General features: G+C 64.6%; 95 protein-coding genes, 1 tRNA gene and 2 pseudogenes (1 of these 98 only partly in view). 46 read left to right on the forward strand and 52 right to left on the reverse strand.

Translation table 11 applies throughout. From position 1 onward, the window contains the following. Positions 1-171: 171 nt before the first annotated feature. Positions 172-879, forward strand: a complete 708-nt coding sequence (gene queC / locus NHH73_04705; protein ID USX27608.1) for a 7-cyano-7-deazaguanine synthase QueC — start codon at positions 172-174, stop codon at positions 877-879. A gap of 181 nt (positions 880-1,060) precedes the next feature. Continuing rightward, positions 1,061-4,108, forward strand: coding sequence for a CHASE domain-containing protein (locus NHH73_04710; protein USX27609.1), 3,048 nt, complete (start codon positions 1,061-1,063; stop codon positions 4,106-4,108). Between the two features lie 148 nt (positions 4,109-4,256). Here the strand turns inward: NHH73_04710 and NHH73_04715 are convergent, their stop codons facing one another. Next, a complete protein-coding gene (locus NHH73_04715; GenBank protein USX27610.1) occupies positions 4,257-4,667 on the reverse strand; it encodes a hypothetical protein in 411 nt (136 codons plus the stop codon). Positions 4,668-5,307: 640 nt separating this feature from the next. Here NHH73_04715 and NHH73_04720 point away from each other — a divergent pair. From NHH73_04720 to NHH73_04730, 3 genes are all read left to right on the forward strand, one after another. Beyond that, positions 5,308-5,811 (forward strand): hypothetical protein, encoded by a 504-nt coding sequence (locus tag NHH73_04720; protein ID USX27611.1) that lies wholly within the window; start codon positions 5,308-5,310, stop codon positions 5,809-5,811. A 108-nt stretch (positions 5,812-5,919) separates the two neighbouring features. Continuing rightward, positions 5,920-7,863 carry a GAF domain-containing sensor histidine kinase gene (locus tag NHH73_04725; protein ID USX27612.1) on the forward strand — a complete coding sequence of 648 codons (1,944 nt, stop codon included), beginning with the start codon at positions 5,920-5,922 and terminating at the stop codon, positions 7,861-7,863. Positions 7,864-7,873: 10 nt separating this feature from the next. Further along, positions 7,874-8,368 (forward strand): nuclear transport factor 2 family protein, encoded by a 495-nt coding sequence (locus NHH73_04730; GenBank protein USX27613.1) that lies wholly within the window; start codon positions 7,874-7,876, stop codon positions 8,366-8,368. A gap of 45 nt (positions 8,369-8,413) precedes the next feature. Here the strand turns inward: NHH73_04730 and NHH73_04735 are convergent, their stop codons facing one another. Together NHH73_04735 and NHH73_04740 are read right to left on the reverse strand one after the other, a co-directional pair. After that, positions 8,414-9,715 carry an amidohydrolase gene (locus tag NHH73_04735; protein USX27614.1) on the reverse strand — a complete coding sequence of 434 codons (1,302 nt, stop codon included), beginning with the start codon at positions 9,713-9,715 and terminating at the stop codon, positions 8,414-8,416. Positions 9,716-9,763: 48 nt separating this feature from the next. Further along, the gene (locus NHH73_04740) at positions 9,764-11,233 is read right to left on the reverse strand and encodes a S41 family peptidase (protein ID USX27615.1); all 1,470 of its coding nucleotides are present in this window, start codon (positions 11,231-11,233) and stop codon (positions 9,764-9,766) included. A gap of 172 nt (positions 11,234-11,405) precedes the next feature. Here NHH73_04740 and NHH73_04745 point away from each other — a divergent pair, with 172 nt between their 5' ends. Continuing rightward, positions 11,406-11,816 carry a RusA family crossover junction endodeoxyribonuclease gene (locus tag NHH73_04745; protein ID USX27616.1) on the forward strand — a complete coding sequence of 137 codons (411 nt, stop codon included), beginning with the start codon at positions 11,406-11,408 and terminating at the stop codon, positions 11,814-11,816. Next, a complete protein-coding gene (locus tag NHH73_04750) occupies positions 11,813-12,502 on the forward strand; it encodes a hypothetical protein (GenBank protein ID USX27617.1) in 690 nt (229 codons plus the stop codon). Before NHH73_04745 ends, NHH73_04750 begins: the two co-directional genes overlap by 4 nt. 20 nt (positions 12,503-12,522) lie before the next feature. Here NHH73_04750 and NHH73_04755 read toward each other — a convergent pair whose 3' ends face one another. The 4 genes from NHH73_04755 to NHH73_04770 form a co-directional block, all read right to left on the reverse strand. Next, positions 12,523-12,978: a nuclear transport factor 2 family protein gene (locus tag NHH73_04755; protein USX27618.1), complete on the reverse strand. Its 456-nt coding sequence runs from the start codon at positions 12,976-12,978 to the stop codon at positions 12,523-12,525. Beyond that, positions 12,975-13,895, reverse strand: a complete 921-nt coding sequence (locus NHH73_04760) for an S-adenosyl-l-methionine hydroxide adenosyltransferase family protein (protein ID USX27619.1) — start codon at positions 13,893-13,895, stop codon at positions 12,975-12,977. The genes NHH73_04755 and NHH73_04760 overlap by 4 nt, the downstream gene beginning before the upstream one ends. Positions 13,896-13,919: 24 nt before the next feature. Further along, entirely contained in the window at positions 13,920-16,394 is a 2,475-nt protein-coding gene (locus NHH73_04765; protein ID USX27620.1) for a TonB-dependent receptor, read from the reverse strand. An 88-nt stretch (positions 16,395-16,482) separates the two neighbouring features. Continuing rightward, complete coding sequence (locus NHH73_04770) at positions 16,483-17,988, reverse strand: DUF3369 domain-containing protein (GenBank protein USX27621.1); 1,506 nt, start codon at positions 17,986-17,988, stop codon at positions 16,483-16,485. Between the two features lie 326 nt (positions 17,989-18,314). Here NHH73_04770 and NHH73_04775 point away from each other — a divergent pair, with 326 nt between their 5' ends. Beyond that, a complete protein-coding gene (locus NHH73_04775) occupies positions 18,315-18,809 on the forward strand; it encodes a DUF3016 domain-containing protein (protein USX27622.1) in 495 nt (164 codons plus the stop codon). 33 nt (positions 18,810-18,842) lie between these two features. Here NHH73_04775 and NHH73_04780 read toward each other — a convergent pair whose 3' ends face one another. The 4 genes from NHH73_04780 to NHH73_04795 all read right to left on the reverse strand — a co-directional run bounded on the left by NHH73_04780 (position 18,843) and on the right by NHH73_04795 (position 25,152). Next, complete coding sequence (locus tag NHH73_04780; GenBank protein USX27623.1) at positions 18,843-19,286, reverse strand: thioesterase family protein; 444 nt, start codon at positions 19,284-19,286, stop codon at positions 18,843-18,845. Between the two features lie 9 nt (positions 19,287-19,295). Then, positions 19,296-19,997, reverse strand: a complete 702-nt coding sequence (locus NHH73_04785; GenBank protein ID USX27624.1) for a dienelactone hydrolase family protein — start codon at positions 19,995-19,997, stop codon at positions 19,296-19,298. A gap of 81 nt (positions 19,998-20,078) precedes the next feature. Next, positions 20,079-23,429, reverse strand: a complete 3,351-nt coding sequence (locus NHH73_04790) for a polymer-forming cytoskeletal protein (GenBank protein ID USX27625.1) — start codon at positions 23,427-23,429, stop codon at positions 20,079-20,081. Positions 23,430-23,535: 106 nt separating this feature from the next. Further along, positions 23,536-25,152, reverse strand: a complete 1,617-nt coding sequence (locus NHH73_04795; protein USX27626.1) for a M28 family peptidase — start codon at positions 25,150-25,152, stop codon at positions 23,536-23,538. 188 nt (positions 25,153-25,340) lie between these two features. Here NHH73_04795 and NHH73_04800 point away from each other — a divergent pair, with 188 nt between their 5' ends. Continuing rightward, entirely contained in the window at positions 25,341-25,619 is a 279-nt protein-coding gene (locus tag NHH73_04800; protein ID USX27627.1) for a hypothetical protein, read from the forward strand. Between the two features lie 64 nt (positions 25,620-25,683). Then, on the forward strand, positions 25,684-25,962 hold the full coding sequence (locus NHH73_04805; GenBank protein ID USX27628.1) for a hypothetical protein: 279 nt from the start codon (positions 25,684-25,686) through the stop codon (positions 25,960-25,962). 108 nt (positions 25,963-26,070) lie between these two features. Here NHH73_04805 and NHH73_04810 read toward each other — a convergent pair whose 3' ends face one another. Beyond that, positions 26,071-26,685 (reverse strand): hypothetical protein, encoded by a 615-nt coding sequence (locus NHH73_04810; GenBank protein USX27629.1) that lies wholly within the window; start codon positions 26,683-26,685, stop codon positions 26,071-26,073. Between the two features lie 159 nt (positions 26,686-26,844). Beyond that, on the reverse strand, positions 26,845-27,840 hold the full coding sequence (locus tag NHH73_04815; protein ID USX27630.1) for an alpha/beta hydrolase: 996 nt from the start codon (positions 27,838-27,840) through the stop codon (positions 26,845-26,847). A 199-nt stretch (positions 27,841-28,039) separates the two neighbouring features. Between NHH73_04815 and NHH73_04820 the strand changes: the two genes are divergently transcribed. From NHH73_04820 to NHH73_04850, 7 genes are all read left to right on the forward strand, one after another. Then, entirely contained in the window at positions 28,040-30,334 is a 2,295-nt protein-coding gene (locus NHH73_04820) for a DEAD/DEAH box helicase (protein USX27631.1), read from the forward strand. Positions 30,335-30,755: 421 nt separating this feature from the next. Beyond that, positions 30,756-32,675 carry a Mu transposase C-terminal domain-containing protein gene (locus NHH73_04825; GenBank protein ID USX27632.1) on the forward strand — a complete coding sequence of 640 codons (1,920 nt, stop codon included), beginning with the start codon at positions 30,756-30,758 and terminating at the stop codon, positions 32,673-32,675. A 399-nt stretch (positions 32,676-33,074) separates the two neighbouring features. Further along, positions 33,075-34,682, forward strand: a complete 1,608-nt coding sequence (locus NHH73_04830; protein USX27633.1) for a flavin monoamine oxidase family protein — start codon at positions 33,075-33,077, stop codon at positions 34,680-34,682. After that, positions 34,679-35,110 (forward strand): cytochrome c, encoded by a 432-nt coding sequence (locus NHH73_04835; protein ID USX27634.1) that lies wholly within the window; start codon positions 34,679-34,681, stop codon positions 35,108-35,110. Before NHH73_04830 ends, NHH73_04835 begins: the two co-directional genes overlap by 4 nt. 34 nt (positions 35,111-35,144) lie before the next feature. Beyond that, positions 35,145-35,687, forward strand: coding sequence for a RidA family protein (locus NHH73_04840; protein USX27635.1), 543 nt, complete (start codon positions 35,145-35,147; stop codon positions 35,685-35,687). Positions 35,688-35,762: 75 nt separating this feature from the next. Next, positions 35,763-38,255, forward strand: coding sequence for a TonB-dependent receptor (locus NHH73_04845; protein ID USX27636.1), 2,493 nt, complete (start codon positions 35,763-35,765; stop codon positions 38,253-38,255). Between the two features lie 89 nt (positions 38,256-38,344). After that, positions 38,345-39,268, forward strand: coding sequence for an alpha/beta hydrolase (locus NHH73_04850; protein ID USX27637.1), 924 nt, complete (start codon positions 38,345-38,347; stop codon positions 39,266-39,268). A 5-nt stretch (positions 39,269-39,273) separates the two neighbouring features. On the opposite strand, the gene NHH73_04855 is transcribed toward NHH73_04850, so the two are convergent. Further along, complete coding sequence (locus NHH73_04855) at positions 39,274-39,648, reverse strand: nucleotide pyrophosphohydrolase (protein ID USX27638.1); 375 nt, start codon at positions 39,646-39,648, stop codon at positions 39,274-39,276. A 129-nt stretch (positions 39,649-39,777) separates the two neighbouring features. Between NHH73_04855 and NHH73_04860 the strand changes: the two genes are divergently transcribed. Then, a complete protein-coding gene (locus NHH73_04860) occupies positions 39,778-40,668 on the forward strand; it encodes a DUF2807 domain-containing protein (protein ID USX27639.1) in 891 nt (296 codons plus the stop codon). Here the strand turns inward: NHH73_04860 and NHH73_04865 are convergent. After that, the gene (locus NHH73_04865) at positions 40,637-42,532 is read right to left on the reverse strand and encodes an EAL domain-containing protein (protein USX27640.1); all 1,896 of its coding nucleotides are present in this window, start codon (positions 42,530-42,532) and stop codon (positions 40,637-40,639) included. The genes NHH73_04860 and NHH73_04865 overlap by 32 nt on opposite strands. Before the next feature lie 102 nt (positions 42,533-42,634). Next, positions 42,635-43,291, reverse strand: coding sequence for a DUF2807 domain-containing protein (locus NHH73_04870; GenBank protein USX27641.1), 657 nt, complete (start codon positions 43,289-43,291; stop codon positions 42,635-42,637). A gap of 231 nt (positions 43,292-43,522) precedes the next feature. Between NHH73_04870 and NHH73_04875 the strand changes: the two genes are divergently transcribed. Beyond that, positions 43,523-44,836 carry an MFS transporter gene (locus tag NHH73_04875; protein USX27642.1) on the forward strand — a complete coding sequence of 438 codons (1,314 nt, stop codon included), beginning with the start codon at positions 43,523-43,525 and terminating at the stop codon, positions 44,834-44,836. 32 nt (positions 44,837-44,868) lie between these two features. Here NHH73_04875 and NHH73_04880 read toward each other — a convergent pair whose 3' ends face one another. From NHH73_04880 to NHH73_04910, 7 genes are all read right to left on the reverse strand, one after another. Next, entirely contained in the window at positions 44,869-47,463 is a 2,595-nt protein-coding gene (locus NHH73_04880) for a chemotaxis protein CheW (protein ID USX27643.1), read from the reverse strand. Positions 47,464-47,575: 112 nt separating this feature from the next. After that, positions 47,576-47,866, reverse strand: a complete 291-nt coding sequence (locus tag NHH73_04885) for a PsiF family protein (GenBank protein USX27644.1) — start codon at positions 47,864-47,866, stop codon at positions 47,576-47,578. A 220-nt stretch (positions 47,867-48,086) separates the two neighbouring features. Continuing rightward, positions 48,087-49,622 (reverse strand): tryptophan 7-halogenase, encoded by a 1,536-nt coding sequence (locus NHH73_04890; protein ID USX27645.1) that lies wholly within the window; start codon positions 49,620-49,622, stop codon positions 48,087-48,089. 12 nt (positions 49,623-49,634) lie between these two features. Beyond that, positions 49,635-50,651, reverse strand: a complete 1,017-nt coding sequence (locus NHH73_04895; protein ID USX27646.1) for a cupin-like domain-containing protein — start codon at positions 50,649-50,651, stop codon at positions 49,635-49,637. Continuing rightward, positions 50,644-51,354 (reverse strand): SapC family protein, encoded by a 711-nt coding sequence (locus NHH73_04900; protein ID USX27647.1) that lies wholly within the window; start codon positions 51,352-51,354, stop codon positions 50,644-50,646. The genes NHH73_04895 and NHH73_04900 overlap by 8 nt, the downstream gene beginning before the upstream one ends. Positions 51,355-51,373: 19 nt before the next feature. After that, entirely contained in the window at positions 51,374-52,888 is a 1,515-nt protein-coding gene (locus NHH73_04905) for a tryptophan 7-halogenase (GenBank protein ID USX27648.1), read from the reverse strand. Positions 52,889-53,010: 122 nt separating this feature from the next. After that, complete coding sequence (locus NHH73_04910; protein USX27649.1) at positions 53,011-56,019, reverse strand: TonB-dependent receptor; 3,009 nt, start codon at positions 56,017-56,019, stop codon at positions 53,011-53,013. Between the two features lie 273 nt (positions 56,020-56,292). Here NHH73_04910 and NHH73_04915 point away from each other — a divergent pair, with 273 nt between their 5' ends. Beyond that, a complete protein-coding gene (locus NHH73_04915) occupies positions 56,293-57,303 on the forward strand; it encodes a LacI family DNA-binding transcriptional regulator (GenBank protein USX27650.1) in 1,011 nt (336 codons plus the stop codon). Between the two features lie 169 nt (positions 57,304-57,472). On the opposite strand, the gene NHH73_04920 is transcribed toward NHH73_04915, so the two are convergent. From NHH73_04920 to NHH73_04930, 3 genes are read right to left on the reverse strand one after another with little or no spacing between them, the layout of a single operon-like run. Further along, the gene (locus NHH73_04920; GenBank protein USX27651.1) at positions 57,473-57,901 is read right to left on the reverse strand and encodes a DUF2177 family protein; all 429 of its coding nucleotides are present in this window, start codon (positions 57,899-57,901) and stop codon (positions 57,473-57,475) included. A 27-nt stretch (positions 57,902-57,928) separates the two neighbouring features. Continuing rightward, positions 57,929-58,606, reverse strand: a complete 678-nt coding sequence (locus tag NHH73_04925; GenBank protein ID USX27652.1) for a type 1 glutamine amidotransferase domain-containing protein — start codon at positions 58,604-58,606, stop codon at positions 57,929-57,931. Between the two features lie 18 nt (positions 58,607-58,624). Then, positions 58,625-59,416, reverse strand: a complete 792-nt coding sequence (locus NHH73_04930) for a metal-dependent hydrolase (GenBank protein USX29558.1) — start codon at positions 59,414-59,416, stop codon at positions 58,625-58,627. A gap of 160 nt (positions 59,417-59,576) precedes the next feature. On the opposite strand from NHH73_04930, the gene NHH73_04935 reads away from it, so the two are divergent. Then, positions 59,577-60,152: a histidine phosphatase family protein gene (locus NHH73_04935; GenBank protein USX27653.1), complete on the forward strand. Its 576-nt coding sequence runs from the start codon at positions 59,577-59,579 to the stop codon at positions 60,150-60,152. Between the two features lie 54 nt (positions 60,153-60,206). Here NHH73_04935 and NHH73_04940 read toward each other — a convergent pair whose 3' ends face one another. The 3 genes from NHH73_04940 to NHH73_04950 are packed head-to-tail and all read right to left on the reverse strand — an operon-like array spanning position 60,207 to position 62,008. Next, entirely contained in the window at positions 60,207-60,629 is a 423-nt protein-coding gene (locus NHH73_04940) for a TerB family tellurite resistance protein (protein USX27654.1), read from the reverse strand. Between the two features lie 30 nt (positions 60,630-60,659). Next, the gene (locus tag NHH73_04945) at positions 60,660-61,616 is read right to left on the reverse strand and encodes a TerC family protein (protein ID USX27655.1); all 957 of its coding nucleotides are present in this window, start codon (positions 61,614-61,616) and stop codon (positions 60,660-60,662) included. A gap of 26 nt (positions 61,617-61,642) precedes the next feature. After that, positions 61,643-62,008 carry an HPF/RaiA family ribosome-associated protein gene (locus tag NHH73_04950; protein USX27656.1) on the reverse strand — a complete coding sequence of 122 codons (366 nt, stop codon included), beginning with the start codon at positions 62,006-62,008 and terminating at the stop codon, positions 61,643-61,645. Positions 62,009-62,124: 116 nt separating this feature from the next. Between NHH73_04950 and nhaR the strand changes: the two genes are divergently transcribed. After that, a complete protein-coding gene (gene nhaR / locus NHH73_04955) occupies positions 62,125-63,024 on the forward strand; it encodes a transcriptional activator NhaR (GenBank protein USX27657.1) in 900 nt (299 codons plus the stop codon). Positions 63,025-63,095: 71 nt separating this feature from the next. Here nhaR and NHH73_04960 read toward each other — a convergent pair whose 3' ends face one another. From NHH73_04960 to NHH73_04970, 3 genes are all read right to left on the reverse strand, one after another. Then, on the reverse strand, positions 63,096-63,551 hold the full coding sequence (locus tag NHH73_04960) for a fasciclin domain-containing protein (protein ID USX27658.1): 456 nt from the start codon (positions 63,549-63,551) through the stop codon (positions 63,096-63,098). A 138-nt stretch (positions 63,552-63,689) separates the two neighbouring features. Next, the gene (locus NHH73_04965; GenBank protein USX27659.1) at positions 63,690-64,160 is read right to left on the reverse strand and encodes a nuclear transport factor 2 family protein; all 471 of its coding nucleotides are present in this window, start codon (positions 64,158-64,160) and stop codon (positions 63,690-63,692) included. A 363-nt stretch (positions 64,161-64,523) separates the two neighbouring features. Continuing rightward, the gene (locus tag NHH73_04970) at positions 64,524-64,991 is read right to left on the reverse strand and encodes a hypothetical protein (protein ID USX27660.1); all 468 of its coding nucleotides are present in this window, start codon (positions 64,989-64,991) and stop codon (positions 64,524-64,526) included. A 376-nt stretch (positions 64,992-65,367) separates the two neighbouring features. Between NHH73_04970 and NHH73_04975 the strand changes: the two genes are divergently transcribed. From NHH73_04975 to NHH73_05010, 8 genes are all read left to right on the forward strand, one after another. After that, positions 65,368-66,033, forward strand: coding sequence for a response regulator transcription factor (locus NHH73_04975; protein ID USX27661.1), 666 nt, complete (start codon positions 65,368-65,370; stop codon positions 66,031-66,033). Then, positions 66,023-67,390, forward strand: a complete 1,368-nt coding sequence (locus NHH73_04980; GenBank protein ID USX27662.1) for an ATP-binding protein — start codon at positions 66,023-66,025, stop codon at positions 67,388-67,390. The genes NHH73_04975 and NHH73_04980 overlap by 11 nt, the downstream gene beginning before the upstream one ends. 113 nt (positions 67,391-67,503) lie before the next feature. Beyond that, positions 67,504-67,908: a NirD/YgiW/YdeI family stress tolerance protein gene (locus NHH73_04985; GenBank protein USX27663.1), complete on the forward strand. Its 405-nt coding sequence runs from the start codon at positions 67,504-67,506 to the stop codon at positions 67,906-67,908. 108 nt (positions 67,909-68,016) lie between these two features. Then, the gene (locus NHH73_04990; protein USX27664.1) at positions 68,017-68,709 is read left to right on the forward strand and encodes a DNA-binding protein; all 693 of its coding nucleotides are present in this window, start codon (positions 68,017-68,019) and stop codon (positions 68,707-68,709) included. 351 nt (positions 68,710-69,060) lie between these two features. After that, on the forward strand, positions 69,061-71,940 hold the full coding sequence (locus NHH73_04995; protein ID USX27665.1) for a TonB-dependent receptor: 2,880 nt from the start codon (positions 69,061-69,063) through the stop codon (positions 71,938-71,940). A gap of 177 nt (positions 71,941-72,117) precedes the next feature. Beyond that, positions 72,118-73,662 carry a carboxylesterase family protein gene (locus tag NHH73_05000; protein USX27666.1) on the forward strand — a complete coding sequence of 515 codons (1,545 nt, stop codon included), beginning with the start codon at positions 72,118-72,120 and terminating at the stop codon, positions 73,660-73,662. Between the two features lie 118 nt (positions 73,663-73,780). Then, positions 73,781-74,731, forward strand: coding sequence for an AraC family transcriptional regulator (locus tag NHH73_05005; GenBank protein ID USX27667.1), 951 nt, complete (start codon positions 73,781-73,783; stop codon positions 74,729-74,731). A gap of 155 nt (positions 74,732-74,886) precedes the next feature. Continuing rightward, complete coding sequence (locus tag NHH73_05010; protein ID USX27668.1) at positions 74,887-76,614, forward strand: methyl-accepting chemotaxis protein; 1,728 nt, start codon at positions 74,887-74,889, stop codon at positions 76,612-76,614. A gap of 13 nt (positions 76,615-76,627) precedes the next feature. Here NHH73_05010 and NHH73_05015 read toward each other — a convergent pair whose 3' ends face one another. From NHH73_05015 to NHH73_05035, 5 genes are all read right to left on the reverse strand, one after another. Beyond that, the gene (locus tag NHH73_05015; protein ID USX29559.1) at positions 76,628-77,035 is read right to left on the reverse strand and encodes a type VI secretion system amidase immunity protein Tai4; all 408 of its coding nucleotides are present in this window, start codon (positions 77,033-77,035) and stop codon (positions 76,628-76,630) included. Positions 77,036-77,073: 38 nt separating this feature from the next. After that, positions 77,074-77,574: a type VI secretion system amidase effector protein Tae4 gene (locus NHH73_05020; protein USX27669.1), complete on the reverse strand. Its 501-nt coding sequence runs from the start codon at positions 77,572-77,574 to the stop codon at positions 77,074-77,076. A gap of 111 nt (positions 77,575-77,685) precedes the next feature. Continuing rightward, positions 77,686-79,266, reverse strand: a complete 1,581-nt coding sequence (locus tag NHH73_05025) for an isocitrate lyase (protein ID USX27670.1) — start codon at positions 79,264-79,266, stop codon at positions 77,686-77,688. Positions 79,267-79,749: 483 nt separating this feature from the next. Continuing rightward, complete coding sequence (locus tag NHH73_05030; protein ID USX27671.1) at positions 79,750-80,256, reverse strand: host attachment protein; 507 nt, start codon at positions 80,254-80,256, stop codon at positions 79,750-79,752. A gap of 105 nt (positions 80,257-80,361) precedes the next feature. Next, positions 80,362-81,036 (reverse strand): pyridoxamine 5'-phosphate oxidase family protein, encoded by a 675-nt coding sequence (locus NHH73_05035; GenBank protein USX27672.1) that lies wholly within the window; start codon positions 81,034-81,036, stop codon positions 80,362-80,364. 92 nt (positions 81,037-81,128) lie between these two features. Between NHH73_05035 and NHH73_05040 the strand changes: the two genes are divergently transcribed. Genes NHH73_05040 through NHH73_05050 form a run of 3 tightly spaced genes read left to right on the forward strand, consistent with a single transcriptional unit; the run spans position 81,129 to position 82,627 of the window. Next, positions 81,129-81,935 (forward strand): helix-turn-helix transcriptional regulator, encoded by an 807-nt coding sequence (locus NHH73_05040; GenBank protein USX27673.1) that lies wholly within the window; start codon positions 81,129-81,131, stop codon positions 81,933-81,935. Between the two features lie 48 nt (positions 81,936-81,983). Beyond that, positions 81,984-82,235: an AbrB/MazE/SpoVT family DNA-binding domain-containing protein gene (locus NHH73_05045; protein ID USX27674.1), complete on the forward strand. Its 252-nt coding sequence runs from the start codon at positions 81,984-81,986 to the stop codon at positions 82,233-82,235. Further along, entirely contained in the window at positions 82,232-82,627 is a 396-nt protein-coding gene (locus NHH73_05050; GenBank protein ID USX27675.1) for a type II toxin-antitoxin system VapC family toxin, read from the forward strand. Before NHH73_05045 ends, NHH73_05050 begins: the two co-directional genes overlap by 4 nt. Positions 82,628-82,680: 53 nt before the next feature. Here the strand turns inward: NHH73_05050 and NHH73_05055 are convergent, their stop codons facing one another. Then, positions 82,681-83,454: a ParA family protein gene (locus NHH73_05055; protein ID USX27676.1), complete on the reverse strand. Its 774-nt coding sequence runs from the start codon at positions 83,452-83,454 to the stop codon at positions 82,681-82,683. A 136-nt stretch (positions 83,455-83,590) separates the two neighbouring features. Between NHH73_05055 and NHH73_05060 the strand changes: the two genes are divergently transcribed. Then, entirely contained in the window at positions 83,591-84,724 is a 1,134-nt protein-coding gene (locus NHH73_05060) for a branched-chain amino acid ABC transporter substrate-binding protein (protein USX27677.1), read from the forward strand. Between the two features lie 125 nt (positions 84,725-84,849). Here the strand turns inward: NHH73_05060 and NHH73_05065 are convergent, their stop codons facing one another. The 4 genes from NHH73_05065 to NHH73_05080 all read right to left on the reverse strand — a co-directional run bounded on the left by NHH73_05065 (position 84,850) and on the right by NHH73_05080 (position 89,579). Further along, on the reverse strand, positions 84,850-85,863 hold the full coding sequence (locus tag NHH73_05065; protein USX27678.1) for a DUF4034 domain-containing protein: 1,014 nt from the start codon (positions 85,861-85,863) through the stop codon (positions 84,850-84,852). After that, complete coding sequence (locus tag NHH73_05070; GenBank protein USX27679.1) at positions 85,850-87,052, reverse strand: hypothetical protein; 1,203 nt, start codon at positions 87,050-87,052, stop codon at positions 85,850-85,852. Before NHH73_05070 ends, NHH73_05065 begins: the two co-directional genes overlap by 14 nt. 224 nt (positions 87,053-87,276) lie before the next feature. Continuing rightward, positions 87,277-87,352 (reverse strand) — tRNA-Phe (locus NHH73_05075). Further along, the gene (locus NHH73_05080) at positions 87,318-89,579 is read right to left on the reverse strand and encodes a sugar nucleotide-binding protein (GenBank protein ID USX27680.1); all 2,262 of its coding nucleotides are present in this window, start codon (positions 89,577-89,579) and stop codon (positions 87,318-87,320) included. Before NHH73_05080 ends, NHH73_05075 begins: the two co-directional genes overlap by 35 nt. 157 nt (positions 89,580-89,736) lie before the next feature. Between NHH73_05080 and NHH73_05085 the strand changes: the two genes are divergently transcribed. Further along, a complete protein-coding gene (locus tag NHH73_05085; protein USX27681.1) occupies positions 89,737-91,149 on the forward strand; it encodes a M20/M25/M40 family metallo-hydrolase in 1,413 nt (470 codons plus the stop codon). Between the two features lie 3 nt (positions 91,150-91,152). On the opposite strand, the gene NHH73_05090 is transcribed toward NHH73_05085, so the two are convergent. After that, positions 91,153-92,151 (reverse strand): DUF3616 domain-containing protein, encoded by a 999-nt coding sequence (locus tag NHH73_05090; GenBank protein USX27682.1) that lies wholly within the window; start codon positions 92,149-92,151, stop codon positions 91,153-91,155. Between the two features lie 132 nt (positions 92,152-92,283). On the opposite strand from NHH73_05090, the gene NHH73_05095 reads away from it, so the two are divergent. Next, positions 92,284-92,820, forward strand: a complete 537-nt coding sequence (locus NHH73_05095) for a DUF2058 domain-containing protein (GenBank protein USX27683.1) — start codon at positions 92,284-92,286, stop codon at positions 92,818-92,820. Positions 92,821-93,000: 180 nt separating this feature from the next. Here the strand turns inward: NHH73_05095 and NHH73_05100 are convergent, their stop codons facing one another. The 5 genes from NHH73_05100 to NHH73_05120 form a co-directional block, all read right to left on the reverse strand. Next, positions 93,001-95,400, reverse strand: coding sequence for a S9 family peptidase (locus tag NHH73_05100; GenBank protein ID USX27684.1), 2,400 nt, complete (start codon positions 95,398-95,400; stop codon positions 93,001-93,003). An 87-nt stretch (positions 95,401-95,487) separates the two neighbouring features. Next, on the reverse strand, positions 95,488-96,843 hold the full coding sequence (locus NHH73_05105; protein ID USX27685.1) for an MFS transporter: 1,356 nt from the start codon (positions 96,841-96,843) through the stop codon (positions 95,488-95,490). A 201-nt stretch (positions 96,844-97,044) separates the two neighbouring features. Then, positions 97,045-97,635, reverse strand: a complete 591-nt coding sequence (locus NHH73_05110) for a hypothetical protein (GenBank protein ID USX27686.1) — start codon at positions 97,633-97,635, stop codon at positions 97,045-97,047. 371 nt (positions 97,636-98,006) lie between these two features. After that, complete coding sequence (locus tag NHH73_05115) at positions 98,007-98,717, reverse strand: SDR family oxidoreductase (protein USX27687.1); 711 nt, start codon at positions 98,715-98,717, stop codon at positions 98,007-98,009. Between the two features lie 83 nt (positions 98,718-98,800). After that, positions 98,801-99,379 (reverse strand): TetR/AcrR family transcriptional regulator, encoded by a 579-nt coding sequence (locus tag NHH73_05120; GenBank protein USX27688.1) that lies wholly within the window; start codon positions 99,377-99,379, stop codon positions 98,801-98,803. Between the two features lie 181 nt (positions 99,380-99,560). Between NHH73_05120 and NHH73_05125 the strand changes: the two genes are divergently transcribed. The 7 genes and pseudogenes from NHH73_05125 to NHH73_05155 all read left to right on the forward strand — a co-directional run bounded on the left by NHH73_05125 (position 99,561) and on the right by NHH73_05155 (position 109,610). Beyond that, positions 99,561-100,304 carry a hypothetical protein gene (locus NHH73_05125; GenBank protein USX27689.1) on the forward strand — a complete coding sequence of 248 codons (744 nt, stop codon included), beginning with the start codon at positions 99,561-99,563 and terminating at the stop codon, positions 100,302-100,304. Positions 100,305-100,438: 134 nt separating this feature from the next. Further along, positions 100,439-102,496 (forward strand): S9 family peptidase, encoded by a 2,058-nt coding sequence (locus NHH73_05130; GenBank protein USX27690.1) that lies wholly within the window; start codon positions 100,439-100,441, stop codon positions 102,494-102,496. Between the two features lie 68 nt (positions 102,497-102,564). Beyond that, positions 102,565-105,219: an aminopeptidase N gene (pepN, locus tag NHH73_05135; GenBank protein ID USX27691.1), complete on the forward strand. Its 2,655-nt coding sequence runs from the start codon at positions 102,565-102,567 to the stop codon at positions 105,217-105,219. A gap of 424 nt (positions 105,220-105,643) precedes the next feature. Beyond that, positions 105,644-106,435, forward strand: coding sequence for an NF038120 family PEP-CTERM protein (locus NHH73_05140; protein USX27692.1), 792 nt, complete (start codon positions 105,644-105,646; stop codon positions 106,433-106,435). Between the two features lie 16 nt (positions 106,436-106,451). Beyond that, a pseudogene (locus NHH73_05145) lies at positions 106,452-106,787 on the forward strand (protease inhibitor I9 family protein). Positions 106,788-106,838: 51 nt separating this feature from the next. Further along, positions 106,839-108,386: pseudogene (locus NHH73_05150) on the forward strand (S8 family serine peptidase). A 282-nt stretch (positions 108,387-108,668) separates the two neighbouring features. Further along, on the forward strand, positions 108,669-109,610 hold the full coding sequence (locus tag NHH73_05155) for a hypothetical protein (protein USX29560.1): 942 nt from the start codon (positions 108,669-108,671) through the stop codon (positions 109,608-109,610). Between the two features lie 107 nt (positions 109,611-109,717). Here NHH73_05155 and NHH73_05160 read toward each other — a convergent pair whose 3' ends face one another. From NHH73_05160 to NHH73_05175, 4 genes are all read right to left on the reverse strand, one after another. Next, positions 109,718-110,179: a hypothetical protein gene (locus NHH73_05160; GenBank protein ID USX27693.1), complete on the reverse strand. Its 462-nt coding sequence runs from the start codon at positions 110,177-110,179 to the stop codon at positions 109,718-109,720. 29 nt (positions 110,180-110,208) lie between these two features. Then, entirely contained in the window at positions 110,209-111,228 is a 1,020-nt protein-coding gene (locus NHH73_05165; protein ID USX27694.1) for a hypothetical protein, read from the reverse strand. Positions 111,229-111,335: 107 nt separating this feature from the next. Next, positions 111,336-112,421 (reverse strand): hypothetical protein, encoded by a 1,086-nt coding sequence (locus NHH73_05170; protein ID USX27695.1) that lies wholly within the window; start codon positions 112,419-112,421, stop codon positions 111,336-111,338. A gap of 31 nt (positions 112,422-112,452) precedes the next feature. Next, positions 112,453-113,625 (reverse strand): TIGR04552 family protein, encoded by a 1,173-nt coding sequence (locus NHH73_05175; protein USX27696.1) that lies wholly within the window; start codon positions 113,623-113,625, stop codon positions 112,453-112,455. Positions 113,626-113,802: 177 nt separating this feature from the next. Between NHH73_05175 and NHH73_05180 the strand changes: the two genes are divergently transcribed. The 3 genes from NHH73_05180 to NHH73_05190 form a co-directional block, all read left to right on the forward strand. Continuing rightward, complete coding sequence (locus tag NHH73_05180) at positions 113,803-114,759, forward strand: glycosyltransferase (GenBank protein USX27697.1); 957 nt, start codon at positions 113,803-113,805, stop codon at positions 114,757-114,759. A 199-nt stretch (positions 114,760-114,958) separates the two neighbouring features. Beyond that, the gene (locus NHH73_05185) at positions 114,959-115,114 is read left to right on the forward strand and encodes a hypothetical protein (protein ID USX27698.1); all 156 of its coding nucleotides are present in this window, start codon (positions 114,959-114,961) and stop codon (positions 115,112-115,114) included. Between the two features lie 18 nt (positions 115,115-115,132). Next, positions 115,133-115,343, forward strand: partial view of a hypothetical protein gene (locus tag NHH73_05190; protein USX27699.1) — the beginning only. It continues 380 nt past the right edge of the window; 211 of the gene's 591 nt are visible here — the first part of the coding sequence; it begins with the start codon at positions 115,133-115,135; the stop codon falls past the right edge of the window.

Here is a 115,343-nt window from a genome sequence, read left to right on the forward strand (position 1 = left end):
CAAGATACTTTTGGCGCGAGTTGTGCCAAAATTCGTGATCTTGCCGATTTTTTTGCTGGCGATGCCGGTAACATGAGACTCCATCAGGGTGTGCGCTAGGCGCCATGTTACCGGATTGCCCTTAGAGATGGCGTACATATAACATCGTGTCACCCCCTGAAAGAAAATGTCATGTTGCCTACCGATTCCGCGCTGGTCCTTTTTAGCGGTGGACAAGATTCCACCACCTGCCTGGCCTGGGCTTTGAGCCACTATGCGCGCGTCGAAACCATCGGTTTCGACTACGGCCAGCGGCACGCCGTGGAGCTCACCGTCCGTCCGGACGTCATCGCGCGCCTGCGCGCCCAGAACCCCGGGTGGGACGCCAAGCTGGGCGAGGACCACATGATCGACCTGTCGCTGATCTCCAAGATCTCGCAAACGGCGATGACCCACGATATCGCCATCGAAACCCAGGCCAACGGCCTGCCGAACACCTTCGTCCCGGGCCGCAACCTGCTGTTCATGACGGTGGCCGCCACCGTGGCCTACCGGCGCGGCCTGACGGTGCTGGTCGGCGGCATGTGCGAGACCGATTTCTCCGGCTATCCGGACTGCCGCGACGACACCATGAAGGCGCTGCAGGTGGCGCTCAACCTCGGCATGGACACGCGCATGAAGCTGGAGACGCCGCTGATGTGGCGCGACAAGCGCCAGACCTGGGAACTTGCGCAGGAGCTGGGCGGCCAGCCGCTGGTCGACCTGATCCGCGACGGCACCCACACCTGCTACCTGGGCGAGCGCGGCGCGCTGCACGACTGGGGCTACGGCTGCGGCACCTGCCCGGCGTGCGAGCTGCGCGCGCGCGGCTACCGGCAGTTCGTTGGCACCGGCGCCTAGGGAGCTTGTCACGCAACCATTATTGAGTGAAAACCATGTGCCGAATTGACACAGCGCTTTGTTGTCAATCTGGCCTGGACCCTGTTAGGATAAGGCGAAGTTCGTTAGCGAATGCAACTTAGCCGGGGATAAATCCTTGATGTCGCACTTATACCAGTCGCAGGTCACGGGTTAACCTGACATGGCCGATATCCAGGCACAGCTGCGCCGGATGGTGCAGGTCCTGCTGTCGCAACGCGTGCTGCCGGCCATGGTGCTGGCAGGCAGCCTCGGGGTCACCGCCGTGCTGTGGCAGGGCGCCAGCGCCGACGCCGAGCAGGAGGCCCAGGCCGACTTCGACGGCCGCGTGCGCGAACTGGTCAACCAGCTCGACCAGCGCATGCAAACCTATGTGCAGGTGCTGTACGGCGTGCAGGGACTGTTTTACAGCTCGTTCGAAGTCGACCGCGACGAATTCCGCAGCTATCTGGCCGGGCAGGAGCTGGGCCGCCACTTCCCAGGCGTGCAGGCGATCGGCTACATCCGCCTGATCGATGGCGCGCAGCGCGAGGCGCACGAAGCCCTGGTGCGGCGCACCGACTACCGGCACTACCACCTGGTGCCGCCGGGCGTGCGCCCGTGGTACGCGCCCACGGTGTACATGGAACCTTTCAATGAAAGCAACCGCAGCGCGATCGGCTTCGACTCCGCGTCCGATCCGGTGCGCCGCGCCGCGCTGGAGCAGGCGCGCGATTCCGGCCAGCCGGCGATGACCGGCCGCATCGGGCTGGTGCAGGACGAGGGCAAGCCGCCGCATGCCGGCTTCCTGATCATGCTGCCCTTGTACACCCCCGGCCAGCCGGTGAGTAGCTGGAGCGAGCGCCGTGCCGCCATCCGGGGCTGGGTGTTCGCGCCGTTCCGGGTCGGCGATTTGATGGCGGGGCTGGGCAACGCCCGCACCGCCGCGCTGGACGTGGAGATCTACGACGGCGACCGCGTGACGCCGGAGGCGCGCATGTACGACAGCGCGCCGGCCGCCAGCGCCACCTTGCGCGAGAGCGTGCAGCAGATCTCCATCGCCGGCCATCGCTGGACCTTGCGCATCGCGCCGCTGCCGGGGGCGCCGGCGCGCGCCGACCGCGCGCTGATGATCGCCGGCTTCGGCGTGCCGCTCAGCGCACTGGCCGCCTGGGTGGCATGGATGCTGACGCGGGCGCGGGTGCGCGCGCACCGGGCGCTGGCCCGCAGCCGCATCCTGGCAGGGGAGCTCAAGGACGGCCAGGCGGCGCTGATGGTGCTGGCCGACAGCGCCCAGAGCAGCCAGGCGATGTTGCGCAGCATTCTCGATTCGACCATCGACGGCATCCTGGTCGACAACCTGAAAGGCTCGGTGCTCAATTCCAACCGGCGCTTCCGCGAGCTGTGGAACGTGCCCGAGTGCCTCGACTGGCAAAGCGACGGCGCCGTGCTGATGCGCCACATGTGCGAGCAGCTGTACCATCCGGACAGCGGCCTGCGGCTCGACGACGCGCAGCAGATGCTGCTGCCCGGGGTACAGCGCGGCATGCCGGTCGAGGCCCAGCACGAGTTGCTGCGCCTGAAGGACGGCCGCGTGATCGAGCAGCACACGCGCGGCCTGCGGCTGGGCAGCGAGCCGGCGCGCATCTGGTCGTTCCGCGACATCACCGAGCGCACCCACACCGAGCGGCGCGAACAGACCCGGCGCCACGTGCTCGAACTGCTGGCCACCGGGGCGCCGCTGCACACCATCCTCGAGAGCGTGGTCCAGGGCGTCGAGACCGACAACGAGGACTTGATGTGCTGTGTGATGCTGCTCGACGAGCCGGGCGAGCACCTGCTGGTGACGGCCGCGCCCAGCCTGCCGGCCTTCTTCATCGCCGCCGTGCACGGCATGCCGGTGCACGCGCGCCACAGCGCCTGCGGCGAGGCGGTGCGCACGCGCGCGCGCGTGATCGTCGAGGATATCCGCAACGCGCCGGCGTGGATGGAGCACCGCGACCTGGCGGTGCAGGCGAGGTTGGGGTCCTGCTGGTCCGATCCGATCTTCGGCGCCGGCGGCAACGTGCTGGGCACTTTCGCCGTGTTCCATGCGGAGGCGCGCCTGCCCAGCATCGCCAACATCGCGCTGATCGAGCAGGCCGCGCGGCTGGCCGGCATCGCCGTCGAGCAGGCGCAGGCGGCCGAGGCGGTGCGCGCCGGCGAGGCGCGCTTTCGCAGCCTGTACGACCACGCGCCGGTGGCGTTGTGGGAGCAGGACTGGTCGGCCGTGCGCGCCGCGCTGTCCGAGCTGGCGCAGTCCGGCGTCGACGACATGGAGCGCTACCTGGGCGCCAATCCGAGCCAGGTGCGGCGCCTGGCGTCGCTGGTGCGCATCCTCGACGTCAACGCCTCGGCGCTGCGGCAGATCGGCGTCGAACCGCGCCACAAGGACATGTCGGCGATCACCCTGGCGCAGAACTTCGACGCCGACGCCATGCCCGGCTTCGCGCGCGCGGTGACGGCGCTGGTGCGCGGCGAGCGCTTCTTCTCGTGCGAGGGCAGCTTCGAACGGCTCGACGGCGTCACCCGGCTCAACGAGCTGACCTTGCTGGTGATGCCGGGCCACACGGACACGCTGGACTTCGTCATCGTTTCGACCCTGGACACCACCGAGAAGCGCCGCATGCACGACGAGTTGCGGGTGCTGGCGACCACCGATTTCCTCACCGGACTGCCGAACCGGCGCGAGTTCATGAACCGGCTGGCCGAGGAGCAGGAGCGGCTGCAGCGCGACATCGGCGCCTGCACGGCGGTGCTGCTGCTCGATCTGGACCACTTCAAGCGCATCAACGATGAATACGGCCACGCGGCCGGCGACGCGGTGCTGCGCCAGCTGAGCGAGTTGATGCGGCAGGATCAGCGCAAGATCGACATGCGCGGGCGCATCGGCGGCGAGGAGTTCGCGATCTTGCTGCCGGGGGCCACCTTGGGCAAGGCGGCGGTGTTCGCGGATCGCCTGCGCCAGCGCATCGCCGATACGCCGATGGTGTTGGACGATGGTTCGCGGTTGACGGTGACGGTCAGCATCGGGATCGCGGTCATGGGCGGCAAGCAGCCGGGCGGCGACGCGGCGCTGGTGCGGGCCGACCAGGCGTTGTACACGGCCAAGCGCGGCGGGCGCAACCGGGTGGTGCTGATCGATGTCGAGGCGGATCGGCCGGGAGTTCAGGTCCCGGCCGCTTCCGGTTGAAAGGGGGTAAAACGGAGCTGCGAAGTCGCTTGACAGCGGTGATACGTAGGGCGGATTAGCGCAGCGTAATCCGCCATATATGAGCCGCCGACGGAGCCTGGCGGATTACGGCGTGCCGCCTAATCCGCCCTACGTGTCTCCGAGTGACTCAGACCGCGTGTTCCATCGTGGCGCGCAGGCGCTCCTTGCGCGAGCGGCGGCTGAAGTACCAGTACAGGCCGATCGGGATCAGCAGCGGCAGCAACAGGGGCGAGATCGCCGCCGCCAGCAGCACGCCGGCCAGCACCAGCGCGCTGACCAGGACGATGCCGACACCGGCGAACACCAGGCCGACGAACACCGCCGCGCAGGTCATCGCCAGCGCCGCGATCAGCAGGCCGCCGGCGCCCAGCACGATGCCGAGCAAGGCGCCGAACGGACCGCCCATTTCGTCGCCGTCGAGGTTGACGGTCATGCCGTCGCCGAACACCGCCTGGCACACCGACACCGCCAGCAGGAGGACGAAGAGGCCGAGTACGACTTTTTTGGTGTTGCTGGTTTTGCTCAGTTTGCTGTCCATGATCGATCCCTTGGTGGTTGGTTGTTCGTTTGCCGTTTTGCTTTGGCATGGTTGAACTGTAGCGGCGCGCATCGCCGCCGGCCATCGGATTGCGACAGACCGGCGGATTTGCGGGATGGAATGACGCCGGGCGGCGACGAGCGGGGTGTGCGGGGGAGGTGAAAACCGCTGATCGATCCGGAAACAAAAGGCCGATTGTTCCTTGATTTAAAGATATCCCTGCCTATACTGATAACCTGACTTGCGCAGGGAGGGCTTTACCATGGCATGGCTAGCATTAAGCGAGGGTCAATCGCTACCCTCGGTACTCAATCGGACCACGCGCCAACGCAGCGCACGGCAACGCTCCGGCGGAGGCCCGAAGGGTCCGCCATCGGCGCCGCCGACCATACCGCCCATCATCATCACACCGTTCAGCTACAAGACGCCGCAACCGGCCATCGATCCGCGCGTAACGCCGCCGCGCCCGCCGATCGCGCCGCCACCCCGGCCGTGCATGTCGTGCATGACCGTGTGCTGAACCGTTTCTGACGTTAATCCGGCGCGGGAGATTGCTCATCCATATCGAGTTGCTATTGTTGTTCGGGTGCTGGCCGCTTATGATTCCACCCCCGACCCCAATTCAACACGAGCCCCAAGCATGAGCAACGACTACCCAGACGATTTCGACGAACAGCCCGGCGACGACGCCCCGATCCAGGAGGCGCGCGTGTGGCAAGGCAATGGCTGGACCGCGCGCGTGATCAAGAACGACGACGATGAAGGCTGGGCCGTGGCGATGATCAAGGACGGCGAGCCGGAGCCGGCGCTGGTCGGCCCCTGGACCATGGGCCGCGACAAGAAAAATCCCAAGCCGCTCGATGTCAACGCCTTCAACACCCTGGTCAAGACCGCCAACGAGGTGATCCGCCGCCACGAGCAGCAATTGCACGCCCAGCTGCACAAGAACGTGTTCGTCAGCACCGACGACGGCCAGGTCAAGGTCGCGCTCGACATCGTGCCCGACGAGGACGACGCCTACGCCACCCTGACCGCGTTCGATCCCTACGGCGAGCAGATCGCCCAGGTGCGCGTGCCGCCGACTTTCAAGCTGAGCGTGACAAGCGCCGAGGCGTGGATCGAAAAAGGCTACAAAAAGCCCTGAACGGACCGAAACGACGGCCTAAACGTTGCTTTCTGCGACAAGCGCTGGCCGCGGGCCGCATTGACCTGATAGTATTTCCTATGTGCATCAACCCCACTTAGGAACACGATGGAAAGTCGTCTCACCCGCCTTGAAGCCGTTCAGGCAATATTGCTCGAAATCGGACAGAAATCGAGCACCTGCACCGATATCAGCGAGTTTTTGCAGTCCGTGCATGCGGCGCTGGGCCGCATCATGTACGCGGCCAACTTCTTCGTCGCGCTGAGCGACCACGAGGGCCCGGCCAACCAGGTGCGCTTCGTCTATTTCGTCGACGAGGTCGACGAGCCGCCCGATCCGGGCGAATTGTGCGAGCTGGTGGCCGGCGAGTCGCCTACTGCGGCGGTGATCACCAGCGGCAAGCCGATGGTCATGACGGCGGCCGAACACGTCTCCAAACGCGAGGATAACGCCGGCTTCGGCATCGGCACCATCGCCGAACACTGGATGGGCTGCCCGCTGCTGGACCAGAACAACCAGGTGCTGGGCGCGATCGTCATCCAAAGCTACGACAAGCAGCACACCTTCAGCCAGGAGGACCAAGCCCTGTTCGCGCTGATCGCCAACCACGTCTCGAGCGCGCTGCGCGGGCTGCAAAGCATGGACCGACTCGAACGCGCGGTGCAGGAGCGCACCGCGCTGCTGGCGCACGAGGTGGCCGAGCGGCGCCGAGCCGAGACCATCCAGCGCGCGCTGTACGAACTGGCCAACCTGTCGGCGACGACCACCGGCGGCAATGTGCTCAATACGCGGCTGCACGAAATCATCAGCGAGCTGGTGCCGGCGCAGAACTTCCTGATCGCGATCTACCATCCGGACACCGAGGAAATCAGCATCCCGTATTTCGTCGATGAAAAGGACGACCAGGCGCCGGTCAAGCGCTTCGATTTCGGTATCGGCATGTCGTCGTATATTTTGCGGCGCAAGCAGGCGGCCATGCTCGACAAGGCGGGCTTGAACGCGCTGGTGGCCGCCGGCGAGATCGCCCAGCCGCTGGGCAATGTCGAGATCGCCAGCTGGATGGGCGCGCCGATGCTGCTGGGCGACCAGGCCTATGGCGTGATCATCGTGCAAAGCTACGACCCGGCCGTCATCTACGGCCAGGGCGATCTGGACATCCTGGCCTTCATGGCCAGCCACGTCGCGGTGGCGATCGCGCGCATGCAGGCCGAGCGCGAGATCCGCCGCGCCAAGGATGCGCTGGAAGAGCAGAACGCGGCGCTGGAAGGGGCGCTGACGTCGCTCAAGGACGCGCAGGGCGAGCTGGTACGGCAGGAGAAGCTGGCCTCGCTGGGCCGCCTGGTGGCCGGCGTGGCGCACGAGATCAACACGCCGCTGGGCATTTGCGTGACGGCCACCAGCCATCTGGTGGAGGAACTCAAGCTCACGCGCGAGGACATGGCGGCGGGCGTGCTCGACGAGGACGGCCTGAACCAGTTCTTCGACATCATCGACCAGTCGCTGCGCATCATGACCACCAACACGCAGCGGGCGGCGGCGCTGGTGCGCAGCTTCAAGCAGGTGGCGGTGGACCAGTCGTCCGACGATATCCGCAGCTTCAACCTGCGCAAGTATCTCGACGAGGTGCTGCTGTCGCTGCAGCCCAAGCTCAAGGGCAAGCCGATCGTCATCGAGATCGACTGCGAGGAGCGCATCGAAATGGCCAGCTTCCCCGGCGCGGTGTCGCAGATCGTCACCAACATGGTGATGAACTCGCTGGTGCACGGCTACGAGGAAGGGCAGTCGGGCAAGATCAAGATCACCGGCAAGCTCGATGGCGATTTCGTCGTCTTCGAGTACAGCGACGACGGCGTCGGCATGGACACGGGCACCCTGGCGCAATTGTTCGATCCGTTCTTCACCACCAAGCGCGGCTCGGGCGGCAGCGGCCTGGGCGCGCACATCCTGTTCAACCTCGTGACGGGCGCGCTGGGCGGCACCGTCAAGGTGGCCAGCGCGCCGGGCATGGGATTGCACTACAAGCTGCGCTTCCCCAAGATCAAACGCAAATAAGGAGCAGGGAATGATGGGCTTACGTCTGATTCTACTGGCAGTGATGTTTTTTGTGGTGCAGGGCCAGGTGGTGGCGGCCGAGCCGAAACCGGCCGACCTGGAGGCTGCCGTCCGCCAAGCCGACAATGCTTACTGGGCCGCCTACAATCGTGCCGACCCGGTTGCCATGAACGCGTTCCTGGCCGACGATGTCGAGTTCTACCATGATCGTGGCGGTACGCTGATCGGCAAGAAGGCGCTGGCCGCCGTCAACAGCGAGATGGGCACGGGCGACCATACGCTGCGCCGCGACGCCATCCCTGGCACGGTGAAGTTTTTCCCGATGCGCAAGGACGATGTTATCTACGGCTATCTGTCGACCGGCGAACACCAGTTTACCGTCCTGCCGAAGGACAAACCGGAGTTCCTGGCCGGGCGCGCGCTGTTCACGCAGTTGTGGGTCTTGCAGGGCAAGGAGTGGAAAGTGTCGCGCATCTTCAGCTACGAGCACGCGGACGCGAAATAACGTAGCATCAGAAAACGCCCATGCATCTGCGAACGCCGTTGCCCGCTAGTCTCGCTCAGCCTGGTCAGGCGTTTCCAGCCGCGCGATAATCAAGGACGAGAAGCTGCTGACGCCGACTCGGATGCTTTCTTCATCTACTTGAAAATCCGGCGCATGGTTCATTGCAATGAGACCTTTCCCGGCATTTGAACCGCCGAGGAAAAAGTACACACCCGGAATTTTCTGTTGAAAGTAGGCGAAGTCATCATTGAAGAACGGTACCTGTCCAAAAAATGGCTGGACCGCGTCCACTCCGCGGCTACCCTGCAGTGTTCGGATGGCAAAGCGAGTCAGTGAGGCGTTGTTGAGCACGGTCGGATTCTCTTGTACGTACGACACGGAGACCAATTGGCTCTTGTGGCCGCTGGCCTCAACCACGCGCTCGACGCGAGAAATGATGCCCCCCAGCTTAGATGCAGTTGTTTCATATAGATAGAACTCAAGAACAAGCGCTTCCTTTTCTGTGCGGGTATCAAAGGTTGCATCCATGATCAGGTAGTCCTGGAACCACGTACCCGGGGACGTCAATCCGATGACAGGATCGTCAATATTCTGGATTTCCCAAGGCTTTGCGCCAGTCCGGCTCCGAGACAGCTCACGGTTCACATTCCTCGTCAACTGCATTATCTCTGCCTTCGACAATTCGTTTTTTAGCCGGATGCGGACACGCCGTTGATATGCGAACATCTCATTCGCCCGGACTAAAATCTGCCCAACGGGCAATGCCGTCACGTGCACGCCATAGATCTCATCCGGAGCGATGGACGAGAAAGCGCCCCGGTCAATGAGGGCCTTTGCTCCCTTGAAGGTCTCCTCTTCCGGCTGAAACACGAAGACGACCGTTCCGTGCAAGAACTCCCGCTGCCTGGCAAGGATCTCGGCGATTCCCAATGCGATGGCGATGTGGATATCGTGTCCACAGGCATGGTGAACACCGGGATTCTGCGACCTGAAGGGCGCGGGATCCCTGAACTCGCCCGGAAGCGCATCAAGGTCGGCTCGCCATGCAACCGTCTTCCCCGGGTGCCCGCCCCGCAGTATTCCGATAACACTGTGGCCGTACTGGCCAGTCTGAACTTCCAGCCCCATTTCACGCAAGTGCGCGGCTATAGTCGCTGCAGTTCGAGATTCGTTGCCCGCCACTTCAGGGTGCTGGTGGATATCTCGCCTGACCGCGACAAGTTTCTCGAAAAGGCCATCAGTCTGCAGACGAATCGCATCCGGCGCAGTGCGCTGGCCTGGGTTAGCTTGGCATCCGCCGAGTAGCAGTCCGAAGACAATTGGGACAAGTATTAAAAATTGCTTCATGATTCTGGGCTTCATGGTGGTGGGGTGAAATTCAATGGAATGCGCCGGTCAGTTCGTTTTGCTCGACTTCATGCGTGTCAGCGTGGCGTCCACCCATTTCATCAGCTTGTCGTCGTCGGCCATGTTGCCGTCGTAGCGTACCGCCGGCACGAACGGTTCGCGCGTGGCCTGGAAGGCGGTGTAGATCGCCGACGGCACGAAGAGCGCGCCTTGGCCGCTGGGGAGCTCGTATCGGCCGATTTCGCCGTACGGCGAGTAGCCGATCGTCGGTTCGCCCAGCAGCACCGTGTCGGACATGGACGAGATCTGCTGCACGAAGTTCATGCACGAGCTGAAGCAGCCGCGATCGATGATGGCGGCCACGCGCGGGCCGCCCGGCCGCCGGCGCACCTTGGCGGCGAGGGCTGTGGCGTCGTCCTTGCTGGTGTCGTCGACCCGCGCCAGCGGTTCGCCTCTGGCCAGCGACGCCTCCAGTTTCACGATAGCCTCGTCAAAGGCCGCTTTCGATGCGGCGAATTCCTTCTTGCTGGCAAATTGCCGATATTGGTCGATCGTGGCCTGGTCGGCGATCAGTGATTTGACATAGGAGGCGGTGTTGCCCAGTTGCTCGCCATAGGCCTCGCCGTACAGCGCCTGCAAGGCGCGGTTGCCCCAGCTGGAGTCGCCGCCGCCGTTGCCGCGCAGGTCGAAGATGATCCAGCCGGTGTGCTTGAGCGCGGCCAGTTGTGGATACAGCGCCGTGTAGGCTTCACCCGCAACGGCGCCGTTGAAGGTCGGCATGCCGACCCATTGCTTGTCGGCCGCCAGCCGGTACAGGCCGACGGGCCGCGCCTTGGCCTTGTAGTGCTTGCGCACCGCGTCGATGCGGGCGTCGCCGATGCCGTCGGCCAGCGCGCGCAGCGGCAACGCGTACTGGCGGGTGGAGCCGTCGGCTTGTTCGACCGCGCATTGCTTCGGCGTCCAGCCGAGGCCGGTGTCGAACATGGCGACGCGCGCCAGTTCGCTGAGCGTGGTCGGATATTCCAGGCTGTGGTTGCTGAACGGGGCGACATTGCTTTTGAGGTAGGTGCCGATCCAGACGTTGTCGCAGCTCTGCACCACGGCGCCGCGCGGCGGCAGCGGTTGCGGCCAGTCCGGTTCCGACCAGACGACGCGGAATTTGCCGTCGACGTGATCGAGCACGACGCCAGTCCAGGCCTTGGTCGTCAGATCGAGCCGGATGCCGGTGTGCGGATCGCCGAAGCCGGCGATGAAGCGCACCAGCGCGCGCTTGTAGTCCTGCTCGGTTTTGGCGTCGGCCGCTTCCAGCATGCCGGTGCGCGCGCCGGCCTCGAGCGGCGCGGCGACATCGATCTGGCCGCTGACGCTGCCCGCATGGCTGCTGCGTACCTTGTCGATGGCGAATTTCATGTCGGCGCGGGCGATGGCATTCCAGTCGGTGGCGCCGAAGCACGGCGCCGCGAACGCGGCGAACGCCAGGGGGAGGAGGCTGAGCTGGTGCTTCTTATGGACGGTCATGAATAGGTGCATCGAAAAGTTGAGTTGACAAGATAGTAACCGATGTCCAGCCGGTCGACGCCAAGCAGCCTGGTCTGCATAGGTGTGATGCGCTTTGATGTACGTCAGCCGCGCTGTGTGTGGCGATGACAGACTATCAGTCTTATTCAAGCGATCAAACGAGGAAAGTAGCATGCCGCTCATCGTAGACTTCGTGCTGCCGTGCCGCGCGTATTCTTATCAGACAAAGGATGCGTCGCATAGAAGGGCATGGACCGATTACGTTTATGGTCGTGCAAGGCTTGCATGGCCGGCGCGCCCCTTGGTGAACTATCCGCTAAAATTCACCATGGTTTACCTGTCCCATAGTCCACGGCCTGGCGACATTAATAATTTCGTAAAACCCGTGCAAGATGCGTTGTGTGCGTTAATTTATGCCGATGATTCCATGATTCGGGACGTGTCTGCGCATGTGCGCGGCGTGGATGTGAATCACAACAAGGATGGCTTGCCAGCCAAGCTGGCCCAAGCTATTGCAACAGGCGATACGTGCGTCTATGTGGCGATTTCGGATTCGTGCGAACTGGCCGAGGAGATGAGATGAAAACCGTTCAGGAACTTCGCGCTTTGCGGCGAATTGCCGAAGCTTACCAGCGTCGCGGCTACACTGTCGTATTCGAACCGCCTGCCGAGTCCCTTCCCTCTTTCTTAGGGAACTATCAACCGGAGATTTTGGCCACCAAGGGTAGCGAAAACATGCTCATCGACGTTAAAACGGAGGGTGTCAGGGACGTTGCCGCCTTCATGCGGCTGTGGGAGGAGGTTGAACGGCATCCCGGTTGGCAGATGTCCTGTGCCACGGTTCCGAATGTAGACCCCGAAGTGAACACTTCGGGTGAGTTCGGTGATCTTGACGTTGACGGATTGCTGCAGCATTTACGCGAGATCGATCTGTTAGCTCGCGAGTCTCAAGCCACGCCGGGTATGCTGACCAGATTGTGGATCGTCTACATCGCGGCGTTGAGGCTGTTCGCCATTCAGGAAGGCTTTGACAGGGATGGCGATACGGATCTTTACCGCCTCGACCGTGCGGCCTCAAACGGGTTGATATCCAATGCGGAATTTGAAGAGGCGCGGGCTTTGTTGGCGCTTCGCAATAGGATTGTTGACGGCAGCGACGCCGCAGTGGCGCCCGAAGATTATTCGCAGTTACGTCGAATGATTCAGCGGGCGATCGATCAGATCGCGCCGGTCGGGGCGTCAGAGGCCGTGCAACACGCCGAGGCTTGACTCCGCACGTTACCCGGCGATCAGCCGCCAGCCGGGCTCGACCACACCTTCATCGTTTGCACCGACAGCAGCCTGCACTGGCCGCCGACGTTGACGTAGGTGCGCATGAACTGATAGCGGTTGCTGCGCCAGGTCTTGCCGCCGGCATTCCATTGCTCGACCGTGCTCAGACCGCGCAGCACCACCGTGTCGCCGCCGACATGGGCGTGGACGTCGCTGGTCGTGCGCGATTTGTGGACGACGGCGGGCTTCTTCGAACGCTCCAGCACCGCCGCCTTGCCTTCCGTCTGCGACGCCAGGTTGTGCACCCAGACGTAGTCGTCCGCCAGCCAGCGGTCGAGGAAGGCGACGTCGCCGACGCGCAACGCTTCTTCGTACTGCCGGTCGCGCTCGATCAGCTCGGCCGTCGGCAGGCAGGGCGCCGCCGCCGCGCTCAGCGACAACGCCCAAGCCAGTGCCAGCAGGCCGCTCTTCATTTCGACGGCACTTTGGTGATTTCCACTTCCCAGTCCACGCCCGATTCGATCTTGTGCCTGGCGGCGTAGTTGCCCTGGCTGATGGCGACGGCCACGTCCAGCAGGCTGTTGAGGTAGACCAGCGGCTTGCCCTTGGCCACGCCGCCGAAGGTGTGTTCGAACGGCGCGATCAGCTTGTCGATCTGTTTGCCGTTGTGCAGGATGCGCACCTGCACCTGTTCATGCACGCCGACCTTCAGCTCGTCGAACAGCGATTTCGGGATGTTGGTCCAGACGTTGCCGTATTTGACGTCGAGCACCGGGATGATGCCGCGAATGGTATTGCCGTTGCGGACCGCCTTTTGGTACGCGATCTTGACCACCGATTCGCTCGGCAGCACCGGGCCGACCTGCTCGTAGGTGATGGCGCCCGAGGCCAGGCGCGCGCCGACGAAGGCGTAGACGTCGCGGCCGTGGAAGGTGTACGACTCGGCCGAGCCGGCCAGGCGGTTGACCTTTTCGTCGATCTCGCGCAGTTCGGCCACGCCGTCGCGCTCGGCGATCAGCGTGAACAGGCCGTTGTCGGGGCCGACGAAGTAGCGGCCTTCCTTGGTTTTCAATACCACCGACTTGCGGGCCGTGCCGACGCCGGGGTCGATCACCGAGACGAACACGCTGCCCTTGGGCCAGTAATTGGCGGTCTGGTACAGGCGGTAGGCGCCGAGCCAGATGTCGTAGTCGGGAATGTTGTGGGTCAGGTCGGAGACCTGCAGCGTTGGGTCGACGCCGTAGGCGACGCCGTGCATCGCCGAGACGGCGCCGTCGGAGGTGCCGAAGTCGGTCATCAGGACCAGGGCGTTCTTGGCATCCGCCGCATAAACTTGCGCAGTTATCAAAGCGCCGAGGCAGGCGGTGGCGAGCAGTTTGGAGAGCTTCATGTTTTTCCCGATTAAATTTTGAGCTTAGAAAGTGTAGCGCAGGCGGCCGTAGAAATAGGCGCCGTTGAGACCGATCGGATTAATAAAATTGTACGGCAGCGCGCCGCCATAGGTGGCGTTGTTAGTCTGGCGCACGCGCTGCGGGTAGCGGTCGAGGATGTTGTCGCCGCCGACGGCCACCGTCAGCTGTTTGGTCAGCTTGTATTGCGCCTCCAGATCCAGGGTCCAGACGGCGCCGAAGCGCTGGGCGTTGACGCCGTCGATGACCTCGGCGTCCTGGTCGTAGGAGAAGTCCTTGAGCGGGCCGAAACGGGTGGCCTTGGCTTGCAGGCTCCACTGCGCCGCCTGCCAGTCGGCGCTCAGTACGAGCTTGTTCCTGGGCGAGGCGTTGCGGATGCGGAACAGGCTCATGTCGGTCAACAAGGTCAGGTCCGGGTCGATCTGCGACAGCGCGGCGGAACTTTGGCGCGCCTTGTCGATGCGGGTCTTGTTCAGGTTGAGCGCCGCGTTCAGGTCGAGCTTGCCGCCCGCGAACGGCAGGTCGTGGTTGACGACCGCGTCGAAGCCGGTGGTGGTGGTGTCGAGCAGGTTGGCCAGGTAGGCCACCGATTGGATGTCGGTGCGGCCGATGCCGGCCAGGTAGGCGGTGGCGGCGTCGCTTTGCAGGTCGCTGGTACGGGTGATGCGGTCGCGGATCTTGATGCGGTAGGCATCCAGGGTGACGCTGGTGTTGCGCTGCGGACGCCAGGCGGCGCCGATCGACAGGTTGGTGGATTTCTCCGGTTTGAGCGACTCGGCGCCAAAGGCGCGCGCCAGCGGATCGCTGGCCGGCAGCAGCGAGGCCGTTTGCAGCGCGCTGCCGTCCTCGTTGAAGTTCAAGGTCGAGAAGCGGAAGCCGGTCTGCACCAGCGCCGGCGCGCGGAAGCTGTTCGACAGCGAGCCGCGCAGCAGGAAGCCGTCGCTCAGTTTGTAGCGCGCCGACAGCTTGCCGGTGCTGGCGGTGCCGAAGTCGCTGTAGTCCGAGTAGCGGGCGGCCGCGCCCAGCAGCAGGCGGCTGGTGACGTCGCTTTCGATGTCGGCGTAGACCGAGCGGATCGAGCGGCTGCCGTCGAAGGCGTCCTGCGGGCGCAGTCCGGGACCGGCCTGGGCGCCCGGCGGCGCGCCTGGCACGGTGCCGGCGGCGTACGAGGCCGGGTCGCCCGGCGAGCTTTGATAGCTCTCGCGCATGTACTCGGCGCCCAGCGCCAGGTTGAGCGGCGCGCCGATGCCCAGATCGAGTTCGCGCGTGACGTCGGCGTTGACGGCGTTTTGCTTGAAGTCGAAGGTGGCGAGGTGGAAGCTGGTCGGGCTGGCGGCGCCCAGCGAGGCGTTGACCGAGTTGGACAGGTCGTAGTCGAACTTGTTGCCGCCGTGGCGGGCGCTCAGGTCCCAGTTCCAGGCGCCGCTGGCCAAGCGCAGGCCGGCAACGATACTGGTGTCGGTCATGTCGCCGTTGGTGTTCGGGCGGTAGCCGTTGGGGTAGATGGCTGACACGTTGGACGGGTCGCCGGGGTAGCGGAAGTAGGCGCTGCCGTCGGACTTTCGCTTGTTGACTGTGGCGAAGGAATAGGCGTCCACGCCGGCCCCCAGCGGCACCAGCGCGTTGTAGAACAGGTAGTGGTTTTTTTGCTGCGAGTCGCCGGATTTGAACACCACCTGGCCGTCGAGCGCCAGGTCTTGCGGGGTGGAGTTCCACGAGGTCCAGCCGGCGTCGCTGCGGCCGGCGCGGTTGGTCGGGTTGCGGTCGCGCGTTTCGGCGCCGAAGCGCACGAAGCCGGCGTCGCCGACCGGCACGCCGTAGTCGGCGCTGACGATTTTGGTCTGGCCGTCGGTCTTGGTGTCGTTGGTCGGCTTGAAGTCGGTGTGGTTGGCGCCGTAGCTGACCGAGGCCGAGCCGCCGCTGCGCGCTTTCTTGAGCACGATGTTGATGACGCCGGCGACGGCGTCGCTGCCGTATTGGGCGCCGGCGCCGTCGCGCAGGATTTCGATGTGGTCGATGGCGCCCGGCGGAATGGCGTTGACGTCGACCGGTACGGTGCCGGCGAAGCTGCTTTCGGTGTCGAGCACCGCGCTGGCGTGGCGGCGTTTGCCGTTGATCAGTACCAGCACCTGGTCGGGCGCGAGGCCGCGCAGCTGGATGCCGCGCACGGAGTCGGCGGCGCCGCTCGATTCGATGCGCGGAAAGTTGATCGACGGCGACAGGTTTTGCAGGGCGGCGCCGAGGTCGCCGCTGGCGAGGGCGTTTTCCACCTCGCGCTGGCCAAAGCGGTCGATCGGCACGGCGCTGTCGAACACGGTGCGGTTGCGGGCGCGCGAGCCGACCACGGTGACCTGGTCGATGGCGGCGGTGTCGGTGGTGGACGCTTGCTGCGCCCGGGCGGCTGGCAGCGACGACAACAGCAGCGCGCAGGCGATGACGCTGCGGCGCAGGGGCAATCGGGGGAGGGTGTGGCGCGGCATGACGGATTCCTTGCTTGGTCTGGACCAGTATCTTACGAGCAAGGAATTCCGTTTAACAACAACCGATTGCAAATATGCTTATGCGCGTCTAGTCCGGGAAGCGCTCGTTGATGGCGACGGCTTTGTCGATGTTTTGCACCAAGAGGTCGACGTAGACCGGGTCCAAGTGCTGGCCGGCCACTTCGCGCAGGTGTTCGACCACTTTTTCGATCGGCCAGGCGTCCTTGTAGCAGCGCTTGTGCATCAGCGCGTCGAAGACGTCGGCGACGGCGACGATGCGCGCGTACAGGTGGATGTCATGGCCCTTCAATCCCTGCGGATAGCCGCTGCCGTCGAATTTTTCGTGGTGCTGGTGGGCGATGACCGCCGCCGCCTTGAGGATCGGCCGCTGCGAGCCGTCCAGGATCGACAGGCCCACCGTCGGGTGCTGCTTCATGATTTCCCATTCGGCGGCATCGAGCTTGCCCGGCTTGAGCAGCACCGCGTCCGGCGTGGCGATCTTGCCGATGTCGTGCATCGGCGCGGCGTGGCGCAGCACGGCCGTCTCGTCCTCCGGCATGCCGGCGGCGGTGGCCAGCAGGTGGCATACCTCGGCCATGCGGCGCACGTGGTTGCCGGCCTCGTTGGAGCGCGATTCGACGACGTCGCCCAGGCGCAGGATCAGTTCGGCCTGGGTGTCGGTGATTTCCTGGGTCAGCAGGATGTTGTCGAAGGCGATGGCGACGCCCGAGCAGAACACTTCCAGCAGCTTGGTGTCGATTTCGGAGATTTCCTCGACGCCCTTGAGGATCAGCAGCGAGGCCTTGCCGCTGTTGTTGGGGAAGTAGCCGATGTAGGTGTCGCCCTCCACGCGCGAGATCTTGTTGCTCTTGGCCGCGTCGAGCTGGGCCAGCACCGCGTCGTTGAGCAGGGTGCCCTCGTCGTCGCCGATCTGGGCCAGCACTTCGTATTCCTGCTCGCCGCCGAAGGCGGTGGCGCCGCGCAGGCGCAGCAGCATGCTGTGCTCGAGGCGCAACAGCGCGACCACTTGCTGCAGCAGGCCGTTGGCGAAGTCCTTGAGGTTGCGTTGCTGGAAAATGTGGGCCGAGGCGGCGATCACGCGCTCGAGGCCTTCGCGGTAGTTGGCCTGCGAACGGCGGGCTTCCTCGACCTTCATGATGTCGCGGTAGGCGCGCAGCGCGGCGAAGGTGGTGGTGAACAGCTTCGTGCGGTCGAGTTCGGTCTTCTCTTTGTAGTCGTTGATGTCGTAGTTGACGATCACCCGTTCCTCGGGCGCCTGGCCGGGCTGGCCGGTGCGCAGAACGATGCGGGTGAACTGGTTGTCGAGGTCCTGGCGCATCCAGCGCGCCACTTCGAGGCCGCTGTCTTCCTTTTCCATCACCACGTCGAGGAACACAAGCGCGATGTCGCTTTCGCGCGCCAGCACTTCCTTGGCCTCGGCGCCGCTGTAGGCGTGCACGAAGGTCAGCGCGCGGCCGTCGAGGCGGAAGCGGCTCAAGGTGAGCTTGGTGATGTCGTGGATGTCCGGTTCGTCATCGACCAACAGAACTTTCCACGGTGCTAACTTGGGCGAAGCAGATGACAAAAAGGACATAGGGGAACGTTCCGCTAAATGACGTATGGATTAAATTTGATTGTAATCGTGTCCCACGCCATTAACAACAAGCAATAAAATTTCCTGCTGCTTTGCACAACACTCCGGGGCGGGACGGCGTTGTGTTAGTTTTACGTAACACTACGTATGAGCTGAACAATACTTTGATTCGGGCAATATTGCTATCCCGAAGTGAAATATTTTGACGGAACGGCGGCGCTTTGCGGTTGCGCGGGCATTGGTAACAAATCGATTCAGGCCGCGCGGGGACGGCGGAAAAGGGCTATATTATTTACTATGAATGTACCCCGTGAAGGAGTAGCACAATGCGCCTGATGACCAAACCCTTGCTGGCCGCCGCCCTGGCGCTGCTGGCCAGCGGCGCCGCGTGGGCCGACGTGAGCGTGACGTTCGTCAAGCCGGACGAATTTATCGACATGCCGCGCAGCCCGATCGAGCGCGAGCGCCTGCAGAAGGATTTCGCCGAGTATTTTGCTTCGCTCAACAAGCGATTGCCGGCCGGCCAGAACCTCAAGATCGAGGTGCTCGATATCGACCTGGCCGGGCAACTGTGGCCGCGCCGCAGCGGCGGCGAGGACATCCGCATCATGCGCGGCGGCGCCGATTGGCCGCGGATGCACCTGCGCTACACGCTCGAGGAGAACGGCCAGGTGCTGCGCAGCGGCGACGAGCAACTGTCGAACATGAATTACCAGCAGCGCATGGGCCGCCATTCGGACAGCGACCCGCTGCGCTATGAAAAGCAGATGATCGACGAGTGGTTCGGCAAAACCATCGTGCCGAAGGTGGCCAGCCGCTGATTCGCCGAACCGCTGCCGGACCACGGCAGCCCGTCAGCCCGGCTGGGCGGCCTTGGGGAAGTGCGCCAGGAAGGCCTTCGGCATCGGCGCCACCTGGCCGCTCTGGAAGTTGAAGAACACGAAGCCGTACTTGGCCATGGCGATCAGCTTGCCGTCGGCCGGGCGCGTGACGCGGAAGATCAGGTCGCCGCCGTAGCGGTTGACGTCCATCACCCCCACCTCGAACAGCAGCAGGTCGCGCGCGTGCGCCTCGGCCTTGAACATCGTCGCCAGGTCGGTGACGATGGTGCCCAGGCCGTCGGCGTCGATCTCCGGCGCGCCGAAGTGCGCCAGGAACAGCGCGCGCGCCTCCGACAGCATGGAGACCATCGAATCGTTGCCCAGGTGGTTGGCGGCGTTGATGTCGGTGCTGCGCACCGCCATCCGGGTCTCGAAATAATACTGGTCTTCGGGGAAGTCCAGGGTCAGGCGTGCCATGGCGCCCCTTTACAGTTGTTCGCCGAGGAACACCAGCGTGTGGCCGTGCGCCTGGGCGGCGGCGCGCTGCTGGTAGCTGTCGCGGTGGTTGCAGTTGAAGCCGTGCTCGGCGCCCTCGTAGACGTGGATCTCGACCTGGTCGTTGCTGTCGAAGCGTTCGGCGATGCTTTTGACGGCGTCGGCCGGGATGTGGCTGTCGGCGCCGCCGAAGTGCATCAGCATCGGTCCCTTGATCTGGTCGGCGCGGTCCAGCCCATTCTGGATGCCGCCGCCGTAGTAGCACACGCCGGCGTCGACCAGGCCGTTGGCCAGGGTGTGGTAGGACAGCTTGCCGCCGAAGCAGTAGCCGACCGAGGCGACCTTGTGGGCGGCGACGGCGTCGAGCCCGCGCAGCACCTTGACGGTGGCGGCGATGTCGGCCTGGGCGCGGTCGACGTCGGTGGCGTTCATCAGTTCGACGGCGCGCTTCCAGCCGTCGCCGTCGTAGGCCAGTTCGATGTGGGCGCCCTCGCGCCAGAACAGGTCCGGCGCCAGCACCACGTAGCCGTCGGCGGCGTACTGGTCGGCGACGTTGCGGATGTGCTGGTTGACGCCGAAGATTTCCTGAAGCAACACGATGCCCGGGCCCTTGCCGGAGCGCGGCAGCGACAGGTAGGCTTCAAACTTGCCGTCGGCGGTGTCGACGTCGATCCACTTCGAATTGGTTTCCATGGCGTTCCTTGTAGGGGCAGAAAGCGGCCATCCTACCTTGTTTCGCGCGCCCTTGCAGCGCGCGCGGCCGGAGCGGGCGCGTTAGTACACCTCGCGCCGGTAGACCACCGGGCCGGAACGGTAGATGCCGAAGGTGGCGCGGCCGACGCTGCTGGGCAGGTAGTAGATCAGCGATCCGAGCGAGACCTCGGCCCAGCCGATCTCGGTCGTCACCGGCGTGGGCGGCGCCACGCGGAAGGTGCCCTTGCCGTTCTTGAGCACCAGCGTGGACGGCGCGGGGGCCGCCTTCATCGCCGGGCAGCGGCCGGCCAGGCCCTTGACGCAATTGTCGAACTTGATGAAGTTGGCGATCGCCCCGCTGGTCGCCTGCACCTGCGGGTTGAACACGTAGCCGACCGGCATGTAGTACTGCGCGCTGGCGTCGACCGGCACGCTGCCGTTGGGCGAGCCGTAGGTATTGGCGACCAGCAAACGGCCGCTGACCACCGTCAGCGGCGCCTCGACCGAGACGATCTGGGGCGCCGGGGCGGGCGGCGTGGGGCGTTTGGAGGTGACGCCGTCGCTGTCCACGGCGCGGATATAGGTCGTCACCGGCAGCACGTCCTTGGCGCTGAAGAGGAAGCGGGGCATGTTGTCGACCGGCGCCGCCAACTTGCCGACGCCCTTGTCGAAAGCGAAATTGACGCCGGTGGTTAAGGCCCCGTCGGCCGGGCGTATCCAGTCGAGCTGGCCGCCGGCCGTGGCGACGCTGCCGCCGGCGGCCGTCAGCGCCGACAGCGTCACCGCCTTGGCGTAGGCGCCCGAGTGGTTCAGCGTGAGCGCCGGCGGCGTCGCGCCGTTGTAGGCCAGCACCTTGACGAAGAACGGCTGGCCGGAATGGACGAAGCTGGTCGTGGCCGGGCCGCACGGCCGGGTGGCGTCGCTCAGGCCGGCACAGCTCATGCTGCGGCCCTCGGCCGGGATGGCTGGCGGGGCGACGGAGCCGTCGACCTCCTGGTTGCTCATCAGCACCGTGTCGAAGTGGTCCGGAACGAAGCGGGCCACGGTCAGCGTGCCGGCCGTTTTGAAGGCCTTGTCGGCAAAGCCCATGTAATAGCCGGTGGGGTTGAACAAGGTCACGTCCAGTTTGATCGCGCCGGTGTCGCTGAAGCTCCACAGCCCGGTGGCGTCGTCCAAGCTGGTGTAGACGCCGCCGCTGACGACCTTGAACTTGCCGGCGGTGATCAAGCCGTTCTTGCGGGCGGCGTCCGGGTTGCCGTTGGCATCGATGTTGGCGATGCCGGAGGTGATCGTGATGCCTTCGGCCGAAGTTTCCTTGCCGAAGTTGGTGGTGACCTTCTTGTCGCCGTTGACGGCGCTGATCTTGACGATGAAGCCCTCGCTGGCCCTGGCGAACACGCCGTCGGCCGCCATGGTCGCGGTGTTGGCTTTGGTCAGCACGCTGGTCGCCTCGATCAGGAACTCCTTGGGCGCGGCGATGAAGCTGCTGCTGCCGATGGCGTTGAAGCCGGCGCCGGCGAAGCTGCCGTTGAGATTGATCCTGCCGACCTCGGCGTATTGCAGCGGCACAGTGGCGTAGCCGTCCTTGTCGAAGGCGAACGGCACGGCGACGGCGGCTTTGCGGCAGTCCAGGCTGGCGCTGCCGACCTTGACGTTGACGTCGGCGGCCTTGTCGGCCGCCGGGCTGTCGAACGCGCACGACAGGTCGATGTTGACCGTCTGGTTGGCCACCAGCGGCACGCAGCTCTGGTTTTGCGCGGAGGCCTTCTTCGCCTGGATGGTGACGGTGGCGCCGCCGGCCATCGACACGTGGTTGCTGGCCGAGATGTCCAGTCCGGTGGTGCCAAATTTCATCTGGCACTGCAGCGACGGGTCGCTGGTGCTGGTGTTGACGCAGGTGGCGGCGTTGAGCGCGCCCGTGGCCGACAAGGTGGCGGTGCCGGCCGTGGTCTGCTCGACCGTGGCGCTGGTGGTCTCGCCGCCGCTGAAGCTGAACGATTTGCCGCCCGGCTGCAGCGTGACGGTGGCCGTGCCGGTGTAGTTGGGGAGCGCGCAGGCGCTGTTGGCGCAGGCGGTGACGGTGACCGGCTGCGGCTGGCAGGTGAGCGCGCTGCCCGGTTGGGTGATGCGGAAATGGTGCACGCCCGACGGCGGCGGCGCGCCGCAGGTGGGCTTGTAGTTGCTGTCGGCCCGGGTGACGCAGCTGCAGCCCGAGGCGCCGGCGCCGGTGCAGGTGATGGTCTTGCTGACGCTGGCGCCGTAGTCGAGGAAGATGGCGTTGACCGAGGCGTTGCCGTTGATGTTGTCGCCCGAGGCGTGGGTGGTGACGTTGCGCGCCGACAGGTCGCCGTTGATGGTGGCGCCCGAGCCGATGTCGATGTCGCCCTTCATCGTGACGTTGCCGTTGACGACGACGTTGGACGCGGCGATCGTCAAGGCGGTGCCGGTGAGGTTGCCGTTGACGGTGTTGCCGCTGCCGATCGTGAGCGAGGTGCCGGCGTTGATGTCGCCCTTGATGGTGACGCCGGAGGCGTTCAGATCGACCTTGGGCGAGTCGATCTTGCCGGTGACGCTGGCGCCGCTGCCGACCACCAGCGAGGTGGTGGCGGTGATGTTGCCGACGACAATGGCGTTGGCCGCGCTCAGTTCGACCGTGGGGGCGTCGATGTCGCCCGCCAGGCTGCTGCCCGAGGCCAAGGTGAAGGCCGAGGCGGAGATGTTACCGCTGATGGTGGAGCTCGAGCCGGTGGTGACGGCGCCGCTGCGCCCGCCGTTGATGCCGGGGATGCCGGTGATGCCGCCCTTGACGGTGGAGGCCGAGCTCAGGCTGACGGTGCCGCTGGCGTCGATGCCGCCGTCGATGCGCAGGCTCGAGCCTGCCGTCACCGTTGCCGCCGTCAAGGTGCCGGTGATGGTGGTGCTCGAGCCGAGGTTGGCCAGGCCGCCGACGGTGACATTGCCGTTGATGCGGGTCGACGGACCGCCGGTGGCGATGGCGGCGGCGGTGACGTTGGCCGTGACGGTCTGGTCGTTCGCGCCGAGTCGGAAGGTGTCGTCGGCGGCCAACGTGCCGCCCGCCACCTGGGTGTTGTTGGTTTGCAGGCCGCGCAGATCGAGGTCGCCGCTGGCGCGCAAGACGGCGCTGCCGCTCATCTTCAGTACCTGGGCATAAGTGAAGGACACGTCGGTGCCGACCACCACCGTGTAGCCGCTGGCGATGGTGATGTCGTTGACTTGCGACAGGGTGGGGCAGTTGTAGGTGCTGCCGGCGCGCGTGCAGCCGGTGACGTTGCCGCCGTTGAAGTTGTCCTGGGCGGCGTGGGCCGCGAAGGGCGCCAGCCAGAACGCGAGCGCCAGCGCCATGGCGGCGCCGGCGCGCCGCAGCGCGGGCGTCGTGAGTAAAACGACAAGCCTGAAGAAATTGAAAGTCATACGCCACCCGAACATGCCTGTCAGCATTATAGGGCGTTTCGGGTGTTGCTCTGTGGCATATATCAGACGCCGGCCGGATTGGCCGGCGTTGTTTGGCCCTTGTCGGTTAGCGCTTGACCTTGCCGAAGGCGTCGCCGGCCTTCCAGGTCTGCATGGCCGGGGCGTTGGCCACCGCGTAGCCCAGGTTGAGGGTGAACTGCGCCTGCTGCACCATGCCCGACAAATCCCACTCCGGACGGTACTCGTCGGTGACCTGGTGGTAGTCCTTCTTGAAAGCGACCAGCTTGGCGCGCGACGGTTCGAGGTCTTTGACGAAGGTGAAGTGGCCGTCGCCGGAGAACACGGCCGAGCCGACGTTAAAGGCCGGCACGCCGGCCTTGGCAAAATTGAAATGGTCGGCGCGGAAGAAGGCGCCCGACAGGTCCGGGATGGCCGGCGCCAGGGTCAGGCCCATTTTTTTGGCGACCGCGCCGGCGGCCTCGTACAGGCTGCTGCGCTCGGCGCCGGCGACGCCGATATCGCTGGTCTTGCCGACGAAGTTCATGCTGTCGAGGTTGAGGTCGGCCGTGGTCTTGTCGAGCGGCCAGGCCGGGTTTTGCACGTAGGCGGCGCTGCCCAGCAGGCCCTGTTCCTCGGCCGCCGGCCACAGGAAGATCTGGGTGCGCCTGGCCGGGTGCTTGACCGCCTCGGCGGCCATGACCAGCAGCGCGGCGGTGCCGGATGCGTTGTCGATGGCGCCGTTATAGGTATGGTCGGTCTTGTCGTCGCGGCGCACGCCCTCGTCGATGCCCAGGTGGTCCCAGTGGGCCGAATAGATCACCGCCTGTTCCTTCAGCTTGGCGTCGGTGCCCGGGACGATGCCGGCGACGTTGAACTGCTCGATCTGGCGCACGGCGCTGCGCACCTCGGCGTGGACCTTGATGTTGAGGTCGACCGGCGTGAAGTCGCGCCGCTCGGCCTTGGCGCGCAGCGCGTCCAGGTCGAAGCCGGCGGCGGCGAACAGCGCCCGCGCGGTGTCCTCCTGCAGCCAGCCCTCGACCGGGTTGCCCTTGCCGGCCAGGTGGAAGCGCTCGTGGCCAAAGCCGTTGGCCGGCACGCTCCACGGGTAGGAGGCCGATGGCGTGGTGTGGATCAGCAGCGCGCCGGCGGCGCCGCGCCGCACCGCCTCCTCGAACTTGTACAGCCAGCGGCCGTAGTAGGTGTAGGCCTTGCCGGCGAAGCGGTTGGGCTCCTCGGCGGTCGGCTGCGGGTCGTTGACCATCATGACCAGGATCTTGCCCTTCATGTCGACGCCCTTGTAGTCGTCCCAATTTTCCTCCGGCGCGCTGGCGCCGTAGCCGACGAACACCAGCGGCGCGTCGACGGTGACGTCCTGTTTGCCGCTCATGGTGCCGAAGACGATCTCGGTGCCGGTCTTGGGGGCGATGGTCTTGCCGCCGGCGTCGAAGCGCACCAGGCTCCCGGGCAGCAGCTTGGTGCCCTCGATCTTGACGGACTGGCGGTAGCCGCCGCCGGCCAGCGGTTTGAGGCCAATGATGGCGGCCTGCGTCTCCAGGTAGCGCACCGTCAGGTCGCCGCCGCGCTGGCCGGTGCCGCGCCCTTCGAACAGGTCGTCGGCCAGGAAGGACAGGTGGGCGCGCAGCGGCGCCTCGGCGACGACGGGTTGTTGGGCGTGTGCCTGAAAGGCGATGCCGGCGGCGAGGGCTAACACTGTGAGACGCATGTTCATTCCTAGGTTGTGGTTATCTTGCTGACGCGGGACATCTTACTGGATTTTCGACCGTTTGTAAGCGAGTGTAAGAGTCGGTAAGAGGTTGTAAGGGCGGTCAACTCATCGGTGGCGCCGGCCGTTTTCTGCTCATGCGACACGGGATGGTCCCGCTGCCCAAAACCAGAAAAAGGAAACACATCATGACCAAAATTATCGCTTCCCTGATCGCCGGCCTGTTCGCCACCGCAGCATTCGCCCAGACGCCAGCCGCCGCGCCAGCCGCGCCTGAAGCCAAACCGGCCGTCGCCGCCGAAGCGAAGACCACGACCAAGACCGAAGTGAAGAGCGAAGTTAAAACCGACAAGCACGGCGCCCGCAAGGTCAAAACGGTCAAGGAAACCAAAGAATCCAAAGTCGCAGCCCCCGCCACCGAGACGGTGACCAAGGTTGAAACGAAAGAAGTAGCAGTGAAGAAGTAAAAAAAAGGGTCAGTTTTACTAAAATAATTTAAATAATTTATATCGTTTTAAAAGGATCTATATCATGAAGAAGATTATCGCTACCCTGGCCGTCACCTTGTTCGCCGGCGCTGCTTTCGCCCAGGCTCCTGCAACGCCAGCCACGCCGGCGACGCCTGCTAGCCCGGCAACGGCAACCGCCGCGACGCCGGCCGCACCAGCGGCGCCGCATGAGCACACCGCCGCGAAGAAAACGCATCACAAGAAGGCCAAGGCTGAAAAAGAAGCCAAGCCTGCAGCTGCGGAGCCGGCGACCCCGGCGACCCCGGCAACCCCGGCAACCCCGGCAACGCCAGCCAAGTAATCCAGTCGTAAGCTTCACCAGCTGGCGCACGACGTGCCGCCCCGGACCTTCGGCCTGGGCGGCGCAAGAAAAAAGAGAGACGGGATACGACCCGCCTCTCTTTTTTTGTTAGTACGCAGTGTCCTCAACACGGTAGCGAAATTTGCGCCGCTCCGGCAAATCCCATCCGGGATCGAAGTCCTCTTTTTTTACCGGAACTGTTCGAGTTGGATTCGCAGCGGGGGCATCTGGCGGCAGAGCGGTAGGAGCGTACTCGGGAATGTTTGGTTTCGCAGTTGACGCCAGGTCTCGATTCATATTCTCTTGCGCCAGTTCTTCGCGTAGTAGTCCCGCCATCTTGTACTGCTTGTCGCCGGGACGGCGTACCGATAAATCGAACCATGCGTTGCGCGCAGTGCGGGCGAAATGCCGCGCGAACTGGTTGGGTGAGACGGACTGGCCGTCGTGAATGATTTTGTCGCCTTCGACGCGGGCGTAGTTATGCTCGCCATAGCTCCACGAACGCAGAATCGTCCCTTCGGGCAGGAAAAGCGTTTTCCATTGATAGCCTCGAATGCCGATCCGATCAGCATTGGGAGGCAGTTCGTTTTTGGAATCGAGCCAGAACTCTAGCGCGATATTGAGCGCCTCCGAGACATCATGCGAGTCACTGCGCATGCGCAAATACTCGATCAGTCGGAGCAGGGTGGGGGTAGAGAGCTGCGCGGCCACTGTGGTAAACATTCGTTTTTCTCCTCTCTTTTCTTCTCTTCTCCTCTATTTAGATCGCTAATCTTAAAAAGAGTTCAAAGAAGAGAAATAGAGAAGAAAAGAGAAGTCTAAAGAGAGGGTTTACCACAGGGCGCCGTACAGGGTAGCCCACCCCGCCGCGCCACGGCATTTTTAGCGGTTAAGCTCTTCGAGCAAGGCGCGGTGGAACGCGGCCGGATCTTCCATCTGCGGCGCGTGGCCCATGCCTTTGAATTCCACCAGATGGCCGTTCGGGATTTGCTTGACCGCCTGCTTGCCCAACACCTCGTACTTGCCGATTTGGGCCTTGACGGCCGGCGGCGCGATGTCGCTGCCGATGGCGGTGGTGTCGGCGTCGCCGATCATCAGCGACGTCGGCACCTTCAGCAGCGGGAATTCATAGACCACCGGCTGCGTATAGATCATGTCGTAGATCAGCGCCGAGTTCCAGGCCACGATCTTCTTGCCCGGTCCCGCGTTCATCCCGGCCAGCATATCGACCCAGCGCTCGTACTCCGGCTTCCAGCGGCCGACGTAGTAGGTCGACTTCTCGTAGGCGCGCACGCTGTCGGCCGTCATCTTCAATTCGCGCTCGTACCACTGATCGACGCTGCGCGCCGGCACGCCCAGCGCCTTCCAGTCTTCCAACCCGATCGGATTGACCATCACCAGCCGCGACACCGCCTCCGGATACATCAGCGCGTAGCGCGTGGCCAGCATGCCGCCGGTCGAGTGGCCGATGATGGCGGCCTGTTTGACGCCGATGCTCTTTAATAGCGCCCCGGTGTTGGCGGCCAGCTGCTGGAAGGTGTATTGATAGTGTTCCGGCTTGGTCGAGGCGCAGAATCCGATCTGGTCGGGCGCCACCACGCGGTAGCCGGCCGCGCTCAGGGCGGTGATGGTCTGCTCCCAGGTCGCGCCGCAGAAGTTCTTGCCGTGCATGAGGACCGCCGTCTTGCCGTTGGCCTTGGCCGTTGGCGCCACGTCCATGTACGCCATTTGCAGCTCTTTGCCTTGCGATGTGAAAGCGTAGTACCGCAGCTTGTGCGGATAGGCGAAGCCTTCGAGCTGCGGCCCATAGGTGGCGGCGAGGGCGGGGGCGCTCGCAACGACGGTGGCGGCCAGGATGGCGGAGCGGATCGGGTGCATGGCATTCTCCAGGGGCGGGGGAGCGGCCAATATAGGGCGCGCACGATAGGACGGCAATCGGGAACGCCGTGACCACCCTTAATTTGCCCTTAAAACGGGCGATTTCACGCAAAAAAAGGCTGAAACCGGCGAGACAGAGTAAACTACGCCCAAATTTCTTTCGCAATTAGGCGATTCGAACATACTTGTGAGTGACGCCATGTCTGACACCCCAACCTCCCCCATCACCCTTTTCTCCGATCTGAATCTGAGCGCGCCGCTGATCAAGGCCCTCAAGGACGTCGGCTACGAGTCGCCATCGCCGATCCAGGCCGCCACCATCCCGTCGCTGCTCGATAACCTCGACGTGCTGGGCCAGGCGCAGACCGGCACCGGCAAAACCGCCGCCTTCGCGCTGCCGATCCTGTCGCGCATCGACATCAAGCAGACCTCCCCGCAGGCGCTGGTGCTGGCGCCGACCCGCGAACTGGCGATCCAGGTGGCCGAGGCCTTCCAGACCTACGCCGCGCACATCCCCGGCTTCCACGTGCTGCCGATCTACGGCGGCCAAAGCTACGGCCCGCAGCTGTCGGCGCTGCGCCGCGGCGTGCACGTCGTCGTCGGCACCCCGGGCCGCGTCATCGACCACCTGGACAAGGGTTCGCTCGACCTGTCCAAGCTCAAAACGCTGGTGCTCGACGAGGCCGACGAGATGCTGCGCATGGGCTTTATCGACGACGTCGAGCGCATCCTGCAGGAGACCCCGGACAGCCGCCAGACCGCGCTGTTCTCGGCGACGATGCCGTCGGCGATCCGCCGCATCGCCAACACCTACCTGCGCAGCCCCAAGGAAATCACCGTCGCCGCCAAGACCGGCACCGCCGAAAACATCCGCCAGCGCTACTGGCTGGTGTCGGGCATGCACAAGCTCGACGCGCTGACCCGCATCCTGGAGGCGGAAAACTTCGACGGCATGATCATCTTCTCGCGCACCAAGCTCGGGACCGAGGAACTGGCCAGCAAGCTGCAGGCGCGCGGCTTCTCGGCCGCCGCCATCAACGGCGACGTCCAGCAGCAGCAGCGCGAGCGCACCATCCAGCAGCTCAAGGACGGCAAGATCGACATCCTGGTCGCCACCGACGTCGCCGCGCGCGGCCTGGACGTCGAGCGCATCAGCCACGTGGTCAACTACGACGTGCCGCACGATCCGGAAAGCTACACCCACCGCATCGGCCGCACCGGCCGCGCCGGCCGCAGCGGCGAGGCGATCCTGTTCATTACCCCGCGCGAGAAAAACCTGCTCAAATCGATCGAGCGCGCCACCCGCCAGCCGATCGGCATGCTCGAACTGCCGACCATCCAGGCGGTCAACGACGTGCGCATCGCCAAATTCAAGTCGCAAATCAGCGAAACCCTGGCCCAGGGCGAGCTGGAACAGTTCCAGTCGCTGATCGAGGACTTCGAGCGCGAACAGAACATCCCGGCGATCGAGATCGCCGCCGCGCTGGCCAAGATGGCGCGCGGCGACGTGCCGCTGCTGCTCGATAAGAAGCAGCAGACCGCCGCCGCCACCTGGGACGAACGGCCGGGCCGTCAGGTCGGCTTCGAGCGCCATGACCGTGGCGACCGTGGTGACCGTGGTGATCGATTCGAGCGCGGCGACCGCGCCGAGCGTCCGGACCGCAGCGATAAATTCCCGAAAAAGGAGCGCGTGGTGCGCGCCGCCGATCCGGGCATGCAGACCTTCCGCATCGAGGTGGGCTACCAGCACGGCGTCAAGCCGGGTAACATCGTCGGCGCCATCGCCAACGAGGGCGGCATCGACTCCAAGCATATCGGCCGCATCGAGATCTACGACGACTACAGCGTGCTCGATATGCCCGACAACCTGACCGGCGACGTGCTCGATCACCTGGCCGGCATCAAGGTCGCCGGCCAGCAGCTGCGCATCAGCCGCGATAACGGCGACGGCGCCCCTGCGCCATCGGCCCCTGCGCCATCGGCCCCGGCGCCATCGGCACCGGCCCGTCCGGCGCCGGCCAGGGCCACCGTCCCGGCCAGGGCGCCCGCCGCCGACCAGCCGGCCGATAAAGCCGCCGATAAAGCCGCCGACAAGCCGGCCGGCTCGCCGCTGGCGCGCGCCGCCCGCGTCGACGCCGCCGAACTGGACGACGCCGCGCCGAAGAAGAAAAAGGAAAAGCCGGGCAAGGTCACCTTGCCGATGAGCGCCTTCCGCATCGAAGTGGGCAGCAACAACGCCGCCACCCCGTCCAACATCGTCGGCGCCATCGCCAACGAGGCGGGACTGGAGGCCAAGCATATCGGCCGCATCGAGATCTTCGATACCTACAGCATGGTCGAGTTGCCTGATGGCATGCCGGACGAGCTGTTCAAGCATCTGGGCAAGGTCTGGGTCGGCGGCGCGCAGCTGAAAATCAGTCATGCCGACCGCATGCCGCCGGAATCGGGCAAGTCGACGCCGCCGAAGAAGAAGCCTGCCGGCAAGAAATACTAAGCATCTTCCGCATCAAGAACGGGGCCGAAAGGCCCCGTTTTCCGTTGTTCATCCCATTGCGTGTTGTTGCACAGACAAGGTGCGCGCATCTGTTGCGTTGCACCAAAACAAAGCTTGACGTGCCGCAAACACCACTCCCTGAAAACCCCGCATGAATCACTCTCATAGGAGAAGCTGCCTTTCGGCAAGGCTGGCCCGCTTATTGCATATGTGATAGCACATCCCTATAAAAGGCGCGCCCGCCGAGGCGCCTCAACCTGGAGACAAGTCGTTTAGATCGGAGCATTGAGATGACATCATTCAGGAAGCTGTGGAACATCTTTGTCGATTCGCTCAAGCCGCAGATGCTGCGCGAGCATAATCAGGCCGGCCCGTACGCCATCATCGTCGACAGCCGGCCATTCACCGTCAAGGGGCGCTAATGCTACTGCGGAACGATCTGCTGCACTATACGCATCCGTCTCCGCGCACCGTCCGCATCTTGTGGATCGCTCCCGAGCAGAGCCACGCCTATGTCTTCGACGTGGCGGCCCGCTCGGCCGATGTAGAACTCGTCCAACTGTCGGTGCTGCATGCCGACATCCGGGCCGGCCGCGCTTCGGTGCTGCCGGCCGACCCCTATCTGATGGTCGTCAGCCAGGACCTGCTGCCGGCCAAACACCTGCAACTGCGGGCGCGCGCCTGGGAAATCATCGAGCCGCTGGTGGCGCTGGAGCCGGGCATCTACGAGGCCCGCCAGCGCGGCCAGCTGATCGCCCGCGCCACCGGCGCCCACGGCGTCTCGCATCCCACCATCTACCGCTACCTGCGCCGCTACTGGCAGCGTGGCCAGACCCCGAACGCGCTGTTGCCCGATTACTGCAACTCGGGCGGCAAGGGCAAGGTGCGCCAGGCCTCGGCCGGCGTCAAGCGCGGACGCCCGCGCAAGAACGGCGCCGACGCCGGGCCGGGCCTGAACGCCGACGAGGAAATCCGCCGCACCTTCCGCGTCGCCATCGCCCGCTACGCCGCCGGCCACGCCAAGTTCTCGCGCCTGGGCGCCTATGAACAAATGCTCGACGAGTTCTTCGTCGAGCGCCGCATCGACGAAGCATCGGGCCGCGTGCTGACCACGCCGGCCGGGCGCAGCGCCGTGCTGCCGACCTTCGGCCAGTTCAACTACTGGCTCGACCACGACGACGACCGTCCGCCCGAGGTGGCGCGCCGGGGCGACGGCGCGGCCGCGCCGTGGGGCCCCGCCACGCCCACCCCGTTCGCCACGCCGGCCTCGCTGGCCTCCCTGGCCGGCCAGCCGGCGGCGTTGGCGCCGCAAGCGTTGCCGCCGGGCCGGCCCGGCGCCGGTTTCTACCTCGACGCCGTCTGCGCCGAGGTGTGCCTGGTCTCGCGCGCCGACCGCCGGCAAGCGGTCGGCCGCCCGCGCATCTATCTGGCCGTCGATTCGTTCAGCCGCCTGGTCACCGGCGTCTACATCGGCCTGGGGCCGGCCAGCTGGCCGCAGGCGATGCTGGCGCTGGCCAACTGCGGCGCCGACAAACAGCGCTACAGCCAGCAGTTCGGCCGCCGCATCGAGCCGGCGCAGTGGCCGTGCCGCCACCTACCAGAAACCCTGTTCGCCAACGCCGCGCTGACGGCCGGCCGCGATGGCGGCGAGGGCGGCATGGACCCGGCCTTGCTGAATAACTTCAACCTGCGCTGCGTCGCCGTCGACGACGGCCCGGGAGACTGGAAGGCGGTGCTGGAAAAGCGTTTCCGCCTGCTGGCGCCGAACGACGAGGGCGCGCCGTGCCGGCTCGACGGCGTGCTCGATCTGGAGCAGTTCACCCGCATCGTCATCGACTGCATCCTCTATTACAACAACCGCCACCCGCTGTCCCACGCCGGCAACGCCACCCCGCGCCAGCTGTGGGACTGGGGCGTGGCGCACCGGGGCGGCAGCCTCAAAACCTATCCCGAGCACCTGATCCGCTGCAGCCTGATGCCGGTGGCGTCGGCGCAGGTCGGCGCCGACGGCATCCGCCTGTTCGAAAGTACTTACACCTGCGCGCGCGCCATCAACGAGCGCTGGTTCGACCGCGCGCGCCTGCGCGGCCACTGGAGCGTCAAGGTCGCCTACGATCCGTCCAACCTGGACATGATCTACCTGCTCGATCCGGCTGCGCCGATGCAGTTCCACGCCTGCCACCTGGACGACGCCTGCGCCGCGCAGCGCCACCTGTCGGCCGAGGAAATCGCCCGCCTGCCGCGCGAGGCGGCGGCCTCCCCCGGGTCGTCCGCATCGTCAACATCGTCCGCGCCGTTGGCGCGCAGCGGCGCACCGGCCCTCGCCAGCTTCGCCGGCTGAGACGCGGCCAGTCACCCGCGCCGCCGGCGGCGGTGCGGTCCAGCGTCGTGCATCCTCCCATCCCCGCTTTTTTATGTGCCACTTGCTGGTGCGCGGCGCCGCCGCGCGCCGTCTACCCGGCCGCCGGTCCCACCCGCGCGCGTCGCGCCGCGCCGCGAATAAAGTCCGTTTTACGCGAATAAAGTTTGTCGCCAGCCGCTTGCCGTCGCGGGTGTCCGGAGCGTACGCGGGGTCCATGTAAAAACATTGTTCGATAAAAGCGAGCCTTGCTCCACAAGGCTTGCCTTCGTTGTGAAGCATGTTTGTTTTGCTTGCTGCCCGTGGCACGCGCCTTGCTAGATTGGAACTATGGGTAAGCAAGTCACCCAAGTTATTTCAGGCAGACTGGTGAGGAAACCGATGGAAAGCAAAACAGTAAAACCGTTTAAACCGTTTAGTTCATTTACCCGTAGGGACTTTCTGTACCGGGCCGCCGCCGTCGGCGGCACCGGCCTGCTGTTAAACACCATGAACGCCTGGGGCATGGGCATCGGCTCGACGTCTTCCGCGCCGCCTGCGCTGAGCGGCAGCGGCAAAGGCAAGAAGGTGGTGATCCTCGGCGCCGGCCTGGCCGGACTGACCGCCGCCTTCGAGCTGGGCAAGCTCGGTTACCAGTGCCAGATCCTCGAGGCGCGCGATTTCGCCGGCGGCCGTTGCCAGACCGCCCGCAAGGGCTTCAGCCTGACCGAATTGGGCGGCGACAAACAGACCTGCGCCTTCGACGAGGGCCAGTACATCAACCACGGCCCGTGGCGCATCCCGCTGCACCACCAGTCGACCCTGCACTACACGCGCCTGTTCGAGGTGCCGCTGGAGGTGATGGTCAACGAGAACGACCACTCCTATGTGTATTCCGAAAACGCCGGCCCCTTCGCCGGCAAGCGCCTGCGCATCAAGGAGGTCAAGGCCGACATGCGCGGCCATGTCGACGAGATGCTGGCCAAGTCGATCAAGAACAACCAGCTCGACGCCGAGCTGACCGCCGACGACAAGCGCCTGCTGCTCGACTACCTGGCGCACGAGGGCCAGCTGGCCGGCGCCGACCTGAAATACAAGGGCCGCACCGGGCGCGGTTTCGCCGTCTATCCGGGCGCCGGCATGGAGCCGGGACCGGGCAAGCAATCCGACCCGCTGGGCTTCAAGGAGCTGCTGGCCTCCAAACTGGGCAACGTCTACAGCGCGGTGCAGGACTTCCCGATGCAGGCGACCATGTTCCAGCCGGTCGGCGGCATGGACGCGATCCCGAAGGCGTTTGAAAAGCGCGTCGGCAAGACCATCCGCTACCGCGCCGAGGTGCAGACCATCCGCCAGAACGACAAGGGCGTGACCATCGCGTTCAAGGACACCGCCACCGGCAAGGCCTCCAGCGTGACGGCCGACTACTGCCTGTGCACCATCCCGCTGTCGGTGCTGCGCCAGATCGACACCGATTTCTCGGACGCGTTCAAGAAGGCCGTCGCCACGGTCGCCTACGCGCCGGTCGGCAAGATCGGCCTGCAGATGAAGCGCCGCTTCTGGGAGGAGGACGACAACATCTACGGCGGCCACGTGCTCACCGACCTCAAAGGCATCAACACCATCTCGATGCCGTCGTATGGCTGGCAGAAGAAGAAGGGCGTGCTGCTCGGTTACTACCAGTACCAGACGGCTGCCATCGAGGTCAGCGCGCTGACCCCGGCCGAGCGCGCCGAATTCGCCGTCGCCGCCGGCCAGAAGATCTTCCCGCAGTACCGCGACGAATACGAGAACGCGTTTTCGGTGGCGTGGCACCGCGTGCAGTACAACCTGGGCGGCTGGGCCGAGTGGACCGAGAAGACCCGCGCGGCCGCCTATCCGACCCTGCTCGAAGGCGAGGGCCGCATCATGCTGGCCGGCGAGCACCTGAGCTACCTGACCGGCTGGCAGGCCGGCGCCATCGAATCGGCGTGGCAGCAGATCGCCAGGATACACGCGAGGGCCAGCGCATGAGGGACACGTTACTGAAGGCCGCGATGGTGATCGTGGCCGCCTTCGCGGCCGCCGCAACGGCCCCGTCGCAGGCGCAGGCGCCGGCTTCCACCACGGCGCCGGACGGCAAGGCGCTGTTCCTGAAAAACTGCGCGGCCTGCCACCAGGCCACCGGCAAGGGCATCCCCGGCGCGTTCCCGGCGCTGGCCGGCAGCAAATTCGTCACCGGCGACCACGCCGAAGTGGCCACGGTGCTGCTCAAGGGCCGCGGCGGCATGCCCGACTTCAGCGAGAACATCAGCGACGCCGATATGGCCGCGATTCTGACCTATGTGCGCGCCAGCTGGGGCAACAAGGCCGACGCGTTGACCGAGGCCGAGGTGCTCAAACTGCGCGACACGCTTGGCGTGGCCCATTTCGGCAGCGCCGAAATGTCGAACAAACACTGATTACCACTCTATACAACCCAAGGAAGACGAGACCATGACCAAAGCACTCACCAAATCCGCCACCGCTCTGTTGATCTCCGCCGCCGTGGCCCTGTTGTCGGCGTCGCCGGCGATGGCCGCCGCCAAGGCGCCGAAGGTGGAGGAGAAGGCGGAGATCGTGCGCCACAAGATTCCGGGGTCGGACTTCCCGATCGCGCTGGCCGTGACGATCCCGTCGACCGCCACCATCCACTTCATCAGCGGCCAGGTGCCGGCGGTGATCGACAAGGCCGCCGCGCCGGACTCGCTGGCCGCCTTCGGCGACACCAAGGCGCAGTCCGAGACGGTGCTCAAGAAGATCAAGGAGATCCTCGAGGGCATGAAGCTGGAGATGTCGGACGTCGTCAAGATGACCGTCTACCTGGTCGGCGATCCGGCCAAGGGCGGCAAGGGCGACACCAAGGGCTTCATGGAAGCCTACACCCAGTACTTCGGCGGCACGCAGCCCAACCTGCCGGCGCGCGCCGTGGTGCAGGTGGCCGGCTTGAGCAACCCTGGCTGGCTGGTCGAGATCGAGGTGGTCGCCGCCAAAAAATAAGCGGTATTGGAATGAGGTTCAGGTTCGGGTTCAGGTCTTACTTTTCTTATTATTATTCAACTGGGGATTTAAAATATGCATAAGGCCACACTCAAGATCGGCGTCGCAGCCGTGTTGTCCACCCTGGCGATCGGCGCCGCTTCTGCAGCCAATGCGGCAGCCAATGCGGCAGCCAATCCGGCCGACGCCGTCGATGCTGCCGTCGAAGCGGCAGCCGCCGCGCCCGACGCCGCGTCGGCCGGCTCGGTGATCGTCACCGGCACCCGCTCGAGCGGCATGAAGGCCGAGAACAGCGCCTCGCCGATCCAGGTGCTCGACTCGGCCTCGCTGATGCGCACCGGCCAGCCGGACCTGATCCAGGCGCTGGCGCAGAACCTGCCGTCGTTCACCGCGCAAGCCTTCGGCGGCGACACCGCCAACCTGACCTTGTCGGCCCGCCTGCGCGGCCTGAGCCCGAACAACACGCTGGTGCTGATCAACGGCAAACGCCGCCACGGCACCGCCAACCTGGCCGTGCTGGGCGGCCCGTACCAGGGCGGCGCCGCGGCCGACCTGAACTTCATTCCGGTGTCGGCCATCGACCATATCGAGGTGCTGCAGGACGGCGCTGCCGCCCAATACGGCTCCGACGCCATCGCCGGCGTGATCAACATCATCCTCAAATCGAACGACCATGGCGGCACCGCCTCGGCCACCGGCGGCGGCTACTGGGACGGCGGCGGCAAGACCGTCGGCGGTTCGGCCAACGTCGGCTTCGAGCCGTTCAAGGACGCCTTCCTGAGCGTGACGGCCGAATCGAAGTACCACGACTTCAGCGACCGTGGCGGCATCGACCCGCGCCTGCTCGACGCCGGCAACCTGGCCGCCGCGCCGGGCATGACGTCGATCCCCGGCTACCCGTACCTGAACAAGATCCAGGGCGACGCCCAGTACCACCTGCAGGTGTTGGCGGCCAACTTCGGCTGGGACGTGACCAAGGACGTGCAGATCTACAGCATCGCCACCTACGGCGAGAAGGTCGCGCGCGCCTACGAGAACTATCGCCTGCCGACCCGTATTCCGAAAATGTACCCGCAGGGCTTCTCGCCGAAGGAAAAGATCAACCAGAAGGACTTCGGCTGGACCGGCGGCGTCAAGGGCAAGCTGGCCGAGTGGAACCTGGACCTGAGCACCACCTACGGGCGTGACAAGTCCGAGATCGGCGTCGAGGACTCGGCCAACGCCTCGCTGTTCGCCGACACCGGCTTCTCGCCGACGACCTTCAAGGCCGGCGCCTTCATCGCCAGCCAGCTCACTACCACGCTCGAGTCGAGCCGCGAATTCGACGTCGGCTGGAGCAAGCCGCTGACCTTCGCCGCCGGCGTCGAACACCGCATCGACAAGTACGAGATCCAGGCCGGCGACGCCGCCTCCCGCTACAAGGAGGGCTCGCAGTCGTATCCGGGCTTCTCGCTGACCGACGCCGGCAGCCACCGCCGCACCAACAAGGCCGCCTACATCGACATCGCCGGCAATCCGATCAAGGATCTGACGGTCGACCTGGCGGGGCGCTACGAGCACTTCTCCGACTTCGGCAGCGCCAGGGTCGGCAAGCTGACCTCGCGCTACGAACTGACGCCGACGGCGGCCGTGCGCGGCACCTTCAGCAACGGCTTCCGCGCGCCGACCCTGGCCGAATCGTACTACTCGGCGACCAACGTCGGCCCGACCAGCGCCTTCGTGCAGCTGGCGCCCAATTCGCCGGGCGCGCGCCTGGTCGGCGTCAACGGCCTCAAACCGGAGGCGTCCACCAACCTCAGTGTCGGCATGGTGCTCAACCCGGCCAGCAATTTGAATATCACGTTCGACGTCTACCAGATCAAGATCCGCGACCGCATCGTCGGTTCCGGCGCCTTGTACGGCTCGGGCGGCGCGGTGAACTCGCCGGCCGTGACGGCGGCCATCATCGCCAACGGCAACGTGCTCGATAGCACCGTCAGCCAGACCGGCATCAACATCTTCTCGAACGCGGTCAACACCCGCAGCCGGGGACTGGAGTTCGTCACGACGCTGAACGAGAACTACGGCGCCTACGGCCGCGTGGACTGGTCGATCGCGGCCAACTACAACAAGGTCGAAGTCACCAAGATCAACCAGGCGCCGACGCAGCTGCTGCCGCAAACCTTGCTCGACAAGACCGCCATCTCGAACCTGGAGACGGCCTCGCCGAAGATGCGCGTGAATCTGGGCGCGCTGTGGAAGATCGGCGACTGGACCATCAACCTGCGCGAAGCGATCTACGGCAAATCGAACGACTACGGCAGCGAGGACGGCTCGGTCTATCACAAGACCGAGATCAAGGCCAAGGCGATCACCGATCTGGAGGTGGGATACAAGGTCAATCCGGCGTGGTCGGTGGCGGTGGGGGCCAACAATCTGTTCAACACCTACCCGAACGGCGTCAATCCGGCGCTGCTGGCCGACCAGCGCGCCGCGCTGGACAACGCGGCGGTGACGGTGCTGCCATCGTTCTCGCCGTTCGGCATCAACGGCGGATACTACTACGTGCGGGCCAACTACAAGTGGTAAGACATTGACTTCGCATGGTTAGCTCACGACCGCCCTTCGGGGCGGTTTTTTTTGGTGTAGCATGGCGGCTTCACACCACGGAGCGTCGCATGTTGAAAACAATGGGCAGAACCCTGCTGGCCGCCACCATCGCAGGCCACGTGGGCGGCGCGGCCGCCGCGCCAATGACTCTACAGGACTACCTGGCCCTGACCGGTCCCGCCCCCAGCCTGCACGTGGCCTACGGCGCCGCGCCTTCCCAGTTCGCCGAACTGTTCGCGCCGGGCGGCGACGGCCCGTTCCCGGTCGCGGTGGTCATCCACGGCGGCTGCTGGACCAAGGAATTCGGCGGCATCACGCAGATGCGCAACATCGCCGGCGACCTGCTGCGCCACGGCGTGGCAGTGTGGAACGTCGAATACCGCCGCTTCGACGAGGAGGGCGGCGGCTATCCCGGCATGTACCTCGACGTCGCCACCGCGATGGACCGCCTGCGCGCGCTGGCGCCGGCCCACCGGCTCGACCTGTCGCGCATCGTGCTGGTCGGGCATTCGGCCGGCGGCCACCTGGCGCAATGGGCCGGCGCGCGCGCGCGCCTGCCGCGCAGCAGCCCCCTGTACGTGGCCGATCCGCTGCCGGTGCCCACCGTGATCAGCCTGGGCGGCCTGGCCGACCTGCGCAACGAGGCGGCCCTGATCAAGACCAGCTGCGAGCGCGACACCGCGCAGCTGGCCGGCACGCCAAGCGCCGAGCGGCCGGACGTCTTCGCCGACACCTCGCCGGCCGAGATGTTGCCCTCCGGCGTGCGCACGGTGCTGATCCACGGTGAATTCGACACCGTGTCGCCGATCCGGGCCGGACACGATTACGCGCGCCGCGCCAGCGCCGCCGGCGACGCGGCGGAGGTGGTCCTGCTGCCGGGAGGGAGCCACTACGACGAGGTGGCGGCGACGTCGCCGTCGTGGTCCATCGTCTCGGCCCAAATCCGCAAGGCGCTCGGCATCGGCCAGCGGCCGGCTGCGGCGCCGCGTTAAATCCTTTAGTATTCGGTCGACTTGCGGGCGTCGCCGCGTACCCGGTCGGCCGGGTACTTGGCCGCGTTGAGCGCTATTTTCTCCAGCGCCGCCGCGCGCAGGTCGACGCCGGTCTTGTCGGCCAACTGTACAAGGTAGAGCAGCACGTCGGCCAGCTCGTGGCGGATGCCGGCGCGTTTGGCGTCATCGAGTTCGTCGTCGGCACCGGTGCGCAGCCACTGGAAATGCTCGGCCAGCTCCGCCACCTCGACCGACAGCGCCATCGCCAGGTTTTTCGGGGTGTGGAACTGTTCCCAATCGCGCTCTTGGGCGAAGGCGCGGGTCAGGTCGCGCAGCGCTAACAGGGTATCGGCGGCAGGGGAGGTGGGTTTGGTATCCATGGCCGCAATGGTAGCACCATCGGTTTTGCGCTTCATTCCCCGTTTTCGACGGTTTGTCGCATGGCGCGGGCGGCGAGGGGCGCCGCTGGCTATAGTGACAACACTATATAACTTCACGGATAACCGATCATGCGCCGCTCCGCCATCGCCTTTGCCACCATCGCCGCCTTCTCCACCCTGGCCACCATCGCCGGCTGCGCCGTCATCGTCATCCCGGAGGACGGCAGCATGCAGTACAAATCGTCCTTCGGCGGCAACGCGGTCGAGGGTAACGGCCAGGTCGCCGTCGAACGGCGCGACGCGGTCGTCGCCGCCAATGTCGACGGTATCGACATCAACGGCCCTTTGCAGGTCGAGGTGCGGGTCGGCGAGGCGGCCTCGCTGCGGGTCGAAGGCGACGGCAACCTGCTGCCGCTGCTGCGCACCGACGCCAGCGGCGGCACCTTGCGCGTCTGGGTCGAGGGCAGCGTGCGCGCTTCCAACCCGCTGCGGGTGGTCTACACCACGCCGCAGCTGCGCCGCATCCAGTCGAACGGCTCCGGGCGCCTGTCGGTCACCGGCCTGAATGGCGGCACCCTGAACCTGAGCCAGAACGGTTCGCGCGCGGTGCAACTGGCCGGCAATGTCAGCCGGCTGGAGGCGCGTCTGAACGGTTCCGGCAGTGTCGATGCGAACGGCCTGCAAAGCGGCTCCACCCTGGCCAGCCTGAATGGCTCCGGGCGGCTCAACCTGGGCAACCTGCAGGGCGAGACCTTGAATCTGGACTTGCACGGCTCCGGCGGCGTCAACGCCAGCGGCAACGTGCGCAGCATGATCGTGCGCCTGTACGGCTCCGGCAGCGCCGACCTGGCCGGCCTGGCCAGCCAGAGCGCGGAACTGAGCACGCACGGTTCGGGCAGCATCTCGGCCGCCGTCAGCCAATCGCTGGTGGCCGACGCCAACGGCTCCGGCAGGGTCACCGTGTATGGCAACCCGGCCCAGCGCAGCGTCAGCGGCAAGCGGGTGAGCGTGCTGCAGTAAGCTGCCCGATCATCTGCGCCAGCGGCATCGGCCGCCCGTACAGGTAACCCTGCAAACACGGGCAATCGTGGCCGATCAGGAAATCGGCCTGCGCCCGCGTCTCCACGCCCTCGGCCACCACGTGCAGCCCCAGATGGCCGGCCATCGCCAGGATCGACTGCACCAGCGCCGCGCTGCTGCCGTCGTCAGGCGCGTCGATGATGAAGCTGCGGTCTATCTTGAGCTCATACAGCGGCATTTTTTTCAGGTACGCCAGGCTGGAGTAACCGGTGCCGAAATCGTCGATTGAAAAGCGCAGCCCCAGCGCCGCCAGTTGATGCATGCGCGCGATGGTCTCATCCAGTTTGTCGATCAGCAGGCCCTCCGTCACCTCCAGTATCAGCCGGCCGGCGGGCGCGCCGGTGTCGGCCAGGGTGCGCTGCACCAGCGCGACGAAATCGGGCTGGCGGAACTGGCTGGGACTGACGTTGACCGACAGCGGCATCGCCAGGCCGGCGCGCTCGAGCAGCAGCACCGCTTCGCAGGCCTGGCGCAGCGCCCACGCGCCCAGCGCCAGGATCAGTCCCGACTCCTCGGCCACCGGGATGAAGACGGACGGCGGCACCATCGCGCCGTCGGCCAGCGGCCAGCGCATCAGCAGCTCGCCGCCGATGGCGCGGCCGTCGCGGTCGACCTGCGGCTGCACGTGCATTTGCAGTTCGCCCTTGGCCAGCGCGGTGGCCAGGTCGCGCTCCATCGACAGGCGCTGTTCGACCGCCGTCTGCATCGCCATCTCGAAGAAGGCGATGCCGTTGCGGCCCTCGGCCTTGGCGCGGTACATCGCCGTATCGGCCTCGCGCAGCAGGTCGTGCGCGCTTTGTTCCTCCTGCCGCCCCTGGCCTGGCTTGGGCAGCATCGTCACGCCGATGCTGGCGGTCGAGGTGTACAGCTGGCCGTCGATCTCGAACTCCTGGCCGATGGTGACGCGGACCTTTTCGGCCACCGCGCGCGCGGCGTGGGTGGCGCTCTCCAGATCGTCGGCCAGGTGCGCCAGCACCACCACGAACTCGTCGCCGCCGATGCGCGCCACGGTGTCGGCCTTGCGCACCAGCTGGCTCAAGCGACCGGCCGCCTTGCACAGCAGCGCGTCGCCGATCGCGTGGCCGCGCGCGTCGTTGATGGTTTTGAAGCGATCGAGATCGACGAACATCACCGCGCTGAAGGTGGCGCTGCGCGCGGAGCTGGCCAGCAGCGTGTCGATGCGGTCCATCAGCAGGCGGCGGTTGGGCAGGCCGGTGAGCACGTCGAAGAACGCCAGCCGCTCCAGCGAATCGGCGCCGTCGCGCAGCTCGTCGAACGAACGCGCCAGCTGCTGCAGCAGCACCGCGCACGACAACGTCAGCACCGCCGTGATGAACATGAAATTGATCGAGATGATGGCCGACTTGAGGAAGGCGTGGTCCGGCATGCCCTCGATCTGCAGCTTGGCGTTTTCCTCGAAACCGAGCACCATCACCGCCAGTCCGGCCAGCAGCAGCATCCACAGCGCCGGGCGCAGTCCGAGCAGCAGCGCGGCGAGCACCGGGATGGCCAACAAATAGATCTGGCTGACCGGTCCGATCTTGAGCAGCAGGCCGACGCCGACCACGAAGGCGACTGCCAGGAAGTTGAACACGCGGACGGTGTAGGCGACTCGGCGCAGCAGCAGGATGGCGCCGATCCACGACAGCGCGATGACGTCGACGACGACGATGGACCACATGCCCTCGCTGACGGCCAGCAGCATGCTGGGAACGGCCGTGGCCAGTCCAAGCAGGAAGACGATCAGCAGCAGCCTGGCGAAAATCCGCGCGCGCCAGTGCGCGATGTCGTTCGGCGCAGCCACGTTAGCGGTCTCCCCGGTGCAATGGATCGATTGTTATTGGTCTATGGTGATCCTGATGGTACCCGCAATCGCAACGCGTGTCACCGGGCCGGCGGCCCCGTTTCAGTCCCTGGCGTTGACGCTGCCGATGCCCGACACCGATTTGTTGACCGTTTTCGGCTTGCCGAAATAATCCAGGGAGCCCATGCCCTTGGCCACGGCGTTGAGCAAATCGCTGGCGTAGACGCTGACGCTGCCCACGCCTTCGAAGTTGACGTCGACCCGCTCGGCGTGCAGCGCCTTGGTGTCGACCTGGCCGACGCCCTTGGCGTTCAGGCGCAGGTACTTGACTTTGCCGCTGGCCGACAGCAGGCCGGCGCCCAGGTAGCCGATGTCGAGGCGGTCGGTGTTGACGTGGCTGATGACGGTTTCGCCGGCGCCTTCCACCTTCACCCGGCTCAGGGTCGGCACGGTGATGGTGATGCGCGGCGCGCCCTTGCCGCCGTCGTAAGTCTTGTCGGACATGGTGATCTGCAGTTCATTGTCGACCACCGTGGTTTTGAGTTCGGCGATGAACTTGTCGTCGCCGCGCACCACCACCGACTGCGTCTTGCCCGCTTCGACCGTCATCGCGAACGCGCCCTTGGCGTTGACGGCGATGAACGGCGGCAGCACGCGCACCGATTCGGCCGCCAGCGCCGGGGCGCCCACGGCGTACAGGGTGGCGCCCAGGGCGGCGACAAGGGCAGTGGTCAGGACGGCGGAAGCGGTGCGGCGCATGGTGAATCCTTGATGGTTTGTTCAATGATTACTTATTTTGATAACGTTGATTTTACTGAACTTGGCCGCCGGGGCCGACAACTTTGCGACGAACTGCAAAAAAGTGGCGATGTGTTGCGCTGCGGCTACATTTGGCCGCGCGGCGCCGTCCGGCCCAAGCTCGCTAGCGTCGAGCAAGTCAGGTCCAAAGCGCGTATGATCCCGAACAAACCGTACCGCACCGAGGACCCCATGACATCCACCGCCTTACAAAAAAACGCGCAATCCCGCCCCGGCACCGTTTTCCGCGTCGTCAGCGGAAATTTCATGGAGATGTTCGACTTCTTCCTGTTCGGGTTCTACGCCACCGCCATCGCCAACGCCTTCTTCCCGGCGGGCGACGAGCTGGCGTCGCTGATGATGACCTTCATGACCTTCGGCGCCGGCTTCCTGATGCGGCCACTGGGCGCCATCTTCCTCGGCGCCTATGTCGACCGCGTCGGCCGCCGCAAGGGGTTGATCGTCACCTTGGCGCTGATGGCCATGGGCACCTTGCTGATCGCCTGCGTGCCGGGCTACGCCACCATCGGTTACGCGGCGCCGCTGCTGGTGCTCACCGGTCGCCTGCTGCAAGGCTTCTCGGCCGGCGTGGAACTGGGCGGCGTGTCGGTCTACCTGGCCGAAATGGCGACGCCGGGCCGCAAGGGCTTTTATGTCAGCTGGCAGTCGGCCAGCCAGCAGGTCGCCGTGGTGGCCGCCGCCGCGCTGGGCTTCGGCTTGAACAAGTGGCTCACGCCGGCGCAGGTGGGCGAGTGGGGCTGGCGCATTCCGTTCTTCGTCGGCTGCATGATCGTGCCGGTGCTGTTCGTGATCCGCCGCTCGCTGCAGGAAACCGAGGAGTTCAAGGCGCGCAAGCACCGCCCCGAGGTCAAGGAGATTTTCCGCTCGATGCTGAACAACTGGGCGCTGGTCATCTCCGGCATGATGCTGGTGGCGATGACCACCGTGTCGTTCTACCTGATCACCGTTTATACGCCGACCTTTGGCAAGAGCGTGCTGCACCTGACCACCAGCGCGGCGCTGATCGTCACCCTGTGCGTCGGTGTGTCCAACTTCATTTGGCTGCCGGTGATGGGCGCCTTGTCGGACCGCGTCGGCCGCCGTCCGCTGTTGCTGTGCTTTTCGGCGCTGGCGATCCTGACCGCGTATCCGGCGCTGCACTGGCTGGTCAATTCCCCCAGCTTCGCCCACATGCTGGAAGTGGAACTGTGGCTGTCCTTCCTGTACGCCAGCTACAACGGCGCGATGGTGGTGGCGCTGACCGAAGTGATGCCGGTGGAAGTGCGCACGGTCGGCTTCTCGCTGGCCTACAGCCTGGCGACGGCGGTGTTCGGCGGCTTCACGCCGGCGATCGCCACGGGCCTGATCGAATACACGGGCGACAAGAGCGCGCCGGGTTGGTGGATGACCTTCGCCGCCGCCTGCGGCCTGTGCGCCACGCTGATCCTGTACCGCCGCCAGCGCCTGCAGGATGCGGAAACCCCGGCCGGAAAGATGGCCGCTTAAGAAGGCGAAGAATCGCGCGCGGCCTGCCGCCGTCAGGTGCGCAGGCGCGCGAACAGGCGCTCGATATCGAGTTCCTGTATCAGCAGACTGCCCTGGTTGGCCTTGATCAGGCGTGGCGCCAGGGTCGACTCGCCAGACCCCAGGGGCGATTCGGTCATGTCGCTGGCGTCGAACTGCTGCACCGAATGCAGATCGTCAACCAGCAGGCCGACGGTGCTGTCGCCCAGGTGCACCAGCATCACCTGGCTGTTGTCGGTCACGACACCGGCTTTGCCGGTCGCCAGCAGCGCCAGGTCGAACACCCACACAAAATGTTTTTTACCGCCGGCCAGCGGCACGTCCAGCATGCCGAGGCGCGCCGGGTTGTTGCCGGCCGCCTTATTCACCTTGGCGAAGGGCACGGCCTCCTGTATCCGCGCCGCCTTCAGCGCCATCAGGGTGCGGCCGGCGTAGAAGATGGCGAAATCCGGGCCGGTGTCGCTGCGGCGCTCGATCTGCGCCGACGGCACCGGCATCGCCGATTTGTCGCGCTCCGGGCCGAACGATTCGATCAGCACCGATAGCACCGGTTGCTCAATGTCCGCGTTGGCGCCGGCACGGAACTCGCGATATCCCGAGGCGCGCGTGCACGCCGCGATCACATATTGGCCGCCATGCAGCATGATGCGCGCGACGCTGGCGCCGTCGCCTTCGCCGTTACAGGCCGCCGCCAACAGGCCGGCGTCCAGCGCCAGGGTATCGCCGGGCGCGCAAGCCGGGTCGGTGGACGACAGGATGCGGCGTTCCGGCGTGATGAAGAAGGCGTGCATGTTCGGGCGTCCGGCCACGCCGCTGTGCAGCATGTTGAGCAGCTCCGGACGCGAATCGAACACGATGCCGATGCCGCCCACCACCGTGGAGGTTTGTTCCGGATGACGGATCGCGGCGTGATAAATGAAAGTCGGCTCGCCGCCGTACAAGGCCGATGGCATGAACGGCTCGGGATAGTGATCCAGTTCGCCGCGCAGCGCGCAAACGCGGCCCAGCGTGGCGCCATCGATATGGGTGCCGATGCTGGTCGGTTCTTCATCGCTTTCGCCGGTGCTGGCGACGATGCGGCCGGTGCGGTCGTAGACGAACAGGCGCGCGTAGACGGTGTACAGGCTGTTGATGTAGGCGAGGACCTCGCTCATCGCGGTCGCTTGGTCGGCGGAAGGATAGGCCAGGCCGCGCCGCAGCTGCGCCGTCAACGCCCACCAGCGGCAATCGTTGGCGCGTTCGTACAGATTGCGGTCCAGCATATCGACCAGCAGCCGCGAGGTCAGTTCGGCCTCGCTGATGCTGGCGGTGAGCACGGTCTGGTACAGGTCCTGGATCGAACGCGAAAAAATCGCATCGCTGCGGCCACCGGTCTCGGTGATCTGATCGAGCACGGTATTGAGCTTGTTGACATTGCCGTTGTGATGTCCGTGGCCTTGGTCGTCCACCTGGTCGTTGGCGGCGCTGGTGACCTTGCCGTTCCAGACGATGCGTTCGATGGTGCGGGTGGTGCGCGTCACCGCGCTCATTAACTCGTGCAGGGTGGGGCTGAAGGCCTGCGCGTGCGACAGCAGGCCCTCGATCAACCGCGGATCGACGCCGCCCAGCGCATCGGCGCCGGCGTTTCGGAAGGCCAGATCGACGGGCATCATCAACTGCCCCTTCCAGCCCGGCGGGCCGGGATAGCCCTGATAGCCGTCGGAGCGGAAGGTGCGCACCAGGTATTCGCGGCCGCCGAACATCAGCAGCTGCGGCGCGCCGTCGACATTGGTCGGCACCTTGACGCCGGCCGGTATCCACAGCGGATCGGCGCTGCTGATGACGCGGTCCTGCGCATCGAGCAGCAGCATGTTGGCGCGCTGCGACGGGTCGCGGTAGGACGCGAAGATGGCATCCATCTCCTGCTCGAAATTGAAGCAAAGGCATAGCACACCGGCCGGCTCGCCGCTGTCAGGGTGCAGCATGCGGTGCGAATAGACCAGCGCGCGCGGTTTACCGGGCCGCAGGTCGGTGGCGCGGAAGGTCTCCACATAGCCGGAAGCGGCCAGCGTTTCGGCCAGCAGCGGATCGCGGCTGTGCGATACCGGCGTGGCGGTATCGGCCTGCACCAGCACGCGCCCGTCCAGGTCCAGCAGCAGGATCTCGTCGTAGACGGTGTATTTGTCGCGGTAGTCGGACAGGCGCTGGCGGGCCGCTTGGATGCCGCCGTCGCCCGCATTTTCGTCACCTTCATCGCCATCGATCGCCGCGACAAAGCGGCACAGATCGACGTCGGTGGCCAGGAATCCGACATCGGCGGTGCGTTCGAACAGGTTGCGGACCAGGATATCGATCGCGTAGCGCGCCTGGGTGCCCAGGTCGGCCAGCACGTGGCGCACCTTTTCCTGCACCAGATTGGCGATCAGCGCCCGTTCCAGCTGCGCGAAACCGGTGCGCGTGGCCACCATCGCCGGCAGCAGCAGGCGCGCCTCGGCCGGGCAATTCATCTTGGCCGACGACTCGATGAGCTGCCACATTTGATTCAGTTCGCGCAGCGACAATTCGCAGCGCGCGACGTCCGGCATATAAGGCAAAAAAGTGTCGGAGTTGGCGGCGAGTGGCGTTTTCATATCCTCGATTCGACACAAAAAAAGTATTTCCACTGCAATTTTTATGCCAGACAGGAAAGAGTCTGCCGCAAAAAAAAACGCCACCCGGTGGGGATGGCGTTCGACCGCGCTGTTAAGCCTTGTTACTGAGACATGTTTTCATGAATGCCTTGCGGTCGTCGCCTTTTTTCCCGGTGGCGTCGGCATTACATTTTTTCATCTTGTCTTGCTGGGTCACTTTCGCTTCCGGCGCCGCCGGCTTCGCGCTCAGGCATTCCTTCATAAAGGCCTTACGCTCATCGCCTTTTTTTCCCGTCGCATCGGCGTTACAGGTTTTCATCTTGCTTTGCTGGGCTGTCGGCTCGGCGGCGAACACGGCGCCGCTCAGGGACAGGATCAGGCTGGCAACGAACAGTTTTTTCATCATGGTTTCCTCTGCGGTCAAATGCGAATGGTTGGGCTTGGGGCCACATGAAGACTATAACTGAAGATGCTGCCGCCAGGACAGTTTCCCGTCGCCATCCAGATTACGGCTCGGTAATTTTTAATCCGGGGTCAGGTCCTCCAATTCTACACAAGCACAGCCGTCGACGGTGCTACAGCCGGGATCGTGTAGAAATAGTGGACCTGACCCCGGAGTTGCTTTAGGCGGCTTTGACCGATTCGGCGCGGCCGCAGTAGCGTTGGACGTAGGCCTGGTGCGTCGGCAGCTGAACCACCGTGCGGTCGACGTTGGATTTGATGTTGCCGAGGAATTGCCGGAGCTCTTCGTCGCCCATCAGGTCGGCCGTTTGGTGGTGCGAGCGTGGCATGATGCCTTGGCCGAGCATCACCTGGATCCACGAGTTTTCGGCGAACAGTTCGTTCGGGACGCGGAACACGCGGCCCGTTTCGCGGAAAAGATCGATGCGGTGCTTGAGCGAGTCCGGGATGCTCATCTCGCGGCAGTCGATCCAGAACTGCGAGTCGGTGCGGTTGTTGACGTGGTAGTGCAGGATGATGAAGTCGCGTATGTGCTCGATCTCGTGGTTGCACTGGGCGTTGTATTCCTCGATGTCGGTCTGGCGCACGCCGTCCGAGGGGAACATCTGCATCAACCGCACCACGCTGCGCTGGATCAGGTGGATGCTGGTCGATTCGATCGGTTCGAGGAAGCCGCTCGACAGACCGATGGCGACGACGTTGCCCTTCCAGGTTTGCTTGCGCTGGCACGGCTTGAACTTGATCACGCGCGGTTCGATCAGGGTGCGGCCTTCGACATTGGCCAGCAGTTGCTTGCGCGCCGTGTCGTCGTCCAGGTAGCGGCTCGAGTAGACGATGCCGTTGCCGACGCGGTGCTGCAGCGGGATGCGCCATTGCCAGCCCGCCTGGTGCGCCATGGAGCGCGTCAGTGGAATGGCGTCGTCCACCGATTCGGTTTGCACGGCGATCGCGCGGTCGCAGAACAGCCATTGCGACCAGTCCTCCATCGGTTCTTCCATCGCGTCGCCGATCAGCAGCCCGCGGAAGCCGGTGCAGTCGATGAACAAGTCGCCTTCGATCTCCTGACCCGATTCAAGCACGATCGAGCGCACGTCGCCGCGCCTTTCGCCTTCCTCATGTTTGGTGTAGCGGACGATCTTGCCCTCGATCCGCTGCACGCCGCGCGGTTCGCTCAGGCGGCGCAGGTATTTGGCGTAGCGGCTCGCGTCCAGGTGGTAGGCGTAGTTCATGCCGTTGTTGGGCAGGTGCGCGAAGCGGTGCTCCAGCGACGCTTTGAGCTCCAGGCAGTAGTCGCCGTAGTCGCTGGCCAGCCCGCGTTCGACGCCCTTGTGCCAGAAGTGCTGGAAGCCGGCCGTCCAGTGATCGACGCCGGTGAAGCCGAAGGAGTGGATGTAGTTCTCCTTGACGTTGCGCCATTCCTCGAAGGAGATGCCCAGCTTGAAGGTGGCCTGGGTCTCGGCCATGAATTCCTGCTCGTTGATCTCCAGCAGATTGTGGAAGTTCATCAGGGTCGGGATGGTCGCTTCGCCCACGCCGACCGTGCCGATTTCGTCGGACTCGATCAGTTTGATGTCGAGGCGCTTGCCCAGCACCTTGGCGATGCCTGCGGCGACCATCCAGCCGGCGGTGCCGCCGCCGCAGATGACAACGCGGCGCACCGCTTGTCGTTTGTTCGACTCTTTGTTTTGGTCTTGCATTTGCCGGTCTCCTTAGCGGTTCAGCTTTTTTAGTATTTGGGCGCGCAACGCGCGCGCGCCGTCGGCCGTCAGTGGCGCTAGCACGTGGCGGGCCGCTTCGGGTATATGTTGCGCCGTTTCTTCGTCGGCTTCGAATATGTAGTGGCGAAACACTTCCTGCCACGCCTTGCGTTGTTCCGGCGGCAGCCCGCGCATCGTCAGGAAGGCCGTCATCAGGGCGTTGGTCGGCGTGTCCATGAATTCCGGCGTGCGCTGCCACCAGTAGTTGACCAGCACATTGAAGGCGTCGAGCGCTTCGATGTGGTGCCACCACATGCTCGGGATGAACAGGGCGTCGCCCGGCCCGAGCACCGCGCTTTGCGCATGTTCCAGCGCCTCCGCGTAGCGCGGGTATTTGACGAAGTCCGGGTTCAGCATGTCCACCAGGCTGATGGCCTGGCCGGCCGGCGTGAAGTCGAGCGGGCCGATATACAGGTTCTTCAGCTGCTCCGGCGGGAACAGCATGAAGCGCCGGTGGCCGGCCGCCACCACCGCCAGGTTGTCCGGCACGTCGTAGTGGGCGGCGATGCGGGTGCGGTTGCCGATCCAGATGCTCATCAAGGCGTCGCGGCCGCCCAGATCGAGGTCGTTGTGGTCGCGGAAGCCGGGCAGGCAGGTTTCGACGCTGGTCGAGCCCACGTACACGGTCGGCGGCTTCTCCATGTCGCGCTTGACGCGGATTTCATCGAGCACGCCGGTCAGCTTGGCGTGCACCGGATAGAAATTGAAGCCGCTCATGTCTTCGTTGTAGAAGAAGCGGCCCTCGGCCTCCGGTGGTCCCAGCATGGCGCCGACCGTGGCGCCGCTGGCGGCGTCGCCGTAGAAGCGGCGCAAGTAGGCGTCGCCCAGTTCGTGCGATTCGCGCGCCGCCCGCACCATCGGCCAGCCGGCGGCCACGCCGCGCAGCACGATGGGCTGGGTGGCGGTCAGGATGTCGTCGGTCAGCCCGTTCGGGCCGACGCCGGCGATTTCGCGTATCGCTTTAGGCATGGAGCGCGTTCTTGCGGTCGATCAGCGCGCGGAAGTTCGACAGCGACGCGAGCACCATGTAGATCGGATGCAGGTGGCCGCCCGCGTGCAGCTTGGCGATGACGTCGCCGCTCAAGCCTGCCAGCCGGTCCTCGTTGATCGTGTAGAAGCCGGCCAGGCGGTTTTGCGAGCCGTCGTCCAGGCCCACGTCGAGCACGAAGCTCTCCAGCAGCTCGTGCTCCACCAAGGTGGCCAGGAACAGCGGCATGTCCTGCATGCCGTTGTGGATCGCCGCCAGCAGCGAGTTGACGCGCTCCAGGTAATCGGTGGTGCCGCCGTGCGGCTTGAAGACTTCCTCGCCTTCGCTGTCGCTGACGCGCGGGTTCTCGATATCGATGTGGATCGTCATGTCCTGGCCATCGGGGCCGCCCATGCCGATCAGGAAGGGCTGGCGCTCGACCAGCATCGGGATGTAGACCGCGTCCCAGCGCTCGCCCTGCAGGAACAGGTTCTCGCCCTCCTGGAAGCCGAGCAGCGCGATCGGCTCGAAGCCCACGCCGTCGGTGGTCTGGCGGAACACGATCGGGTAGCACGCCTGGATGTTGCGGAATTCGGCGGGGAAGGTGGGCGCTGCCATCTGGGCGTCGCCGAAGCGCGCGCCGCGACGGGTGATCACGCGCAGGTTCTTGTGTTCGACGTTGTTGAGTAATACTGGTTTTGGCATGACTTGTCTCGAATGATAATTATGTGCGAAGTCCGTGGCGTTTGATGTGCTCTATCAGCTCGCGGTTGGTGGGAAGTGCGTCCAGCATCTTCTGTGTCAGGTTGGCCGCTTCGCGGAAATAGCCGTCGGCCATCGCCGCTTCGTGCGGATGCTGCTTGGTGAATTCGGTGGTGCGGCCCATGCCGTACAGGATGTACTGATAGCTGGCCGACGGGAACACTTCTTCGATGCGGTGGAAGTCGCTGCGCGAGGGCGCGCGGTGGCGCCACAAGGTCAACAGCTCGCCCAGCCGCTCCGGCACGCCTTCTGCTGAGGTGTTGTCGCGCCAGTAGGCGCTGTCGCGGCGCTTGCTCAGCACGTAGTGCAGCTTGAGGAAGTCGATCACCCGCTCCCAGCGGTAGGTGAAGTGCTCGTTGAAGCGTTTGGCGACGATGTCCATCGCCGCGCGCGTGGCCGGCATGTCGTCGCTGACCATGGCGGCCGACATTTCCACCAGCGCCAGGGCCGACGCTTCCAGCGGCTCGATGAAGCCGGCCGACAGGCCGATGGCGACGCAGTTGCGATGCCAGAATTTGGCGCGGTAGCCGGGCTCGAAGGTCAGCTTGCGCGGCGTCGGGATGTCCGCCGGTCCGCCGGTCGCGACGATATAGGCGCGCAATTCCGCCTCGGCCTGGTCGTCGCCGATGTGCGCGCCGGAGTAGACGTGGCCGACGCCGCGCCGCGTCGGCAGGCCGATGTCCCAGATCCAGCCGGCGCTTTGCGCCGTCGACGAGGTTTGCGAGGCGATCGGATAGTTGTCATCGGGGTAGGGGATTTGCACCGCCAGCGCCGAGTCGTTGTACAGCACGTGCTTTTGCGAAATGAAGTCGATGTCATAGTGCTTGCCCAGCAGCAGCGATTGCATGCCGGTGCAGTCGATGAACAGATCGCCTTCGAGCGCGCCGTGGCGCTGCGTTTGCAGCGAGGCGATGTCGCCGTTGGCGGCGGAGTGGATGCCTGTGACATGGTCCGGCACGTAGCGCACGCCCAGGTTCTCCAGGCAATGCTTGCGCAGGAACAGGCCGAACTTGCCGGCGTCCAGATGGTAGCCGTAGTTGGCGACGGCGGCAAATTCCGGCGTGGCGGCCTGCTTGGGCGCCTTGCCGCGCGCGCACAGGTGCGGCTGGTAGCTGACCAGGTCGGCGAACGGCACGCCCGGATGCTGCGCCAGCCAGTGCTCCGGCATGTTCGCCTCGCCGTAACCTTGCGGCAACACGAACGGGTGGAAGTAATAGTCGTTGTCGGCGCCGGTGCACCAGCGGTTGAAGCGCGAGCCCTGCTTGAACGAGGCGTCGCATTCGCGGAAAAAGTCGGATTCGGACACGCCGATGCGGCGCAAGGTGTCGCGCATGCTCGGCCAGGTGCCTTCGCCGACGCCGATCGGGGCGACATCGGGCGATTCGATCAGCGTGACCTGCAGTCCCTCGGGCGAGGTTGCGCGGTGTTCGGCCGCGATCAGGCCGGCGGTGAGCCAACCGGCCGATCCGCCACCCACTATCACTATCCGTCGGATCAGCTCATTGGCCATTCGATGTCCCAGATTATTGCGGAAAGTATAACCGACAAGGCCGCTGTCGGGCAGCGGCCTTGTCCTTCGGGGGTTGTAATTACACTACATCAGAACTTGTAGCGCGCCCCCAGCATGTAGCGCGGCCCGGCCTGGGTGACCGATTCCACCGCCTGTTTGGTGCGCCCGTGCACCCGCTGGATCGAGTTGCCGGCGTTGATCACCTCGAATTGCAGGCTGATGTTTTTGTTGTAGTTCCAGCCAATGCTCAGGTCGATCTGGCCGTAGGCCTCGGTGTATTGCGGGTTCGGGCCGTAGGCATCAAAGGTCGACGACAGGAACTCGCCGCGCCAGTTGTAGGCCAGGCGCGCGGTCCACTTGTCGTTTTCGAAGATGCCGACGACGTTGGACGAGTTGCTCAGCCCCACCAGCGCGAACTGCTCGCCCAGCCTGGCGTTGTCGTACTTCAGGCCCGAGTTCACATACGTGTAATTGGTCGAGATGCCGAAGCCGCTGCTGCCGAACATGTGCTGCAGGTTCACCTCGATGCCGTCCAGGCTGGCCTTCTTCTGGTTGGCGAAGGAGTTGATCTTGAAGTTGGCGATCGGATCGCTCGGCTGGCCGACGATGGTGCCGGTGGCGTTGCCGGTGCCGTTGTCGTCCGGTCCGCGCGTCACGCCCGGCGCCGTCGGGTGGGTGCGGAAGATGTAGTTGCGGATACAGGTGGTGTCGGCCGTGGTGCAGCCGTTGGCAAGCGCCTCGTTCCACAAGGCGCCGCCGACCGGCGTGTGCAGGTTGAACGGGGTGGCGTTGAAGGTCGACTGGCCGGCGTAGTTGGTCAGGTCCTTGCGGAAGTAGCCCAGCGAGAAGAAGTTCTGCTGGCCGTAATACCATTCGTAGGACAGGTCCAGGTTCTTCGACTTGACCGGTTTCAGGGCCGGATTGCCCTGGTTGCCGCTGCCGCCGTCGACCCGCGCCAGCGAGTTGAGGGTGGTGCCGCCCTGGATCTGGTCGTAGCGCGGCCGGCCGATGCTTTGGCCGTAGCTCAGGCGCAGCTTCTGGGTCGGCGTCAGTTCGATGTCGGAATCCAGGCTCGGCAGGATGTTGTGGTACTTGCCGGTCAGTGTGGTGAAGGTCGGCGCGCCGAAGGCGACCGGCAACTCGTTCTGCGACACCCAGCTGATGCTGGTGGCGGCCGGCACCAGCGCGGTCGAGACCACGTCGGTCTTCTCGTAGCGCACGCCGAGCGCGGTGCGGATCGGCAACGCCGTGTCCCAATCCGTGTTGAACTGGATGTAGGCCGACTTCGATTTTTCCTCGACGCGCGAGTCGTTGTCGAAGGTGGTCTTCGGCAGGTACAGCGCCGGCAGGCCGGAGGCGCTGGCCGCCAGCTTGCGCACCTGGTCGAAGTTGAAGGTGTAGAACTGGTTGAACAGCGCCGGGTTGTCGCTGCCGTCGATCTTGTCGAAGTACTGGCGAATGGTGTCCTTGTGCCAGACGTTGCTTGGATAGTCGGCCGCCTTGGTGGCGCCGCCCCAGGTGTCGCGCTGGTTGTTGGAGAAGGCCGAGCGGTTGTCGACCTTGGTGCTGCCGGCGCCGAATTTCAGTTCGGACGCTTCGAACACTTTCAACGCGCCCTTGACCTGCGCCTGCTCGACTTCGCCGCGCATGTACGAATTGGTGAAGTTCGAGCCGGTCACTTGCTGGCCGGCCTTGGTGAAGTCCACGCCGTCCATGCTCAGCACCGGGAAGTCCTGGCTGAAGTTGGCCGTGGTGGTGCCACGGCTGAAGCTGGCCGTGCCGAGCGTGTTGCTCGAGCCGAACGGGCTGTCGGCGCCGGAGGTGGCCGTCGAGCGGTGCGCGTCCAGTTCAAGGCGCAGGTCGTTGGTCGGCTTCCAGACGGCGTTGAAGCCGAGCGACTTGTTTTGCGTTTTGGTGGCGAAGTCGGCGCCGCCCATGGCCACGTCCGAGGTGCCGATGGTCGGATCGTTGGCGTTGCGCGGGATGATTTCGGTGTAGCTCAGCGGGCTCGATACCGGACCCTTGGTCCAGGAACTGGCCGACGGGCCGAAGTTGAACCAGGCGCTGATGTCGTTGCGCTTGGTCTGTATCTTGTTTTCCGAGTAGGTGTAGTCCAGGGTCGTGACCAGTTCCTTGACCGGCTTGAACTGCAGGGTCAACTGGCCGTTGGTACGCTGGCGCTTGACGCCGTTGAAGTTGTAGTTCAGGTTCTGCGGCACCATGTAGACGTCGTTGGGGCCGGGACGGTTGGTGATGTTTTCCGAACCGGCGGCGCCCGGTTGCGGGATAGAACCCCAGCTGTTCTCGTCGCCGCGCACCGGGCCGTGCCAGCCGCTGGAGACGGCGGCGCTGTTGTAGCCCAGGTTGCGTTCCTGATAGCTGCCGGTGAGGGCGATGCCGAACTTGCCGTCGGCGAAGGTGTTGCTGTAGATGCCGGACAGTTCGGGCGTGGTCGAGTTGCTGGCCTTGACGTCGGCCGGCAGGTTGTCGTTCGAGGTGTCGTAGACGCCCTTGACGCCGAAGCTGGCGTGCAGGCCGGGCCGGTCGAACGGGCGCGCCGTCATCACGTTGACGGTGGCGCCGATGCCGCCGGTCGGGGTGTCGGCGCGGCTGGTTTTATACACTTGCAGCTGCGAGATGGCTTCCGACGCCAGGTTGGCGAAGTCGAAGGCGCGCCCGTTGAGGTCGCCAAGGTTGGAGGTCGGCATCTGGCGCCCGTTGAGCAGCACCATGTTGAAGTCGGGGCCGACGCCGCGCACGGTGATCTTCGAGCCCTCGCCGATCGAGCGGTCGATCGACACGCCGGAGATGCGCTGCAGCGACTCGGCCAGGTTGGTGTCGGGGAACTTGCCGATGTCCTCGGCGACGATGCCGTCGACCACGCCGTCGGAATTGCGCTTCAGGTTCATCGACGAGATCAGCGCCTGGCGCAGGCCCGTCACCACCACGCTTTGCACCACCGGCGCCTCGCCGGCCATGTCGACCGGCGCCGCTTGCACCGCCGCCGGGGTTTGCGCCAGCGCCGGCAGGGCGGTGGCCACGAATGCGCCGGCCACGGCCAGGGTCATCAGTTTTTGTCGTGTGTTTGGATAATGCATGTTGTCTCCTCTGTTTTTATAAACCGCTCGCGCGCCGCCCTGCTGTTCCACATCGCCAACCTTCGCCATTATGCCAAACAGCTTGGAAAGGTTTCCATTCGATGCTGGCAAATATAGCATCGTTCGTTTTTTAAAGTCAATTTGGTATCGCGGGTAAACGCCGGAGGTTTTCGTTGACAGGGCAAATCAAGGCGTGCACCATATGGGAACGTTTCCAAAATGAGACACTCGGGATGACCATCCACCTATTTTTCAAGCAAAAGTGACGCGCACGTGGCCACCATCAAAGACGTAGCCCGCCTCGCCGGCGTGGGATTGGGAACCGCTTCGCGGGTGGTCAGCGGCAAGGGTTCGGTGTCGCCGGCGACGGTGGCCAAGGTGCGCGCGGCGATCGAGGCGCTCGACTTCCGGCCGTCGCACGCGGCGCGCTCGCTGCTGTCGGGCAGCAGCCGCATGATCGGCGTCTACATCCCCGTGCTCAGCGGGACGTTTTACACGCCGATCCTGCAGATCATCGACACCGAGCTGCGCACGGCCGGCCTGCACATGGTGGTGGCGTTCGGCGTCGGGCTGGGCGGGGCGCGTCAGCAGGCGATCGAGGGCATCGAGTTTCTCATCGAGCGCGGCTGCGACGGCCTGATCCTGATGACCAATGTGCTGCTGGAGGAGGACATCGCCGCCTTGGGCGCCAAGCAGCACCAGGTGGTGGTGCTCAATCATCACTTCGACAGCATTGCCGGGCAGTGCTTCACGGTCGACCATCAGCTGGGGGGCAGGCTGGCGGCGCGCACGCTGCTCGAGCATGGGCACCGGCGCATCGCCGTCGTTTCAGGACCGTCGAGCTTGCCGGATAACGTGGTGCGTATCGACGCTTTCATGTACGAGCTGGCGGCCCATGGCATCGATACCGGCAAGGTGTGGCTGGTCGAGCGGGACTTTTCGCCGGCCGGCGGCTGGTCGGCGGCCAAGGAGCTGGTGGAGTCGGGCTATGCCTGCACGGCGATGTTTTGCGCCAATGACGAGATGGCGGTCGGGGCGCTGTCGTATTTCCAGGAGGCGGGGATACATGTGCCGAGCGAGTTGTCGGTGATCGGGTATGACGATACGCCGAGCGCGGAGTTCTCGGCGCCGCGCCTGACGACGGTGCACATGCCGTGGCGCGAAATGACGCAGAACGGGCTCAATGCACTGTTGAACGGTTGCTATGATCTGGCGCGGCCGGTGACCCACCAGTATCCGGTGACGATGACGTTGCGGGCGTCGCTGGCGAAGGCGGACGGCTAAGCGCGGATGCTCCAACCGTATTTATTTCTAAAGATACGTAGGGCGGATTAGGCGGCACGCCGTAATCCGCCATCTTTGAGCCGCCGACGGTGCGTGCATGGCGGATTACGCTACGCTAATCCGCCCTACGTTTCTCCACGAGGAAGCTGCCGACCGCAAGCTGCTCCGGTCAGCTGAAACGGTTGGCGGCGGCGTAGCCGGCAACCGCGGCAGCGGCCGACAACAGGCCACCCCAGACGATGTCGATCAACGTCAGCCCCAGCGGCCAGGCTTTCAGCACCGAGTAATTGGTCAGGTCGTAGGTGCCGTAGGCGACCAGCCCGAGCAGGCCGCCGAATATGGCGGCGGTTTGCCAGCTGTGGGCGCGCAAGGCCGGGGCCACCGCGAAGACCAGCACGCCGACGGCGAACAGCAGGTAGAAGGCGGCGGCCGACGCCAGTCTGGGCTGCGCCAGCAGCAGGTCGCCGAGCGCGGCCTTGTAGGCCGGCCCCATGTAGAACGTCAGCCACAGCGCGTCGATCGCAAGCAATGCCAGCAGCGCGGCGCCGTAGCCGAACGCCCATTGCTGCGCGCTGAGGGAAGTGACGGTGTTGTCCATGGGGCGGTCCTTTATCTATTTCAACAGTTACTTCAGCAGTTTCAGCAGTTCTTCGGCGGCGACTTCGGACGACGCCGGATTCTGTCCCGTGACCAGCAAGCCGTCCGTGACCGCGTACGGCTGCCAGTCGCCCAGCTTGGAATACATGCCGCCGCGTTCGCGCAGCATGTCCTCGACCAGGAACGGCACTACCTTGGTCAGGCCGACCGCCTCTTCCTCGGTGTTGGTGAAGCCCGTCACCTTCTTGCTGTTGACCAGCGGCTTGCCGTCCGGGCCGTTCACGTGGCGCAGCACGCCCGGGGCGTGGCAGACGGCGGCGACCGGCTTGCCGGCGGCGATCATCGCTTCGATCAACGCGATCGAGTCGCGGTCTTCGGCCAGGTCCCACAGCGGACCGTGACCGCCCGGATAGAAGACGGCGTCGAAATCGTTGGCCGACACGTCGGACAATTTTCCGGTATTGGCCAGCGCCGCCTGCGCCTGCGGATCGGCCTTGAAGCGTGCGGTGGCTTCGGTTTGGGCGTCGGCTTCGTCGCTCTTGGGATCGAGCGGCGGCTGGCCACCCTTTGGCGACACCAGGGTCAGCTTCGCTCCGGCTTCCTTTAGTTTGTAGTACGGCGCGGCGAATTCCTCGAGCCAGAAGCCGGTTTTCTTGCCGGTGTCGCCCAGTTGGTCGTGCGAAGTCAGTACCATAAGAATGTTCATGTGTTTCCTTTGTGGGGATTAAAAGTCCAGCTTGTCGCCGGGATTGATGGCCATAACTTTGATCTTGCTGTGGCCCAGCGCCGCGCTGTATTCGGCCGGCGTGCCTTTCAGCTGCGGCGTGGTGCCGTAGTGCATCGGGATGACGTAGCGCGGATGCAGCCATTCGCGTGTCGCCATGGCCGCATCCTTCGGGCTCATGACGAAGTGGCCGCCGATCGGCATCAGCGCCAGGTCCGGCTTGTAGTAGTCGCCGATGAATTTCATGTCGCCGAACAGACCGGTGTCGCCCATGTGGTAAATCTTGAAGCCGTTTTCCAGTTCGATGATGTAGCCGACCGGCTCGCCGCCGACGTGCACCTCGTCCTTGCCGGTGGCGGGGTTCTTCCAGCCCAGTTCCGAGCTGTGCTCGGCGTGCACGGCGGTGATCTTGATGTCGGGGCCGAGCGGCGTGACGGTGCCGCTCTTGCCGAAGCGTACCGCTTGCGTGGCCGGCAGGATCTCCAGCGCCGCCACCGATTGCATCAGTCCGGCCGGGCCGTAGACGGGCACGTTGTTCAACTTGGCCAGCGCCGGGGCGTCGGCGAAGTGGTCGTTGTGGCCGTGCGTGACGAGGATCAGGTCGACCTTGCCGAGGGCTTCCAGGTTTTTATAGGCCGGCGGCGTTTTGGGATTGGAGGTCAGCCACGGATCGACGACGATGACCTTGCCGCCCGGCGTGGTGATCTTGAAGGCCGCTTGCCCCAGCCATTGCACTTCCGTCTTGTTGCCCTTGCTGTCCTGGGCCGAGGCGGCGAAGGCGGTGGTGAGCATCAAGGTTGCCGCGACGGCGCGCAGCGTCTTCGATGTGCCTGACATGGGAGGGCTCCTCAAGTGGATTGGATGAACATTCAGCATACGCCACATGCGAAGAGCGCGTCACACGGTCGAGCTGTGCCGCATACTGTCCAAATTGGCTAATTCAGGAGGTGTCATGCTGCGTCGTTCATTTATGGGAATGCTGGCGCTGCTGGGCGCAAGCCCCGCCGGTGCTGGCGATACGGATAGCGCGGCCCTTTGGCGCCGCCTGCGCGAAGGCGGGTACGTGGTGCTGATGCGACACGCGGCGACGGTGCCGGGCGTTGGCGACCCGGAAAACTTTAAGCTCGGAGCGTGCGCTACCCAACGTAATTTGTCCGATCGCGGGCGGGAGGATGCGCGCCGCATCGGCGCGGCCTTCCGCGAGCGGCAGGTGCCGGTGTCGCAGGTGCTGTCGAGCCGGTGGTGCCGCTGCATCGATACGGCGCAGCTGGCGTTCGGCCGGGCGCGGCCGGAAACGATGGTCGATTCGATGTTCAACGATGACGACGCCGCGCGCCAGACCAAGGTGCGCGCGCTGCGGACTTATCTGTCTACGCACAAAGAGGCGGGCAACCTGGTGCTGGTGACGCACGACATCAACATCCGCGTGCTGGTCGGCGAGAGCCTGGCGCAGGGCGAGATGGTGGTGGCGCTGGCGCAGCCGGACGGCGCGCTCAAGTCGGTCGGCGTGCTGCCGCTCCCAAAATGAGAAAAGCCGCCACTGCTTTTCGGCGGTGGCGGCTCCCTGGTTCGTCAGTTCAGCTTAGCGGACCGCCAGCTGCCTGACTTCCTCCTTGACGAAGTGCGACTCCGCCGACCAGACGGCGCAGGCACGGGACAGCAGCTTGGCCTCGGCGTCGGCCAGCACGCCGTCGGCGTCGGCGATGTTCCACATGGCGCGCAGCAGCTGGCGGCGCAACGCCGGGTCCTGGATCTCGCCGAGCAGGGCGTCGATGGTGGCCTCGTCGAGCACCACGTGCTCGTGCTTGACGGAGGTGCTCAGCATGTCCTGGCACAGGTCGTCGACCAGGTCGTGGAAGTTGTCGATATCGATGTCGATGTACTCCAGCAGCCGCGAACGTTGCAGCGCCTGCAGCTCGGACGGCGCCATGTTGCCGTCAACTACCATGCACAGGGCCACGAGTCGGCCAGCGGCGCTGGCGCTATCGGTGTCGTAATGTCTCATTGCGTTACTCCTTCTAATATTCCAATTAACTTATTTCTTGCGCGTCGCATACAGGCTGGCGACGACGCTACCCGCGATCAGCAAAGCCACCACCGACAGCGAGATGTGGACCGGGATGTGTATCCACGGCAGCAACAGCATCTTCAAGCCGATGAAGCACAGCACCAGTGCGAGGCCATATTTGAGCAGGTGGAACCGGTCTGCGATATCGGCCAGCAGGAAGTACAGCGCCCGCAAACCAAGGATCGCGAACATGTTCGACGTGAACACGATGAACGGGTCCGACGTGATGGCGAAAATAGCCGGGATCGAATCGACCGCGAACACCAGGTCGGTCACCTCGATCAGGATCAGCACCAGGAACAGCATGGTCACATAGCGCTTGCCATCTTTCTTCACGAAGAACTTCTCGCCGTGATCGCCTTCCGACACCGGCAGGTGGCGGCGGGCAAACTTCAGCACCGGGTTGTTCTTGACGTCCGGTTCGTTGTCGACGGCCCGGATCATCTGCACGCCGGTGTACAGCAGGAACGCGCCGAACAGGTACAGCACCCAGCTGAACTCCTTCACCACCCACGCGCCGGCCAAAATCATGACGGCACGCATGACGATCGCGCCCAGCACGCCGTAGATCAGCACGCGCCGCTGGTACTCGGCCTTGACCTGGAACGCCGTGAAGATCAGCAGGAAGACGAAGACGTTGTCGACCGACAGGGCTTTCTCGATCAGGTAGCCGGACAGGAACTCCAGCGATTTTTGTTCGGCGATTTCCGCGCCGACGGTGCCGTTCAAATACCACCACAGGCCGCCGTTAAAGGCCAGCGCCAGGCTGAACCAGCCCAGCGACCATGCGCCCGCCTCGCGCAGCGTGACCTTGTGTGCCTTGTTGCCGCCGAAGACCCACAGGTCGACGGCCAGCATCAGCAACACAAAGGCCACGAAGCCCGCCCACATGGGGGCGGTGGCGATGTTCTCGATTCCAGTCATATAGCGCTCTCCGCTTGATTGTTACGTTATCGCCCGTCTTTGCCGTCGGCGTCCTCGTCCGCCGGCGCCAGGGTGGCCACTTTGTCGTGGGTGAATTCGCGGCTGCGCGACAATTGGCGCGCCAGCGCGCGGTCGGCGCGTTCGGCGGCGCGGTCGATCGCGGCGTACATGTCTTCCTCGGTGTCCTCGATGACGACGGTCTTGCCGTTGTCGAGGCTGATCTGAATCTTGCAGCGCTTGTCGCGGCCGCCGCGCGGGCCGTTGATGTCCGACAACCACACGGCCAAGCGGCGGGTCAGTGCCCAGCCCAGCGACGTCTCCAGGCGGCGGTAGACATAGGCGCGCAGGCTCTCGGTAAGGACCAGGCCGTTCGATTGGATTGCGATGTTCATGATCAGTTCCTTTCTTGGTGGATGACAAGACTCATGATAGGGCCGCTCAATCATTCGTACAATTCGAATATACTTGGTTAATTCATCGATTTAACCGATGTATTGAGGGATAGCCAATGGCCACTTTGAACTACAAACACTTGCGCTACTTCTGGATGGTGGCGCGCAGCGGCAGCATCGCCAAGGCCGCCGAGCAGCTGCATTTGACGCCGCAATCGATCTCCGGCCAGCTCACCGAATTCGCCGATACCCTGGGCGTCGAGCTGTTCCGGCGGGTCGGGCGGCGCCTGGAGCTGACCGAAACCGGCAACCGCGTGCTGCGCCACGCGGAGGACATCTTCAGCGCCGGCGACGCCTTGCTGGAAGTCGTTAAGGACCAGTCCGCTACACAAGCTACCACGTTTCGGGTCGGGGTTTCCGATTCGGTGTCGAAGGCGGTGGCCTGCCGCCTGGTCGCGCCGGCGCTGTCGCTGGCCGAGCCGACGCGGCTGATCTGCAGGGAAGGGCGGCTGGCCGCGTTGCTGGCCGACATGGCCGTGCACAAGCTCGACCTGATCATCACCGACCGCGCCATGCCCAGCCATCTGAGCGTGCGCGGCTATAACCACTTGCTGGGCGAAAGCGAGTTGGGCGTGTTCGGCGCGCCGGCCCTGGTGGCGACATTGAGCGGGGCGTTCCCGGAATGTCTGAATAACGTGCCGCTGCTGTTGCCGGGAGAGGATTTCGCCGTGCACGCCAGGCTGATGCAGTGGCTGCACACGCACGTGCCGCGTTTGCGCGTGATCGGCGAGTTCGACGACAGCGCCATGATCAAGGCGTTCGGGCAGTCGGGCGCCGGGCTGTTCTTCGCGCCGGCGGCGATTGCCGACACCATCTGCGCGCAGTACGGCGTGGTGTTGGTCGGCACCATCCCGTCGCTGCGCGAGCAGGTGTATGCGATCACGACCGAGCGGCGCATCAGCCATCCGGCCACGCAGGCGATCCGGCAGGCGGCGCTGGAGACCTTGTCCACGTAACACGCAACGGAAAAGGGCTGTGTTCCGCATTCGCAAAACCCAGCCCGTCGCAATCGTTAAGACTTTAAAGCTTATTTAGGCATGACGACCGTGTCGATGACGTGGATCACGCCGTTGTCGGCGGCGATGTCGGTCTTGGTGACGTGGGCCTTGTCGACCATGACTTTGCCGTCTTTGGCAGTCACGGTCAGCGATTCACCCTGCACGGTCTTGACCTTGCCCGGCTTGACGTCGGCGGCCATTACTTTGCCCGGCACCACGTGGTAGGTCAGGACCTTGGTCAGCGCGGCTTTGTCTTTCAGCAGGGCGTCGAGCTTGGCCTTTGGAATCTTCGCGAAGGCTTCGTCGGTCGGCGCGAAGACGGTGAACGGACCCGGGCCTTTGAGCGTGTCGACCAGGCCGGCCGCTTGCACCGCCGTGACCAGTGTGTTGAACGAGCCGGCCGATTTCGCGGTATCGACGATGTCCGCCGCGTTCGCTGCGCCGAAAGCCATGGTGAAAGCTGCTGCCATCAAGAACTTCTTCATGTAGATCTCCTTTGAGTGAACCGTTTTTGCAACCGGCATGGACACAATATATAGCTGAATATCAATGTTGTCCGCTTGTTGTCGTACCGTGCGAGGAATTATACGGTTCACTAGCGGTTCAATCTGGTATGGTTTTGGTCAATGGCCGTAGCTCAGCACGCGCAGCAGTTTCCAGGTGCCTGCTTCTTTTTCCCAGACCATCGAGAAGCGGTAGACGCCGCAGCCTTCCTTCGCGCCGGGCGCCTCCGCTGAGCAGAAGCGGTGGCTGCCGATGTGCATCGCCCGGTCCGGGCCAGCGGGGAAAACCTCGGCCGTGTCGTTCATGGCCTCGCGGCGCAGCGTGCCCGGTTCCTTGAATTTGTTTTCAAAGATGCGGATGTTGTCGGCGTAGCCCGTCAAGCCGGTACGGTCGTGATAGAACTCCAGCCGGGGGCTGAAGCCTTGTTTCATGGCCGCGATATCGCGCTGGTTGATGGCGCCGAACAGGCGCGCGTCCGCCGCCAGAATCTCCGCGCGCAGGTCGGCCGGTTCGGCGGCCATAACGGGCGAGGCGGGAACGGTGGCAAGCAGCGAGGTAAGCACATAAGCGGTGACGGTCGGTAATTTCATCTGAGCTCCCTGGTTTGAATGATGAGGGCAGCGTACGCTGTTGCCGCCGCCTCGGCGACGCTGATCCGACGAATGGTCGATCTTGTGGGACCGGTGGTCGCTAGGCGGATCCGTACTTAAATCTTAAGAGTGGAGCGAGGACAGCGCCTCCGAGTAGGCCGTTTTAACAAGGTATTCCGGGCCCTCGCCCGGGGGGCCTCCCCGGGGGCCTTCGCGCACGCAGTCTAATTCGGTCGAAGTCGCACTCGTTCGGTCTAATCGCGTCCAAAAAAACTTGCGGGGTCCGCTTCATTAGACCGAAATCGTCTTTGCATTGAAAGCTCTGGACGCGATTAGACGACCGCCTTGTTGGAATGGACCGCATTAGACCGCCGCCACCATCGTTTTAGACCGCCTTTGTGCCACATCCTCGGAATGCCTTCTGTAATTTGCGGCACGGACCCAGTGGTCGTTGCCGGGAAAGCGCAGCCATACGAAGCGCCAGGCATTGCGTCCTTTTGCGTGTCGGTTGGCGAACATGGATGGAGTCAACCACATATCGTCTTCGGAAACGATCCGATCGCCCACTACTTTAGCGAATTCGACGACGTCGCAATAGCTGGTTCGTAGCGTCGTCCCTTCCGGCAAGAAGACATTTTTCCATTGAAAACCGCGTATCGCTTGCCCGTTCCGCAGGGCTAGTCGCGCAGTTTCAGTCGCCAGCCAGCGCTTCACAAGTTCAACCACAAAAGGACCGGGCTTGACGCCGGGACGGGTATCCATCAAAAAGAATTCTAGATTCAAGTAATCGATCACTGGGATGTATATCGCTTGCTTCGCTTCAAATTCCATGATTAGCCCCTTCGAAAATGGTCTAAAAATTAGAGCATCGAATAAAAATATCGTTCGTTTTAGATTTTTGTCTCGACGGACTAGATCAAATTAGATTCTCTTGCCGATTTCATGGCCTGTTTTAGACCCGGGCCACCGTAGTTCAGACTCCATTAGACTCGGAGGGCTTCAATTAGACGGGATTAGACTCATTCCTAAAAGAGGTAACAACCCTGTCGCCTTCGATTTGCCCGCCGCAGTGCTAACAACGGCTCCGTGCGGGGTCGTCTCGTATTGAGGAGAAACGACATGCTTTAAGATTCGTTTCATCTTGCCGCGCCAAACTCGACAGCGTTTTTCCGCCATACTGGCGGCAATTTCCTGCCCGAGTCCCCTTATGCGCATTCTGTTAGTCGAAGACGACACCTCCCTGGGCGAGACCATCCTCGCCTGGCTGCGGCTCGACCAGCACGCCGTCGATTGGGTTCAACGCGGCGATTCTGCCCAGACCGCGCTGATGACCCACCGCTACGATTGCGTGCTGCTCGACCGTGGCTTGCCCGGCCTGTCTGGCGACGCCTTGCTGGCCGAGTTGCGCGCCGCCGGCAACGCCGTGCCGGTCATCCTGATCACCGCCTTCAACGCGCTGGCCGACCGGGTCGAGGGGCTGGACCTTGGCGCCGACGATTACCTGGTCAAGCCGTTCGAGCTGGAGGAGATGTCGGCGCGCATCCGGGCGGCGGTGCGGCGCGGCGCCGACCAGGTGAGCAATGATCTGGTGCACGCCGGCATCGCGCTCAACCTCGACACCAAGCAGGCCAGCCTGGGCGGACAGCCGGTGGCGCTGACCGCGCGCGAATACCACGTGCTGTACGCGCTGCTGCTGCGCAAGAACAGCATCGTCACCCGTGCCCAGATCGAGGAAACCCTGTACGGCTGGGGCGACGAGGTGGAAAGCAACGCCATCGAGGTCTACATCCACAACCTGCGCAAGAAACTGGGCGCCGACAGCATCGTCACCGTTCGCGGCCTCGGCTACCGGCTGAAAAACAATGACGACTAAACCGGCCGATGCGCACCGCGCGCCGTGGTCGCTGCGGCGGCGCCTGCTGGCGGTGATTGTCGCGGCCAGCACCGTGCTGTGGCTGGGGAGCCTCGGCATCGTGACCGTCATCGCATGGCACGAGACCAACGAGGTGTTCGACGACGCGCTGGAGGAGTCCGGCTACATGATCATGGCCGCCACCACCGAGTGGAACGAGCGCGGCTTGCTGGCGTCGGCGCGGCCCGGTGGCGCCAACGGCCGCAAGGTCGACATGCAATACCAGATCGTCGTCGACGGCCGGGTCATCCAGCGCACCAGCGGCGCGCCGGCGCGGCCGTTTGTCACCGGCTTCGACGACAGCCACGGCTTTGCCGATCCCGAATTCGACGAGCGCCGCTGGCGCGTGTTCGTGGTGCGCGACGACGCGCGCCGCTTCGAGGTGCAGGTCGGCCAGAAATACAAGAAGCGCTTCGATATCCTGGAGGAACTTGCCGAGTCGCTGTGGTTACCGGTGCTGGGTTTCCTGGCGCTGCTGGCGCTGGTGTGCTGGGTCTTGACCGGGCGCGTGCTCAAGCCCTTGCACCGCACCGCGTCGGCCATCGCGGCCAAGACGCCGGACGATCTGGCGCTGGTGCCGAGCGCCGGCCAGCCGCGCGAGCTGTTGCCGATCGTGCTGGCGCTGAACGGCGTGCTGGGCCGCCTTGACGCGGCGCTGCAAGCCGAGCGCCGCTTCACCGCCGATGCCGCGCACGAGCTGCGCACGCCGCTGGCCGGGCTGCACATGCACGTGCAGTTGCTGCAGCGGCAGCATCCGGAGCTGGCCGCGTCGTTCCAGAAGCTGCGCCAGGATATCGCGCGCATGACCGGGCTGGTCGACAGCCTGCTGGCGCTGGCGCGACTCGATCCGCTGGCGCGCGAACAACTGGTGCGCCAGCCGGTGGCGTTGGTGCCGCTGTTCGAGCGCTTGCTCGACGAGCATGCGGGCGTGGCCGAACAGCGCGGCATCACCCTGGCCGCGCGCTGCGAGCTGGATCAGGTGGACGCCAACCCGCAGATGCTGGAGATCATGCTGCGCAACCTGATCGACAATGCGCTGCGCTATTGCCCGGCCGGCAGCCGGGTCGAGATCGCGGCGGACCGCATCGCCGGTAGCGGCCGCATTGTCGTGCGCGACGACGGCCCCGGCGTCGACGATGCGAGCCGGCAGCGGCTGACGGAGCGGTTCTTCCGCGTGCTGGGGCAGGGGCAGGGCGGCAGCGGACTGGGTCTGTCGATCGTCAAACGCATCGCCGATTTGCACGGGATCGATATCGTCTTCGGCACAGGCCTCGACGGCCGGGGCTTGGGTGTCACGCTGAAGCTGCCGTCCCGCTAAGGCGGGCCGGTGTGTTCTTTAAGATACGGTTAATGTCCAATCGGTGTAATGCGTCTGTGCCTGCAGTGAACAGCAGGTCCCGATAACGACTTACCACCACAAAGGACAACACCATGAAACGCATACTCCAACTCTCCTTCGTCACCGCTTTGCTGGCCGGTTCGGCCGTTGCCGTCGCGCAGTCGGGCGGCTACACCGGACCGTCTTCCAACGCCGCGCCGGCCGGCTACTCCGGGCCGTCGACCGTGCAGCTGATGACCGCCAAGGATCTGCTGGCCAAGGGCAAGGACGACCAGTACGCCAAGCTCAAGGGCAAGCTGGTCAACCATAAGGGCGGCGAGGAATACGAGTTCGCCGACCAGAGCGGCAAGATGACGGTCGAGATCGACGCCAAGCGCTTCCCGGACGGCGCCAAGATCGACCAGAACACCCTGGTGGAGCTGACCGGTGAATTCGACAAGGAAACGTTCGGCGAATCGACCCTGGACGTCAAGCAAATCAAGGTGGTGACCAACTAGGCAACGGTGTATGCGGCGCGCACGTTCTCCCGGAATACTCTTGCCGCCGCGTAACAAGATCTGTATCTTGTGGGGATTGTATTTGTTAAATTTCCACTGGAGCCCGCAATGTCACGTCAAGAAGTCACAGCCGAACAGGTCGCCTCCGCGGCCGATGGGATACAGCGCGACGGCCAGCGGGTGACGATCGAGGCGGTCAGCGCGGCGCTGGACGGGGCCTCCGTCAACGCCGTGCACAAGCATCTGACGGCGTGGCGCGCCCGCAACGCCAAGCCGGCCGAGGCGCCCAAGCTCGATATCCCGGAGCCGATCGCCATCGCGCTGGGCAAGTGGGCGCAGCAGCTGGCCGAGGAGGCCGGCGTCGGCGCGCGCGACGCGCTGGCCCAGTCCGAGGAGGATATGGAAGTCCTGCTCAAGTCCGGCGAGCAGTTCGAGGCCGAGCGCGAGGAGCTGCTGGCCCAGCTCGCCAGCCTGACGGCGGCGCGCGACGAGGCGCTGGCCACCCTGGTCGAGCGCGGCGAGGAGATCGACCAGTTGCAGGCCGAGCTGCGCAACGCGCGCCACATCGCCACCGACGCGCTGGTGGGCAAGGCGAAGGACCAGTTGGCCATCGAGGGCAAGGACAGCCAGCTGGCCGACCTGCGCGCGCAGATCGAGCGCAACGTGGCGGCCGCCGCCGCGTTGTCCGACGCCCGGCTCAAAGCCGAGATGGAGCTGGTCGGCGCGGTCACTGCGCGCGACAGTTACGCCGCCGAGATCAAGGAGTTGCGGGCGCGGCTGGCGTCGCGCAAGACCGACTAGCGGCGGGCGGACCCGGCGTGACGTGTCATTGGCGCAACGCTTTGACGCGGCGCCCGTGGTTTTTTTGTTGTCCGCAGGCGCTTGGCGAGCTCTTCGCAAGGAGAGCCTTGCCCGTCCATGCGGCTTGCATCGATTACGTCGCTTTTCAAGCCGCCACGCCCCGCGCGGCCCCATTCGGCCTCTCCACGCCGTGGATCACTATTGTGACTTTTGCGCGGCCGTCATAACGGTTTCGATATCACAACCCGGAAAAATTTGATTGGTTTGCTGGTTGTCCCGTCCCTAAGATAGTTTCGCAGCACAAGAATTCGTGCACGCACACTAAAAAACTATAACTACGGAGAGACAGACATGAGCGTACCTGCCACCGGGAGCCGCGCGGTATCCCCACACCACCTGAAAATCAAGCTGTCGGTCGCGGTCCTGGCCGGCGCCGGCATCCTGACCAGCGCCTCGGTCTGGGCACAAGCGGCCGCCGAACAGGCTGCGCCGATCGACACCGTTGTCGTGACCGGCGTCAAGGCATCGCTGATCAAGAGCCTGGCGATCAAGCGCACCAACGACCAGGTCGTGGAATCGATCGTTGCCGAAGACATCGGCAAGCTGCCCGATAACAACGTCGTCGAAGCGCTGCAGCGCGTGACGGGGATCCAGGTCACCAACCGCTCGGGCGGCGAAGTCGGCACCTTGTCCATCCGTGGCCTGCCCGACGTCCAAACCACCTGGAACGGCCGCACGATTTTTACCGCGTCCGGCACGCAGGTCGCGCTGCAGGACATTCCCTCGAACCTGGTGCGCCAGATCGACGTCTACAAGACGCGCGACGCCAGCCAGTTGGAGATCGGCATCGCCGGCCAGGTTGACGTCAAGTCGCTGCGGCCGTTCGATTTCAAGGGGCCGAAAGTGTCGCTTTTGGCGCGTGAGACCTATCTCGATCCCGCGAAAAAATACAACCCCCAGGTCAGCGCCTTGTTCAGCAACCGCTGGGAAACCGGCATCGGCGAAGTCGGCGCCCTGGTCAATCTGTCGGCCAGCCGGACCAAGTACCGTAATGAAAGCGTGACGCCGGGCGCGATGGTGCCGTTTACCAGCCCCAACGCCGCCGAAGTCCCCGCCGGTTACACGCCCTTGCAGCGCATCACCGACACCAGCATCTGGACGCCAGGCACCCGTACCGGCTTGCCGACGGCAGCCGGTTCAACGCTCGATTTCAACGGCAAAGCCTTTCCTTACTACCTGGCGCGCGACGCCGTTTTCCAGAGCGACCTGCAGGGCAAGCGCGAGCGTCCGGCCGCCAATCTCGCCTTGCAGTGGAAGCCGAACAGCAGTTCGGTCTACACCTTCGAATCGATGTACAGCGGTTATCGCGACAAGGCCTTCAACCAGTTGCTGTTCAGCTTTGTCGACTGGTGGGGCGATCTCGGCAGCAACCCTGCGGGGACGATCACGACGTTCCCGGGAACGAACATCATCAAGAGCCGCAATGTCAATAACGTCTACGGCTTCAACAGCGGCGACTACACCACCTCGGCGACCGATTCCCGCGTGTATGCCCTGAACGGCAAGTGGGATATCGGCGACAGGCTGAGGCTGGACGGCGATCTGTCCTACCAATCGAGCAGCTTCCACTCGGAATTCACCGCCACCCGGATCGATCGCGTCGCACCCTCCATCAACGTCGACTTCAATGCCGGCGGCGGCAACACGGCGTTTGGTTTCAACAACAACAATGCCGACCTGACCGACCCGACCAAGTGGAATGTCGCGCAGTTCTACGATACCGCCAACCGCAACAAGGGCAGCGCGGCGACGGCCAATCTGTCGGGCGTCTACGATGCCGACTGGGGCCCGCTGCAGACGATCCACTTCGGCGCCCGCCTCGACGAGCGCAAGGCGTCGGAGGCCAACCGCAACCAGTCGGGCACCTTGAACCGCAACCTTGCCTCGCTGGGGCCGGAGTATTCCTCCACCAACTCGAACTTCGGCACGGACATCTCGAACGTTCCGCGCGCATGGGTGGAGCCCAACGCCTACTACATCCGCGACCATATCGACGACTGGCGCAAGATGTTCAGCTCGACCGACGCGAACTTCCTGACGACGGACCAACTGAGGCTGCAGAAGACCTTCCAGGTCGATGAAAAGACCAGCAACCTGTTCCTGATGGGGAATACCCAAAACGAGCTGTTTGGCAATCGCCTGCGCGGCAATTTCGGTATGCGCTACGTCAAGGTCGATACCGACATGACCTTCTACAAGGTCGACGCCACCACCAAGGCGGTCACGCCGTCCAGTGCCAGCAAGTCGACCAGCAAATTCCTGCCCAGCGCGACCTTGATTTACGATGCAGCCAAGGACGTCGTGCTGCGCGCTAACTACGGTCAAACCCTGCGCCGCCCGAACTTCGGTAGTTTGAATCCTGTCCTGCAACTCGGCGACGACGTCACCCGGGTGGGTTATGGCAATGGCAGCGGCGGCAATCCGGACCTGGAGCCGACGCGCTCGAAGAACCTGGATCTGACGGCCGAGTGGTATTTCCAGAAGGACAGCGCGCTCTACGGTACTGCGTTCAAGCGCAAGATCGAAGGCCTGGTGGTCGACTTGCGCCGCAGGGTGCACGTCGATCCGGCCAACGACCCGTTCCGCAACTCGACTTCGGGCGGCGACCATACGAATGGCTATGACTACGTCATCAATTCGCCGGTCAACGCTTCCGACGGCACGATCAGTGGCGTCGAGCTCGGGCTGGTCTACTTCCCGAAATGGCTGCCTAGCGTGCTGGACGGCCTGGGGTTCCAGGGCAGCTTTACGAAACTGACGTCGTCGCAGAACGTGCCCGAAGTCAATGATGCCGGCGACATCGTCGCCCAGCTCAAGACACCGTTCTTCGGCGTGTCCAACAGGTCCTACAATGCCACGTTGGCTTACGAAAAGGGCCCGGTCAGCGCGCGCTTGTCGTATGTGTGGCGCTCCGCCTTCCTGTCCACCAACGAAGCCGCCCAGTTCGCCAATCCGCTCGGTATCTGGCGTCGTCCGGAAAAGAGTGTGGACATGCAAGTGTCGTACAAGATCAACGACAACATGTCGGTCGATATCAGCGGTGTCAACCTGACCAACGAAATGCAGCAGCAGTATTACCACTTCGGCAGTGCGGGTAATCCGCAGACGACCAGTTTCGGTACGCTGCAGATCGGACGTTCGGTCGCGGTTGGCCTGCGCTGGAAGATGTAACGATGTAGTAGTCGCCGCAAGGGGGCGATTTCATTTGCGCGTCGCGGACTTCGGTCCCCGGCGCGTTTTTTTTTGCGGCAAGCCGCTGGTGAATTTCGAAAACGGTGCTGCGCAAATTCACACTATTGCCAAGCAATAAAGCGAGTAGCATTCCGATCATTATCGGAGAATATAATAATGAGACATTTACGTGCGGCCACCCTGGTCGCGTTGCACCTCGGGGGCCTGGCGGCCGGCACGGCTGTTGCGGCCGATCACGCCGAGCCGACCAGCACCGTCAACGTCACCGGCGGCCAGATCGCCGGCACCCGCGCCGGCGCGATGCGCACTTACCTGGGCGTGCCATTTGCCGCGCCGCCGGTCGGCGCGCTGCGCTGGCGGTCGCCGCAGGCGGTGGTGCCGTGGAAGGGCGTCAAGCAGGCCGACCGCTTTGCCGCCGCGTGCGCGCAGACCGCCGTGTGGGTGACCCACCCGAAAAGCGAGGACTGCCTGTACCTCAACGTCTGGGCGCCGGAGAAGGCCGACAAGCTGCCGGTGATCGTGTGGATACACGGCGGCGGCTATTACGGCGGTACCGCCGCGCAAGCCGGCTTCGACGGCGCCAACCTGGCCCGGCACGGCGCCATCGTCGTGACGCTGAACTACCGCCTCGGCATCTTCGGCTTCTTCTCGCACCCGGAACTGTCGGCGGAGTCGCCGGAGCGCGCCTCCGGCAACCAGGGCTTGCAAGACCAGATCGCGGCGCTGCGCTGGGTCAAAAGCAATATCGCCGCCTTCGGTGGCGATCCGAACCGCGTGATGATCGCCGGCGAGTCGGCCGGCGGCACGTCGGTTGGCGTGCTGATCGGTTCGCCACTGGCCAAAGGCTTGTTCCACAGCGCCGTCGCCGAAAGCGGCTACGCCTTGCCGCTCAACGCGGACGACCAGGCCCGCTTGGACCGCCGCGGCGCAGAAGCCGAAGGACTGGCCTTCGCAAAGGGCTTCGGCGCGACGAACCTGGCACGGCTGCGGACGATGGGCGTCGCCCAATTGCAGAAGCCGGCCTGGTCGGCGCGGGCGATTGTCGACGGCTACGTGTTGCGCGAAGATTTGATCACCAGCTACCGCCAGCGCCGCCACAACGACGTCCCGCTGCTGGTCGGCTGGAATGCGGAGGAGGGCAAGGACTTGGCGCCTGAGATCCTGGACACCGCCGAGTTCACTGCCGCCAGGCACCGCGAGCTGGTCACGACGCTGCTCGGCTACAAACCGTCGGCAACATTGCTGGCGCGTTATCGCGGGGCCACCGACGCACAGGCGAAAGCGTCGATCGATCAGCTAACCAACGACTGGTGGGCATGGGGCATCCTGTCCTGGGCCGATTTGCACGCGCGACATGCCCGTTCCAAATCGTATGCCTACTACTTTGCGCACCAGCCGGCCGAGCCGTCCACGCCGTGCGGTTATGGCTGCGGCGCCGGGCATGGCGCCGAGATCCCGTACGTGTTCGACAATCTCGACAAGGATGGCCGTAGTTGGACGGCGTCCGACCGCGAGCTGGCCGGGCGGCTGGCCCGGACCTGGGTCAATTTCGCCGCCACCGGCAGCCCGGAGGGCAAAGATTTGCCGGCCTGGCCCGCCTACGATGGCACCAATGCGTCGGTGATGCGGATCGGTAACGAGGCTGAACTCAAACGCCATCCGCTGCCCGACTTCTCGGTGTTTCCCACGATGGAAAATTAGCCGATGCGCTAGCTCGATCCTGTCCAACTCTTGCCCAATCCTGTCGCCGTGAAGTAATGTGCTGGCGAAATCCACGCGCGAACGGCTAGACTGGCAGGGTGAGATTTCGGGAGCGCCTGTGAAAGCATCAGAGTTGAAGGACCGGCCGGCCAGCGAGCACACTTTGCTCGTGCGACAGCGCATCCTGGCCGATTGCGAGCGCCTGGACTGGCGCTCGCCGGTGTTGGAGACCGGCATTCCGGGCCTGACGTTGTATCGGATGACCGACCCGTCGGCGCCGTTTTCGAGCATCTATGAACCCAGCGTGTCCTTGATCATTCGTGGCAGCAAGCGGGTGGTGGTCGGCGCGGCGGTCCTGGACTATGACGAATCGAATTTCCTGCTGACGGCGATCGATCTGCCGACGACGGTGCAGATCCTTGAGGCCAGCGACGCCGAGCCCTACTACGCTGCATTGCTGCGGCTGGACTTGGAATGCCTGCGCCGCATCATCGTGCAGCACGATGTGCGCGCCAGCGCGCCCCAGCGCGGGGAGATGGCCATCGCGGTGGGGACGGCCACCACCGGGCTGTTCGACGCGCTGGCGCGCCTGATCGGGCTGATGGACACGCCGCGCGATATCCCCTTTCTCGCCATGCACATCCACGAGGAGATCCTGTACCGGCTGCTGAGCGGGGAGCAGGGCGCCTACCTGCGGCGCATCGCGCTGTCGGGCACGCAGACCAACCGGGTGGCGGCGGCGATTGCCTGGCTCAAGGAAAATTACATGGCGCCGCTGCGCGTCGAACAACTGGCCGAGATCGCGCGCATGGGCGTGTCGACCTTGCACCACCACTTCCGCGCCATGACCGCGATGAGCCCGCTTCAGTATCAAAAACACTTGCGCCTGCATCATGCGCGCGAGTTGATGCTCAGCGAGGCGGCCGATGCGGCCACCGCCGCCTTCCGCGTCGGCTATGAAAGCCCCACCCAGTTCAGCCGCGAATACCGCCGCATGTTCGGCGCGCCGCCGATGCGGCACATCAAGGCCATCCAGCAATTCAACGTGCAGCCCGGAACGGCGCGGTGATTGTTGTATTTTCGAACCATAACGGTGCGAAAGTTTACAAAATCACGGCGCCTTTAACGTTTAGTCATCGGAAATGCACCAAATTGGACATAGTATCTTGCTGTACCGAAATACAAATCTTCGCCGACCACGTCCATAATTCCGCAAGGTGACTCATGAAAATCTCGAATCTCAACATCGGCAAGCGACTCGCGCTGGCCTTCGGCGCCATCTGTTTGATGCTGGTGGTGGTGACCGTCTTCGGGTTGAAGGTGCTCAGCCAGGTCAACGACACCACCGATCTGATCGCCAACGACCGGATGCCCAAGATCGAAACGGCCAACGCGCTCGATCAAAACATCAGCAACATCGCCATTTCCCTGCGCAACATGATGCTCACCGACGTGGCGGCCGACCGCCAGGGCCAGGCCGAGCGCATCGCGACGCTGCGCCAGGAGTCGCAGAAAAATCTCGACAAGCTGGACCGCACGCTGCGCCTGCCGCAGGCGCGCACTGTGCTGGCCACGATGGTCGAATCGAACGCCAAGTACGTCAAGGGCCAGGACGATTTGCTCAAACTGATTGCCGATAACAAACACGAGGAGTCGCGCGCGTATCTGTCGGACCAGCTCAGGCCGGTTCTGGGCGGCTACAAGAAAGCGATTGCCGACCAGATCGCGGTGCAATCGCAATCGGCCAGGCAGGTGGCGACCGACGCCCAGGCGGCCTATGTGAGCACGCGCAACATCATGATCGCCCTGGGCGTCGGGATCCTGGCACTGGCCGGCTGGCTCGGCTATGTGATCACCGTCTCGATCACGCGTCCGGTGGCGCAGGCGCTGCACGTGGCCAACACCGTTGCCGCCGGTGACCTCACCAGCCGTATCGAGGTCGACCGTCGCGACGAGCTGGGCCAGTTGCTGCAGGCGCTCAAGGCCATGAACGACAGCCTGGTCGAGACCGTCAGCACGGTGCGCAGCGGTACGGAAACCATCGCTTCGGCCTCGGCCCAGGTCGCCGCCGGCAGCCAGGACCTGTCGTCGCGCACCGAGCAGCAGGCCAGCTCGCTGGAGGAAACGGCGTCGTCGATGGAGGAGTTGACCTCGACCGTCAAGCAAAACGCCGACAACGCGCGCCAGGCCAGTGCCCTGGCCGAGGCGGCATCGACGGTGGCCCGCCGCGGCGGCGACGTCATCGGCCAGGTGGTCGACACCATGGGCGAGATCGACAATTCGTCGAGCAAGATCTCCGACATCATCGGCGTCATCGACGGCATCGCCTTCCAGACTAACATCCTGGCGCTGAACGCCGCCGTCGAGGCCGCCCGCGCGGGCGAGCAGGGGCGCGGCTTCGCCGTAGTCGCCTCCGAGGTGCGCAACCTGGCGCAGCGCTCGGCGGGCGCGGCCAAGGAGATCAAGGCGCTGATCGACGATTCGAGCCTGAAGGTCAGCGCCGGCAGCGCGCTGGTGCGCCAGGCCGGTGGCACCATGACCGAACTGGTCGAGAGCGTGCGGCGCGTCACCGACATCATGGCCGAGATCACCTCGGCCAGCGCCGAGCAGACCTCCGGCATCGAGCAGATCAACCAGGCGATCGTGCAGATGGACGACGTGACCCAGCAAAACGCCGCGCTGGTGGAGGAGGCGGCCGCCGCGTCGGAGGCCATGCAGGAGCAGGCGGCGCGGCTGGCCGACGTGGTCAGCGTGTTCAAGCTGGCGGCGAGCGCGGCGGGACCGGCCGTTCCGGCCCTCGCGCGCCCGGCCAAGGCGCCCGCCGTCCGGGCGGCGCCGGCGCGCCGAGTCGCTGCGGCGGCGCCGCGTACGCCCGCACGCATCGGCGCGCCGGCCAGGAAGATTCCCGCGGCCTCCACGGCCGGCAAGAACGACGAGTGGGAAGAGTTTTAAAGCAGCATGCGCGCTAGCGGCGGGCGCGGCTTTCCTGCCGATAGCTGCGCTGCGGATGGATCACCAGGCGCTTGACCAGCTTGTCGAGCGCCTTGCTGTGGTACAGGTCCATGCACTTCAGGAAGTCGAAGCGGATGCCTTTGACTTCCGCTTCCGCCAGCGGATTGGTGTAGTCGCGCGCCAAAAACTCGTCCACCAGCGCCTCGACGGCCTCGGGACTTTTCTCCATATCGAAGTAGGTCCAGTCGCGCAGCGCGCTGACGCTGCTGCCGGCATCGGTGGCCGCGCCCGGCTCGTTCCCGTAGGCCCGCGCCAGACAGCTCGCCAGCACCATGTCCTTGAAATTCTGCGCGTGGCTGCGCGCGCCGGCCTGCGGGGAATCGACTTGCCGATCCGCAGCGCGGACCGTCGCCGACAGCATGGCGCCGGCGAGCAGCGCCGCGCACAAGGGTATCCATCTCACTGCAGGCTCCAGAAGTTGGCGCGGTCGGTGCGATATTTCGCGCCCGGTTCGTTGAAATAGCAGTTGTCGTAGCAAGCGCTGCCGTTGTAGAGCGTGGCATGTCCCAGCGCGTCCGTCCAGCCGGACACCTCGAACAGAATCAGGCCTTGCCGGCCGGCCAGGATGCCGCCGCCGGAGGCGGGAAATTCGACGACTTCCGGTTTGCCCCATTGCTTCGTCAGGAACGCGATCAGGTCGCGCACGCGGAAAAAATACTGCCGCTTGTCCGCCCCGGAGACGGTCTTGCCGCGTATGGCCGGCAACACCAGGCCGGCTTCGCCCAGGATATAACTCATGCGCACGGCGCAGGTGTTTTCCCAGCGCTGCGTGGGGTTGGGATTGTTGATGTTCTTGGCCACATAGCCGCCGATCACTTCCGCCACCTTGGCGGCGGAATTGGCGCGGTCGTAGATCCGCAGCGAAGCGGCCCATGCGTCATCGAAACGGGGGCGTGCCATGATGTGCTCCTTGGTTGGGGTTGCTGCTCGCTTGCCGATTATCCGCCATCCCGGCGAAAAAAAAAGCCCGCCGTAGCGAGCTTTTGAGGTAGTCGTTGGATCTTGTGGATCTTAGAACTGGTTCATGGTGTTGTCTTTACCGGCGGCCTTCAATGCCGCTTCGCCGCTGAAGTAATCCTTGTGGTCGTCGCCGATGTCCGAACCGGACATGTTCTGGTGCTTGACACAGGCGATGCCCTGGCGGATTTCCTTGCGCTGCACGCCGGCCACATAACCGAGCATGCCTTGCTCGCCGAAGTATTCCTTGGCCAAGTTGTCGGTCGACAGCGCGGCGGTGTGGTAGGTCGGCAAGGTGATCAGGTGGTGGAAGATGCCGGCTTCGCGGGCCGCGTCGGCCTGGAAGGTGCGGATCTTTTCGTCGGCGGTGATCGCCAGTTCGCTCTGGTCGTATTCCACGCTCATCAGCTTGCTGCGCTCGTAGGACGACACATCCTTGCCCGCTTCCTTCATCGCGTCGTACACCTGCTGGCGGAAGTTCAGGGTCCAGTTGAACGACGGGCTGTTGTTGTAGACCAGCTTGGCGTTCGGGATGACCTTGCGGATTTCGCTGACCATGCCGCCGATCTGCGAGATGTGCGGTTTTTCGGTTTCGATCCACAGCAGGTCGGCGCCGTTCTGCAGCGAGGTGATGCAGTCGAGCACGCAGCGCGCCTCGCCGGTGCCGGCGCGGAACTGGAAAAGGTTGCTCGGCAGGCGCTTCGGACGCAACAATTTGCCGTCGCGCTTGATGATGACGTCGCCGTTGCCCAGCGCGTCGGCCGACACTTCTTCGCAGTCGAGGAAGGCGTTGTACTGGTCGCCCAGGTCGCCCGGCTTGGCGGTCACGGCGATCTGCTTGGTCAGGCCGGCGCCGAGCGAGTCGGTGCGGGCGACGATGACGCCGTCGTCCACGCCCAGCTCGAGGAAGGCGTAGCGGATGGCGCGGATCTTGGCCAGGAAGTCCTCGTGCGGCACGGTGACCTTGCCGTCCTGGTGGCCGCATTGCTTCTCGTCGGACACCTGGTTTTCGATCTGGATGCAGCAGGCGCCGGCCTCGATGAATTGCTTGGCCAGCAGGTAGGTCGCCTCGGCGTTGCCGAAGCCGGCGTCGATGTCGGCGATGATCGGCACCACGTGGGTGATGTGGTTGTCGATTTTTTCCTGGATGGCGGCCTTGGCCGAACCTTCGGCGGCGTCCAGTTCACGGAACAGGCCGCCCAGCTCGCGGGCGTCGGCCTGGCGCAGGAAGGTGTAGAGCTCCTTGATCAGCGCGGTGACGGCGGTTTTCTCGTGCATCGACTGGTCCGGCAGCGGGCCGAACTCGGAGCGCAGCGCGGCGACCATCCAGCCCGACAGGTAGAGGTAGCGGCGGTCGGTGCTGTTGAAGTGCTTCTTGATCGAGATCATTTTTTGCTGGCCGATGAAACCGTGCCAGCAACCGAGCGACTGGGTGTACTTGGACGAGTCGGCGTCGTAGGCGGCCATGTCGGCGCGCATGATCTTGGCGGTGTATTTAGCGATGTCCAGGCCGGTCTTGAACTTGTTCTGCGCGCGCATGCGGGCGGCCGACTCGGGGTTGATCGCGTTCCAGGCGCTGCCTTGTTGTTCTTTTAAACCGGCAACTGCCTTGATGTCGTCTTGGTATTGGGACATGTGAATCTCCTGAAAGAAAAAAGCGCGTTAGGGAAATCGTCGAGTTCCGCTGGGTTTTCAATGGCGAACTCCATGACTAAATAGTAGGGTATTTTGGTGCGTTGCATCAAGGTCTTATATAAGACATAGGACATAAATTTATCCGTTTAATTTCAATGACTTGATTTATGAATTTTGGCATGTGAAACCAACTTTCAAAAAATGATATGGCTGTGTCGGCTCTGATTGCGGCGCGATCCCGCGATATGAAACGGAATTTCAGCCCTTGAGTAAAATGACTTGGGTGCGCGCGTTGACAGCTGCCGCGTGCTTACCGAAAGCGGTATCGGCGCCGTTAAAAACGTGATTGGAGGAATAGTGCGGCGGAGGTAGGACGGGCGCCGTTGGTGGCCGCGAATTAACCGGTGTCCTGGTGGTATGACCGATGACGATGGCGGCGGCCCGGCACCTGGGCGCCGCCACGTGCCGACACTGGCCGCAGGTTCATCCCGCGCTGGACTGCCGTGCCTGCAGTTGCTCGCGCAGCTGGTGCGCGTTCGAATGGGTGTAGTCCTTGTGGAATTCGTTCTTGATCAGCGCCTTGACGTGCGGGTCCATGAAGGACCGCAGCGCGCCGAGGAACTGCGGCGAAGCGGAGACGACCAGTTGGTCGAAGCGGCCTTCCTGGTGCGCTTTCAACAGGTAGTTGGAAATATCCTTGGCGAATTGCTCGGCCTCCTGCTCGGCCGGCGTGTGCGCCGGCTGGTAGGCCTTGTTGGGCGCGCCGACCTTGCCGTTATCCGCGAAGCCGACACCCTGGGTGCCGCCGATATTGTGGCCGCTGTTGGTGGCGGCGGTGGGGCCGATTTTGTCGGACTCCGTCTCCAGCACGCGCAAGCGCACTGCCGGGTTGATCATGTCTTCGATTTCCTGCAAGGGCTTGGCCGGGTCCGACTCGGCAAACAACCTTGCCCTGCCTGCATTGGCGGCGAGAATCCACGTGGTTTGCATGCTGGCTCCTTTCAATAATAACGATCGTCAATTGATGCATGGTGCTGCGAAGCCAGTATAGGCGCGGTCACAAAAACCTGGCGCTCGCGGCGCGCCGAATCGGGCCTAGTAGAGATCGTGCCGTACCGAATGATCGTAGTGCTGGTTGATCTGTTCGATCTGCGCGTCGTCCATCGACGCTTGGGGATGCTCGCGTTTGCCGAGCGCGGCGATGATCTTGCCCACACTCGGTAATGCGGCCGGCGCCAGTTGCGACTCGGCGCGCCACAGCTTCGCGCGGTTGACGGCCTTGCCGCAGTGGAGCAGCACTTGATCGATGCGGACCACGGTTGCCGTCTTCGGCAGCCGATCGCCTTCGGCCAGCCGCGCCAGCAATGCCGGATCGGTCGACAGCTCGCCACGGCCGTTGATGCGCATGAAGATCTCTAGCCCCGGAAAGATGAACAGCATGCCGAGGCGACCGTCCTGCTGGAGGTTGCGCAGCGATTCGATGCGGTTGTTGCCCGGCCAATCGGCAAAGGCCACCGTGTGCGCGTCGAGCGCCTGCACGAATCCGGCGGGGCCGCCGCGCGGCGACGCGTCCAGCCCTTGTTCGCTGCCCGTCGCCAGACAGAAGAACGTCGCCGCGTGCAGATACTCCAGGTGGAAATCGACCAGGTGGTCCAGCACCGCTTTCTGGATCATCTCGGAGGGCGGGGCGTACAGTGCGTCGAGATCGACGGTTCCCTCGCTGGCGGCTGTCTTGTCTGTGGTCTCTGGTAAATCGCGGGTTGCGCTCATGGTCTGGCTCCTTGCTTGTTCAAGCCCTCAGATTAATGCGATTTTGGTGGCGGCTGTACGCCATCCGCGCCATTCAATGTCAAAATGCGGCCATGCGCAAACTATCCATCAATCGCCATGCCAGCAATTCCTCGGAAGGTCCGGTGGTGTTCGTCGCCGAGGGCAGCCAGGAGGAAGAGCTGGTGACCGAGGCGCACCGGCATTCCCGGGGCCAGTTGTTCGCGTCGATGCAAGGGCTGCTGTCCGTCGGCGTGGAAGACGGCGTGTGGATCGTGCCGGCGATCCACGCGGTCTGGCTGCCGCCGCATCATCTCCACTCGGGCCGGTCGCACGGACCGTTTCGCGGCTGGAGCGCCTACGTTGCGGAGGAGGCTTGCCATGATTTGCCCCGGCAACCCTGCACCATCCGCACTTCCGGCCTGCTGAGGGAGGCGGTGCTGCGTGCGAGCACGTGGCCGGAAGGGGAGTGGAGCGAGCAAAAACAGCGCATCGCCGACGTCATCCTCGACGAGATCAGGACCCTGCCGGTCGAGCCCTTCGGTTTGCCGCTGCCAACGGATGCCCGCCTGCAAAAGATCGCCCAGGCGCTGATCGCGGATCCGGCCGACGATCGCGATCTGGACAGCTGGGCCGGCTGGGCGGCCATCGGCGCGCGCACCTTGAGCCGGCGTTTTGTCGCCGAGACCGGATTCAACTTCACTGCATGGCGGCAACGGGCCAGGCTGATGCGGTCGCTGCAAATGCTTGCCGAAGGCATGCCGGTGCAGGCGGTCGCGTTCGATCTGGGCTATTCGAGCGCGAGCGCCTTCATCAGCCTGTTCAAGCGGACCTTCGGCCAAACGCCCGCCGCGTATGGCTCCGGGAGAGTGTCGGCTTTTAGCAAAGACGGCGGATTGTGAGGTAAAGTTACATTGCAATTTAACGCACTAGACCGGGAGGACATCATCATGGCGATATTGACGGTTACCGCACGCGGCCAAGTCACATTGAGAAAAGAAGTGCTTCAGCATTTGGGCATTCAGCCCGGAGACAAGATCGAACTCGACTTGCTGCCTGATGCCAAAGGAATGCTGAAAGCCGCCCAGCCTGTCGCGACCATAGAGGGCTTTGTCGGCCTGCTCGCCGGACGGACAAAGAAAATCGCTACCGTTGAGGAGATGAACGAGGCATCCGCGCAGGGTTGGTCGGGTGACGCGTGAAGGTAACGGTCGACACGAACGTGCTCGTTCGTGCCGTAGTCCAAGACGACCCTGTGCAGGCACAGCGTGCAGCAGCAGTGTTGAGGGATGCGTCACTGATCACGGTGGCCCTACCCGCATTGTGCGAACTGGTTTGGGTGCTGCGTAAGGTCTATGGTTTCGACGTGGCCAATGTGGCTCAGGCGCTGCGCGCATTGATGGCCGCAGCGAATGTCGATATGAATCGGCCGGCAGCGGCGGCGGGGCTGGCGATCCTGGAAGCAGGAGGAGACTTCGCCGACGGAGCGATCGCCTACGAGGGGAACTGGCTTGGCGGCGAGACTTTTGTGTCCTTCGATAAGAAAGCGGTCAGGTTGCTTCTGGCACAGGGCCAACCCGCTCGCCTTTTGTAGACGAGTGTTTTGACATTCGCGATCTTGCCCCAAACGGTGCCACTTTGACACCGTCATGTGGCGGCCCGCAACTCGCCATACAGCGCCAGGTACTCCTGGCTGAGCTTGTGGTTGCGGTCGAGGTGGATCATCGGCAAATTGCGCTCGTGCGATTCGCGGATGCGGATCGAGCTCGACAGCTTGTTGTCGAAGACGGGCAAGCCTTCCTCCTTCAACTGTTCGACCATGCGCTGCGGCAGCAACGCCCGTGGTTGAAACTGGTTGACCACAATGCCCTCGATGACCAGGTCGGCGTTGTGGTCGGCCCTGATCTCCTTGATGTTATTGATCAGGGTGTAGAGCGCCTGGCGCGAAAAATCGTCGCAGTCGAAGGGAATCAGGCAGCTGTCGGCGCCGACCAGGGCGGACTGGCTGAAGAAGTTGTAGGCAGGCGGCGTGTCGACAAAGATTTCGTCGTACTCCTTGTCCAGTTCGCGCAGCAAATCGCGCAGCTTGTAGATCTTGTTGCGCGATTCGAGCTTCGATTGCAGGTCGCCCAGTTCGGGGTGGGCCACGATGACGGACAGGTTGTCGAACGGCGTCGGGTGGACGTAATGGCCGGCCGGCTGGGCGAACTGGCTGAAGCTGAGCACTTGTTCGAAATAGGCGCCCAAGGTCGGCGACACCTCGCGCGCCGCCGCGCCCAGCACGTAGCGGCTGGCATTGCACTGCGGGTCGATGTCTATCAGCAGCGTGCGCTTCCCCTGGCTGGCCGCGATGGCGGCGAGGTTGACGGCGATCGTCGATTTGCCCACGCCACCTTTTTGGTTGAAGATCACCCGTTTCATAGCTCGCCCGTATAGTGATGGAAATGTCATCATTCTAGAGCAAAGGCCAGGCCGGGGAATAACTTCGGTCGGAGACGATCGGCCTGATGGTTGTCAGGTTGTTAGAATGCCGCATTACTCAACCTCTGGAGCCGCGATGATGCGCATTCTTTCCCTTTTGCTTGCTGGCCTGTGGAGCGGCGCCGTCCTGGCGCAGGACGTGGTCAAGATCGGCGTGGCCGGGCCGCTGTCCGGCGAGATCGCGCACCTGGGCAAGGCGATGGAAAATGGCGTGGCGCTGGCGATCGAGGATTTGAATGCGCGCGGCGTCATCATCGGCGGGCGCAAGGCGGTCTTTGTCATGCAGAGCGAGGATGACGCGGCCGATCCGAAACAGGGCACGGCCGTGGCGCAGAAACTGGTCGATGCGGGCGTGAAGGCGGTCATCGGCCACGCCAACTCCGGCACCACCGTGCCGGCCTCGCGCATCTACAACGCCGCCGGCGTGGTGCAGATCTCGCCGTCCGCCACCACCCCCGCGTACACCCGGCAGAAATTCGCCGGCGCGTTTCGCGTGGTCGCCAACGACAACATGCTGGGACGCTCGCTGGGCCGCTACGCCGTCAACGACCTGGGCGCGCGCCGGATCGCCGTGATCGACGACCGCTCCGCCTACGGGCAGGGCGTGGCCGATGAATTCATCAAAAGCGCCGAGGCTAGCGTGCCGGGTCTGAAAATCATCGGCCGCGAATTCACTACGGCCAAGGCCAGCGATTTCAGCGCCATCCTGACCCGCATCCGGGCGAAAAAGCCGGACCTGGTGTTCTTCGGCGGCATGGACGCCACCGCCGGGGGCGTGCTGCGCCAGATGAAGGCGCTCGGCATGGCGCTGCCTTTCATGGGCGGCGACGGCATCTGCACAGAAGCGCTGCCCACGCTCGCCGGCGGCACCTTGCGCGACGGCGCGGTCTACTGCGCCGAGGCCGGCGGCATCGATGCGGCGCACGAAAAAGCCGTCGCCGATTTCGTGGCCCGCTTCCACGCGCGCTTCCACAGCGACATCCAGACCTATGCCCCGCATGCCTACGACGCCACGATGACGGTGGCGGCGGCCATGCGGCAAGCCGGCTCCACGGACCCGGTCAAGTTCCTGCCGGTGCTGCGCCAAATCCAGTATCCCGGCCTGACCGGCACCATCCGCTTCGACGCCAATGGCGATATCCGCGATGGCGCGCTGACCGTTTCCACCTACCGCGCCGGCAAAAAAGCCAAGCTGGTGGTGCTGCGCTAGCGCGCTGATCTTATACCGGAAGGCTTTTCGCCGGCGCGGCGGCTCGCCGGCAGCGTTCCGAGCAGTACTTGACCCGATCCCAGTCCCGCTCCCACTTTTTGCGCCAGGAAGCGGACCACCCGCGCCTATACTTGTTGCGCCAGCTTCTTGCATGCCTCGAAAGTGCGTTCGGGATTGGTGCCCCAAAAGATGGGGTTGAACTTGTCACCAATTAGTTCAAGCTGTTCTTGCAACGAAGGGCGGTCATTGGCCATGCAGGCGAAATAGGCATACATGTTCCGATGGTCGGTATGCGGATAGCGCTTCAACCGATCTTCAAAGCCGATTTTCATGCTGGTCCAGGATGCGTTGGTGCTGGTGAACAGCGTCTGGTTCAACTCGCTATAGCTCAGGCCCGCGTAAAGCCTTGCATACATTTCCAGGCCGCGCTGGTCGCGGGTGTGTTTGTCCACCCATGCGATGAAGCGTTGCGCCGATTTGAGATCGCCGCCCCACTTCGGCAGCAGGGCCTCCTCCATCAGGAAGTAGAGATCATCGTCATCGGGATTTTTGGCAATGCCGGCCTCGAATATCCGCATCATACCTTCACCGTTCCTGCCCAGCAGGCGGCCGGTCACCAGCATGCTGCGGTTCCAGCTGCTGTCCTTGGCGGCGAGCGCCTCGGTTTTTTGTAATTGTTCGTTGGCCAGGTCGAGGTATTTCTGAAACCCGACCCACGCCGCCGGCGAGACGGTATCTGAATACCCGCTGCCGCGCTGGGCCGAGGCATGTGTGAGCAGGGCGCTGGCGTAGAGCAGTTGTGCCAGCACCGACTGCGGGTACTTGCCGGCCCATTGCTTCGTCAGCGCGTCGAGTTGCTGGTAATGCTCGTCGGTGACCCGGAGGCTGGCGTCGTTGATCTTGCCAATTCCCATCCAGAAATGGGTTACGCGCGGAGTGCCAGTGAGTTCGGACCGCACCCCCGCCTTGCCGTAGATCGCGTACAAGCGCTCGAGTTCGGCAAAGTCGCCCTGCCGATAGGCCGTCTCGACCAGCTCGACCACGTTGGGCGCGACCCGCTCCTGGGCCTTCGCCGGCATGACGGTCAACGCCGCGAGCGTCATCGCGCACAGCGCGCGCGAAAAATTAGGGAACTTCATTGTTAGCCTCGCTCAATTTCCACAACAGTTCAAAGCGCACAACCGGGTCGGTGCCCGGCGCATATTTTTGCCGCTTCCCGGCGTAGTCCAACGCGGCGGCGTCCAACAGCGTATCGAAGGCGATGGGGGCGTTGTCGTGCACGCCCGGGACCGCGATCTTGCGCGCCACCACCTGGGCCTTGATGAACTTGCCCTGCCCGTCGGTGAGCGCCTCGACGGTGGTCGATCCTTGCGCGCCGAAAAAGGCGGCAACGGGTGGATAGGCCGGCGTTCCTTCGCTTGGGCGCGCTACGGCAGCCATGCGGGACGCGGACGCCGGCGCGTACTCACCGGCGTTGACCATCGTGGAATAGCGATAGATGCTGAGTGCCGTCGTCTTGTCGACCTTGCCCTCTGCCAATTGCGAAGCGAGCCACCACTGGCTCTTGACGCACCTGCTCCACCTGTCCCACTGCTGCGCCCCGTCCGACTGGCCCGGTTTGCGGTCCAGGTCAAAAAGCCACCCCGCCAAGCCAGGCGCCATGGGCTCGGCGACGACCGGCATGCCGGTGCGCATCCGCGCGATGGCTTGATCGGCAGCGTTGAGCTCCTGCGGGGTGGGACGGGGTGGCAAGTGCTGGCGCTTGGTTCCCCAACGGGACAGCAATTCCCGTTCCCCTGTCAAGAGCGCCGGTCGGCTCTCAAGGGGCGCGGCCTGGATCATCCCGATCCGCTGGGCAAAGTAGGCTGAAGAAGGCGTGTAGCAAGACGCCGGCGCCAGCGCGGCTTTCAGCCATGCCGCGTCCTGCGCCGGCCCGCCGCTCTCCACCGACCAGATCGCTAATTCGTTGATCGACCGCGCGTAGAGCGACTGCGTCAGCGCTCGGCCAGGCAGGTTCGGATTCCCCGACGCGGCCCGCTCGTGCGCAATCCACTCAGGCCCGAGCGTTCGCATGCGGGCCAAATGCTCCTGTGCGATCTGGTTTGCGGCCTGGCGCAAGGACGGGTCCAACACCAGCTCGTTTGACAAGGTGAAAATAGACTTGGCCCACACAAGCATGCCGCTGACGAGTTCCTGGTCTTGCGCGGCCAGCAGCTCTTGCGCCGTCGGCGGTGCTGCGGCGGGAGCGGCGGAGGCGGCCAACGGCGACAACACCGCGCAATGGATGACGAGTCCGATCCAATGTCTAGTAGGTATTTTGATGAGCAAGTGCTTCCTCCGGCCGGTTTTTATTTTGCATGGCAACGCCCAATGACGAGAAATCAAAATGTTCGAACGCGGAGAACTTCTCAGCCCAAATACGCCACATGGATTTTACGTCACCGGCCGGCCGGGCGGTGCGAGAAATAGGGGGGGGGGGCGGTCTCTTGGTCGGGACGCAAAAAAGAGCTACGGGCTGATGCGCGTAACTCTTTGATTTTATTGCTTATTCTTGGTGGCCCGGGGCGGAATCGAACCACCGACACAAGGATTTTCAATCCTCTGCTCTACCAACTGAGCTACCAGGCCAAGGCGCGCTATTGTAGCAGTCCTGTTTGGATTCGCCAAGCCCCCCGTCCAGCGCCGCCAGATAGCGCCTTAGCGCGTCGTCCAGTGGCGGCATCAGCTGGCCCCGTTCGCTGCCCAGCGCACTGAACAGCGGTTGGGCGGCGCCCATGTCCAGCGCGGTGGCGGGTCGCGCCAGTAGCCGCTCGGTCGACACCCCGGCCAAGGCGGCTGCCCGCCGCGCCAGTTCCGCCCAGCTCACCGCGCTGCCGTTGCTCAGGTGCCAGATGCCGGCCTCGCCGTCGATCAGCAGGTCCAGGCACGTGTCGACCAGGTCCGGCACATACGTCGGCGAGACGATCAGGTCGCTCGCGGCGGTGAACGGCTGGCCTGCCGCCAAGGTCCGCAGCGCCCGCGTGACGAAATTGTGCCGGTCCCACGGGCCGAAGAAGGCGCTGGTACGCACCATCAGCGCGCGCGGGTGGACCGCCAGCACGCGCTGCTCGGCCTCGGCCTTGCTCTGGCCGTAGACGTTGAGCGGGGCGACCGGGTCGCTTTCCACGTACGGGCTGCCCTTGCTGCCGTCGAACACCAGGTCGCTGGAAAAACTCAGCAGTTCGATCACGTGGCGGGCGCAGGCGGTCGCCAGGATCACCGGCCCCTGGGCGTTTTCGCGCAGGCAGCGTTCGGCGTCCTGCTCGGCCCGCTGCACGCGGACATAGCCGCCGGCGTTGACGATGGCCCACGGCCGGTAGCGGCGGATGGCGGCGTCCACGGAGGCGGGTTCGGCGATGTCCATTTCCTGCCGCGTCAGCACGTGGCAGGCCAGGTGGCGCTCGGCGCAGATCCGGGCGAAGGCGCCGCCCAGGGTGCCGCTGGCGCCGCTGATCAGGATGGGGCGTCCCGGCTCGGCGGGCGTGACCAGTTCCGCCACCACCGCCGGCCCGAACGGCATCGGCGGACACACCAGGCGCTGCGGCCGGCGCCACCAGCCCAGCCCCTGCAGCACCGGGCTCGACGGCGCGCGGCCGGTCGCCAGCTCGCGCATCAAGGTGGCCAGCGCGGTCGGCCTCGGTTCGGGGCCGCGCAGGTCGTAGGGGCCGTTTTCGTAGTAGCCCTTGCGCTCGGTGACCAGGCAGTTCCAGTCGAACGAGCCGAGCAGCGACCAGACGGTGACGGCACGCATGTCGACGCCATCGCGCCGCACTTGCTGCGCGGCCTGCCAGATCTCCAGCAGCCAGCGCAGCTGGTCTTCGCGGTTGGCGTCGATATGGGCCTCGGTGACGGCCAGCGGCAGGCCGTAGCGCTCCCACGCCTCGTGCAGCAGCGGGCCGATGCCGGGTCGCGGCGTCGCCAGCGCGCGGGCGGCGACGACGTCGGCGTAGCCGTCCGGGCCGACGTCCTGCGTCGGGTAGTGCTCGGCCCGATGGTCGAGCCAGCGCTCGCTGGTGATGTAGTAATTGATGCCGAGAACGTCCGGCGGGCATTGGTTGTCCCGGAACCATTGCAGCTCGTCGGCGGAGGCGCCGCTTTCGCGCAGATAGTCCCACAGCGCGTGCTCCGGTCCGACCATGCCGCACAGCAGGTCCCACGGCAGCCAGCGGCGCTCGTTGTAGAACTCGGCCTGCCATGCCATCTCCGGCGTGCTGTAGGTTTTGCCGAGGTCGTCGGTCTGGATCAGCCGGGCGCGCGGGTTGACGGCGCGGATCGCCCGCATCGCCAGCACCGTCCCCTTGCATTGGTTCAGCAGCGCGCGCACGAAGGCGCGGTCGCTGCGTTCGTGCGGATACCACAGCCCGTACAGGGCGCAGAAGCGCGCGGTGGTGCACGGTTCGTTGACGGGCGTGTAGTGCTCGAGCCACGGATAGCGGCGGGCAACGACGCCGGCGTAGGCGGCCAGCTTCTCCGGGAAGGCGGGATCGAGCAGGCTGGTGTCGCGCGGGCCGCTGCCGTGGTGGACCAAGCCGGCGATGGGAGCGATGCCGAGGCTGCGCAGCGCCGGCAGGCGCTCGTCCGTCCACGACCAGTCGGCCTTGTCGAGACCGTCCGGCGCGACCAGCTCCCACAGCACCGGATAGCGCAGGGCGGTGATGCCGAGCGATGCGAAGCGGTCGAGGTCGCTAATTCTGGCGTCGTGGCCGTTCTGTTCCATCTGGCTGAAGTAGTTGTCGCGCACCCGGTTGACGGTCGCTTCCAGGCCTCCCCATAACTCCAGTTGTCCGGACGGAGGCGCGTTGTTGGTGGTAGTCATAGCGTTGGTGAATAGTCGAACTGACAACAAGTATGGACAAGAAAATCGCACCCCGGCGCAGCCTTGAACGTCGGATACTTTTCTTGACACTAGTAATGTCGGGGTATAAATTTCATTGCTGAGCTATCTATTTTGCAATCCACTGGACGGGAGCGGTATGAGACGAGCGGCATGGTTGTTGGCGACGGCGGGATTAGCAATCACGGTAACGGGTGCGGCGCAGGCGGCGGAGCTGTCGCCGGTGCAAAAGCAACTGCGCGAGATTTATCAGGAGCTGGTCGAGACCAACACCACCGACTCGGTCGGCTCGTGCACCGTGGCCGTGACGAAGGTGGCCAAGCGCCTCAAGGCGGCCGGCTACAAGGACGCCGATCTGCGCATCGTCGTGCCGCCGGGCGGGCCGGCCAAGGGCAACCTGGTCGCGCGCATGAAGGGCGACGGCAGCGCCAGGCCCTTGCTGTTGCTGGCCCACGTCGACGTGGTCGAGGCCAAGCGCGAGGACTGGACCCGCGATCCGTTCAAGCTGGTCGAGGAGGATGGCATGTTTTACGCGCGCGGCGCCTCCGACGACAAGGCGATGGCGGCGGCCTTCGTCGCCAACATGATCCGCTACAAAAAGGAAAAGCCGGCCCTCAAGCGCGACCTGGTCATGGCGCTGACCTGCGACGAGGAGAAGGTGCCGAGCAAATTCGACGGCGTCGAATACCTGCTCACGCACCACCGCCCGTTGATCGACGCCGAGCTGGCGCTCAACGAGGGCGGTGGCGGCATGCTGGACAAGGACGGCGCGCCGGTCCGCCACGGCATCCAGGCCGGCGAGAAGGTGTATCAGAGCTTCCAGCTGGAGGTCACCAATCCGGGCGGCCACAGCTCGGCGCCGTACCGCGACAACGCCATCTACCATTTGGCCGACGGCTTGTCGCGCCTGGGACAATTCTCGTTCCCGTTCAAGCTGTCCGACGTCACGCGCGCTTACTATGAACGCATGTCGACCATCGAGAAGGGCCAGGTCGGCGCCGACATGAAGGCGATCCTGGGCGATCCGCCCGACGCGGCGGCGCTGGAGCGCCTGTACGCGGTGCATCCGGGCCATAACTCCACCGTGCGCACCACCTGCGTGGCGACCCGGGTCGACGCCGGCCACGCCGACAACGCCTTGCCGCAGCGCGCCCGCGCAACCGTCAATTGCCGCATTCTGCCGGGCGAGCCGATCGACGAGGTGCAGGCCACCCTGCAGCGCGTGCTGGCCGACGACAAGATCAAGATCACCCGCATCGGCGAAGGCGTGGCCAGTCCGATGCCGCCGCTGACGCCGGCCCTGATGAAGGCGGTCGAGGAGATCAGCAACGACATGTGGCCGGGCGTGCCCGTGATACCCACGATGGCGACCGGCGGCACCGACGGCCGCTTCCTCAACAACGCCGGCATCTGGACCTATGGCGTCAGCGGCATGTTCCACGGGCCGGAGGGCTCGGGCGCGCATGGCCTCAATGAGCATATCCGAGTCAAGTCGCTGTACGACGGCCAGGAATACCTGTACCGCCTGGCCAAGCGGCTGGCCACGGAGTAGCGTTTAGAGGCTGACGGTGACGCTGCGGAATTTGCGCTTTTCCGGCGGCGCCTCCTTGCACGGCACGCCGCCGGTCTTTTCGTCGCCGTCGTCGCTCAACAGCTGGAACGATTTGCCGTCGGCCAGCGAGAACAGGCCTTCGGGCCTCAGGCCTTTGCCGATGCTGGTCGCCAGCGCGGTTGGCAGCGTGCCGGCCGACCACTTGTAAAGTTTGAAGACGCCCTCGGAATCCTGCGGCCCGGCGACGATCAGAAACGCCTTGAGCTTGTCGGCGTAGTCGATGCTGCGGATGCCCAGGCCGTCGAGCGGCAGTTCGATGGGCGGCCCGAACACCGGCGCCTTGGCCGCCGCGCCGATCGCCAGCACCTCGTTCGGATTTTTCAATGTCAGTATCAGCGCCTTGCCGTCGACGACGGGGCTGCGCAGGCCGATCAAGAGATGGCCCTCGGGCGTCGCCGCCAGGCCTTCGATATTCAGGCCGCCGTCATCCTCGGGCGAGATTTGCGCCGCTTCGTGCAGCCGGTATTTTTCAAACGGCCGATACTCGGCGATGGCGTCGAGCAGGCCGGTGAAGGGTTTGCCGGCGACCGTCAAAGTCAGGTCGTCGCCCTTGCCGCCGATGTCGGTGGCGAAGAGCTGGCGCCGTTCCGGCCGCGCGCGCGCCTTCTTGTTGGCGCCGTGCGAGGCGATCCAGTAGATCCGGCGGCCGATCAGGGCCGCGCCTTCGATGTCGGCCTCGCGCTGCTTATCGCCTGGTTTCGCGCCGGGGACGCGCAGCTGGTCCGACAGGTCGAAGGTTTGTACCGGCGCGCCGGAGCGGTCGCTGCGATAGATGCGCAGGATGTTGTCCTCGTCGTTGGCGACGACGAAATGTTCGTCGTCGACGGCGATGCCGGCCGAAGCGTCGCACATGCCATAGTGTTCCAGCGGCGCCTTGGCCGACGCCCCGGGCAGGGCCAGCAGGCCGGCCAGCGCGAAGGCGACTTTTTTGGGGTTGACCATCTGATTCTCCTGAAGGCACGTATCGGGCCGTGGCGAAAAGGTCGGTGGCCCCGGCATATTTGCTATGCTAGCGTCTTTCCGCGTTCCGGTGCCGCAGCGCTGGCGGCGGAGCCTATTTACGGAGTAGCCGATATGGTCTCGTTACAAGAGCAGTTTTTGAAAGCCGGTTTGGTCGACAAGACCAAGGTCAAACTGGCCAACCAGGAAAAGAGCAAGCAAAAGAAGGTGGAACGCCGCACCGGCGAGCAGACCGTCGATGAAGCGCGCATCGCCGCGCTGGAAGTGCAGCGCAAGAACGCCGAGCGCGCGCGCGAAGCGAACGCGCAGCGCGACGCCGCCGCCAACCAGAAGGCGATCGTCGCGCAGATCGCGCAGATGGTGCGGCAAAACCGCCAGGACAAGGGCAAGGGCGACATCCCCTACAACTTCACGCATGGCACCAAGATCGAGCGCATCTTCGTCTCGCCGGCGGTGCGCGAGCACCTGGTCGCGGGCCGGCTGGTGATCGTGGTGATGAACGGCGCGGTGGAGCTGGTGCCGCGCGTGATCGCCGACAAGATCGCCGAGCGCGACGCCTCGCTGGTGGTGCGGGTAAACAAATCGAGCACGCAAGTCGACGAGGACGACCCATACGCCGCGTTCCAGATCCCCGACGATTTGATGTGGTAAAAATCCGGGGTCAGGTCCACCATTTCTACACGGCCTCGGCCGTAAAGCCCGGTAGCGTTCAGCTCGTGTAGAAATGGTGGACCTGACCCTGGAGTTGAAGTTGGGAACTACTGCGAGACGATGATGCGCCAGCGCCGGGGTTTGATGACGGCCTGGCCTTCGTCGCCGGCTAGCTCAATGTCACTCCTTTTTGAGCGTGCGTTCAAACAGCTGGTAGATGCGGCGGTATTGGTCGTACCAGCTTTCGGCGTGCACGTAGGCGTGGCGCTCCAGCGGGTAGGAAGCCAGTTCCCAGTTGTCCTTTTTCAGTTCGATGAAGCGCTGCGCCATGCGCACCGAGTCCTGATAAAACACGTTATCGTCGATCATGCCGTGCGCGATCAGCAGGTGGCCTTTGAGCTTGTCGGCATATTCGATCGGCGACGACACCTTGTACGCTTCCGGGTCCAGCTCCGGCGTATTGAGGATGTTGGCGGTGTACTCGTGGTTGTAGGTGGTCCAGTCGGTGACGGGACGCAGCGCGGCGCCGGCCTTGAACTGGTCGGGCGCGCGCAGTAGCGCCATGAAGGTCATGAAGCCGCCGTAGCTGCCGCCGTAGATGCCGACATTTTTGGCGTCGCCCTGGTGGTTGGCCACCATCCAGTTCAAGCCGTCGATGTAGTCTTCCAGTTCCGGATGGCCCATCTGGCGGTAGATCGCGGTGCGCCAGTTGCGGCCGTAGCCGAGCGATGCGCGGTAGTCCATGTCCAGCACGATGTAGCCCTTTTCAACCAGCAGGTTGTGGAACATCTGCTCGCGGAAGTAGACCGGGAAGCGCTGCGTGACGTTTTGCAGGTAGCCGGCGCCGTGCACGAACATCACGACCGGATATTTTTTGCCCGGCTCCAGGGTGGCCGGACGATACAGCTTGGCCCATACCGGATCGGCGCCGTGCGTCGACGGCACCGCGACGATTTGCGGCGTGATCCACTGGCGCTCCTTGTAGTCGGCGTTGCGGGTGTCGGTCAGTTGCTTGGCGGCGCCGCCGCTGCTGTCCACCGTGGCGATTTGCGCCGGCATGTAGGCGGTCGAGTAGCGCACCAGCAGCTTGCGGCCGTCCGGCGACAACGTGAAGCTCTCCACGCCGCCCAGCGACGTCAGTTCCTTCGGCGCGCCGCTGCTTGTGCCGCCCGTGGTGCCGCTGGAGCACACCTCGTAGGTGCCCGGCAGCTTGGGGTTGCACATGAAGTAGGCGGTCTTGCCGTCGGCCGACCATTCGACGTTGCTCGCTTCCCATTTGCCCGAGGTCAGCGCGCGCGCTGCGCCGTTCGCGGCGGCGGGCTGCAGGTAGATGTGGGCGTAGCCGCTTTCCTCAGACTGATACCACAAGGTGCTGTTGTCCGGTTGCCAGCCGAAGCCGTTGCCGCGGTTGTTGACCCAGGCCGTGTCGCTCAAACGATGCACCGGTTGCAGTTTGGCGCCCGCCAGGTCGACGGTGGCGATCCAGCGGTCCTTGTTGTCGATCGCCTGCGCCATCACGGCCACCTGCTTGCCGTTGTCGCTCCAGCGGATCGATTCGTCGCGGCCTTCAAAGCGCACGCCGCGATTACCCTTGAGCGCATCGAGCTTGCGCGCGGCGCGCATTTCGGCCAGCGGATCGACATTGATGCCGGGCAGGGCGTCGAACGACAGCTCGGTGACCTTGCGCGTGGCCAGTTCGATCAGTTTGAGTTGCTGCGGCTGCGGGCCTTCGTCGCTGACACGTTTGCGCTCGTCGTCGGTCTCCTCGTAGCCCGATTCGGTCACGTACTTCGGCATCTTGCCGACGCGGCGCTTGTCGCCGTCCTTGGCGCTGGTGACCACCAGCAGGTAGCGGCCGTCCGGCGACAGCGCGCTGGTGTCGATGACGACCTTCTCGCCCAGGTAGACCGGCTGCGGCGCGCGCGTGGCGTCGGCGCCGCGTTCCTGGTTGCGGCGCTCGCGCAACGCGTCGCGCTCCTCCTTTTGCCGCGCCAGGGTCGAGAGCAGGCGCAGTTGCAGGTCGCGCCGCGCGCTGGCGTCCGGCGCGGCGTCGGGGTCCTTGGCGGTGCGCAGCACGGCCACCGGCGACACCAGGCGCTCGGCGCGGTTCCAGCTGAACCAGTCGCTGCCCACGCGGAACTGCACGCCGGCGCCGTCGGCCGTGTATTGCGGATCGGCGGCCGGGGAGGTGCCGCGTACGATTTGTGTCAGCGCGCCGCTTTTCAAGTCACGTTCGAACAGGTCGCCGTTGCGCAGCAAGATCGCGCGCGTGTGGTCGCGGTTGTAGACCGGGTCGGCGCTGTCGAGGTTTGCCAGCTGTTTGTCGTCCACCAGCTTCGGACCGCCGGCGGCGATCTGGAAAGTGTCGCGCAGCGGCGAGCCGGCGCGTTTTTGCTTGAAGTAGACCTGGCGGCTGTCCCAGCCCCACCATGCCGATTCGACCGGGTTGCCGATCCAGTCGGGATTGGCCATGGCCTGGTCCAGCGTGATCGGTGTGGGGGTGGCTACGTTGGCCGCATGGGCCGCGAAGGTGGTGATCGCGGCGGCGATAGCGGTGGAAAGAGGCAGGACAAAACGCATGGATAGTTCGCTTTGAAGTTGGGTGAACGGGAGCGCCGGATTGCGGCGCGTCCACGATTATAGTGGACCCCAACGCTACCCGAACAGTCAGTTGCGGGCGATCTTGTCTCTGAGGCCATCCTTGGCGTCCGGGCCGCCGCGCCGTGGCGCCATGCGCAGCGCCAGCATCAGGAGCAGCCCCGTCGCCAGGTACATGCCGATCAGCGCGGCGAGCATGGCGGCGCTGTCGCCCCACGCCAGCAGGCGCGCGCTCAGGGCCGGGCCGAAGGCCCCGCCCATCATGGCCAGGCCGCCCACCAGCGCGATGCCGATGGCGGCGCGTTGGCGGTTGAGCAGGTCGGTGAGGATGGCCGCCAGCAGCGGCAGCGCCGCCGAGATGCCCAGCGACGCCAGCGACATGCCGGCCAGCGACCACGCCAGGCCGTTGTCGGCGGCGATGGTCAGACCGAGGCCGCCGGCGGCCAGCACCATGCAAGCGATGAAGTGGCCGCGCCGTTCGCGCCGGCGGTCCGAGTCGTAGCCGATGGCGATCATGCCGACGATGCCGACGATGCCGGGTATCGCCGCCAGCAGGCCGGATTCCAGCGGGCCGCCCGCGCCCCAGCGCTGCATCAGCGCCGGCGCCCAGTGCGCCAGCGCGTAGCTGGCGCCGGCCAGCAGCAGGTTGCCGAGCGCCAGCAGGCAGATGGCCGGATCGCGCAGCAGCGACCAGATGATGGCGAAGGCCGACGGCGGTTCGTCGTCGTCCTCGTCCGGGTCGATGCCGGCGGCCTTGGCGAGCGCCGCTTCATCGCGGTTCAAGTCCTGCCGCACCATCTGCTGTTCGAACCCCGACAGCCATTTGGCATCGTCCGGATGGTCGTCCAGATAGAAGTAGGCGGCGATGCCCAACAGCGCGGCCGGCAGGCCTTGCGCCAGCAGCAGCCACTGCCAGCCTTGCAAACCGCTGTAGAGATGCAGCGCCTGCTGCATGGCGCCCGACAGCGGCCCGGCGATGATGCCGCCGATCAGCGCGGCCGACGCGAAGACGGCGAACACGCGCGCCCGCCGCGCGGCCGGATACCAATAGGTCAGATACAGGATCACGCCGGGGAAGAAACCGGCCTCGCACATGCCGAGCAGGAAGCGGATCGTGTAGTACTCGAGCGGCGTGCGCACGAAGGCGCCGGCGGCGGTGGCCGCGCCCCAGCCGAGCATCATGCGCAGCAGGATCTTGCGCGTGCCGAGTTTTTCCAGCAGCAGGTTGCAAGGCACGGCGAACAGCGCGTAGGCGAAGAAGAACACGCCGGCGCCCCAGGCGAAGACCTGGTTGCCGAAGGCGAGGCTGTCCTGGATGTGGCGCTGGGCGAGGTCGACGTTGACGCGGTCGATGTACGCGACCACGCAGCACAGCATCAGCAGCGGCAGCAGGCGCCAGCTGATTTTGCGGTAAATTGCATCCATGCCGGCAGCGCCGCGCAGGTGCAGAAGCGTGGCGCCATGGTTCACGATGCGTGGGCAAGGGTGGTCTGCATGTAGCCGATATTAGCCGTGCCTAAAACCTTAGGCAAGCGTTTGGCGCAATGGGGAACTCAAAACAACAAAGCGCCACGATGGCGGCGTTTTCACGCACCATCGTGGCGCAAGGGGGCGGGTAAAACCGGGTTAAACGCGGATCGCACCGCCGGCCACCGGGCGGGTGTTGTAATTCATGGTGCCGAGGTTGCGGCGGGGGCGCAACTCGGGCTTGGTGGCGGCGTCGCCGTCTTCCTGCGCCAGGAACTGGGTGCCGATCTCGAACCACTCGTCGCTGGAAATGACCTTTTGCGCCAGCGGCAGCAGCTCCTGCTCTTCCTTGTCGAGGCGCTTGAGCAAATTCTGGCAATACAGGTCGATCGTGCGGCACAGGAATTTGCCCTGCGAGGCGCTGCGGCGCATCGCCCGGCGCAGGCATTTGTGCACGGCGTTGAGCATCGCGCCGCCCAGACGGCTGAGCGTCTCGAGGTCGTTCATCAGGGCGGCGCAGCTGGAATCGGCCGCGCGCACGGCGGGCATCAGGCACGCTTCGACCTTGCGCTGGTGGCGCGCTTCGGCAAAGCTGGTCAGCTCCTTGAGCTGGGACTCGATGAACACAGGATCGATCTCCTGCGGGCGGCGCGCGATCGACTGCACATGCTGCAGCAACCGCGAGATGAAATGGCGTTCTTTTTTCTGTTCGATGGAGAGTGTCAGTAGGACATAAGTGGCAGTTAGCATAACGTTTCCCGTATTCGTCTGACTTCGGCTGCGCGGCAAGCGAGGAATGCTCTGCGGTCGGCGCGGCCAGTGGGTTTACCTTAGCGCTGAGCTCATCTCATTCAACGTCGATTTACAATTGTTCACAACTAGTTAAAGAGCAATAATTGTGCTGCAATAATAAGTCTCAACTTCGAAGATTACCGGCGGGGAAAACGCGTTAGTCACATGCCATGCCGGTGATAACTGATGCGTACTCTTCCTGACTGAGTGGGAAATTATGCGCCCATTTTCTGGCGCCGTGTAGGCGTTTACGACTTACTATCAAAAAAAGTTTTGTATCAAACCGCGCCTGCTGTGGCGCGGCTTGCTTTGTTGCGATGCGGCGAAAATCAGGCCGCCAACGGCGCGCCCAGATAGATGCCGCGCGGCGCGCCCAGCCCCTGCTTGACTTGCCTGGAAATTTCATCGACCAGTACTTCGTCGTCGCCGTTTTCAAGCGCGGCGACGATGATGCGCGCGACCTCGGCCGGCGCGGTTTTCTCGGCCTCGATGGCGGCCACCATGTCGGTATCCATGTAACCCATATGCGCGGCCAGCACCTGCGTGCGTTGCGCTTGCAGTTCGCCGCGCAGGCCATTGGTCAGCGCCCAGGCGGCCGCCTTGGAGACGCTGTAGGTGCCGGTGCCGGCCATGCTGATCCAGGCCAACGCCGACAGCACGTTGACGATGGCGCCGCCGCCGTTGTTCTTCAGCGCCGGCGCGAACGCCTGGCTCAGCGCCATCGGGCCGAAGAAGTTGGTGTCCAGTTCCTGTTGCATCACCTGCAAGGCGTTGGGCGCGGTCAGGTCGGTGCCGTTGAAGATGCCGGCGTTGTTGATCAGGACGGTCAAGTCCGGAATCGCCCGCACGGCGGCGGCGATGTCGTCCGCGTTGGTTACGTCCAGTTTGATCGGCGTGACGCCGGGCACGGTGACCGATGCCGGATTGCGGGCGCCGCCGTAAACCTTGCGGGCGCCGGCTTTGACGGCGGCTTCGGCCAGGGCTTTGCCCAGGCCGCGGTTGGCGCCGGTGACGAGAACGACGGAGTCTTTGATGTTCATGGTAATGCCTTTCAATGAGAGTGCAGGTTAAGAACACAACTTACAATATGACCGGTCATCTTAAAACCGGGTAAAAAAAACGATCACACAAGAACGCGGTTCAGCACCATGTCGATGAAGCGGTCCAGCGGCGCCCGGTCTTGTTCGGCCTTGGCGCGCAGTACCGCCCCTTGCCAGGCGTCGGCGGTGAAATTGGCCAACTCCCTTGCCGGTTGCGTGATGGCGATGCCGCCGTCGCGCTGCCCTTGCGCAATGACTTGCTCCAGCATGGCGCACATGGCGGCAAACGACTGCCGCGCCTGTTGGCGGATGGCCGGACTCTGGTTCGACAGCTCGGTGCTGAAATTGCCCAACATGCAGCCGGCGTTGAATTCGGACGCAACGTTGGCTTCGATCAGCTGGCCGAAGTAGCCGCGCAGCCACTCCCGTGGCGGCAGCGGCGACTCGCCCAAGCGGATGCCAAGCTGCCCGGCCTGTTCCGAATAACGCTGCAATACCTCCACCCCCAGCTCTTCCTTGCTGGCGAAATGGTTGTAGAACGAACCTTTCGGCACGCCGGCCGCCTCGGTGATGTCTTGCACACTCGTGGCGTTGAAACCCTTGCTGTGAAGCAGGGTCATGCCGGCGGTGACGATTTGTTCTTTGACGTTAGGTTTGGCCATGTGCGTAATATGACCGGTCGTCTTAAATAAGTCAAGCGTTGTTTCCCGCGTTGTTTCCCGGCTGGTTACTTATTGTTTGATAGACAATGCTGAATACCAACTATATAGTTGGCGTACCAATGGTGAATATGGGTTATCTACTGTGCGTACCAAAGCTAAGCGGTGGAACGGGCTTTCGCTGATGTCGGGTTTGATGCTTGCCGTTTCGGTGCGGGCGGCGCCGCTGGACCTGACGGTGTGCGTGTTCGACCAGCCGTTCTCGCCCATGACATTTCCTGACGGCTGCGGCCAGTCGCTGGAACTGCTGCGGCGCGCCTCGGCGCTGCAGCCGGTGGCGGTCCGGCAACTGGTCGCGCCGCGTTCCCAATGCATGAACCGCTTGCGCAACGGCCAGGTCAACGCCATGCTGGCCGCCTTTACGCCCGAGCGCACCGCCTACGGCGCCTATCCGATGAAGGGCGCGCAGCCCGATCCCGGGCGCGGCGTCGGCGAGTTGAACTTTTCCGTGTTCCGCCGGCAGGGCGACACGGTGGACTGGGACGGCCAGCGCTTCATCGGCCTGGGCCGGCAACCGGTGGGGGCGCAACCGGACCTGCTGCACATGCCGATGCTGCGCGAGATGGACGTCGTCATCGACGACAGCGGCTCCAGCGTGGACCAGGTGTTCGCCAAACTGGCGGGCAAGCGGGTGGCGGCAGTGGTGACCGAGCGCGACGAGGGCGGCGAGCTGATGGCGCGCAAATACCGGGGCCAGATCGAGATGCTGCCGGCGCCGTTCCAGAAGACGCCCATCTACCTGATCGTCAACAAGGACTTCTACCAAAAGCACCAGCCGCAAGTGGAGGCTTACTGGCAAGCCATCGCCCAGGCCCGCCTTACGCCCGGCTTCCGCCAGTTCATCTCCGAGTTTCCCAAAAAACATTAGCCGGCGCCGCCCCGGGACGCCACCCCGGTAAAGTTGCGTAAAGTAACAATTTACTTGCCGCCGCGCGAACTTGGTATGATGCTCGACGACCGGCCACCAGCCGGTATTTTTCTACAAACGTCGGAGATCCCCGAATGAGATTACCCCTGCTGCTGCTTGGGACCGCTGTTGCGGCCTCCAGCGCCATGGCCGCGCCGCGCGGCTTCACCGTGGAAGACCTCGTCAAGATGGAGCGGGTCGGAAGCCCTGCGCTGTCGCCGGACGCCAGCCGCGTCGTCTACACCGTGCGCTCCACCAATCTGGACAAGAACCGCGGCAACACGCAATTGTGGATGCTGGACCTGCGCGCGCCCAAGGCCGCGCCGGTGCGCCTGACCCAGGCCGATGCCAGCAGCAGCGATCCCGAATGGTCGCCCAACGGCGACGCCGTCTATTTCCTGTCGGCCCGTTCCGGCTCATCGCAGGTGTGGCGGCTGCCGCTGGCCGGCGGCGAGGCGGCCAGGGTCACCGACCTGGCGATCGACGTCGACAACTTCCGCCTGTCGCCGCAGGGCGACCGCCTGGCGCTGAGCCTGGCCGTGTTCCGCGATTGCGCCGACCTGGCCTGCACCAAGTCGCGCCTGGACGCCAAGGCCAGGGACAAGGCCAGCGGCAAGCTCTACGACAAGCTGTTCGTGCGCCACTGGGATACGTGGGCGGACGGGCGCAACAACGTGCTGTACTCGGCGCCGATCGACGCCACGGGCAAGGTCAGCGCCCAGCCGGTCAGCCTGAGCGGCTCGCTCGACGGCGACGTGCCGTCCAAGCCGTTCGGCGACCGCGACGAGTACCGCTTCAGCCCCGACGGCAAGACCGTGGTGTTCGCCGCCCGCATCGCCGGCAAGACCGAGGCGTGGTCGACCAACTTCGACGTCTACACGGTGCCGGCCACCGGCGGCGCGCCGACCAACCTGACCGCCGACAACCAGGCCTGGGACACCAAGGCCAGCTACTCGCCGGACGGCAAGACGCTGGCCTACCTGGCGATGGACAAGCCGACCTTCGAGGCCGACCGCTACCACCTGGTGCTGGTCGATGTGGCCAGCGGCAAGAAGCGCACCGTCGCCGACAGCTGGGATCGCTCGATCGCCGACTACCGCTGGACCCCGGACGGCAAGGCGCTGCTGGCCACCGCCGACGACATCGGCCAGCATCCGCTGTTCCGCATCGACGCCGCCAGCGGCAAGGTCGCCAGGTTGACCGGCAACGGCTACGTCAGCGGCTTCGACGCCGCGCGCGACACCATCGTCATGGCGCAGGCCAGCCTGTCGTCGGGCGCGCAGCTGTACAAGTTCAAGCTCGGCGGCAGCGGCGACCAAGCCACCCAGCTGACCGAGTTGAACGCGGCCGCGCTGGCGGACGTCAAGTTCGGCGAGTTCGAGCAGTTCTCGTTCGCCGGCGCCAACGGCGAGACCGTCTACGGCCACGTCATGAAGCCGTGGGACGCCAAGCCCGGCGTCAAGTATCCGGTCGCCTTCCTGGTGCACGGCGGCCCGCAGGGCAGCTTCGGCAACTCGTGGAGCTACCGCTGGAACCCGCAGGTGTACGCCGGCGCCGGCTATGCCACCGTGTTCATCGATTTCCACGGCTCGACCGGCTACGGCCAGAAGTTCACCGATTCGATCAGCGGCGACTGGGGCGGCAAGCCGCTGGAGGACTTGCAGAAGGGCCTGGCGGCGGCGGTGCAAAAATTCCCGTGGCTGGACCGCGAGCGCAGCTGCGCACTGGGCGCGTCGTATGGCGGCTTCATGATGAACTGGATCGAAGGCAACTGGTCCGACGGCTTTAAATGCATCGTCAACCATGACGGCGTGTTCGACACGCGCGGCATGGCCTACGCGACCGAGGAGCTGTGGTTCACCGAGTGGGAAAACGGCGGTACCTACTACGATGTGCCGGAGAAGCACGAGAAGTTCAATCCGGCGTTGCAGGTGAAAAAGTGGAAGACGCCGATGCTGGTGGTGCAGGGCGACCTGGATTTCCGGATTCCGACCTCGCAGGGCCTGGGCACGTTCACGGCGCTGCAGCGCCGGGGCATACCGAGCAAGCTGCTGGTGTTCCCGGATGAGAACCATTGGGTGCTGAAGCCGGCCAACTCGGTGCTGTGGCATCACACGGTGATCGATTGGCTCGACACGTACCTTAAGAAATAAGCCCTGCCGGATCGCTTGATCTCACGCCCGCCAACGTCGCGGGCGTTTCCATATTTGAGGATGCAACAATGAAAAAAAGTATGATCGTCGCGGCGCTGGTGCTCGCCTATGGCGCGGCCATGGCCCAAACGCCAGCCGCCACCACCACCAACACTACCGCCCCGCGCGCCGAGAACGCCTATTTGTCGCAAGAGGACGCCGCCGCCCGCTCGGCACGCGTCAGCAACGTCGACTACACGCTCGCATTCGCGCTGACCGGCAAGGAAACCTTCTCCGGCACCACCACGCTGGCGTTCGACCTGAGCGACGCCACGCAACCCCTGACCATCGACCTCGACAAGGCGACCATCGCCAGCCTGACCGTCAACGGCAAGGCCGTCACGCCGCAATACAACCAATGGTTCATCACGTTGGCGCCGCAGGACCTGAAGGCCGGCCGCAACACCGTCGCCATCGCCTACACGCGCTTGCACAGCACCAACGGCGAAGGCCTGCACCGCATGGTCGACCCGGTCGACGGCCGCGTCTACACGTACTCGCACTTCGAGCCGGCCGCCGCGCACCAGATGTTCGCGCTGTTCGACCAGCCGGACCTGAAGGGCACCTTCCAGGTAAGCGTCACCGCGCCGGCCGACTGGGTGGTATCGTCGACGATGCGCGAATCAGGCGTGGCCGACGTGGACGGCGGCAAGCGCTGGACCTTCCCGCGCAGCAAAAAGCTCAGCCCGTACAACTTCTCGATGCACGCCGGCCCGTACAAGGTGTGGGAAGACAACAGCGGCCCATATCCGATGCGCCTGTTCGCCCGCCAGTCGGTGGCGGCGCAGGTCTCGCCCAAGGACTGGTTCAGCTACACCAGCCGCGGCCTGAAATTCTTCGACCAGTACTTCGGCGTGCCCTACCAGTTCGAGAAATACGACCAGCTGCTGGTGCCGGACTTCCTGTATGGCGCGATGGAAAACGCCGCGGCGATCACCTTCGCCGAACGCGCCTTCCTGCACCAGGATGAAATGACGGCGGCCCAGCGCGAGAGCCTGGCCGGCGTCATCATGCACGAGATGGCGCACCAGTGGTTCGGCGACCTGGTGACGATGAAATGGTGGAACGGCCTGTGGCTCAACGAAAGCTTCGCCTCCTTCATGGGCACCCTGGCCACGGCCGAGGCCACCGAATTCACCCATGCCTGGCAGAGTTTCTATTCCAACGCCAAGCAGAACGCCTACACGCAGGACCAGCGCGTCACCACGCATCCGATCGAAACGCCGGTGCCGTCGACCGCCAACGCCTTCGACAATATCGACGCGATCACCTACTCGAAGGGCGCCTCGACCTTGAAGCAGTTGCGCCACCTGCTGGGCGAGGAGGTGTTCCGCCAGGGCGTGCACAACTACCTGGTCAAGTATTCCTACCAGAACGCCAAGCTCGACGACTTCATCGGCAGCCTGGCCAAGGCCGCCAACCGCGACCTCGGCCCGTGGACCAGGGAGTGGCTGTACGAGCCGGGCGTGAACACCATCGCCGCCGAGTTCAGCTGCGCCGGCGGCAAGATCAAATCGTTCAGCCTGCACCAGAATGCGCCGAGCGCGGCCATGCCCACACTGCGCGAGCAGCGCGTGCAGATCGGCCTGTTCAACCTGGACAAGGATGGCCTATCGCTCGGCAAGAACGTGGCGGTAACCTACAAGGGCGCCGTCACCGCCGTGCCGGAACTCAAGGGCGCGGCCTGTCCCGACCTGGCGTACCCGAACTACCAGGACTGGGGCTACGCGAAAGTCCAGCTGGATAAGAAGTCGTTCGCCACCGCGCAATCGAGCCTGGGCAGGGTCGCCGATCCGCTGCTGCGCTCGATGTTGTGGCAAAGCCTGTGGGACAGCGTACGCGACGGCAAACTGCCGCTGAACGCCTTCCTGGGCACGGTGCTGACCCAGGCCCCGGGCGAGCAGGATTACACCTTGCTCGGCAATATCCTGACCAAGGTGGCGCAGTCCAGGGCCTATCTCGACAATATGGGACCGCAGGCGGCCGTCTACCGGGCGAAGGTGGGCGCGCAGTTGGAACAGATGGCGTTTACGGCGACGGGGGCCGCCAGCGCCGACAAGAATTTCCAGCGTCGCTGGTTTGCCACGTTTATCGACCTGGCCAGCAGCGAGCCGGCGCTGACGCGGTTGGCCGATATTCTCAGCGGCAAGCTGGTGGTACCGGGCCTGAACGTCAGCCAGGATGTGCGCTGGGATATCGTCGAACGGCTGAACCGGTTTGCCTACCCCGGCAGCGAGGACTTGCTGGCGGCCGAGCAGGAGCGCGACAAGTCCGACAGCGGGCAGGCCGCCGCGCTGGCCGCGCGCGTGATCCGTCCGGACGCCAAGGTCAAGGCCGAGTGGCTGGCCAATATCGGCGATCTGCAAACCACGTTGCCGTTCTCGAAGATCCGCCAGGCGATGGAAGTCATGTATCCGGCCGGCCAGGGCGCGCTGAGCGAACTGAGTGCGGAGCAGCGCTTGGCCACGCTCGGGCAGGTCGACAAGGCCGCCGGCCCGGTCTTCATGCGCGCGTACGCCGAGGCGATGATCCCGGCCGCTTGCACGCCGGCCAGCGTGGCCCGCCTGCAGGCGGCGATTGTTAAATTACCGGACTTGTCGACTGGTACTAAACGTTCTTTGTTGGTAAGACATCAGGAAGATGAACGTTGTGTTGCCATAAAGAAAGCAATGACAGTATTTTAATTGCCGACCTGTTTTTTGTGAAAAGCCAGCGCTCCACTGGCTTTTTTTTCGCCCGAGCGCTTTGCCGGACGATGGCTGCGACAAGCGCGGAAGTAGGCCGGAAAAGCCGGAATTTACTTCATTTGCGTACTTTATTGCGTGTTTATTGGTTTCGATTCAGACATTCTTGTTTTGTAAAAGAACAACAGAAAAATGCTCAAAACCGCACAATTTCGTGACAGGGCGATGACATCGCTTTCATAGTGTAAGCAGGATTTTATTTGGTAAATATTTATGATTAATGAATAATAATTGTTAATCTGAAGTTACTCGAATTGTGTTGTTTGTTTATATTCATTGTTACCTACAAAGGGTAGACAAAGGTCCAGCGGGCGACCAGACCGGCGGGCCACGGCGCCATTACTTTCATCAAAAGGGCAGTGAAATGAACCACTTGAAGCAAGCGCAATTGAAAAAAATGACCGGCGCCGCACTCGGCGCCCTTGCGCTGATGAGCGCCACGCCAGCCATGGCTGCCGTGATCGATTTCGAATCCATCGGCCCGTCGATCTACGGCGGCACCGAAACCCTGAGCGAGAGCGGCTACACGATGACCGTGATCGACACGCCGGCCTCCCCGGGCGGCACCGGCTTCGCCGGCGCCGTCGGCGACGGCGCCGACCCGTACCTGTGCGCCATCGCCGCCTGCCCGACCGGCAACGCCAGCCACTTCTACATGGGCGTCAACGACGGCAGCCTGAAGGTGGCGCGCGGCGACAACGCCGCCTTCCAGGTGTCGGGCATCGACTACGCCTTCCTGGCGCCGGTCGGCGGCCTGCCCAGCTACTCGTATGGCCAGTTGACCCTGGTCGGCACGCGCGCCGGCGGCGGCACCATTTCGGTCGCCTACGATTTCCCCTTGCTCGACGCGCTGGGCAGCTCGCCGTTCGTCACCAACGCGCTGACGGCCTTCGGCAACGTCAGCCTGAGCAGCCTGGTCATCAGTTCCTGCCTGTTCGACGGCGCCGGCGGTTGCTACAGCCCGCTCGCCGGTTCGGAAAACCAGGCGCAATTCGCCTTCGACAACCTGCATCTGAGCGCGGTGACCGCCGTGCCGGAGCCGGAGACGTACGCCATGATGGGCCTCGGCCTGGGCCTGGTGGGCCTGCTGTCGCGCCGCCGCGCCAAGGCGGCCGCCGCCGCCGCCACCACCACCGCCGCCACCACCATCGCCTGAGCAAGGAACGCCCCACATGAAACTCCGTCCTATTTCCGCCGCCGTCCTGCTGCTGACCGCCGCCCTGACCAGCGCCGGCTCGGCCAACGCCGAGTCCGAGCGCCGCTCCTACATCGTGCAACTGACCGACAAGCCGGTCGCCACCTACACCGGCCAGGTCGCCGGCCTGGCCGCGACGATGCCCGCCCAGGGCCAGCGCCTCAATGTCGACGCCGCCGCCGTGCAGGCCTACATCAGCTACCTGGACACCAAGCAGAACGCGGTCATCGGCACCATCAACGCCGCCGAGATCACCCATAAATACGATGTCGTCTTCAACGGTTTCGCCGCCATGCTGACCGACGACGAAGTGCGCGCGCTCAAGAAGAACAGCGGCGTGGCCGCCATCACGGCCGATTCCATGATGGAGCTCGACACCAGCTACACGCCGACCTTCCTCGGCCTGGACAAGGCCGGCGGCCTGTGGGATCAGCTGGGCGGCAAGGGCTCGTCGGGCGAGAACATCATTGTCGGCATCGTCGACGGCGGCATCTGGCCGGAGAATCCGAGCTACGCCGACCGCGTCGACGGCAATGGCAACCCGAGCCATAGCGGCTCGACCGTGGTCTACGATGCCCCGCCGGCCAGCTGGAAAGGCACTTGCGACACCGGCGAAGGCTTCAGCGTCGCCAATTGCAACAACAAACTGATCGGCGCGCGCTACTACAAACAGGCCGGCCAGCAATTGCACTGGACCGAGTTCTTCTCGGCGCGCGATTCGGTGGCCGGCACCGAAGGCCACGGCGGCCACGGCAGCCACACCTCCAGCACGGCGGCCGGCAACGCCGGCGTGAGCGCGATCACCGCGGGCCTGAACCTGGGCAAGGTCAGCGGCATCGCGCCGCGCGCCCGCATCGCCGCCTACAAGGTGTGCTGGACCGACGCGGCCACCGGCAAGAACGGTTGCGCGCCCTCCAACAGCGTGGCGGCCATCAACCAGGCCGTCAAGGACGGCGTCAACGTCATCAACTTCTCGATCGGTTCGAGCGCCGGCGGCGGCTCGTTCACCGACGCCACCGAACAGGCCTTCCTGGGCGCGACCGCCGCCGGCGTGTTTGTCGCCACCTCGGCCGGCAACCAGGGCCCGGGCGCGACCGCGCCGGCGCCGGTCGGCCACATCAGCCCGTGGCTGGCCTCGGTCGGCAACTCGACCCACAACCGCCTGTACCTGGCCGACGCCGTCACCGGCAGCGGCGCGACCCTGACCGGCGCCTCGAGCAACGCCAATACGCCGACCTCGCCGCTGGTGCTGGCCAAGGACGCCGGCCTGCCGGGCGCCGATCCGCTCCAGCTCGAGCGTTGCCTGGGCGGCACCGACGCCGTCGCGCCGCTGCTGGACCCGGCCAAGGTGGCCGGCAAGATCCTGGTGTGCGACCGCGGCGGCAACGTGCTGGTCAACAAGAGCGCCAACGGCAAGGTGGCCGGCGCGGTGGGCGTGATCATCGCCAACGTCGAAGGCGGCGGCACCACCATCATCAACCAGGCGCACACCATCTCGACGGTGCACATCACCAAGGAAAACGCCGCCGTCCTGAAGAGCTACATCGCCGCCAGTCCGAACACGGCGGTCGCCTCGCTGGGCAACCTGCGCGCCACCTTCGATCCGACGGTCAAGGCGCCGATCATGTCGAGCACCTCGTCGCGCGGCCCCAACGTGGCCAACGCCAACATCCTCAAGCCGGACATGACCGCGCCGGGCACCGACATCCTGGCCGCCGTCACCGCCGACCTGACCCAGGCGCAGCGCGACGCCGTCGCCGCCGGCGCGCCGGCCCCGGTGACCGACTGGGCCTTCTACAGCGGCACCTCGATGGCCTCGCCGCACGTGGCCGGCGTGGCCGCGCTGCTCAAGCAACTGCACCCGGACTGGACGCCGTCGGCCATCAAGTCGGCACTGATGACCAGCGCCACCGACACCTTCAGCGACGGCCTGACCACCAAGGTCGCGTGGGACAGCAGCGCCACCAACGCCGGCACCTTGCCTTGGGGCCAGGGCGCCGGCCACATCGCGCCGAACTCGGCGGCCGATCCCGGCCTGGTGTACGACATCGCGCCGCTCGACTACGCGCGCTTCCTGTGCGGCCAGGGCTTGATCTACACCACCGCCCAGTGCACCACGATGGGCGGCAGCATCGCCGCCTACAACCTGAACCTGGCCTCGCTGACCGCCGCCAACGTGCTCGGCACCTTGAGCATGACGCGCACCGTCACCAACGTCGGCAACACCACCGCGACCTATAACGCCACGGCCTCGCTGCCGGGCTTCAACGTCTCGGTGCAGCCGGCGACCCTGGTGCTGGCGGCCGGCGCCAAGGCCAGTTTCACCGTCAAGCTGACCCGCACCAGCGCGCCGCTCGACACCTGGGCTTATGGCGTGTTGAACTGGAAAGACGGCACCCATGTCGTGCGCAGCCCGCTGACGGCGCGTGCCACCGGCCTGTCGGCGCCGGCCACCGTGGTGAGCGAGGCGGCCACCGGCAGCAAGGTCGTCACGGTCGGCACCGGCTTTGCCGGCGCTATGAGCGCGGTCAAGGGCGGCCTGCAGCCGGCCACCCGCGAGACGCGTTCGATCGGCACCGCCAACACCGGCCTGAGCAACACGGCGCTGTGCCAGGCGGGCGCCGCCACCGGCGTCAACCTGCATCCGGTGACGATCCCGGCCGGCACCCTGCTGGCGCGCTTCTCGCTGTTCGATTCGGACACCACCGGCGCCGTGCCGGGCGACTCGGACCTGGATATGATCGTCATGCGCGGCAACACGCCTGTGCTCAGCAGCGGCGGCGACACGGCCAATGAAACCATCCAGATGGTGGCCCCGGCCGCCGGCGACTACAACGTTTGCGTGATCGGTTTCCGGCCGAACGGCGGCCAGGCCACCTACGCGTTGTCGAGCTGGGTGGTGCAGCCTTCGACGGGCGGCAACTTCAAGGTTGTTATGCCGAGCTCGGCCACGATCGGCGGCACCGCCAGCGTGGGCATGAGCTGGTCCGGCCTGGCGCCTGGCGTGCGCCACGTCGGCGTGGTGAACTACCTGCTGGGCGGGGTCAAGCAGGGGGCGACGGTGATCGATGTCGATACCACCGATCCGTTGCCGCTGTTTAAGGGCTCGCGCAGCAAGGAGGCGCTGGCGTTTTAAGCGTTTGGCTTGGATGTGAAAAACCCGCGAGGCCGGTTGGGCTCGCGGGTTTTTTTGTTTGTTGATGCTGGATGATCTGTTGGCGGCACTTGGCGGATTACGCTGCGCTAATCCGCCCGACGTGGATTCGTGGTGTTTCCGGGAGATATGGCATTCGTGACGCATTGGCCGGCGCGGCAGGTGGCGCCGGGGTCGCTGACCAGCGAACAGGTCGACATCATCTGCTCGCGCGCGTCGTCGGCGCGGCGGGCGGCGGCGTGCTGGTCGATGAGCGCCTTGAGCGCGGCGCCGTCGCTGTTTTTGCTCGACCAGGCCATATAGCGCTCGGGACCGCCGCAAGCCTTCGAACCGAAGCCTATCGTGTGGCACTGGGCTTGGCTGTCGCAACTGGTGTCGGCGTTGGCGGCCTGGATTTTCTTCCACAGTGCTTCGGCCTTGTTGGCGGTCGGCGCGCCGGCTGCCGGCGCGGCCGCGGTGGCCGACGGCGCGTTGCCGCAGGCGCTGGCGGCGAGCATCAACAGGCTTGCCGCGGCAAGGCGAAGGGAGAGGGGACGGGGAGCGATTTTCATGATTTCATGATGATCCAATCGCCGCCGCTTTACAAGGGCTCGCTCAATCGTGCTTTGCGCGCCACGCCGTCGGGGCCGAACAGGATGACGAATTCGGCGCGCTTGCCGTCTTCCGGCTTCGTCTCCGGCTTCAATTTGGGGTACCGGTAGCGCCAGACCTGGTAGCCGCTGTCGAAGCGCACCGTCGTGGCCGGGCCCAGCGCGGCGCGCATTTGCGCCGTGGAGCGGTGGGTTTCGGCGATGGACACCGTGCCGGCGCCCGGCGTGTCGTCCATGTAGTCGAATTCGACCAGGGTATCGTCGGACCAGCGGCGGTCCCACAGCGGCGCGTAATAGCTGCGGTCGAGCAAGACCTGGCAATCGCAGAAGGGCAGGGTGTCCGGCGTTTGCGTGCCGCCCGCGTACAGCATCGAGAACGGTAATGTCTCCGTACGCGCGCCGTCGCGCAGCGTGACGCCGAACAGCGGGCGCTCGGCGAAGAACAGGTAGTTGCCGTCGGCGGCAGCGCAGACCCGGTCCGGATCGGTGAGCAGTTCGCCCAGCCAGGCGAACACGTTGTCGTTGTTCGACAGCAGTCCCGCCTCGACGCCGACCTGGCATTCGAGCCGCAAGTCGCCCAGGCGGCGCATGCCGGGCGGCACGTTGGGACTGCGCACCTGCGCGCGCCAGGTCAGGGTGCTGGTCTTGCTGCTGGCAATCAGCGCCGCGTCTTCGCGCAGCGCCTGGGCGTTGCGGTCGAGGGTGAAGGTATGGTCGGGCGCGACGGGCACGGGCAGCGCAAGGTTGTCGCCAACCACCCGCAAGGTGATGCCGTCGAGCCGCGTGGTGGGCAGGCGCGGCAGCAATTGGAAGCGCAAGGTCGCCTGCGGCGCCAGCGCCCGGTTGCGCTCGAACCGGTCCATGCCGGCGATCATTTTTCGGTAGGACTTGTCGACCGGATCGCGGGTGGCCGTGACGGTCACTTTGGCCGAGGCTTCCTGGCAGGCGGCGGTGCCGGCAAAGCCTGCCAGCGCGGCCAGAAGCGTGTAGCGAAGCAAGTAACGCAGCAAGCAAGGGTGCGGGGCATTCGGCAATATCTTCTCCGACAACATGGCTTTGCATGTTAGCCCCGGCGGTCGTTTGGCGGCGCACCGCTAACGCCGCCGTGTCGACGCAATTATTGGTGTTCCAGCTTCCAGCTGCCCGATGCGGCGCCGGCCGACCAGACGCCGCCGATACTGAACAGCGATTCGAAGGCGCCACTGAAGCTCGCGCCCTTTACACCATTCACCGTCAGATAGAAGGTGCCTTTGCCGTTGACGTCGATATCGCCGTGAACGCTGAACAGGCCGTCTCCGCAATCAGCGTCCAGCTTGCCGTCAAGGCTTACTACCCCTCCGCACTTGCCACTATAGGTGCCCGAGTAGGTGCCTGCCCATGGGCCGGCGAAGCGCTCGATATTCAGGGTCTTGCGCCCTTGTTTCGCGCTGGCGTAGCCGATCAGTTCGCCGCTCGTAACGGTGCGCAATTTATTCCCGTCGTTCATCGTCTGAATGTTCTCGACGACGTACTTGACCATCTGATGAGTAACCGCGTCCCACCAAACCGTGCTCTCGACGGTTTCCGTGAAGTTCTCGTACTTCATACTGGTGGGCGTTTGTACGATCTTGACGGTATTGAAGCTGCCGGCGCTCAGCACGATGGTTTCCAGCGCGGTCACCTTGTAGCTGCTTTTTATTTCGTTACCAGAACTGCAGTCACCAACATAGCTTCTGGTTGAGAGCAAGGTCCATTCGCTGCCGACAGTTAAATCTTTCGGGATGCCGTAGACAACTGGCGTGTAGGTACTGGTACAGCCTGCGCTCTTGGTCGCCGTCAGCGCGCCGTCAGGCCGGATGTTCGATTCCATCCGCGAGGCTTGTGTGGAATCGATGTCGATCTCCACCCAGGAGCCGTCGTTCTGGACCTTGCTTATCCCATTCGCAAAAAAATGCGTGTAATCGGGCGTTGCCGGTAAAGGCTTGTCGCCCGTAGTGGAACTGTGGGTCAGCCGGTACGAATAAAAATCGCCGACCGTCGGCACGATATCGACCACGGGACGGGTGTCGACCACGGGGGCGGGCGCGCTTGGACTGGCGGCTCCGGAGCCGCCTCCGCCGCCGCAGGCGGAAAGGGTGGCGGCGAGGGCGAGCAATATACTGAGACGTTTCATGATGACCTTGGCTGGCGAGCCGGCGGGTTGCCGGCGCAAAAAGGCAGCCATCGTATCAGCCTGACAAGGCATTGTCTAATTTTTAATTTCTGGTTTGCATTGGATGTTGCCCTTCGATCCAACGCAGCAGTTCACGGCCGAACACGCGCGTGCGCGCCGTGTCGATCTGGCGCCGCTTGTAGGCGTCGTGGCTGGCCGGGCCGGCCAGGCTGCGCTCGTAGCTGGCTTGGTCCATCAGCTGAATTTCGTATTCGAAGAAAAATCCGACGTCGTATTCTTGGTCCGTGACGGCGCCGATGTTGGGATAGTCCGGCTGGACGTGGATCATCTTGCGCACCGTTACCTGGATGCTGTTGAAGCCGCTGCCGCTGTGCGGGTTATCGCAGCGTGTTTGCGGCTGCGCCAGGTCGGCCAGTTCGGCGTCCATGGTTTTCAGTAGGTCGAACGGATAGTCGTCGCTGTGTTCTATTTGGGCGCGGTATTTGTTGAAGATCTGCTTGGCCGCCTCGAGGTCGAGCAAGGTATTGCGGGTGCGTTCGGCGTCGACGTTGGTGACCGACAGCAAGTGCGCGCGCTGCAGGCTGCGCAGCGCCAGCAGGCATTCGAAGCGGGTCGCGAACACCAGCCGCACGCCGAGGTGGTCGAAGATGTCGGCGGCCAGGTAGGCGGCTTTTTGCAGCAGCTTGAGCAGGATGCTGTTGCGGCCCTTGTTGTCCTTGCGCTCGTAATGCAGCATCGGCAGGCAGACCTCGCCGTCGGTGAGGAAGTGGCGGTCGCCGTCGTGCCGGATCACCTCGTCCAGGGTGGCGAACACCTGCGCGCGGATGGCGTGGAAGTGGCGCAATTTGAGGTTGTTGTCGATGTAGAAGATGCCGTGCATGACCTTGAGCACGGCGCACGACCACATGCGCCGCACGTCGACGCTGGTGCCGCGCAGCGAGGCGTACACCAGCAAATGCAGCGGATCGTCGGGATGGCTGACCTCGTCCGGTATCAACCCGGCCTGCTCCGGCGCCAGGAAGGTGCAGGCGAGGAAGTCGACCGCTTCGCGGTGGGCGCGGGCGATGATCGCCGGCGCGGCCGGCTGCTCCAGGTCGAAGCCGTACTCGCGCACGAACTGGCGGGCGTCGTGCAGGTTGCGCAACGCCAGCGCGCCGAGGTCGATGGCCGACACGCCGTTGGCGATGGCATTCAGATAGCTCCAGTTCAGCGAGAACCTGCCACCGCTCTTGAGCGAGGCCCGTAATTCAGTCATGGCGTCCTGCATCGGCTGCGATGACCCAGTATTGCAGCCTGTTCCGCGAGCGTCAATCGATACCAACGGTTACCGCCGCCACTGTCTCTTATTGCCCAATAGCAAATAAATAGGGTTTTATTTTTCACAAGCTTATAATGGCGGCCTTGATTCCCTTGCTACCCCGCCACCACCGCCATGGACAAACTGAGCAATAAGCGCGTCGCCATCCTGGTGCCTTGTTATAACGAAGCGTTGACGATCGCCGCCATCGTGCGCGATTTCCGCGCCTGCCTGCCGCAGGCGCAGGTCTACGTGTTCGACAACAATTCGACCGACGGCACCGCGCCCATCGCCCGCGAGGCCGGCGCCATCGTGCGCAACGTGACGGCGCAGGGCAAGGGCAGCGTGGTGCGGCGCATGTTTGCCGACATCGAGGCCGACGCCTATGTGATGGTCGACGGCGACGACACCTATGACGCCAGCGTGGCGCCGCAACTGGTCGAGCAGTTGTTCCGCGAAGGGCTGGACATGGTCGTCGGCAACCGCGTCAGCACCGAACAAGACGCCTACCGGCCCGGCCACCGCTTCGGCAACGCCCTGTTGACGGGCTGCGTGTCGTTCATTTTCGGCCGTACCTTCACCGACATCCTGTCCGGCTACCGCGTGTTCTCGCAGCGCTACGTCAAATCGTTCGCGGCGCACTCGGCCGGCTTCGAGATCGAGACCGAGCTGACGGTGCACGCGCTGGCGCTGCGCATGCCGGTGGCGGAGGTGTCGACCGTGTACAAGTCGCGTCCGGAGGGATCGGTCAGCAAGCTCAACACTTACCGCGACGGCTTGCGCATCCTGACCACGATCTTCCGCCTGTTCAAGTCCGAGCGGCCGCTGGCGTTCTTTTCGATCGGCGCCGGCGCCGCCGCGCTGCTGGCGCTGGCGCTGGCCGAGCCGCTGGTGGAAACCTATCTGCACACCGGGCTGGTGCCGCGCCTGCCGACGGCCACCTTGTGCGCCTCGCTGATGTTGTTCGGCCTGATCCTGCTGGCGTGCGGCGTCATCCTCGACGCCCTGACCAAGGGCCGCATCGAGCAAAAACGCTTCGCCTACCTGGCCCAGCCGGCGCCGTCGCTGGCGCCGCCGCCAGCGCGTGGCTAGGGCCGCCGGACAACTGCTGCGCTTTGCCGCCATCGGCGTGCTCGGCCTGCTGGCCGACGTCGGCGTGCTGTATGGCCGCTGTGGCTGCTGCCGGCGGCGCCGTGGGTGCCGGCCGCGGCAGTCGCGCTCGGCTCGCTGGCGGGCATGGCACTGAACTTCGTCAGTGCCAAATTCCTTGTGTTTCGATCCGGATGATTCCTTGAATTTCCCCAATCGCCTCGTCGCGGCGCTGGCCGCGTGGTTCGCGCGCCGCACCGCTTTCCTTTGCGCCCCCGGCGCCGCCACGCGCGCGGCGCTGTGCGTGCCGCTGCTGTTCGGCCTGGCTTCGATGCTGCTGGGGCAGGACAGCAACTGAGACCTGCGCAACTATCACTTGTACAACGGCTACGCGGTGCTCAACGGCCGGGTCGGCTTCGACCTGGCGCCCGCCGCGTTCCAGACCTATTTCAACCCGACGCTCGACATCTTCTACCACTTGCTGAACGGCGCGCTGCCGCCACGGCTGGCCGGCTTTGTCATGGGCGCGCTGCAGGGCCTGAACTTCATCGTGATGGCGGCGATCGCGCGCCGCCTGCTGGGCGACC

Source organism: Oxalobacteraceae bacterium OTU3CINTB1 (assembly GCA_024123955.1).
Classification (GTDB): Bacteria; Pseudomonadota; Gammaproteobacteria; order Burkholderiales; family Burkholderiaceae_D; genus Rugamonas.

Bases quoted from the DNA above. Each gene is read 5' to 3' on its own strand.
- queC (USX27608.1), top strand. From the start codon at position 172: ATGTTGCCTACCGATTCCGCGCTGGTCCTTTTTAGCGGTGGACAAGAT.
- NHH73_04710 (USX27609.1), top strand. From the start codon at position 1,061: ATGGCCGATATCCAGGCACAGCTGCGCCGGATGGTGCAGGTCCTGCTG.
- NHH73_04715 (USX27610.1), bottom strand. From the start codon at position 4,667: ATGGACAGCAAACTGAGCAAAACCAGCAACACCAAAAAAGTCGTACTC.
- NHH73_04720 (USX27611.1), top strand. From the start codon at position 5,308: ATGAGCAACGACTACCCAGACGATTTCGACGAACAGCCCGGCGACGAC.
- NHH73_04725 (USX27612.1), top strand. From the start codon at position 5,920: ATGGAAAGTCGTCTCACCCGCCTTGAAGCCGTTCAGGCAATATTGCTC.
- NHH73_04730 (USX27613.1), top strand. From the start codon at position 7,874: ATGATGGGCTTACGTCTGATTCTACTGGCAGTGATGTTTTTTGTGGTG.
- NHH73_04735 (USX27614.1), bottom strand. From the start codon at position 9,715: ATGAAGCAATTTTTAATACTTGTCCCAATTGTCTTCGGACTGCTACTC.
- NHH73_04740 (USX27615.1), bottom strand. From the start codon at position 11,233: ATGACCGTCCATAAGAAGCACCAGCTCAGCCTCCTCCCCCTGGCGTTC.
- NHH73_04745 (USX27616.1), top strand. From the start codon at position 11,406: ATGCCGCTCATCGTAGACTTCGTGCTGCCGTGCCGCGCGTATTCTTAT.
- NHH73_04750 (USX27617.1), top strand. From the start codon at position 11,813: ATGAAAACCGTTCAGGAACTTCGCGCTTTGCGGCGAATTGCCGAAGCT.
- NHH73_04755 (USX27618.1), bottom strand. From the start codon at position 12,978: ATGAAGAGCGGCCTGCTGGCACTGGCTTGGGCGTTGTCGCTGAGCGCG.
- NHH73_04760 (USX27619.1), bottom strand. From the start codon at position 13,895: ATGAAGCTCTCCAAACTGCTCGCCACCGCCTGCCTCGGCGCTTTGATA.
- NHH73_04765 (USX27620.1), bottom strand. From the start codon at position 16,394: ATGCCGCGCCACACCCTCCCCCGATTGCCCCTGCGCCGCAGCGTCATC.
- NHH73_04770 (USX27621.1), bottom strand. From the start codon at position 17,988: ATGTCCTTTTTGTCATCTGCTTCGCCCAAGTTAGCACCGTGGAAAGTT.
- NHH73_04775 (USX27622.1), top strand. From the start codon at position 18,315: ATGCGCCTGATGACCAAACCCTTGCTGGCCGCCGCCCTGGCGCTGCTG.
- NHH73_04780 (USX27623.1), bottom strand. From the start codon at position 19,286: ATGGCACGCCTGACCCTGGACTTCCCCGAAGACCAGTATTATTTCGAG.
- NHH73_04785 (USX27624.1), bottom strand. From the start codon at position 19,997: ATGGAAACCAATTCGAAGTGGATCGACGTCGACACCGCCGACGGCAAG.
- NHH73_04790 (USX27625.1), bottom strand. From the start codon at position 23,429: ATGACTTTCAATTTCTTCAGGCTTGTCGTTTTACTCACGACGCCCGCG.
- NHH73_04795 (USX27626.1), bottom strand. From the start codon at position 25,152: ATGCGTCTCACAGTGTTAGCCCTCGCCGCCGGCATCGCCTTTCAGGCA.
- NHH73_04800 (USX27627.1), top strand. From the start codon at position 25,341: ATGACCAAAATTATCGCTTCCCTGATCGCCGGCCTGTTCGCCACCGCA.
- NHH73_04805 (USX27628.1), top strand. From the start codon at position 25,684: ATGAAGAAGATTATCGCTACCCTGGCCGTCACCTTGTTCGCCGGCGCT.
- NHH73_04810 (USX27629.1), bottom strand. From the start codon at position 26,685: ATGTTTACCACAGTGGCCGCGCAGCTCTCTACCCCCACCCTGCTCCGA.
- NHH73_04815 (USX27630.1), bottom strand. From the start codon at position 27,840: ATGCACCCGATCCGCTCCGCCATCCTGGCCGCCACCGTCGTTGCGAGC.
- NHH73_04820 (USX27631.1), top strand. From the start codon at position 28,040: ATGTCTGACACCCCAACCTCCCCCATCACCCTTTTCTCCGATCTGAAT.
- NHH73_04825 (USX27632.1), top strand. From the start codon at position 30,756: ATGCTACTGCGGAACGATCTGCTGCACTATACGCATCCGTCTCCGCGC.
- NHH73_04830 (USX27633.1), top strand. From the start codon at position 33,075: ATGGAAAGCAAAACAGTAAAACCGTTTAAACCGTTTAGTTCATTTACC.
- NHH73_04835 (USX27634.1), top strand. From the start codon at position 34,679: ATGAGGGACACGTTACTGAAGGCCGCGATGGTGATCGTGGCCGCCTTC.
- NHH73_04840 (USX27635.1), top strand. From the start codon at position 35,145: ATGACCAAAGCACTCACCAAATCCGCCACCGCTCTGTTGATCTCCGCC.
- NHH73_04845 (USX27636.1), top strand. From the start codon at position 35,763: ATGCATAAGGCCACACTCAAGATCGGCGTCGCAGCCGTGTTGTCCACC.
- NHH73_04850 (USX27637.1), top strand. From the start codon at position 38,345: ATGTTGAAAACAATGGGCAGAACCCTGCTGGCCGCCACCATCGCAGGC.
- NHH73_04855 (USX27638.1), bottom strand. From the start codon at position 39,648: ATGGATACCAAACCCACCTCCCCTGCCGCCGATACCCTGTTAGCGCTG.
- NHH73_04860 (USX27639.1), top strand. From the start codon at position 39,778: ATGCGCCGCTCCGCCATCGCCTTTGCCACCATCGCCGCCTTCTCCACC.
- NHH73_04870 (USX27641.1), bottom strand. From the start codon at position 43,291: ATGCGCCGCACCGCTTCCGCCGTCCTGACCACTGCCCTTGTCGCCGCC.
- NHH73_04875 (USX27642.1), top strand. From the start codon at position 43,523: ATGACATCCACCGCCTTACAAAAAAACGCGCAATCCCGCCCCGGCACC.
- NHH73_04880 (USX27643.1), bottom strand. From the start codon at position 47,463: ATGAAAACGCCACTCGCCGCCAACTCCGACACTTTTTTGCCTTATATG.
- NHH73_04885 (USX27644.1), bottom strand. From the start codon at position 47,866: ATGAAAAAACTGTTCGTTGCCAGCCTGATCCTGTCCCTGAGCGGCGCC.
- NHH73_04890 (USX27645.1), bottom strand. From the start codon at position 49,622: ATGCAAGACCAAAACAAAGAGTCGAACAAACGACAAGCGGTGCGCCGC.
- NHH73_04895 (USX27646.1), bottom strand. From the start codon at position 50,651: ATGCCTAAAGCGATACGCGAAATCGCCGGCGTCGGCCCGAACGGGCTG.
- NHH73_04900 (USX27647.1), bottom strand. From the start codon at position 51,354: ATGCCAAAACCAGTATTACTCAACAACGTCGAACACAAGAACCTGCGC.
- NHH73_04910 (USX27649.1), bottom strand. From the start codon at position 56,019: ATGCATTATCCAAACACACGACAAAAACTGATGACCCTGGCCGTGGCC.
- NHH73_04920 (USX27651.1), bottom strand. From the start codon at position 57,901: ATGGACAACACCGTCACTTCCCTCAGCGCGCAGCAATGGGCGTTCGGC.
- NHH73_04925 (USX27652.1), bottom strand. From the start codon at position 58,606: ATGAACATTCTTATGGTACTGACTTCGCACGACCAACTGGGCGACACC.
- NHH73_04930 (USX29558.1), bottom strand. From the start codon at position 59,416: ATGCTCACCACCGCCTTCGCCGCCTCGGCCCAGGACAGCAAGGGCAAC.
- NHH73_04935 (USX27653.1), top strand. From the start codon at position 59,577: ATGCTGCGTCGTTCATTTATGGGAATGCTGGCGCTGCTGGGCGCAAGC.
- NHH73_04940 (USX27654.1), bottom strand. From the start codon at position 60,629: ATGAGACATTACGACACCGATAGCGCCAGCGCCGCTGGCCGACTCGTG.
- NHH73_04945 (USX27655.1), bottom strand. From the start codon at position 61,616: ATGACTGGAATCGAGAACATCGCCACCGCCCCCATGTGGGCGGGCTTC.
- NHH73_04950 (USX27656.1), bottom strand. From the start codon at position 62,008: ATGAACATCGCAATCCAATCGAACGGCCTGGTCCTTACCGAGAGCCTG.
- nhaR (USX27657.1), top strand. From the start codon at position 62,125: ATGGCCACTTTGAACTACAAACACTTGCGCTACTTCTGGATGGTGGCG.
- NHH73_04960 (USX27658.1), bottom strand. From the start codon at position 63,551: ATGAAGAAGTTCTTGATGGCAGCAGCTTTCACCATGGCTTTCGGCGCA.
- NHH73_04965 (USX27659.1), bottom strand. From the start codon at position 64,160: ATGAAATTACCGACCGTCACCGCTTATGTGCTTACCTCGCTGCTTGCC.
- NHH73_04970 (USX27660.1), bottom strand. From the start codon at position 64,991: ATGGAATTTGAAGCGAAGCAAGCGATATACATCCCAGTGATCGATTAC.
- NHH73_04975 (USX27661.1), top strand. From the start codon at position 65,368: ATGCGCATTCTGTTAGTCGAAGACGACACCTCCCTGGGCGAGACCATC.
- NHH73_04980 (USX27662.1), top strand. From the start codon at position 66,023: ATGACGACTAAACCGGCCGATGCGCACCGCGCGCCGTGGTCGCTGCGG.
- NHH73_04985 (USX27663.1), top strand. From the start codon at position 67,504: ATGAAACGCATACTCCAACTCTCCTTCGTCACCGCTTTGCTGGCCGGT.
- NHH73_04990 (USX27664.1), top strand. From the start codon at position 68,017: ATGTCACGTCAAGAAGTCACAGCCGAACAGGTCGCCTCCGCGGCCGAT.
- NHH73_04995 (USX27665.1), top strand. From the start codon at position 69,061: ATGAGCGTACCTGCCACCGGGAGCCGCGCGGTATCCCCACACCACCTG.
- NHH73_05000 (USX27666.1), top strand. From the start codon at position 72,118: ATGAGACATTTACGTGCGGCCACCCTGGTCGCGTTGCACCTCGGGGGC.
- NHH73_05010 (USX27668.1), top strand. From the start codon at position 74,887: ATGAAAATCTCGAATCTCAACATCGGCAAGCGACTCGCGCTGGCCTTC.
- NHH73_05015 (USX29559.1), bottom strand. From the start codon at position 77,035: ATGCTGTCGGCGACGGTCCGCGCTGCGGATCGGCAAGTCGATTCCCCG.
- NHH73_05020 (USX27669.1), bottom strand. From the start codon at position 77,574: ATGGCACGCCCCCGTTTCGATGACGCATGGGCCGCTTCGCTGCGGATC.
- NHH73_05025 (USX27670.1), bottom strand. From the start codon at position 79,266: ATGTCCCAATACCAAGACGACATCAAGGCAGTTGCCGGTTTAAAAGAA.
- NHH73_05030 (USX27671.1), bottom strand. From the start codon at position 80,256: ATGCAAACCACGTGGATTCTCGCCGCCAATGCAGGCAGGGCAAGGTTG.
- NHH73_05035 (USX27672.1), bottom strand. From the start codon at position 81,036: ATGAGCGCAACCCGCGATTTACCAGAGACCACAGACAAGACAGCCGCC.
- NHH73_05040 (USX27673.1), top strand. From the start codon at position 81,129: ATGCGCAAACTATCCATCAATCGCCATGCCAGCAATTCCTCGGAAGGT.
- NHH73_05045 (USX27674.1), top strand. From the start codon at position 81,984: ATGGCGATATTGACGGTTACCGCACGCGGCCAAGTCACATTGAGAAAA.
- NHH73_05055 (USX27676.1), bottom strand. From the start codon at position 83,454: ATGAAACGGGTGATCTTCAACCAAAAAGGTGGCGTGGGCAAATCGACG.
- NHH73_05060 (USX27677.1), top strand. From the start codon at position 83,591: ATGATGCGCATTCTTTCCCTTTTGCTTGCTGGCCTGTGGAGCGGCGCC.
- NHH73_05065 (USX27678.1), bottom strand. From the start codon at position 85,863: ATGAAGTTCCCTAATTTTTCGCGCGCGCTGTGCGCGATGACGCTCGCG.
- NHH73_05080 (USX27680.1), bottom strand. From the start codon at position 89,579: ATGACTACCACCAACAACGCGCCTCCGTCCGGACAACTGGAGTTATGG.
- NHH73_05085 (USX27681.1), top strand. From the start codon at position 89,737: ATGAGACGAGCGGCATGGTTGTTGGCGACGGCGGGATTAGCAATCACG.
- NHH73_05090 (USX27682.1), bottom strand. From the start codon at position 92,151: ATGGTCAACCCCAAAAAAGTCGCCTTCGCGCTGGCCGGCCTGCTGGCC.
- NHH73_05095 (USX27683.1), top strand. From the start codon at position 92,284: ATGGTCTCGTTACAAGAGCAGTTTTTGAAAGCCGGTTTGGTCGACAAG.
- NHH73_05100 (USX27684.1), bottom strand. From the start codon at position 95,400: ATGCGTTTTGTCCTGCCTCTTTCCACCGCTATCGCCGCCGCGATCACC.
- NHH73_05105 (USX27685.1), bottom strand. From the start codon at position 96,843: ATGGATGCAATTTACCGCAAAATCAGCTGGCGCCTGCTGCCGCTGCTG.
- NHH73_05110 (USX27686.1), bottom strand. From the start codon at position 97,635: ATGCTAACTGCCACTTATGTCCTACTGACACTCTCCATCGAACAGAAA.
- NHH73_05115 (USX27687.1), bottom strand. From the start codon at position 98,717: ATGAACATCAAAGACTCCGTCGTTCTCGTCACCGGCGCCAACCGCGGC.
- NHH73_05120 (USX27688.1), bottom strand. From the start codon at position 99,379: ATGGCCAAACCTAACGTCAAAGAACAAATCGTCACCGCCGGCATGACC.
- NHH73_05125 (USX27689.1), top strand. From the start codon at position 99,561: ATGTCGGGTTTGATGCTTGCCGTTTCGGTGCGGGCGGCGCCGCTGGAC.
- NHH73_05130 (USX27690.1), top strand. From the start codon at position 100,439: ATGAGATTACCCCTGCTGCTGCTTGGGACCGCTGTTGCGGCCTCCAGC.
- pepN (USX27691.1), top strand. From the start codon at position 102,565: ATGAAAAAAAGTATGATCGTCGCGGCGCTGGTGCTCGCCTATGGCGCG.
- NHH73_05140 (USX27692.1), top strand. From the start codon at position 105,644: ATGAACCACTTGAAGCAAGCGCAATTGAAAAAAATGACCGGCGCCGCA.
- NHH73_05155 (USX29560.1), top strand. From the start codon at position 108,669: ATGACGCGCACCGTCACCAACGTCGGCAACACCACCGCGACCTATAAC.
- NHH73_05160 (USX27693.1), bottom strand. From the start codon at position 110,179: ATGAAAATCGCTCCCCGTCCCCTCTCCCTTCGCCTTGCCGCGGCAAGC.
- NHH73_05170 (USX27695.1), bottom strand. From the start codon at position 112,421: ATGGCTGCCTTTTTGCGCCGGCAACCCGCCGGCTCGCCAGCCAAGGTC.
- NHH73_05175 (USX27696.1), bottom strand. From the start codon at position 113,625: ATGACTGAATTACGGGCCTCGCTCAAGAGCGGTGGCAGGTTCTCGCTG.
- NHH73_05180 (USX27697.1), top strand. From the start codon at position 113,803: ATGGACAAACTGAGCAATAAGCGCGTCGCCATCCTGGTGCCTTGTTAT.